The sequence below is a fragment of the Vibrio sp. McD22-P3 genome (genome assembly GCF_021568915.1).
GTDB lineage: Bacteria > Pseudomonadota > Gammaproteobacteria > Enterobacterales > Vibrionaceae > Vibrio > Vibrio mediterranei.
In genome coordinates this window covers 1-115343 of the sequence record NZ_JAKGTN010000013.1, presented here as the reverse complement: position 1 = coordinate 115343, position 115343 = coordinate 1, and the positions used below count along the sequence as shown (strand labels likewise).

The 115343-nt window shown below is 43.6% G+C and carries 97 protein-coding genes and 1 riboswitch (1 of these 98 running past the window's edge); of the genes, 36 read left to right on the top strand and 61 right to left on the bottom strand.

Going from position 1 to position 115343, the window contains the following annotated elements; translation table 11 throughout:
* Positions 1-1813, top strand: the 3' portion of a protein-coding gene (locus L2W36_RS16375) for an alkaline phosphatase D family protein (protein ID WP_236110637.1). Its footprint begins 110 nt before the window's first position; the window shows 1813 of its 1923 coding nt (coding positions 111-1923); its start codon lies beyond the left edge, outside the window; it ends in the stop codon at positions 1811-1813.
* Between the two features lie 71 nt (positions 1814-1884).
* Positions 1885-2331, top strand: coding sequence for a tellurite resistance TerB family protein (locus L2W36_RS16370; RefSeq protein WP_062460505.1), 447 nt, complete (start codon positions 1885-1887; stop codon positions 2329-2331).
* 73 nt (positions 2332-2404) lie between these two features.
* Here the strand turns inward: L2W36_RS16370 and L2W36_RS16365 are convergent, their stop codons facing one another.
* Entirely contained in the window at positions 2405-2935 is a 531-nt protein-coding gene (locus L2W36_RS16365) for a 3'-5' exonuclease (protein ID WP_107306887.1), read from the bottom strand.
* An 88-nt stretch (positions 2936-3023) separates the two neighbouring features.
* Positions 3024-4559 carry a sensor domain-containing diguanylate cyclase gene (locus L2W36_RS16360; protein ID WP_107306888.1) on the bottom strand — a complete coding sequence of 512 codons (1536 nt, stop codon included), beginning with the start codon at positions 4557-4559 and terminating at the stop codon, positions 3024-3026.
* 333 nt (positions 4560-4892) lie between these two features.
* Here L2W36_RS16360 and L2W36_RS16355 point away from each other — a divergent pair, with 333 nt between their 5' ends.
* The 4 genes from L2W36_RS16355 to L2W36_RS16340 all read left to right on the top strand — a co-directional run bounded on the left by L2W36_RS16355 (position 4893) and on the right by L2W36_RS16340 (position 10547).
* Complete coding sequence (locus tag L2W36_RS16355) at positions 4893-5507, top strand: DUF2760 domain-containing protein (protein ID WP_236110635.1); 615 nt, start codon at positions 4893-4895, stop codon at positions 5505-5507.
* On the top strand, positions 5507-7366 hold the full coding sequence (locus L2W36_RS16350; protein ID WP_236110634.1) for an Hsp70 family protein: 1860 nt from the start codon (positions 5507-5509) through the stop codon (positions 7364-7366). The genes L2W36_RS16355 and L2W36_RS16350 overlap by 1 nt, the downstream gene beginning before the upstream one ends.
* 85 nt (positions 7367-7451) lie before the next feature.
* Positions 7452-10250 carry an Hsp70 family protein gene (locus L2W36_RS16345; RefSeq protein ID WP_107306890.1) on the top strand — a complete coding sequence of 933 codons (2799 nt, stop codon included), beginning with the start codon at positions 7452-7454 and terminating at the stop codon, positions 10248-10250.
* A gap of 144 nt (positions 10251-10394) precedes the next feature.
* Positions 10395-10547: a hypothetical protein gene (locus L2W36_RS16340; protein ID WP_006071423.1), complete on the top strand. Its 153-nt coding sequence runs from the start codon at positions 10395-10397 to the stop codon at positions 10545-10547.
* A 26-nt stretch (positions 10548-10573) separates the two neighbouring features.
* Here L2W36_RS16340 and L2W36_RS16335 read toward each other — a convergent pair whose 3' ends face one another.
* From L2W36_RS16335 to L2W36_RS16320, 4 genes are all read right to left on the bottom strand, one after another.
* A complete protein-coding gene (locus L2W36_RS16335) occupies positions 10574-11839 on the bottom strand; it encodes a carbohydrate porin (protein ID WP_096443648.1) in 1266 nt (421 codons plus the stop codon).
* Between the two features lie 11 nt (positions 11840-11850).
* Positions 11851-12498 carry a DUF3299 domain-containing protein gene (locus L2W36_RS16330; protein ID WP_062460523.1) on the bottom strand — a complete coding sequence of 216 codons (648 nt, stop codon included), beginning with the start codon at positions 12496-12498 and terminating at the stop codon, positions 11851-11853.
* A 49-nt stretch (positions 12499-12547) separates the two neighbouring features.
* Positions 12548-13927: a metal-dependent hydrolase family protein gene (locus L2W36_RS16325; protein ID WP_006071420.1), complete on the bottom strand. Its 1380-nt coding sequence runs from the start codon at positions 13925-13927 to the stop codon at positions 12548-12550.
* A gap of 202 nt (positions 13928-14129) precedes the next feature.
* Positions 14130-15080 carry a helix-turn-helix domain-containing protein gene (locus L2W36_RS16320; protein ID WP_236110632.1) on the bottom strand — a complete coding sequence of 317 codons (951 nt, stop codon included), beginning with the start codon at positions 15078-15080 and terminating at the stop codon, positions 14130-14132.
* Positions 15081-15227: 147 nt separating this feature from the next.
* Here L2W36_RS16320 and L2W36_RS16315 point away from each other — a divergent pair, with 147 nt between their 5' ends.
* Positions 15228-15986, top strand: a complete 759-nt coding sequence (locus L2W36_RS16315) for a hypothetical protein (RefSeq protein ID WP_236110631.1) — start codon at positions 15228-15230, stop codon at positions 15984-15986.
* Between the two features lie 208 nt (positions 15987-16194).
* On the opposite strand, the gene L2W36_RS16310 is transcribed toward L2W36_RS16315, so the two are convergent.
* From L2W36_RS16310 to L2W36_RS16295, 4 genes are read right to left on the bottom strand one after another with little or no spacing between them, the layout of a single operon-like run.
* The gene (locus L2W36_RS16310) at positions 16195-17958 is read right to left on the bottom strand and encodes a phospholipase D family protein (RefSeq protein ID WP_236110630.1); all 1764 of its coding nucleotides are present in this window, start codon (positions 17956-17958) and stop codon (positions 16195-16197) included.
* Between the two features lie 19 nt (positions 17959-17977).
* A complete protein-coding gene (locus L2W36_RS16305) occupies positions 17978-19042 on the bottom strand; it encodes an AI-2E family transporter (protein ID WP_236110628.1) in 1065 nt (354 codons plus the stop codon).
* Between the two features lie 9 nt (positions 19043-19051).
* On the bottom strand, positions 19052-20071 hold the full coding sequence (locus L2W36_RS16300) for a DUF2955 domain-containing protein (protein ID WP_236110626.1): 1020 nt from the start codon (positions 20069-20071) through the stop codon (positions 19052-19054).
* On the bottom strand, positions 20061-21215 hold the full coding sequence (locus L2W36_RS16295) for an HlyD family secretion protein (protein ID WP_236110624.1): 1155 nt from the start codon (positions 21213-21215) through the stop codon (positions 20061-20063). Before L2W36_RS16295 ends, L2W36_RS16300 begins: the two co-directional genes overlap by 11 nt.
* A 235-nt stretch (positions 21216-21450) precedes the next feature.
* Between L2W36_RS16295 and L2W36_RS16290 the strand changes: the two genes are divergently transcribed.
* The 5 genes from L2W36_RS16290 (at position 21451) to L2W36_RS16270 (ending at position 25481) form a co-directional block, all read left to right on the top strand.
* Complete coding sequence (locus tag L2W36_RS16290) at positions 21451-22473, top strand: helix-turn-helix domain-containing protein (protein ID WP_031495396.1); 1023 nt, start codon at positions 21451-21453, stop codon at positions 22471-22473.
* A gap of 118 nt (positions 22474-22591) precedes the next feature.
* Positions 22592-23236, top strand: a complete 645-nt coding sequence (locus L2W36_RS16285) for a DUF3299 domain-containing protein (protein WP_198557800.1) — start codon at positions 22592-22594, stop codon at positions 23234-23236.
* A 773-nt stretch (positions 23237-24009) separates the two neighbouring features.
* Positions 24010-24459 (top strand): hypothetical protein, encoded by a 450-nt coding sequence (locus tag L2W36_RS16280; RefSeq protein ID WP_031496528.1) that lies wholly within the window; start codon positions 24010-24012, stop codon positions 24457-24459.
* Between the two features lie 2 nt (positions 24460-24461).
* On the top strand, positions 24462-24965 hold the full coding sequence (locus L2W36_RS16275; protein WP_031496530.1) for a hypothetical protein: 504 nt from the start codon (positions 24462-24464) through the stop codon (positions 24963-24965).
* A 36-nt stretch (positions 24966-25001) separates the two neighbouring features.
* The gene (locus tag L2W36_RS16270) at positions 25002-25481 is read left to right on the top strand and encodes a hypothetical protein (protein WP_006071408.1); all 480 of its coding nucleotides are present in this window, start codon (positions 25002-25004) and stop codon (positions 25479-25481) included.
* 41 nt (positions 25482-25522) lie between these two features.
* Here the strand turns inward: L2W36_RS16270 and L2W36_RS16265 are convergent, their stop codons facing one another.
* The 9 genes from L2W36_RS16265 to L2W36_RS16225 form a co-directional block, all read right to left on the bottom strand.
* Positions 25523-26554 carry a hypothetical protein gene (locus L2W36_RS16265; protein ID WP_236110622.1) on the bottom strand — a complete coding sequence of 344 codons (1032 nt, stop codon included), beginning with the start codon at positions 26552-26554 and terminating at the stop codon, positions 25523-25525.
* Positions 26555-26652: 98 nt separating this feature from the next.
* Positions 26653-27447, bottom strand: coding sequence for a PhzF family phenazine biosynthesis protein (locus tag L2W36_RS16260; RefSeq protein ID WP_236110621.1), 795 nt, complete (start codon positions 27445-27447; stop codon positions 26653-26655).
* Positions 27448-27465: 18 nt separating this feature from the next.
* Positions 27466-27843: a VOC family protein gene (locus tag L2W36_RS16255; protein ID WP_236110620.1), complete on the bottom strand. Its 378-nt coding sequence runs from the start codon at positions 27841-27843 to the stop codon at positions 27466-27468.
* Positions 27844-27852: 9 nt separating this feature from the next.
* Positions 27853-28527, bottom strand: coding sequence for a YoaK family protein (locus tag L2W36_RS16250; RefSeq protein ID WP_038222344.1), 675 nt, complete (start codon positions 28525-28527; stop codon positions 27853-27855).
* 40 nt (positions 28528-28567) lie between these two features.
* Positions 28568-29071: a GNAT family N-acetyltransferase gene (locus L2W36_RS16245; protein ID WP_236110619.1), complete on the bottom strand. Its 504-nt coding sequence runs from the start codon at positions 29069-29071 to the stop codon at positions 28568-28570.
* Entirely contained in the window at positions 29068-29661 is a 594-nt protein-coding gene (locus L2W36_RS16240; protein WP_236110618.1) for a DJ-1/PfpI family protein, read from the bottom strand. The genes L2W36_RS16245 and L2W36_RS16240 overlap by 4 nt, the downstream gene beginning before the upstream one ends.
* A gap of 171 nt (positions 29662-29832) precedes the next feature.
* A complete protein-coding gene (locus tag L2W36_RS16235; RefSeq protein ID WP_236110617.1) occupies positions 29833-30468 on the bottom strand; it encodes an alternative oxidase in 636 nt (211 codons plus the stop codon).
* 428 nt (positions 30469-30896) lie between these two features.
* Positions 30897-31490 carry a GNAT family N-acetyltransferase gene (locus L2W36_RS16230; protein WP_006072464.1) on the bottom strand — a complete coding sequence of 198 codons (594 nt, stop codon included), beginning with the start codon at positions 31488-31490 and terminating at the stop codon, positions 30897-30899.
* A gap of 290 nt (positions 31491-31780) precedes the next feature.
* A complete protein-coding gene (locus tag L2W36_RS16225) occupies positions 31781-33154 on the bottom strand; it encodes a Na+/H+ antiporter NhaC family protein (RefSeq protein ID WP_236110616.1) in 1374 nt (457 codons plus the stop codon).
* Between the two features lie 282 nt (positions 33155-33436).
* Between L2W36_RS16225 and sbcB the strand changes: the two genes are divergently transcribed.
* The 5 genes from sbcB to purT all read left to right on the top strand — a co-directional run bounded on the left by sbcB (position 33437) and on the right by purT (position 38407).
* Positions 33437-34858: an exodeoxyribonuclease I gene (sbcB, locus tag L2W36_RS16220; protein ID WP_236110615.1), complete on the top strand. Its 1422-nt coding sequence runs from the start codon at positions 33437-33439 to the stop codon at positions 34856-34858.
* Positions 34859-34956: 98 nt separating this feature from the next.
* Positions 34957-35322 carry a CidA/LrgA family protein gene (locus L2W36_RS16215; RefSeq protein ID WP_006072459.1) on the top strand — a complete coding sequence of 122 codons (366 nt, stop codon included), beginning with the start codon at positions 34957-34959 and terminating at the stop codon, positions 35320-35322.
* A 1-nt stretch (position 35323) separates the two neighbouring features.
* On the top strand, positions 35324-36010 hold the full coding sequence (locus tag L2W36_RS16210; RefSeq protein WP_006072457.1) for a CidB/LrgB family autolysis modulator: 687 nt from the start codon (positions 35324-35326) through the stop codon (positions 36008-36010).
* A 176-nt stretch (positions 36011-36186) separates the two neighbouring features.
* Entirely contained in the window at positions 36187-37074 is an 888-nt protein-coding gene (cdd, locus tag L2W36_RS16205) for a cytidine deaminase (protein WP_236110613.1), read from the top strand.
* Positions 37075-37231: 157 nt separating this feature from the next.
* Entirely contained in the window at positions 37232-38407 is a 1176-nt protein-coding gene (gene purT / locus L2W36_RS16200) for a formate-dependent phosphoribosylglycinamide formyltransferase (protein ID WP_236110612.1), read from the top strand.
* A 77-nt stretch (positions 38408-38484) separates the two neighbouring features.
* Here purT and L2W36_RS16195 read toward each other — a convergent pair whose 3' ends face one another.
* Positions 38485-38841, bottom strand: a complete 357-nt coding sequence (locus tag L2W36_RS16195; RefSeq protein WP_031494003.1) for a VOC family protein — start codon at positions 38839-38841, stop codon at positions 38485-38487.
* A 178-nt stretch (positions 38842-39019) separates the two neighbouring features.
* Here L2W36_RS16195 and L2W36_RS16190 point away from each other — a divergent pair, with 178 nt between their 5' ends.
* On the top strand, positions 39020-40390 hold the full coding sequence (locus L2W36_RS16190) for an MATE family efflux transporter (protein WP_107306899.1): 1371 nt from the start codon (positions 39020-39022) through the stop codon (positions 40388-40390).
* A 90-nt stretch (positions 40391-40480) separates the two neighbouring features.
* On the top strand, positions 40481-41545 hold the full coding sequence (locus L2W36_RS16185; RefSeq protein WP_236110611.1) for a DUF3080 family protein: 1065 nt from the start codon (positions 40481-40483) through the stop codon (positions 41543-41545).
* Between the two features lie 3 nt (positions 41546-41548).
* On the opposite strand, the gene L2W36_RS16180 is transcribed toward L2W36_RS16185, so the two are convergent.
* From L2W36_RS16180 to L2W36_RS16165, 4 genes are all read right to left on the bottom strand, one after another.
* Positions 41549-42409 carry a DNA ligase gene (locus L2W36_RS16180; protein ID WP_236110609.1) on the bottom strand — a complete coding sequence of 287 codons (861 nt, stop codon included), beginning with the start codon at positions 42407-42409 and terminating at the stop codon, positions 41549-41551.
* A 172-nt stretch (positions 42410-42581) separates the two neighbouring features.
* Positions 42582-42965: a DUF4156 domain-containing protein gene (locus L2W36_RS16175; RefSeq protein ID WP_236110607.1), complete on the bottom strand. Its 384-nt coding sequence runs from the start codon at positions 42963-42965 to the stop codon at positions 42582-42584.
* Positions 42966-43127: 162 nt separating this feature from the next.
* Positions 43128-43871 carry a chromosome partitioning protein ParA gene (locus tag L2W36_RS16170; RefSeq protein WP_236110605.1) on the bottom strand — a complete coding sequence of 248 codons (744 nt, stop codon included), beginning with the start codon at positions 43869-43871 and terminating at the stop codon, positions 43128-43130.
* 29 nt (positions 43872-43900) lie between these two features.
* On the bottom strand, positions 43901-44059 hold the full coding sequence (locus tag L2W36_RS16165; protein WP_006072438.1) for a hypothetical protein: 159 nt from the start codon (positions 44057-44059) through the stop codon (positions 43901-43903).
* A gap of 389 nt (positions 44060-44448) precedes the next feature.
* Positions 44449-44548, top strand: a riboswitch (glycine riboswitch).
* 145 nt (positions 44549-44693) lie between these two features.
* On the opposite strand from L2W36_RS16165, the gene L2W36_RS16160 reads away from it, so the two are divergent.
* Positions 44694-46061: an alanine/glycine:cation symporter family protein gene (locus L2W36_RS16160; protein ID WP_236110604.1), complete on the top strand. Its 1368-nt coding sequence runs from the start codon at positions 44694-44696 to the stop codon at positions 46059-46061.
* Between the two features lie 266 nt (positions 46062-46327).
* Here L2W36_RS16160 and L2W36_RS16155 read toward each other — a convergent pair whose 3' ends face one another.
* Complete coding sequence (locus L2W36_RS16155) at positions 46328-47860, bottom strand: bifunctional NUDIX hydrolase/phosphatase PAP2 family protein (protein WP_236110603.1); 1533 nt, start codon at positions 47858-47860, stop codon at positions 46328-46330.
* A gap of 12 nt (positions 47861-47872) precedes the next feature.
* Positions 47873-48367 carry a GNAT family N-acetyltransferase gene (locus L2W36_RS16150; RefSeq protein WP_236110602.1) on the bottom strand — a complete coding sequence of 165 codons (495 nt, stop codon included), beginning with the start codon at positions 48365-48367 and terminating at the stop codon, positions 47873-47875.
* Positions 48368-48543: 176 nt separating this feature from the next.
* Between L2W36_RS16150 and L2W36_RS16145 the strand changes: the two genes are divergently transcribed.
* Entirely contained in the window at positions 48544-48879 is a 336-nt protein-coding gene (locus L2W36_RS16145; protein WP_006072426.1) for a hypothetical protein, read from the top strand.
* A gap of 1 nt (position 48880) precedes the next feature.
* On the opposite strand, the gene L2W36_RS16140 is transcribed toward L2W36_RS16145, so the two are convergent.
* From L2W36_RS16140 to L2W36_RS16115, 6 genes are all read right to left on the bottom strand, one after another.
* A complete protein-coding gene (locus L2W36_RS16140) occupies positions 48881-50761 on the bottom strand; it encodes a propionyl-CoA synthetase (RefSeq protein WP_006072424.1) in 1881 nt (626 codons plus the stop codon).
* Between the two features lie 19 nt (positions 50762-50780).
* Positions 50781-51956: a 2-methylaconitate cis-trans isomerase PrpF gene (gene prpF, locus L2W36_RS16135; protein ID WP_006072423.1), complete on the bottom strand. Its 1176-nt coding sequence runs from the start codon at positions 51954-51956 to the stop codon at positions 50781-50783.
* A gap of 10 nt (positions 51957-51966) precedes the next feature.
* A complete protein-coding gene (acnD, locus tag L2W36_RS16130) occupies positions 51967-54561 on the bottom strand; it encodes a Fe/S-dependent 2-methylisocitrate dehydratase AcnD (RefSeq protein ID WP_236110601.1) in 2595 nt (864 codons plus the stop codon).
* 48 nt (positions 54562-54609) lie between these two features.
* A complete protein-coding gene (prpC, locus tag L2W36_RS16125; protein WP_006072421.1) occupies positions 54610-55740 on the bottom strand; it encodes a bifunctional 2-methylcitrate synthase/citrate synthase in 1131 nt (376 codons plus the stop codon).
* A gap of 104 nt (positions 55741-55844) precedes the next feature.
* Entirely contained in the window at positions 55845-56744 is a 900-nt protein-coding gene (prpB, locus tag L2W36_RS16120) for a methylisocitrate lyase (RefSeq protein WP_236110600.1), read from the bottom strand.
* A gap of 72 nt (positions 56745-56816) precedes the next feature.
* A complete protein-coding gene (locus L2W36_RS16115; RefSeq protein ID WP_006072419.1) occupies positions 56817-57503 on the bottom strand; it encodes a GntR family transcriptional regulator in 687 nt (228 codons plus the stop codon).
* A 292-nt stretch (positions 57504-57795) separates the two neighbouring features.
* Here L2W36_RS16115 and L2W36_RS16110 point away from each other — a divergent pair, with 292 nt between their 5' ends.
* From L2W36_RS16110 to L2W36_RS16100, 3 genes are all read left to right on the top strand, one after another.
* Positions 57796-58770 carry a tripartite tricarboxylate transporter substrate binding protein gene (locus tag L2W36_RS16110; protein ID WP_006072418.1) on the top strand — a complete coding sequence of 325 codons (975 nt, stop codon included), beginning with the start codon at positions 57796-57798 and terminating at the stop codon, positions 58768-58770.
* A 214-nt stretch (positions 58771-58984) separates the two neighbouring features.
* Entirely contained in the window at positions 58985-59482 is a 498-nt protein-coding gene (locus tag L2W36_RS16105) for a tripartite tricarboxylate transporter TctB family protein (protein ID WP_006072416.1), read from the top strand.
* A 9-nt stretch (positions 59483-59491) separates the two neighbouring features.
* Positions 59492-61018 carry a tripartite tricarboxylate transporter permease gene (locus L2W36_RS16100; protein WP_236110599.1) on the top strand — a complete coding sequence of 509 codons (1527 nt, stop codon included), beginning with the start codon at positions 59492-59494 and terminating at the stop codon, positions 61016-61018.
* Between the two features lie 54 nt (positions 61019-61072).
* Here L2W36_RS16100 and L2W36_RS27445 read toward each other — a convergent pair whose 3' ends face one another.
* The 3 genes from L2W36_RS27445 to L2W36_RS16085 form a co-directional block, all read right to left on the bottom strand.
* Positions 61073-61552: a type II secretion system protein gene (locus L2W36_RS27445; protein ID WP_270034426.1), complete on the bottom strand. Its 480-nt coding sequence runs from the start codon at positions 61550-61552 to the stop codon at positions 61073-61075.
* A gap of 133 nt (positions 61553-61685) precedes the next feature.
* Complete coding sequence (locus tag L2W36_RS16090; RefSeq protein ID WP_006072411.1) at positions 61686-62372, bottom strand: response regulator; 687 nt, start codon at positions 62370-62372, stop codon at positions 61686-61688.
* A complete protein-coding gene (locus tag L2W36_RS16085) occupies positions 62369-63988 on the bottom strand; it encodes an ATP-binding protein (protein WP_236110598.1) in 1620 nt (539 codons plus the stop codon). The genes L2W36_RS16090 and L2W36_RS16085 overlap by 4 nt, the downstream gene beginning before the upstream one ends.
* A gap of 398 nt (positions 63989-64386) precedes the next feature.
* On the opposite strand from L2W36_RS16085, the gene L2W36_RS16080 reads away from it, so the two are divergent.
* The 5 genes from L2W36_RS16080 (at position 64387) to L2W36_RS16060 (ending at position 69567) form a co-directional block, all read left to right on the top strand.
* Positions 64387-64626 carry a hypothetical protein gene (locus tag L2W36_RS16080; RefSeq protein WP_031493599.1) on the top strand — a complete coding sequence of 80 codons (240 nt, stop codon included), beginning with the start codon at positions 64387-64389 and terminating at the stop codon, positions 64624-64626.
* A gap of 206 nt (positions 64627-64832) precedes the next feature.
* Positions 64833-66266: a TolC family protein gene (locus L2W36_RS16075; RefSeq protein ID WP_236110597.1), complete on the top strand. Its 1434-nt coding sequence runs from the start codon at positions 64833-64835 to the stop codon at positions 66264-66266.
* Entirely contained in the window at positions 66263-67237 is a 975-nt protein-coding gene (locus L2W36_RS16070; protein WP_006072406.1) for an HlyD family secretion protein, read from the top strand. Before L2W36_RS16075 ends, L2W36_RS16070 begins: the two co-directional genes overlap by 4 nt.
* Before the next feature lie 9 nt (positions 67238-67246).
* Positions 67247-68431 (top strand): ABC transporter permease, encoded by a 1185-nt coding sequence (locus L2W36_RS16065; protein ID WP_236110596.1) that lies wholly within the window; start codon positions 67247-67249, stop codon positions 68429-68431.
* Complete coding sequence (locus tag L2W36_RS16060) at positions 68428-69567, top strand: ABC transporter permease (protein ID WP_236110595.1); 1140 nt, start codon at positions 68428-68430, stop codon at positions 69565-69567. The genes L2W36_RS16065 and L2W36_RS16060 overlap by 4 nt, the downstream gene beginning before the upstream one ends.
* 64 nt (positions 69568-69631) lie before the next feature.
* Here L2W36_RS16060 and L2W36_RS16055 read toward each other — a convergent pair whose 3' ends face one another.
* From L2W36_RS16055 to L2W36_RS16025, 7 genes are all read right to left on the bottom strand, one after another.
* Positions 69632-70933, bottom strand: a complete 1302-nt coding sequence (locus L2W36_RS16055; RefSeq protein ID WP_063606768.1) for a dicarboxylate/amino acid:cation symporter — start codon at positions 70931-70933, stop codon at positions 69632-69634.
* Between the two features lie 353 nt (positions 70934-71286).
* Positions 71287-71895, bottom strand: coding sequence for an FKBP-type peptidyl-prolyl cis-trans isomerase N-terminal domain-containing protein (locus L2W36_RS16050; RefSeq protein ID WP_006072399.1), 609 nt, complete (start codon positions 71893-71895; stop codon positions 71287-71289).
* 139 nt (positions 71896-72034) lie between these two features.
* Entirely contained in the window at positions 72035-73831 is a 1797-nt protein-coding gene (gene phaC / locus L2W36_RS16045) for a class I poly(R)-hydroxyalkanoic acid synthase (protein ID WP_236110594.1), read from the bottom strand.
* A gap of 79 nt (positions 73832-73910) precedes the next feature.
* Entirely contained in the window at positions 73911-74258 is a 348-nt protein-coding gene (locus L2W36_RS16040) for a phasin family protein (protein WP_006072396.1), read from the bottom strand.
* Between the two features lie 100 nt (positions 74259-74358).
* On the bottom strand, positions 74359-75570 hold the full coding sequence (locus L2W36_RS16035; protein WP_006072393.1) for an acetyl-CoA C-acetyltransferase: 1212 nt from the start codon (positions 75568-75570) through the stop codon (positions 74359-74361).
* A gap of 15 nt (positions 75571-75585) precedes the next feature.
* Positions 75586-76326 carry an SDR family oxidoreductase gene (locus L2W36_RS16030; RefSeq protein ID WP_236110593.1) on the bottom strand — a complete coding sequence of 247 codons (741 nt, stop codon included), beginning with the start codon at positions 76324-76326 and terminating at the stop codon, positions 75586-75588.
* 707 nt (positions 76327-77033) lie between these two features.
* Complete coding sequence (locus L2W36_RS16025) at positions 77034-80249, bottom strand: S41 family peptidase (RefSeq protein WP_236110592.1); 3216 nt, start codon at positions 80247-80249, stop codon at positions 77034-77036.
* A 406-nt stretch (positions 80250-80655) separates the two neighbouring features.
* Here L2W36_RS16025 and L2W36_RS16020 point away from each other — a divergent pair, with 406 nt between their 5' ends.
* Both L2W36_RS16020 and L2W36_RS16015 read left to right on the top strand, forming a co-directional pair.
* Positions 80656-83076 carry a hybrid sensor histidine kinase/response regulator gene (locus L2W36_RS16020; RefSeq protein WP_236110590.1) on the top strand — a complete coding sequence of 807 codons (2421 nt, stop codon included), beginning with the start codon at positions 80656-80658 and terminating at the stop codon, positions 83074-83076.
* 17 nt (positions 83077-83093) lie between these two features.
* Positions 83094-83456: a DUF805 domain-containing protein gene (locus tag L2W36_RS16015; protein WP_051868199.1), complete on the top strand. Its 363-nt coding sequence runs from the start codon at positions 83094-83096 to the stop codon at positions 83454-83456.
* A 52-nt stretch (positions 83457-83508) separates the two neighbouring features.
* On the opposite strand, the gene L2W36_RS16010 is transcribed toward L2W36_RS16015, so the two are convergent.
* A complete protein-coding gene (locus tag L2W36_RS16010; RefSeq protein WP_236110660.1) occupies positions 83509-85329 on the bottom strand; it encodes a PhoX family protein in 1821 nt (606 codons plus the stop codon).
* 409 nt (positions 85330-85738) lie between these two features.
* Here L2W36_RS16010 and L2W36_RS16005 point away from each other — a divergent pair, with 409 nt between their 5' ends.
* From L2W36_RS16005 to L2W36_RS15995, 3 genes are read left to right on the top strand one after another with little or no spacing between them, the layout of a single operon-like run.
* Positions 85739-87361, top strand: coding sequence for an ABC transporter transmembrane domain-containing protein (locus tag L2W36_RS16005; protein ID WP_236110588.1), 1623 nt, complete (start codon positions 85739-85741; stop codon positions 87359-87361).
* Positions 87354-89420, top strand: a complete 2067-nt coding sequence (locus L2W36_RS16000) for an ABC transporter transmembrane domain-containing protein (protein WP_236110586.1) — start codon at positions 87354-87356, stop codon at positions 89418-89420. Before L2W36_RS16005 ends, L2W36_RS16000 begins: the two co-directional genes overlap by 8 nt.
* Positions 89413-90708 (top strand): HlyD family type I secretion periplasmic adaptor subunit, encoded by a 1296-nt coding sequence (locus tag L2W36_RS15995; RefSeq protein ID WP_107306913.1) that lies wholly within the window; start codon positions 89413-89415, stop codon positions 90706-90708. Before L2W36_RS16000 ends, L2W36_RS15995 begins: the two co-directional genes overlap by 8 nt.
* A gap of 64 nt (positions 90709-90772) precedes the next feature.
* Here L2W36_RS15995 and L2W36_RS15990 read toward each other — a convergent pair whose 3' ends face one another.
* The gene (locus L2W36_RS15990) at positions 90773-102904 is read right to left on the bottom strand and encodes a VCBS domain-containing protein (RefSeq protein ID WP_236110584.1); all 12132 of its coding nucleotides are present in this window, start codon (positions 102902-102904) and stop codon (positions 90773-90775) included.
* 447 nt (positions 102905-103351) lie between these two features.
* Between L2W36_RS15990 and ggt the strand changes: the two genes are divergently transcribed.
* Positions 103352-105121 carry a gamma-glutamyltransferase gene (ggt, locus tag L2W36_RS15985; RefSeq protein WP_236110582.1) on the top strand — a complete coding sequence of 590 codons (1770 nt, stop codon included), beginning with the start codon at positions 103352-103354 and terminating at the stop codon, positions 105119-105121.
* A gap of 19 nt (positions 105122-105140) precedes the next feature.
* Here the strand turns inward: ggt and L2W36_RS15980 are convergent, their stop codons facing one another.
* Positions 105141-105746 carry a nucleotidyltransferase family protein gene (locus L2W36_RS15980; protein WP_236110580.1) on the bottom strand — a complete coding sequence of 202 codons (606 nt, stop codon included), beginning with the start codon at positions 105744-105746 and terminating at the stop codon, positions 105141-105143.
* Positions 105747-105823: 77 nt separating this feature from the next.
* Between L2W36_RS15980 and L2W36_RS15975 the strand changes: the two genes are divergently transcribed.
* Positions 105824-106012: a hypothetical protein gene (locus L2W36_RS15975; RefSeq protein WP_006072365.1), complete on the top strand. Its 189-nt coding sequence runs from the start codon at positions 105824-105826 to the stop codon at positions 106010-106012.
* Between the two features lie 61 nt (positions 106013-106073).
* Here L2W36_RS15975 and L2W36_RS15970 read toward each other — a convergent pair whose 3' ends face one another.
* The 16 genes from L2W36_RS15970 to L2W36_RS15895 all read right to left on the bottom strand — a co-directional run.
* Positions 106074-106475, bottom strand: coding sequence for a GNAT family N-acetyltransferase (locus L2W36_RS15970; RefSeq protein WP_165483448.1), 402 nt, complete (start codon positions 106473-106475; stop codon positions 106074-106076).
* A 77-nt stretch (positions 106476-106552) separates the two neighbouring features.
* Positions 106553-107020: a 2TM domain-containing protein gene (locus tag L2W36_RS15965; RefSeq protein ID WP_006072362.1), complete on the bottom strand. Its 468-nt coding sequence runs from the start codon at positions 107018-107020 to the stop codon at positions 106553-106555.
* Between the two features lie 196 nt (positions 107021-107216).
* Positions 107217-107618, bottom strand: coding sequence for a DUF1801 domain-containing protein (locus L2W36_RS15960; protein WP_124941116.1), 402 nt, complete (start codon positions 107616-107618; stop codon positions 107217-107219).
* Positions 107619-107628: 10 nt separating this feature from the next.
* Positions 107629-108381, bottom strand: a complete 753-nt coding sequence (locus L2W36_RS15955; RefSeq protein ID WP_124941115.1) for an SDR family oxidoreductase — start codon at positions 108379-108381, stop codon at positions 107629-107631.
* A gap of 193 nt (positions 108382-108574) precedes the next feature.
* Positions 108575-109285 (bottom strand): HAD family hydrolase, encoded by a 711-nt coding sequence (locus tag L2W36_RS15950; RefSeq protein ID WP_236110578.1) that lies wholly within the window; start codon positions 109283-109285, stop codon positions 108575-108577.
* Positions 109286-109444: 159 nt separating this feature from the next.
* The gene (locus L2W36_RS15945; protein WP_236110576.1) at positions 109445-109756 is read right to left on the bottom strand and encodes a GFA family protein; all 312 of its coding nucleotides are present in this window, start codon (positions 109754-109756) and stop codon (positions 109445-109447) included.
* Positions 109757-109892: 136 nt separating this feature from the next.
* Complete coding sequence (locus tag L2W36_RS15940; protein WP_236110575.1) at positions 109893-110522, bottom strand: DUF1349 domain-containing protein; 630 nt, start codon at positions 110520-110522, stop codon at positions 109893-109895.
* A gap of 50 nt (positions 110523-110572) precedes the next feature.
* Complete coding sequence (locus tag L2W36_RS15935) at positions 110573-111100, bottom strand: PH domain-containing protein (protein ID WP_236110573.1); 528 nt, start codon at positions 111098-111100, stop codon at positions 110573-110575.
* Between the two features lie 206 nt (positions 111101-111306).
* Positions 111307-111582, bottom strand: a complete 276-nt coding sequence (locus tag L2W36_RS15930) for a hypothetical protein (protein ID WP_198557770.1) — start codon at positions 111580-111582, stop codon at positions 111307-111309.
* 12 nt (positions 111583-111594) lie between these two features.
* On the bottom strand, positions 111595-112044 hold the full coding sequence (locus L2W36_RS15925; RefSeq protein ID WP_124941110.1) for a YHS domain-containing (seleno)protein: 450 nt from the start codon (positions 112042-112044) through the stop codon (positions 111595-111597).
* A gap of 387 nt (positions 112045-112431) precedes the next feature.
* Positions 112432-112821 carry an MAPEG family protein gene (locus tag L2W36_RS15920; RefSeq protein ID WP_124941109.1) on the bottom strand — a complete coding sequence of 130 codons (390 nt, stop codon included), beginning with the start codon at positions 112819-112821 and terminating at the stop codon, positions 112432-112434.
* A 46-nt stretch (positions 112822-112867) separates the two neighbouring features.
* Complete coding sequence (locus L2W36_RS15915) at positions 112868-113251, bottom strand: hypothetical protein (RefSeq protein ID WP_236110571.1); 384 nt, start codon at positions 113249-113251, stop codon at positions 112868-112870.
* A gap of 178 nt (positions 113252-113429) precedes the next feature.
* Positions 113430-114206: a phosphotransferase family protein gene (locus L2W36_RS15910; RefSeq protein ID WP_236110570.1), complete on the bottom strand. Its 777-nt coding sequence runs from the start codon at positions 114204-114206 to the stop codon at positions 113430-113432.
* A complete protein-coding gene (locus tag L2W36_RS15905; protein ID WP_031495862.1) occupies positions 114206-114658 on the bottom strand; it encodes a DUF3291 domain-containing protein in 453 nt (150 codons plus the stop codon). The genes L2W36_RS15910 and L2W36_RS15905 overlap by 1 nt, the downstream gene beginning before the upstream one ends.
* A 69-nt stretch (positions 114659-114727) precedes the next feature.
* Positions 114728-114973 carry a Rho-binding antiterminator gene (locus tag L2W36_RS15900; RefSeq protein ID WP_236110569.1) on the bottom strand — a complete coding sequence of 82 codons (246 nt, stop codon included), beginning with the start codon at positions 114971-114973 and terminating at the stop codon, positions 114728-114730.
* Positions 114974-115037: 64 nt separating this feature from the next.
* Positions 115038-115343 (bottom strand): GNAT family N-acetyltransferase (locus tag L2W36_RS15895; protein ID WP_329605678.1); only part of this gene is annotated, 306 nt, incomplete at its 5' end.

Here is a 115343-nt window from a genome sequence, read left to right as displayed (position 1 = left end):
GATCAATAACGATGATGTGATTTCCTACAGTGATTTTGATTCTGAGCAGGTCTACAAAATAAGCAACAAGCTATGGATCATTCAGTTCCACACTAATCTTTTAACGTCTCAGACTGGCCGCCTAGGTTATAACGTGGTTTGGCGAGAATCCAAGAGCAGCGTTCTTAATGACAACATGTTCTATTCATCGTCATCTTGGATAGACATCATATTGTCAGATAAGTCTGATCATATTCTTCACGGTTCATGTAGAAACCCACATCATCATAGTGAAGACAGCCTGCTTCAAGTTGATTCATTGCTCGATCAGTTAGCGACTCCTACAAAAGACAATGATCGACCAGACCTTCTGTTACTCACTGGCGACCAAATATACGCTGATCATGTTGCCGGCCCCATGTTGGTGGCTATCCATAAAGTCATCAAATTACTTGAGTTACCTAGTGAGTCATTTATTGGTGCGCCTGTTGGAGATGCAGATGAACTCTATCGTTGTACCAACGCTCTCTATTCTAGAGACAAAATACTCCCCCAATACCAAGATGAGACTCATCGTCTAAAGCGTCTGATTAATAAAGGTGACACACCTATTTTCAGCTCTAGAGAGTGCGAAAATCATCTGATTAGCTTCTCAGAATTTCTGGCGATGTACATACTTAATTGGTCTCCTGAACTCTGGGATGCCATTCAGTTTGACCAACTGCGTCCCAACGATAATTCTGAGAACCAACCTTTACTAGAAAAAGACCAACCTCTTTGGAGCAAGGAAAAAGCAGAGCTCGATAAATTTGTCGCTGGATTACCTGAGGTCAGGCGAGTCATGGCACATGTCCCAAGTTATATGATTTTTGACGATCACGACGTAACTGACGATTGGAACCTAACTGTTGGCTGGGAAAAAGCAGCTTACGAGAACGCGTTTTCTAAGCGAATAATAGGTAACGCTCTATTGTCCTATCTACTGTGCCAAGCTTGGGGTAATACGCCAGTTCAGATGAAGAATGACTGGCGAAACAGTTTGGTTGGGCTGTTCTCTTATGCCAACGCAAACAAAATCATCGCGCAAGACCAACACGATGACTTAATTACGCAATTGCTGCGATACGAGAAGTGGCACTTTAGTCTTGATTCATCACCTAAAGTAGTGGTTCTTGATACTCGCACACGACGCTGGCGTTCCGAATCCAATCTAAATAAGCCATCTGGTCTAATGGACTGGGAAGCGATGGTTGAATTTCAACAAGAGCTCATCGGTCTAGACTCTGTTGTTGTTGTCTCTCCCGCACCTATGTTTGGTGTGAAATTTATAGAAACACTACAAAGTATGGCGACAAAAATGGGTAATCCACTAATTATTGATGCTGAAAACTGGATGGCTCATCCTGGAAGCGCCAATACTTTACTGTCTATTTTTACCCATACTAAGACACCTAAGAACTTTGTCATTTTGTCGGGTGACGTACACTACTCCTTCGTCTACGACGTCAAACTTCGTTATAAGCAGACGGACTCGCACATTTACCAAATAACCTGTAGTGGAATAAAGAATGAGTTTCCGGAACCACTGCTTACGATTTGTGACACTCTCGATAAATGGCTTTACTCTCCACGTTCACCGCTCAACTTATTTACTAAGCGTAAGCGTTTGAAGATCTTCAAACGTAAGCCCGAACCAAGTCATCATAATCGCCTGGTCAATAAAAGTGGTATCGGAAAGGTACGATTGGATAATGAAGGCAAACCTATCGAGATATCGGTCCTTCATGGAGATGGCACAAAAACCACATTCCCTGAAACTAATTCCGAAAGCTAAACTCTAATTACTTGTGATCTGGCTCAACAATCACTATGTATTATAAATAAGCAATAAAATCAGGTAACGCCATGTTTAATTCCATTACTTCCATGTTTAAACAACTTATTGAAGGCGATGACTTATCTAACAATAAGTCAATTAGCCCTAACCTTGCTATGGCTGCACTGCTTTGCGAAGTGTCTAATGCCGATCATCAAGTGGAAGAGCAAGAAGAAAAAGCCAAGCTATCTTTAATTGAACGACTGTTAGGACTTGACGAATCAGAGTCGAAAACGCTATTGGTTCAAGCACAAGAACAGACAAAGAACTCAGCATCTTTGTACGACTTTACCTCTAGCTTAAGAGAGTTAAGTCAGGAGAAGCGCTTTGATTTAATCAAAGCCATGTGGGAAGTCGCCAACGCAGACGGAGTTATCGACCCACTAGAAGATGCAGTGATTCGCAAAGTAGCAGAGCTCCTCTATGTTGATCACAGTGAGTTTATTCGAGCTAAGATTCAAGTTACTGATCAGTAATCCCACACGCTATGAGCACAAAAAAGCCGAGCAGAAAAACTCTGCTCGGCTTTTATCATTCTTAGTCAGCAAGTTACAGCATGGTCAATGCCAATTTAGCGAGGTTGTATGCATCAACATAACCCGAGTGCTGTCTGCCTTCCCACTCTATTCCTTGGCTTTCTTGTGCCGCTTTGTGACCAATACGCTTATCTTTAAGTCGATGCTGCATGCGATATAAGGTCGCTAAATTAACAAACTCTTTGAATGGCATTTCGATGCCTTTCGATTGACATTCTTCGAGTAAGATAATGTCGTCTCGGCCCCATGAAGCATAAATTTTGTTAGGCCCACCAAAATTTTTAACCATCGACTGAATCACAGACGCTAGTGGACGCCCCTGCTTTTCTACTTTACGTGGTGTTATACCTGTAAGCTCTGTACAAAATAACGACACCTTGTCAGTTTCAGGCTTAACGTAATATTGTGCTCGCTTCACTACTTCTTGTTTAACTAAATCTATTTCTGCTAGCCCTACTTCAATTATCTCGCCAGTCGTGCCAACACCGTCGACATTCCAACAACACATTTCAAGATCAAAACAAACGACACGATTATAATTCATAGGGATTTTAAGATTAGTTAAACGAACCGTCGGATTGTAACGTATCAAACGTCAAACCTCGACAGTTCTCCATTCAATCGCTAAAAAATCAAGCAACCATTGCTCTGTTCCTGCCTTTATCTTTGCTTCTATACAATAAATCATCGGCACGGTTCATGAGTTTCTCCAAGGACTCTCCTCTAAATACGGACGCACCTATACTCAGTGTACAAACAAAGTTTGGATCGATGGTGTCCCATTTCATAAAGGAAATATCTTCACACACTTCGTTTAGATAAATGTTGAGTAACTCTTCGTCAACACAACGACTTATCACAGCAAACTCATCGCCGCCGAGCCTGAACAGCATATCATCGGGATACAGTTGCGCTTTTATATACGCAGCAACTTGCATCAAGATTTCATCACCAGAAACGTGACCATATTTATCGTTAATTTGCTTAAACTTATCAATATCAATAATGACTAAAGAAAATGGCTTATTGCATGAAATATGGTAATCCGCTAACCGATTGAATGCGCGTCGATTGTACACTTCCGTTAAAGGGTCTCGCTCTACTAAGTATTGCAAGTCACGTGTTCTGCGACTGACCAACTTGGTCAATCTTCGTTGTTCACGCAGCATTAACTGAACCACGTAAGCCAATAGAATCGAAATGATAAAACCGCCTGAAGCAACACATAGGAGAATAAAACTGTCATTCTGAGAAATTTCTGAATCGTGTTTAAACTGAATGTTCCACTGTCGATCATAAAGATCCACAATGATGCTCTTTATATCCCCAGACAACGTTTGCCACGCTGAATTCTCATACATAATGGGGTCATCTTCGGCATCAAACCCTAAATCTACAACTTGAATACCCACTTCTTTACCGATGGAGGTTCGAGAAACAATCTGCTCGAAATATGCGGTTGTCCGAACAACTCCAATAACCACTCCACGTAATGAGTTATCACCGACCTCGAATACTGGGTGATAAACTAGCATCCCTTGTTTAGGTAACGAACGATCAAACCCGTCCTGTAATAGGCGAATCTTATCTGACAAACTCGGCTCTCCGGTTTCCAGTGTGCTGCGAATCACTCGTCTAACACGCTCTCGGGAAGAGTAGTACCCCAATGCACGTAAGTTGGCTTCATTAACAGGATAGACATCACTTGCCACATAAATAGGTTCATCATTTTCAAGGATATAACCATCTTGGCGAGGTTCGTCTTTAGGTACCGTATATATTTGATAACTTGGAAAGTGTTGCTTGACTCGCTCTACGTGCGACTCAATCTGCTCAGGGTACACCTTCTTCATCCATTGCATAGCTATCAAACTTTTTGAATCTGCTAGCAATGGAGCGACAAAAGTGGAGAAATTATCCCACGTTGGTGGTTGAGTTGCGTGATAGAAACTAGCTCCTGCGCCAATAAAAGCAACGTCCAACATGACAAGTTCTTTTATATTCTCTGCTTGGTTTTGAGCTAAGAACTCAAAATTAGAATCGGAAAGTTGTTTTTGTCCTTTATATACAAGATGTGTAATGAAAATCGTTAATACCAATCCGAGAATTAGTACTAACACGGAGTACCGCTTGACACCACGGTCCTCTTTGCTTAAGCCTGTAACCATATATATTGTCCTAACTGGTTATAGTTTTATTAGTGTTACCAGTTTTTATATTTGTATTAAATATTATTAGCCATGTGATATAAGTACCGAAAATACAATACCTTACCTTTTACTGTTAAATCTTACACAGCTCTGACATGGACAAAAGTTACAGTGTTAAAAAAAACAGCGAAGATCACCTAAATTTGTAAAATCGTCATTATCTGCTGAATTCTTCGCCAAAAAACTCACTTTGTAATGACATTATTGCGAAACCATCGCGCTATGAGCCTTGATTATGCTAGACTTCGCCCCAAAATTAACAACTAATGACTGACACATAGAGAAACTCCTATGAACATCGATCTAAATGTTATCCCAACTACTTTCGACATGTTGCACGCTGGCCTAGCGGCTTCTAGCGTTTTGTTGCTTGCCATCGCGGTGTCACGCAAAAGCAAAGTCGTTGAAAAAGTGGTCGAAAAACCAGTAGAGAAGATCGTCGAGGTTGAAAAGCCAGTAGAAAAAATCGTTGAAGTTGAGAAAGTCGTGGAAAAAGTTGTAGAAGTAGAATCTAAACTTGCGACTGCTTCTACCGATTCTGCGATGCAACTTCTGTCTTTGATGCAGCAAGAAGCTCGCATGGTCGATTTCCTGCAAGAAGACCTAACTTCATTCTCCGATGAAGAAGTGGGTGCAGCAGCTCGTGTTGTCCATTCTGGCGGTAAAAAAGTGATCACCGAGTACTTTGCTTTGTCTCCAATTCGCAGTGAAGACGAAGAAACTCGCGTAACAATCGAAGAAGGCTTTGATTCGCAATCTGTTCGCCTAACTGGCAACGTAACAGGTAATGCACCATTCTCAGGCACACTAATTCATAAAGGTTGGAAAGCCGACAAAGTAACTCTGCCTAAGTTGTCTGAGAACTACAACGCATCTGTCATCGCACCAGCAGAGGTAGAGCTATAATGGAGCTATCAACGCACGAACAGAATCAGCCATCTGCTCATTACAGTGTCGGTATCGACTTAGGTACAACGCACTGTGTTATGTCGTTTCTTGATACGACAGATGAGTCCGCGCAAGTAGAAGTAGCTTCTATTCCACAGCTTACAGCGCCCGGTACTGTAGAATCTTTCAAACAACTAGGTTCATTTCTATATCAACCTCATGAGCACGAGATGGGACAAGGCTCCCGCACTCTGCCATGGACAAGTGAGCCAAAGGCTCTGGTTGGTGCCGTTGCTCGAAACCTTGGTTCAAAAACACCTATTCGTCTCGTAGCGAGTGCTAAATCTTGGCTGTGTCACGGCGGTGTGAACCGACGTGAGAGCTTTCTTCCACAAGGCAGTCCAGAAGTCACCAAAGTGTCTCCTCTTCGTGCGACTGAGCTGTATCTAGAACACTTGAAAGATGCATGGAATCACATGCACCCAGAGCATAAGCTCGAAGACCAAGACGTAACCATTACCGTTCCTGCTTCTTTTGATCCTGCTGCGCGCGATCTTACTGCAGAAGCTGCTCGTAACGTTGGATTAGCTCACCTAACCCTACTTGAAGAGCCTCAAGCGGCATTGTATAGCTGGATTGACAACAGCGACGATAAGTGGCGTGACGAAGTCAATGTTGGCGATGTTGTTTTAGTGGTCGATGTCGGTGGCGGTACCACAGACTTATCTTTGGTCGCAGTGACGGAACAAGATGGCAACCTGAACCTTGAACGTGTTGCCGTTGGTGAGCATATTCTGCTCGGTGGCGACAATATGGATCTTGCTTTAGCTTATCGCCTAAAGATGAAGCTAGCGCAAGATGGTAAAGAATTGCAACCATGGCAAGTTCAAGCAATGACTCATGCTTGCCGTGACGCTAAAGAAGCCTTACTAAATGACTCTGAGCTGCAAGCAGTGCCGATTGTTGTCCCTAGTCGTGGCTCTAAGTTACTAGGCGCAACGCTGAAAACTGAACTGACCCAGCAGGAAGTTCAACAAACTCTTGTAGACGGCTTCTTCCCACAAGTGGGCATTCAAGACCATCCGGTTCAACGTGCTCGCGGTGCATTAACGCAAATGGGCCTTCCTTACGCACAAGATGCGGCGATTACTCGCCATATTGCTGCATTCTTGAGCCGCCAAAGCAATGCAACAGATAACGCCTTTGCAGGTATTCCTGGCATGCAACCAGCACCTGAGTTCGTAAAGCCGACAGCCCTGCTCTTTAACGGCGGTGTACTTAAATCGAAACTACTCTCTGATCGTTTGTTCAACACCATTAACGCGTGGCTTGAGACTGCGGGCTCAGACAAGGCAAAAATGCTTTCTGGCCTAGACTTAGATCTTGCCGTTGCAAGTGGTGCAGCTTATTACGGTAGCGTTCGACGTGGTCAAGGTGTTCGAATTCGCGGCGGTATTGCCTCGAGTTATTACATCGGCATTGAAAGTGCGATGCCTGCGATTCCGGGAATGGCTCCTCCAATGGAAGCCCTTTGTGTTGCACCGTTCGGTATGGAAGAAGGCAGTAGTGTTCAAGTCCCAAGTCAAGAATTTGGACTTGTCATTGGTCAACCTGTTCATTTCCAATTCTTCGGTTCAACTACCCGCCGTGATGATGAGGCAGGAGTTCATCTTGACTTTTGGCAACCAGAAGAGCTTGAAGAACTGCCAGAAATTCAAGTTACCTTGCCAGTATCAGAAGGCCGCAGCGTTGGCGAAGTGGTTCCTGTGACACTATCATCGCGCGTTACTGAACTTGGCACTCTATATCTGGAAGCCATCGCTTCGGATAATGGCCAAAAATGGCACGTTGAATTTGACGTCCGCGAAGACGCATAACAATAATTAAATGACAAAACGGCACATTATGTGCCGTTTTTTATCGCTAATCCCAGTCTTTATTAAGACCTAACTGGAGCATGTCATGGCATCCTCACAATATCTGGTCGGTATCGATTTAGGTACAACCAATACGGTTGTCGCATTCTGTGAAATTCAAGACGACCTCTCTAACTCTCCGGTCGAATTGTTTGAAATCGACCAACTCGTTGGCCCGGGCGAAGTAGTGCGTAAACCACTACTACCCTCTTTCCGTTATCATCCAGCAGCTCAGCAAGTGTCCGAAGCGGACCTCACTCTCCCATGGGAAAATCAATCGGTCGATGGTGATCTGAAAAATATCATCATTGGTGAATGGGCGAGAGAGTTGGGTGCAAAAGTTGAAGGCCGACAGGTCTCAAGTGCTAAGAGTTGGCTATCGCACACTGCAGTTGATCGTGAAGACGACATTCTACCGTGGGCCGGCGCGCATGATGTCGAAAAAGTGTCGCCAGTCATCGCCAGCGCAAGCTATCTCAACCATATTCGTCAGGCATGGAACCACCGCCATCACTACAACAAACTTGAAGATCAAGATGTAGTCATTACGGTTCCAGCTTCCTTTGATGAAACCGCAAGGAAGCTCACCCTACAAGCCGCAAAATTGGCAGGACTACCAAAAGTCCACCTGTTAGAAGAGCCACAAGCCGTTTGTTATGACTGGTATGCGAGACACAAAGATACCGCAGCACAAGAGTTGGCCCAAGTACCGCTTATTCTGGTATGTGATGTTGGCGGTGGTACTACTGACTTAAGTTTGATTGAAGCTAAACACGACAATGACGAACTAACACTGAATCGAATCGGTGTCGGCGAACACCTTATGCTAGGTGGTGATAACCTTGATCTGGCTCTTGCACATATGGCTGAGCAGCGCTTTAACGAGGCTAAAAAGCTTAACGCGGCTAGTCTTACCAAGCTGATTCAACAAACTCGCAAGGCGAAAGAGGCGTTGCTGTCTGAAAATGCTCCAAATGAAATGAAAATCACCATGTTGGGCAGTGGTTCTCGTTTAATCGGTGGCACCAAAAGCATCGCTCTTACCAAACAAGAAGTGCATCAAATAGCTTTAGAAGGCTTCTTTCCGACCACGACGTTTGGTGAGCTACCTGACAAGAAACGAAGCGCTGTCGTTGAATTTGGACTGCCTTACGTCTCCGACCCTGCGGTAAGTAAGCATGTCTCCGAGTTCTTGCATTTGCACCAAGAGGTTGCGAAAGACGCCTTAGGCGATCAAAGTGACCCAGCGATTCCTGTTGGCCTGCTACTCAACGGTGGTGTTTTCAACAGCGACTTGGTCACACGTCGCGTGGTCGATATCGTTGAGAATTGGAAAGGTTCTGCTGTTTCTTTACTTTCTAACCCTCATCCAGATTGGTCTGTTGCACTTGGTGCTGTCGCTTTTGCAAAAGCACGTCGTGGTGCACAACTTAAAATTGGTGGCGGTAGTGCCCGTTCCTACTTCCTGCACTTACAAGAAAAGAACAAACTTGGCCAAGCCTTATGTTTGTTGTCCAAAGGGACAGATGAAGGGCAAGAAATTCGTTTAACTGGTCGTCGGTTTGCGCTGACTCTGGGTGAGCCTGTTCGATTTAACCTTCTTACTTCAACTCATGATTACTTTGGCGATCATCAAAAAGTACAGAACGGTTTAATGGTTCAAATTGATCCCGATCAGTTCGCACCGCTGCCTCCATACATCAATACGTTACAGGGTAATGATTCTCAGCTTGCTGCCAATCAAAAAGAACGAGTTGAAGTTCAGCTCGCTTGCCAATTAACCGAGGTTGGTACGCTTAAGATTGAATGTGTAAGCACTGAGGATGATGCTCAGCGATGGGCGCTTGAATTTGAAGTTCGAAATCAGCAGGCACAAGAAGAAACGGTCACCGCTCATCCTGGGCTGGAGCCAAGCAAAGATTTGATTTCTCGTTTGTATAGTGGCAACAAAAACAGCGCTGACAGCAAAGAAATCAAGCTGCTCTCCAAAACACTTGAGAAAAACCTTGGTAAGAAAGATGACTGGGATTTCTATACCTTACGTTCTCTAGTTGACAGTTTTTCACTGGGTCGCAAACGTCGTCGTCGTTCTGAACAACACGAAAAGAATTGGCTTCGATTAACAGGCTTTTGTATGCGCCCTGGTTTTGGTGATGCGACTGACTCATGGCGTATGGAGCAAATCTGGGGGTTGTACCAACAAGGTATTCAGTTCCAGAATGCACAAGGTTGGAGTGATTGGTGGACTTTTTGGCGTCGTGTTTCAGGTGGTCTAAATGAAGAACAACAGGAAGTAATATTAGGTGGAATCGCTAAATACTTACACCCTGGTGCGATGAAAAATACAAAAACATTCCAAGGAGCGAAGGACAAAGGCTATGAGGCCATGGTTCGTTTATCGGCAAGCTTAGAGAACTTGTACGTTGATGACAAAGTTCTGTTAGCTACTTGGTATCTCAGCAAAGCCCTCAACCAGTCTCAGTTCGAACAAGCACACTGGTGGGCATTAGGCAGACTTGCTTCTCGTACACCACTCTACGGCAGCCAACATAACGTGATATCGCGGGAACAGATTGAACAATGGCTACCAAAACTTCTTAATCAAGACTGGCTAAAAGAACCAATGATAGGCTTTGCCTGTGTCCTTATGTGCCGTAAAACCGGCGACCGCTCTCTAGATATTTCTGATGACTATCGGGCACAGGTGCTAGATAAGCTGAAAATGTCGAAAGCACCTTCTAGTTGGCATGAGTTGGTTTCCGAGGTCAAAACACTGTCGGAATCTGATTCTAAAAAGTTATTTGGTGATGCCCTACCGGTTGGCCTGCGACTTATCAATCAATAAAGCAGCGACACAGTTTGCTATGGTTTGGAACACTTTGGCACAAATAGGTAAGTAATATCGGCTATTCCAAGCTAATTTTCGTTAAGGCGTATACATTGCGCCTTAACGATGATTATCACTCCTCATAATAGCGGAAACCTAGTAATGAAAAATCGAGTCATTGAGTATCAGCCATTGGGCATCGGTGCTTGGGTAAGAATTGAAGTCACAGTTGAAGTCGCCGATGTTCTTGCTAAAGAATATACAGGTTACGGATGGCCAGTCAGAGTGTATAGCTACATCTACGATGGAAATTAAAAAAAGAGCTCATATGAGCTCTTTTTTTAGATAGCGACTCGTAACCTTAGGCCGATAATCCAAGTACTATCTTTATCAGAAAACGCAGGGTTCTTTATATACTGTAAGTCTGGTGTGACTTGAATATAGTCATTCATAGCCCAGTTATAATATAGCTCTGAGGTAATTTGATTGTCTAAACCACTCCCAAACGCTTCATTGACTTCACTCCAGTTTACGGCGAAACCCAAATTACTCGTTGCATTACCCAAACCAAAGTAGCCGATACCTGCGCTGATAGAAGTATCATACAAGGCTACATCTCCGCTTGAGAACCCTCCTCGAATAAATGGCATCAACTGCGCTGTCGCAAAATAGCTCGCTGAAAAGTTGATACCACGGCCGTTTTGATCGCTATAGGTTGTACTACCATCTGGCAAGGTAATTGTTGACAAGTTATGCCTTGTACCACCATCAATATTCCATGCTGTGACATGTACGTTATCGGTATAAATTTGCTCTTGAGAAGCGGTCCAACCAAACTCTAACGTTGTAAAAAGTTTACTGTCGTCAAAGAAAGAATTAAATGGGTCACTAGAGTCACCGTTAGCATCGGCTACCCCACCAATCAGATAAAAATTGTCAGTCAACATATGACCTACGGCTAATCCAAGTACACCATCATCAGGCAAGCCAATTGCGCCTCCTCCTGTGCTAAAGGCCAGGTTAGTAAATCCCGTCCAAGGGCTCGCAAGAGCATAAGTATCGACGTAATCGGTGGTATCTAGATACCCAAGCATGAGCGACGTTCTACCCTGGTTTAACTTTTGTTTCCAATACAAGTTAGTGAGACGACTGCCTTGGTCAGAATACGCAGGCCCTATCATACCGACATAGCCGACACCATCAGGTAGACTGGGAGTAACATTGCCGATAAACGAAAACTCTTTAGGTGAAAGGTCGGTGTACTTATGTCTGTGCTCTACTTTCCATACCAGTCCACCAACATTACCTGAATCTAGGCCAACTAAGTTCCAACTCCCGTAGAAACGAAACACACCAGCGGCGGCGTTATTTTCGCCTCCTGTCACAGTGTCCGAAGCACGAAGCCCCAATGATTGATAATCTAAGCCAAATGTAAGATTTTGATTTTGCTCTAACGATTCTCTCCAGTTCAATTTTGGGTTTGGCTTTGTCTTGAGAGTGTTATCGACTGAGTCCGGGCTCCCAAAATCGGCACCAATGGCTATTTTGGGGACGACCGACGCAAAGATCGCAGCTAAAGCAACACTTGATAGAAGGGTTTTAGTCATCATGCGTCTCACTATAACGTTTCTGATTGGTAATAATCTTCAATGTTAGTGGCTTCCATACTGTAGCCCATTGTCACTGAGGTATTACCATCAACAAGAAAAACATCCTCTGTCTGTTTATCACTGGTGAAAATACCCTCAACCCACACTGGATATTGAACATTTTTAATTTCAAATCCTTCTGGGTAGCGTATTCGCACTATTTGATTTGCTGGCGGCGGTGGCAAATGGATACATGCACCCGCAACTGGCACCAACAGAAAGTCAGTACTTTTCTCTCCTGTCATTTCTAGCGGCACGATAAAGCCAGCCATTCGAATATTTCGTTTATCAAAGCGATCCGTCGTGGTCTCCGATAGAGCTTGCATCTGAGCCATATAAGTCGCTCTTTTCTCGAGTAAATCACGAGCATCGACACCTTCACTACCCAACTCAACAATGAGTTGATTAGCAAGTTTTTGATTCGCTTTGTTGGGCACAGAGTCTAATAACAAAATCGTTTGTAAAGATTCTCTCTGAGCTTCGGTTATATCCGGTAAGACTACAATTTCTTCTTTCATTTGAGGTTTCAAATCCGTCCAATCTAAGACCGAGATTTGACTCGCAGACACGGAAAACGAAAATAGAACAACAATCAGGCTAGAACACCAATTCAACATGTACATTACTCTTGTTAAGAGGGCTCAGTTTCTGAGCCCCATTGAATGGCTATAGTGTGTTCTTGTAAACAACACCGTCTTTCATGATCACTTTAATTGTGTCTAAGTCTGCCTCTCGGGGCTCAGCATCAAACCATTTCTCGTTGGCACCGATTACTGATAAGTCCTCGAGTGGATTACCATCTACTAAGATAAGATCGGCGTATGCACCTTCTTCAACCACGCCTAACTTACCTTCAGGATAAGGGTCCATGACCCCAGATAGTTTGACAATTTCGCCATTCACTGACGTCAAGCCTTTGAGTGTGAAGAAGTTACCCAGCTCTTTACCAGCAAGGAATATGGTATGGTCGGTTTGCTTAATGCAAGCGGTTACATCACCAACACAGTCCGTGTGAAAACCCCATTTAGGTTGATACTTGTTGACATTTTCAATGTACTTGGAGAATGCCTTCGTCGCTGATTCTGCTTTTCGTTTCGAAGCCGGATTAGAGTTGATCGCTTCGATTTGAGTCAAATAGGGAGAAAAAGCCGTCATATTGGTTGTGATATACGCTCCCTTCTCTTTCATCTTTTTAGCAATATCACCGTCAAACATAAAACCGTGTTCAATGGTTTTTACGCCCGCATCAAGGTTGCGTAAAATTGCTTTTTTACTGTATGCGTGAGACATAACGTAAGAGCCATAAGCCTCGGCAATTTCTACCGCTGCCGAAATTTCTTCTGGCGACATCGCATTTAGCTGCCAAGGGTCAAAAGATGAAGCGACACCGCCGGAAGACATGATCTTAATTTGCGTGTTGCCTTGTTTGAAATTCTGACGTGCAGCGGCCTTTATGTCGGTAATACCATCGGCATTAAAGCTGACGCTGTTTCTCGCCATACTCGTCGTAGAACCGAAAAAATGTTGATTGGCTGTTGTGAGATTACTAAAGTCTGCGTGAGAACCTGTAGGACCAATGAAAGCACCAGAGGTATAAAGTCTAGGTCCCTCCAGCATCCCTGAGTCTATCGTTTTTCGTAAGCCGGTATTCAACCCGCCAGCATCACGCCAAGTGGTGAAGCCTGAACGAAATGCGGCTCGAGCGTTAACCGTAGAACGCGCGGCTAATTCTTCTATCGTGCGATTATTCTCGTGGTCACTCAAGTTACCGCCGTTTAATAGCAGATGGCCATGCCCTTCAATCAGACCCGGCATTAATGTCATACCACTCCCATCAATGACTTGCGCATCGGAGACTTCAACTACATCTTTCGATACCGCTTTGATTAAGTTGTCTTCCACTAATACGTAGTGGTTTTCATACAATTTGTTGTCTGTGCCATTAAAAACATTAACGTTCTTAAACAAAATTGTGTCTGCTTGTGCTGAGAGCGCACAGGCACAAGAAGCTGCGAGAAGAGACAGTTTGCCGCCGATCGATTTCATTATTTCACCTTTAGTCCGTGCCAAGTGGAATCCACTTCGCGTAACATTCCGAATCATTGATATGAATTTGCTGCTACGAGGCTAATTGTTTTTATGTAACACGCTGAGTTCACAAACAATTAACATCTAAACCTTAGGTGATAATTTATACATTTGCGAACCTAACGTATTGCCATTTGGCGACAAAACTTAAAGGTTGCTTTTACGTAGGGAGATTTGACCTATATTGCGAGGGAGTGATACCAACGTATCGCTTAAATGCTCGCGTGAAATGCGCGGAATCAGAGTAACCAAATTGTTGAGCAACTGTCGCAATAGTAGATGAAGACATAAGCTCAGTTTTAATGAGTTCAAACAAGATCTGTTCACTAAATTCCTTGTAATTGGTTTCCTCCTCTTTAAGTCGGCGTTGAATCGTTCTTGAGTGGATATTAATAACCTCAGAAGCTACATCTAGAGGTAACTTTCCAGCGGTAAAGTAGGGTTTAAGCGCGAGTTTTAAACTCTGAGTAAACCGTCCCAACTTTGGTAACGGTTCGCTGGGTACAGATTTTTGAACGTTAAACTTGGTCATCTGCATCATTACGCTGTCAGGTATTTTAATTGCAGTCACAGGGCGTTCGTTATAGAGCACCACATTCTGAAGTTGCGGTAGCAATTTAAAAGCCTCAACGGAAGATGACTGAACACCAATTTCTTTCGGATGATACTGTCCTGCTGTTAACTGATGGACTAACTGTGTCATAAACGTCACAGACAATATCTCTGCATATTGGAACCAAACTTCATCTGCACCCGTTTTCTCCCTAACAAACCACCACGCTCCACCAGCCCTTTTTATGTAGACTTTGGTATTGGACGATTCCATTTCTAGCAGTTGACCAAATCTGCTAAGCGCCTCATGAACCGTCGTATTAACGGGTAATTTACTCAGATAATAAGGGACATATTCAAGTGAGACCATTTCCCATACCCTAATCCCAAATTGATCGCTAGATAATCGCTTTCCGAGATGACATAACAGGTTTTTCAACGTTGATTCTGGTAAATAAGAATAGTTAGGTTGTTGAACAATTGTATTGGGAATACGTGCTTCTCTTAATAAGGGAAGTAAATCAACATCCATCCCTTTGAAGAGATCGATAAAAAACATGACGTGTTCTGTTCGAATTATGTGGACTTGCTCTTCTTTTCTAGGTCTGGCCATCATCTAGTACACAAGTTATTAGGTGGTATAGGACTAATATAGTCTATCCTAGATGGTAACCATCTGAATAAATTAGTATTTAAAGGAATATATATGAAGTCGGTTAGTTTAGCTGCCTTAGCTAGCATGACGGTGCTTTCCCCTTGCCTCGCTCAATCAAATCAGTCTGAGGAATGGGAATACTTGTTGGTATTCCCAATGATATGGACGCCGAGCATCACTGGTACCTCAGGAAGTTCAGATGGCATCGTGAATATCGACATTCCTTTTGACAATATCGTTAGTAACTTGAATTTCGGTCTCATGGGCGATTTCTATGCTCAGAAAGGCAAATGGCTGTTGGGCGTTCGCGCTAACTATCTGCATATCAAAAGCTCCAATTCATCAACTTACAAACCGAAACTGCCATTGCTCCCCGATATCACGACCACCATCGATCTTGATGCCACAATGTCTTTAAATGACCTCTTCGCTGGTTATGAAGTTACCCATGACTTAGTGATGCTTACAGGGGTTAGGCATACTTACAGTAAATTCAATATTGATATTGGTGTTAACGAATACGATATCCCATCGATCAATTCATCTGGACACCAGTTCGACTGGTTGGTGGGGTTAAAATATGCCCACTGGTTTAATCAGGACTGGGGATTGAGTCTTACTGTAGATACTAGTATTGCCGGTGACAATGATGTGAATAGAGGGCTCAATCTCGCTGGAATGTATCGATTAAGTAATCTAAACAACATTTGGTTCGGTTATCGCTACTTAAATATTCAAAATGACTCGGGCACTACACAGATAGATGTCACCCAGCAGGGCCCGATGATAGGTTGGGCGTTCAGTTTTTAGAATTGAGCAGTCTACAACCTATTTAACATTCTTAGCCTTGTTTGAAGATGAGCAGCCAAATCGATGTGCAGCCACAACTCTTCAATATCTTGAACTCTAAAATGTACGATCATTAACGACTCCTATAGTTTGATTGACAATCAAACATACCGCACGAAAATGATCGACATTTGCCAGATTACGCCATCAATAGCGAATAACTCCCTGCCTAGAATTGATACTTGAGCCCCGTAGATTCGAGAATGCTATATATTTCTCGCTGGCTTTCAGATGTTTTGCCTTTCATACCCCCAACTGCCCTAAGCTGCTTCCGCATCTCTAACCACTCCTCACTACCCCAAAGCAATGAGTCTTGCTTAAGTAGTTCAAATTGTTGGTTGAGATCACTGATTATTTGCTCTCCCGATAAGAAAAACCCCACTTCATTGTTGTAAAGCAACGAACGAAAATCGAGATTGGTCGTGCCTACAAACGCTGTTTCATCAATAATCAGAAATTTCGCATGAAGTTTGCCATAGTATTGTGTTCCACCGAGTAATACCGAGTCGGGTTTACCTAATTGGTAGAACTTGATTCTTGGATGGTTAACCGCCTTCTTCCAAGCCGATGATTGAAGGAACTTTTGGTTGAGCTCGTTATTATCAAGGTCATCGTCTAACCAAGTTTGCTTGAGGGTTTCATCTTGCATAATGAGTGAGGGTACCGTGTGCATGTCGATCACGGCTTGAGTGAAGAAGTTATCACTAGTAAGTACTGAGTTAGTAATAACCTCAATACTTCGCTCTGGATCTTGTTCCAACCAACTTAACGCGATGTTTAGATCTCTATCGATTACGCCTTCATCTTTTAGTAAATCCGACTGAAGAAACAGGTATGGCGATACTACTCTTATTTTTTTAAGCTCAGTATTGGTATAGGCAGTTTTTGCCAAAATGCCGCTGATTGAATTGGCATTAGCACTTTTATTATGGCTATAACGCGTCACAACATCGTCCGCATTTAGATTGTCCAATTCGTGCGCAAATTTGGTATCTGCAGTACGATAATCTATATCTAGATACTGAGCTATACCAATGTATGCTTGATTAAACTCTGGGTTTGCTTTCAACTTCTGATAAGACGTTAACAATAAAGACTTGTCTCGATTGTAACTTGACCATGTATCAAGCTTTTTGTTGCCAGGTTTAGTAAACAGGACCGTAAAATAATACTCACTTAGTCGAGATGGCGACTGCTCAGGTTTCGCTTCAAGTAAAGGACGGATTATGACTTCAATATCACGAAACGCTGAGTAGTCCTTATTTCCATTACTATCGATCCCGTAATAATGAAGCGACATATTCCGCCCACCCGTAATCACATAAGCATTTTGATTATAGAAACCGTCCACAATAAATAGCTTGTCGTGAGAGCGATGGTTCCATCTGGAATCACCATCTGTTAGTGCATTGAAGACAACCGCCTGTACACGTGCTTTCTGAGTTGTAATCTGTCCTTCTCTATCACGAATATAGCCCGCGTTTTTTTCACACTGCATAAGGCCTTTTAAGTTCCCATTGTTAAGACTGTACGAACCCAAGCTATCTACCATAATGCGGATATCAACACCGCGTTGCACGGCCTCACACAAAGCTCCTAATGTGGCTTTACCTGCTAAATCGTCAGAGAAAATATAGTACGTGAGATCAATGGTGTGTTTTGCGTTTTCAATCAAGTAGATCTTCGCGGCGAGACTCTTTATCGCGTCCGCCTGCTGTGAGCCAATCACTTTAACAAGAGCTGGTTGAACTGGTAGTCGATTCTCAGACGAGAGTTTAAGATAATCTTTCTCTAAATCTTCAGCGTCGCGCCAACGACGCTGCTCCATTAGCTGTGATGTCCACTCATCGTCAGAAGAACTCGGAGAGTGAGCATTAGAAGCACACCCGCCCAAAACTAACAATAAAGCGAAGATAGAAATCCCTTTCCACATTGAGCCAATTCTCCTTGTATTAATCTTTGGCTTTTTCTGGCTCTTCTAGCCAAGATACGAACAGTTGATAACTCAAACTTAATACAACGGCACCAACAAACAGGCCGACTATTCCTGACATAGCCATTCCACCTAACGCACCCAATAGTAAAACCAACATGGGAATATCTGATCCTCGACTTAGTAACATAGGCTTAAGAACCGCGTCGCTACCGCTAACGATGACACACCATACTAAAAACAGTACTGCTGCTGTGGTCGACTGGGTACCGAACACATAAGCAATCACCGGAATAAGCGCCAGTATTGGCGGTAACTGGATAATAGCCATTAACAAGACCGCTAGTGCCCAAAGCCCTATCGCAGGCACATCAACGAACGCCATACCGACTGCGGCCATGATCGATTGAATAACCGCAACACCCAACACGCCTTGTACGACGCTACGAACTGTTGATTTGGATAGATTGACTAGCTCCGCACCTTTGCCGTTAGTGAGTCGATTAGCCACTTTGTTGAACGCTTTTTGGCAGTTCTCAGCATTCGCCATAAACACGCCAGCAATGATGGTCGAAACGATAAATTGTAGTAGCCCACCCGCAAAGGACCCCACAGCACCAGCTAATGTTGTTGCTAGCGATTTTATCTGCTCACTATATTTAGCCATCGCTCCTTCTAAGTTAGTCGAAGCATGATACATAGCGGCATATATTTTTTCGCCAACTACAGGCAATTCTTTGACGGCTTGAGTCGGCCTTGGTACTTGAAGTGTTCCGTCCTGTAGCTGCGAATACACTTCTGTGCCTCCCGTATATAAACCACTAGATAACCAAACGAGTGGAATAAGTTGTAGCAGAACGCCAATCAACGAAAGCAACCCACTTGCTTTACCTTTGGAAATACGGCATTTAGCGTGTAACCATAACGCCACTGGATAGAGTGCGACGGCGATAATACCGCCCCAAACAACGAGCATCATGAAAGGTCTAAGAATGGAAAAACACCAATAGACCAAAATAGAAATGGTCGCGATTTTGATAAAAGTATCGATCGCATTTTTATTGAAGGAACTGTCAAAATTCATAACGTTTACCTAAATAGATTTCATCATCTGTCCATTGAACTGCAGGACCTTCCATTGCCTCGTTTCAATAAAGAAAGCAGCAATCATCATGTATAAAGCGACCAAACCAAGAAGTCCGAGCCTTATCCACATTTTTTCGTCAATCACACCAGAGCTCATTAACGTCGTGCCTATCAACACCAAAGCGGTATTGAATGCCGTCGCGTACACTGGTGCCTTTGTAGGCTCTGAGTACATTTTGCTACCGATAACAATTGCTAGAAGACTGATAAAGACAGTGTAAAAAACAATATTAGGGACTAGAGCTAATACACCAAACACTAGAATGGCAATCACACCACCAATACCGTTGCTAATTAGCAAAAACAGACTTAACTTGATGGACTTTTCGCCTGTTATCATTAACGATAACAAAGCAATAAATATCATCGAAAGTAGCGCTTCAGAGATCTGGAAAATGAAGAAGAAACAGACAACAGGGAAAGCGACAATCATCGCTTTCAACGCGGAATGCCAGCGGAATTCCGAAGTAAATGGAACCGTTTGATAGCCCTGATGCGTTTCTTCTCTCTCCGGCATATAGATGTGCATTATTGCGAATATTGCGACTGCAATAGCACCAGATAAACTTAAACCCAACGCCAAAAATATAGCAATTGGTGGACTATCAATTGCCATAAAAGGCAACATCAATGTCGACATTAACAATATGGTTGCGAACAAATTCCATTTCGGGTCGAGAAACAGGTAATACCCCAACATCATCAACATTCCTACCCCTATTAATAGAGGAACCGGATATTGAGCAAGACCTAAGCTTAAGCTAACACCAATTACAACGGTTACGATCATCGCAAGAAGAAGTTCATAGACGATGTCTTTGTGTAATACCTTCTTTTCAAACAGAAACTTAGCGGTGAAAATCGGTGTTACAAACGCCAATGGCCAATCTATCCAAGCAGCAAGAAACGTAGCAATACCGACACCAAGCGTAAATCTGAGTACGCGATTTTGTGTGTTATCGGACATAAGACATCCAACTAACGATTCGAATCCAAGCCTTGCCTAACATGTTGAAGATGGTGTTGTTATCGGTGTATACCACGACATCCGCTTGACCACCTATTCGCAGCAACCCTGTCGTATCAGCCGTATCGAATTCAATCGTAACCGGAAGCATTTGAGTTTGTCTTAACCAGCCGGTTTGATTATTGGCTTGAGCCAGCTTGCCAGCTTGGTTGGACTGCCCCCAATCCACGCCCCAATCAACACTTGATACTTTGCCTGTGATGACCTTTCCTGGAGCAAAGTCGAGTGCTATTTCAACCTCATTACCTGGTTGAATATTACCTAAACTGTTCTCTCTAAAGTAAGCCTCAATCCAAATGCTATCTGTTGACACAAACGTCATTATGGGTTGGCCAGCGCTCGCATAAAATCCTTCGGACAAACTGAAGTTTGAGACGCCACCGTTGGTTGGAGCTCTAACTACGGTACGTTCTAAGTCCAGTTGAGCCTTCTCTAATGCAAGTAAAGCTGCTTTAATCTGGCTATTTTCTTCACCTTCTGCGCCAAGCTGTTTATTGGCTTTGTCCAAATCTGCCTGTGCATTTTGAACATTGGCGCGTGCCCTCGCCAAATTCGCTCTTGCTTTATCAGCCTCAGAAGCGGAAATCACCCCTTTTTCTGCCATAGTAAGTACACGACGAGTTTGCAGTTCAACGTTATCTCGTTCGACGATACTGCTGGTCAAACGAGCCTGTGCAGAGGCGATCGTCGCCGTTTGAGCTCCAACATTTTGTCCAGCAATTTCCAAATCCTGTTCTGCTTTTTGAACAGCTATCTCATAGTCCACCGGATTAAGAGCAATCAATGTATCGCCCTCTGACACTAACTGATTAGGCTTTACCTGAATATCGATCACTTGCCCAGAAACCTGAGGTTTGATCGGCACGACATAGCCTTTGACGCGTGCATTGTCTGTAGAGGGAATGATTCGATCTGAGATAATACTGATAGCGAGACTAGCTACAATAAAGACAACAAGAGCATTGGTAACTTTCTTCACTTTGTTCTGTTTCGCTCGCTCTGCGTTTTGTTCAGCTTGTTCAATTTGAGAATCTTTGTTCTGTTTCTCTACTGACTGACTTTTTGATTCTGGTTTATCGCTCATTACTCATCCCTTGTTAACAACTTAATAACCAATCCTATCTAGGTATAGACTATTACCGGAACAAATTAAATTTAATTACTTTAAAAATTAGTATATTAGAGAACCAACACGTGTTTGCTTTGCTGATTATCACTGAGCGAAAATTGTAGTTGATGTGTTCTTTCAGATTTGCCATTTTGCGCCAAAGGTCTAACCTAAACATTATCAATATCTCAAAAATACCGTCTTAACGCCTATGACCACTAGCAAGGACCCAATTACGCCACTGATCAAATCTGGTTACGCCCGCGTATTGGTAGAACTCTTTCGCGAATACAACCACGACCCTCACCAAGCGATAAAAGAATCTGGATTACCACCAGACTTGTTCGATTTGGATCAAGAATTCTTACCTCAAGAGCCAGTGAAAAAATTAATCTATTTATTGGGAAATCAATTAGGAATTACTCAATTCGGCGATCTATTACGAACGGCGATTAGGCAAAAAGTTATACCACGCCTACTAGGTGAGTTATCTGAATGCAATACGGTAGAGGAAGCTTTAGTCCATACAAAACAAGTGTTTCAGTACGATGCCGTTGGCGTCAATGTTGGACTAGAGCAGAGTCATGGAAGGACTTGGTATTGGTGCAAACGCCAATTTGATGACAGCCCGTTATTCCTTTGGTCAGAGATTTGGGCAGTGCTTTACGCTATTGAATTGGTCCGAGCCATGACTAAGTCCACATGGACTCCTAAACAAATTAAAATCCAATCGAAGGAAGTTGATGTATTTAAAGCTATCATAGGGACGTCACCACAATATTTCGTTGAAAATGAACGTATAGAATGGTTAATCGATAAGGAGATTTTGCAGCACGCTCCAAATATCACCAGTAAAGATTGTGCACCACAAGAACCATTAGTGACTTGGCACGCTAACTTTACCGACCGCGTGTTTACGGCATTATTACCCTATGTTCGAGAACACAACCTTACCCTAGAGCAAGCAGCCAAACTGTTAAAGCTGACACCACGTACGCTGCAGCGAAGGCTCAATGAAGAGCGAACAAGTTTCCGCCATATCAAAGATAATCTAGTATTTACTGTCGCAGTAGAACTAATGGGCGAAGAACGATCACTGACTCACATTGCTAGTCAACTTGGCTTTTCCGATATTTCTCACTTTTCGCGTTCGTTTAAGCGCATCAGCGGCCTAACACCTAAAATGTATCAAAGAACGATATTAAGTTTGAACGAAACACAGCGCAGTCCATAACCAAACAACACGGTTCATTCTTACAACAAGATACCAAAAAGAACTGGTTAAGGATGTACACATGGCAAGGTTACTGATAGGTTCTGTCGGTTAATGGTCAATTATCGGTATTTAAAGCATGCGTTCGTTAGTTATTTTATTCAGTCTTTCTTTGCTATTTATGGTGAAAGCACATGCAAATGACTGGCAGTGGCAAGATCTCTCGCCGACCATTGATGCGCCAACTTACCAAAACAAGTTTGCGAGTTTTACACCCACACAGCGCTATGATTTGATGACGATCGTAGACTATCAAAATAAACACAAACCTGAACGTGCTGCACTAGAGACAAATTATCGTGAAGCATTGATACGCTTTGCAAAGAATGGCATCAATATCCTTGATTTAATTGAAGAACAAAAGCAAATAGATGCCGATCATTCAGATTGGAATATGAATATCAATCCCACGCTCATAGGCAAGAAGGGGCGACTTCCTGGGTTCATTGTACCTCTTGAATTTGATGAGTTGATTGTTACTGAGTTTATACTTGTTCCTACTGCCGGCGCCTGTATTCACACACCACCACCGCCAGGAAATCAAATGGTCGTAGTGAGTTACCCTAAAGGAATTGAGTTTCGAGGTTTATACTCACCGGTGTGGGTCGAAGGAACTTTGTTGGAGCAATCTACCGCTTCCAATATTGAGCTCTCCGACGGCAATACTGAAGTAATGAGCGCATATACAATGACCGCGGATAATGTCACAGTGTACGAGCAGTAGTATCTATTGTTGCGTTACAGGTTTTGATATTCAGAAACTTAAGATTCTTTATGCTAGCTCCGACCAAGACGATAAACCCTCTTTGCACGAGTTCCAAAGAACCAAACATCTGTTGTTAAAGTAGCAAAAGTCACCGTTTTACGCGTCCCTTCTCAAAAGTACTCAATAAATCGAGTGTATGGATTATTAAAAGTAGTCCAACGCCAATCGTAGGTTCATCATTTAATTTTCTTCTTCGATACATCGATACAAAAACAATCTGAAAGTTAGAGCAGTAATTACGCAACCTTCCTTCGATGGTTAGCGTTTCAACGCCAAAACAAAGTTGTTTCACTTTTCTAACCTGCTGGCGCGAAATGGTAATCGTATTACGCGCAACTGCATTACTATCCCCTTCTTTGTTAGATCTTGAGGTGATGTATGCGACTACTTAAATACTTTGTCTGCTTAACTGCGTTGGCTGCATCATTCACAGCCAGTGCCAATGTTCATAAGTGGAAAAACACTCAATTCGAAACCTATTCAGATAAAACGCAAGTGCAATTTACCCTGGTAAATCGTTCCAATGTCTCTGCAAATTACTATCTGAGGATCAACGAGAAAGTGTTCAACAATAAAATTGAGCTAGCGGCCAATCAGGAAATTGATTTAGACATTAGTGTTAAAACCCCTCCTAGTAAAACATCCGAAAAATTAGTGTGTACTAAGATGGTTACAGACTCCCCGAACACCTATGAAGTATGCACAAAGCTCACATTTAAGAGGTTTTAATCATGAGTTTTAGAATCACTTTGGGGTCGGCAGCTATGATGATTTCGATGAATGTACTGGCAAACCCTATCCCCTCAGTATCAAACCCATCAGGTACTGATAGAATTCGGACATCTAATGGGTCTACCTGTGAACAAGCAGTATCAACGGGTAAAACTGTTCAATTTGGAACTTATGGTTCCCAAGGCGCAGATGATACATACAGCAACCAGTACGACCCTTATCACAATTATTACAACGAAGATGACCGCGGTATCTATGCTGCAGTCACAATTCAGTTTGGCGGTGAAGACCGTGTTGATTGCACAAAACTGTACGCGTTCGAAATGCGTCAGCGTAAACGAGAAGAAGAACTTGCTCAAGCTGAACACGAACTTAAGCTTCTGCAAATCGAAACAGAGAAGCAGCGTCTAATTAAAATGAAACAAACTAATACAACATTCGCGGAGTAATTATGCGCACATCTACCGCTCTACTAGTCGCAGGTATGCTTGTTATCACTAATCATGCAGTGTATGCAAATAACAACTTTTCGCTAATGGATAACGATGCAGAAATAGAGTTTAAAGCATCCATTGAAGCACAGTGTGGTTTGGAAGTGCTCAAAGATAAAGGTGATTTGGCATTTGGAGATAGTTATCTAGCGGACGCAGCTCAAATTCAGATTATCGATAACCGTCAAAATGGCCGAGTGTTACTCAGACTAGACGACTTAGAGTATGACCAAGACGATTATCTAAGGAATCTAGAGTACAGCTTTTTCCATTTTAAAGTAACAGGTAGCGGTGAAAAGGAAGGCAGTGCTCTTGCTTGGATGGTAGGTAAAACCTTTACACGTCATGAACTTGGTAATGAGCGTAAGCTAGAAATCCGAGCCAGAGTTTCTCTTTCTGAGGAAGATACAGTTGCCAAAGATGACCTGACAATAAAAACCGAATGGGTCACGATTTGCGCTTAATGAGTCGGCTTAGCAAGCATCTATTGGAATTTATCTATGTTCAGATTGGTCACTAATTGTTGGGTTCTAGCTCTGTTACTACTATCAACGACATGTTTGGCAGAAAACAACGATGCTCAATTAAGATTCCGTGCAGACATCCCAGCACGCTGTGGAATTGAAGTCATTGATGCAGAGGGAGAACTGTCATTTGGCGAAGATTACGATTTACGTGAGATTCGACTGCGTTTGGTTCATAACATCCCTCACGGTAGTGTAATTCTGCGTTTAAAAAATGCTGACTTTGGAGGTTTAGAATCGAGCCTACCATCTGAGAAGTTTCGATTTCAAATTGATGTTCCTCAGCGTTATGAGGGCGATATCAACTATTGGCGTAATGGTATTCAAATCGAAAAGGATCAGTTAAACCCAGATCAAATCATCGAAATAAGAGCAAGAGTGGATATCGACGAGTCGATGGCACCAGCGGGTGAGCATATGATGAGACTCGATTGGGAGAGCTTATGCGTAAGATAAACGCTCCCAAAACTATTGTTAAATGAGTTTAACGAAGCAGATTACTCTTTTGCACGTCCAAGGCGGTATATCTTTTCAGCACGAGTCCCAAAGAACCAAAAGCTTGTTGCCAAAATAGCAAAAAATACCGCTTTATGTGTACCTTCCCAGAAGTACTCTATAAAGCGCGTGTACAGATTAATGAAGATGAAAATGAGCCCGAAGCCACGCGTAAGTTCATCATCAAACTTCATTCCGTGATACACAGCTACAACAGACGCAATAAGTAATAGTATCGACCAATGTAGCAAAGAGAACTGAGTGACATTACTCCACACACTAAAGTCCGCATAATTACCAAACACCGACATTAACCACATCGATATAAAGAACACAAATAGCCCCAAAGCACGAGTAGTGATGGCGAAATCTTCTTTAGATGGCCAACGTTTTACTGCCAACGTACTTGTTACTATCAGTACTAAACCATAAAGCACATAACGGAATGGGAAATTAAGTCCAAGAAAATAACCTTCGTCGCTTAGTTGATAGGTTTCAAAACCAAGCCAAGTACCAAATGACAGTAACGCACACAACCAAACAATATGCGACGGAATCCACAATCCCAAAACGCCATACACTAGCGAGGCAAGCAGGATTAACTTGGTTAAACTATTGGTTTGAATAACCTGCCCTAGAAAATAAATCGACACAGCAGTACTGACAATACCCAGTACAAATAAGGCCTCATTGCTAAAGGCTTTGTCCGGAGTCTTCGATTTTCGTCTTACGCCAATAAAGTAAAAGCCCGCTGATATTACGGCGAAAAATCCACTCTTCGCTATGTCAGGTGCAGAGAATATCTCATCCAGTAGTTTAATCAGCCATTCATCGAGCAACACGGAAAGTACCGATAAAACGATGCAAACAATTGCAATCCAAAATGAGTACTTAGCAATAAGTGACCAATCGACACTGGCGACTTGATAGCTGTTTTTCAGTTTGTCATGTTCTTCTTGGTTGATAGTGCCTTGTTCAAGCCATTGCTCTATCGCACTGTCAACAACACGACCTTCTCTTTTTGAAAGCTTCATTCGTTTGACTCTTCTACTACTGGGATAAATAACTGACTACGCGTCCCACTTCTAAGCCTATAAGTGGATTTCATTAGTCGTCAAATTGGTGCGTGACTCTAAACGTTCAGAGTGGACTTCGCAAATAATACGGCATTACCAGAAATACAGACACTGTCCTGAAGCACCTCACCATACAAGATCCCACTTCTTTTAGAAGCTTGTAAGGCCGTGAGTTTTGATTTGCCGAGTCGTTCAGCCCAATATGGCATCAAACCCGCATGAATCGAGCCTGTGACGGGGTCTTCATCACCGCCATTCGCTGGCCAAAAATAGCGAGAAACAAAATCATATTGATCGTCGGAACCTGGAGCTGTCGCGACTACATCATAAGGAGCAAGTGTTTTTAGTGGCTCATTTTGCGTTGTTAAAGAGACAACATGTTGTTTTGACTCGTAAATAGCGAAATATGCTTGCTTACTTCGTAGCACCTTAGATGGTTCTATAGATAGTCCTCGAACAAGCGCTTCTGGAACCTCGTCTATTTCACAAGGCATAAGAATGGGAAACGTCATCTCTATTCGCTCACAAGCTCCTTGTACCACGGTTAGGTCACCGACATCGTTGGTAGAAAAACGAATTTCGCCAGTGTGAGACAACTCATTGAACAGTACAAAAGCGGACGCCAATGTGGCATGGCCACAGAAATCAATTTCAGTGATTGGAGAACACCATCGAATATAGTAGTGGTTGTGATCAAGACGTTTAAGATAAGCGGTTTCAGATAAGTTGTTTTCTGCTGCAACGTTAAGCATCCATTCATCGTCAGGGTACTCCTCAACGAGGATAACAGCTGCACTGTTGCCCTTGAATGGCTGTGTGGTAAAAGCATCGACAATCCATTGCGTGGTCATGATTTTCCTTAGAGTTGACTATTGATAATTACAAAGTTCGATAAGATTACCGTCTGGATCGCGCAGGTAGATTGACAATATGCTCCCCGTAGCGCCTGTGCGATTGACAGGCTCTGTGAATACGTCAATACCTTTAGAAATGAGTATCTGTTTTGCTTGTCCAACCGGAGTGTCTATTACAAAACACAAGTCTTCACTTCCCGGCACTGCAAAGGTTGCTTTAGGTTCTATCTCTTGTCCCTTAATATGCAGATTGATCTTCTGAGAACCAAAATGAAGCGCATGCCGATTATCACCAAATGTTTCATATCTCATTCCTAGCGTTTCATAAAACTCCACAGATAATTGTAAATCAACAACTGTGAGTACGAGATGATCAATCGATTGAATGTTCATAAATTCCCTCTAACTTGCTCGATTGGTATAAGCGATTCTCTTGCGATAAATTCGGTACACTAACGCTAAAACTAGGCATGCTGCCGCAGGGACAACGAGCGCCATAAACGCTAAATTCCGATATAACAGAGCACCCACTATACCGCCAACGATAAACCCCGTTAATATGGTGACAAACAACTTGGCTTTTCGTTTATCAAATGTCTCGCCTCTTAACGTCGAACCAATCATGATTCCCAAATCAGTAACGATACCAGTGACATGAGTCGTTCTAACTACCGCTCCACTAAACGTGGTTGCCAAGGCGTTTTGCAACCCACATGCAGCTGAAGCAAAGTAGGTTCCACTTTGAGAACCATTGAGTAGTAAATAAGTGGCGATCAGCAAAAATAGACTTTCAATGCAAAGAAGCCACTCGTATTGACGACCGAGTTTTAGCGACACATTTGAAATAAATAAACCAGAAATCGCAGACCCTACTAAGAAGCTAACGATAATTGCGAACATATGACCAGCAAGAGACCAATCGTGAATCAGTTGAGTACCTAGTAGAGTTGCAGTACCAGATAAATGTGAGATCGCCTGATGTTGAAACCCCATAAGCCCCACAGCATTCACTGTCCCTGCTAGTAAAGAGAGAACAAACGCACCCGACTCAATCCAACGAGGTAACTTAGATATCACAGCAATCACCTATCTCAACAACATAATTCAGAAGGCAGCATCATAGCCCCATTTCATCTGTTGTCTTTGATTTAAAGCACATAATGTGTTGAGGACCAGCTTGACCACCCAGATATAGTTCTTTCGTATCAATAAACCCTACTGCTAAATAAAGTTGATACGCCGCCTTGTTTCTACAGTTAACAGTCAAATATAGGTCATTGTGTTCAGTGCCCAACCAAGAGTTAAACTCTTTGACTAAAAGCTTTAAACACATCTTAGCGAGACCTCTACCCTGAAACCGCGAATCGATAAAAAAAGCGCGAAGACCAGTAGCATTCTCCAACGTAGTTCCTAATGTAACTTGGTATGCCTCATCAAGTAGGAAAAAACCTGCAGGAGTCTCGCCCGAATAGATTACCCATTGACTCTCCTTGGGGTAACCTAAACTGCTCTGAATAATATCGGATACTACACCCACAAAAGGCAACTGTTCATCTGACACAGCTAGTGCTAACACATTTTCCGATATTGGATGGGTTAAACGTCTTACAGCAATGCTCATAAAGTAACCCCATGTTCACACCAATCAAACTCCATCTGTTTTGCTGTTTTAAGTGCGATGTCGCGTCCGCGCAATTTTTCAACCAGCCTCAAGCTCATATCAATCCCAGCAGAAATACCAGCTGATGTGACAATGTCACCACAATCTACCCAACGTGTATCATTGATAATGGTTAACTCCGGAAACAGGTGTTGTAGTTCATTTTGATCTTCCCAGTGAGTCGTGACAGTTTGGTTAGAAAGGACACCCGATTTCGCCAGCAAAAATGCGCCTGTACACACAGAAGCCACAAGCGTAGAGTTAGCTGCTGTCTCTCTCGCCCAATCTAATACGCGAGTGTTTTCCATCTCTTGGATATGAACCCCACCGGGGACAATCAGTACATCAATTGCCGGATGACTGTAGATGGAGTAGTCGGATTGGATTTTAAGACCACCTCTTGCTAAGACGGTACCTTGTGTTTGAGATAGAAGGCTAACTGACCATTTGTCTTCTTCGTTCAGAAACCGATTCGCCGTAGAAAAGACTTCAAAAGGCCCAGCAAAGTCTAATACCTCTACATCACGATACACATAGATTCCAACATTCATCACAGCCTCCATTCTGTTAAGATACTGTTACCTACAGTATTGAGTTACAAAGATTATTTCAACCTTTGTAACCCAAACCATAAGTATTGGATAACGTCAAAGGCATCTCACTCACAACAAATGAAATCGTTGTTCTAAATAAAAAAGACGCCGATGCGTCTTTTTTATTGGTTAGGCAAGATGCGAAGGCAAATCTTTACGTTCATAAGCATCAGCAAACCCGTGGTTTCTATCTCTGTGACCGGCTTCATCCTGCCTGATTCTTAAAACAACATCACGCAACTGTGCATCGTCCGCTAACTGGTAATAATCGATCGCAATTTTGGGAGCCGGTATGTTCTCTATGTACCCTTCGTCTATCTTCTCTAGGTATTCTGTATAGCTTTTACAGGCTTCTTCTTCAAAATAACCTACAACTCGATGTGCAACTTTGGAAGAGAGTAAATAGATAATCGAGTAAACAACAATAAACACGCCCTGACCCAGTAGAACTATGAGCCTCTCCAACCAACTGGGTTTGGCAATATCTAGAAAAATCATTAAGTGCATTCGCTCATTTTCAGCCTCGTCTAAAAGCTCTCGGATCCAACCTTCATCGTCTCTCATACGCCTAAGCGCTTTTAAGTGATTGAACATACCCGCTACCATTCCAGGTACGGCGGCGATAGTTTCCAGAATAACTGCCCTTTTATCGTATTTTTTGCCGTAAAAAAGGTTGAGTACATACTTCAGCAACTTAGTGACAGAAAGAGCGACTTTTTCTGAAACACGTTCAGCTTTCTTGTGCGTCAATTTGAATTCTACCATTACTGATCTCTCCATATGATTAATCTACAAACAACATACATACTTAACGCCATTCATTCAACTATTTTTGAATAACACCAATAATAGTTGAGTTTTTATAGGGTTATTAAGACAAGATCATAAGAAAAAAGCCATTGAAATAGATAATAGTTTCGTTAAATCAGGAGCTTAAATTCAATCATCACTTTTATTGAAAAAGTTGAATCGTAGGGGGAATACTGGCTATCTAAGAATAATTAAGCGAAAGACACTGTCTAGCAGACACAGGCAGTTACACAATTGCGTCACGGCTGAATTTGTTCCCCTGAACAAGATAAAGGGCATCAGATCATTGCGAGGAGGATTGAAAAACGTGGATGATTATACGTTTGAGGATAGGTGCAAAAAAGAGCCTCGGTTTAACCAAGGCTCTTTATTGAGAACTGTTTTTAGCTTTGAGCAGGTCGAAGCATGAACCAGTATGGGAAATTTTCACTCTTAGACAGTACTTCAAAGCCTCGACGTTCAAAAGTCTTCACAACTTTCTCACTAGATGCCACGACATAGGTTGGTTTGCCTGCCGCATCTGCTTGGTCAGTGACGGTTTTGATTAACGCACTAGCCAGACCTTTTCCGCCAGCTTTCGGTGATACCCCTAGACCCCACAACCAATAGCAATCTTGCAACGGTGGCACTGCTAGCATTTGTTCGCAGACTTCTTTTGCCAATTCAATTTTGCACGAGCCCATCATGCGCGTAACAATGGATAGAATCTCCATTTTTTGCATCACATCCGGCTGGTGCTTGCCTGGTGAGCGCATAATAACGCAACCATCGCGCTCAGGAGTGGTGTACACTTCACCACCGGCTAACCCCCACTCGCCAACCGCCCAACGCCAGTAACAATCATGTGCGAAGTCAGCCACCTCGTCTTGGCGTAATGCTGCTTGCATCGCTTCATTATCAGCGTAGGCATCTAGAAACATGTTACATAGATCTGGTACTGCAGAGTAATCGGCTTTGATAATTTGTAATTCAGACATGCTACTTCCTCATGGCGGATTTAAATCGAGATCGTAAGAAAAGAAACACACGCACATTTGCTTGCCTTCTTCCTTCAATAAAACAGCACTTTAAAGCAAAGTCAATATTCTACGATAGTTAATAACATATCGATTAATAAAGCAGCATAACCTGCAAATAGAGGCGTTTTATCTGACGGTATTTGGACAGGTTTGGAGATTGTGAGTTCCGCCAATAAAGCAAAGGCTCCATATAATGAAGCCTTACTTATTATCAAAATTGGCGGTTTAGCCTTTCAACTATAAGGTTGCTATACGTGTCTCTCTTCGCAAAATGTTTCTTGCTTCGCGCGTGGTTTTAACACGATCGCTACTACCGCTGATAATGCTAATGCGAAGCAGTAATAGGAGTTGGAAACCACTTCTAAAGGCGATAATTGGAACACGGAGCCAAGCAGTAACACTTGAGCACCATAAGGCAGTATTCCTTGAATTACACATGAATAGATATCAAGTAGGCTTGCTGAGCGTCGTGCGGTTACTTTGTTTTCTTGAGCTAATTCTCGAGCCACGCTACCAGAGACGATAATGGCTACGGTATTGTTTGCCGTACACAAATTTACCAGAGAGACTAAGCCTGCAATACCGAACTCACTCGCCTTTCTGTTTGCTTGCGTTGAATGCGTTGACCCAAACTTACGAATCACTTTAGTAATAACTTGCGTTAGAAATGCTAAACCGCCTTGACGACGCATTAGCTCACTCAGCCCACCAATTAACATAGACAATAAGAAGATTTCTTGCATGTTGCCAAAGCCAGCATAGATATCTTGAGCAAAGCTTGTCAGTTGGTAGCCCTCAACAGAGGTCAAACTTACCGTACCCGCTAGCAGAATACCTACGGTTAAAACAACAAATACGTTTAATCCAGAGACGGCCAATACCAAAATCGCAATGTAAGGCATGACTTTAAACCACTCAATGTCTCCAGTTTCCGGTAACTGAGTCGCAGAACTATTCAATGCGAAAATCACTAAAGCAATAAACGCTGCAGGAATAGCAATACGTATATTTTCTTTAAATTTATCTTTCATTTCACACCCTTGCGAACGTGTCGCAGCTATGGTTGTGTCGGAAATAATAGATAAGTTATCACCAAACATAGCGCCACTTAGTACGACACCCGCAGTCAGTGGAACGCTCATGCCCGCAGATTCTGCAATACCGAGTGCAACAGGGGCAACGGCAGCTATAGTACCCATTGATGTCCCCATTGCAGTCGCAATGAAAGCTGAAATAAGGAATATACCAGGAAGAATCATGCTTGTTGGAATGGCTGATAACCCGAGATTCACTGTCGCATCAACACCTCCAGAGGCTTTCGCTACGGCAGCAAACGCACCCGCTAACAAATAAATCATGCACATGGCAATGATATCCTGATGCCCCACACCTTTAATAAACTGCTCAATAGCGTTGTTGAGTGTTTCTTTACTTAAAACGATCGCCAAAAACACCGCTGGTAATGCAGCAATTGGCGCAGGAAGTTGATAAAACGCGAAATCTACACCTTGTAAGGATAAATAGGTCCCTACACCTATAAATAATGTCAGGAATAGCACAAGAGGAAGCAGTGCTATAGGTGAAGGAACAATAGATTGGTTGTTTTTATTCGTTTTGGTCATATCAAAAGTGGCAGCAATAACAGGAAGGCGTGCAGCATAATGCCGCCATTAAGACATGTCAACGTCTAGACGTCCAAATGTCCATGCACTATTCCACTGTATGATAAAACAGCTAAACGAAAGCGAGGTAAATACTGAAAGAAATAAAACACCCGCATCACGTGGATAATACCGCTGAGAATGCTCAATGTTCGTTGCCATACACTCTCTCGGGTGGTCTAATAAGAGTTATTCAAGCATCATTTCATCATGCTTAGTCTATGATTTAAGGAACCATTTCTAATGTCCCAACACCAACCCACTTATTTCTTTTTCGATTATGAAACATGGGGAGTGAGCCCTGCTAAGGACAGACCTTGTCAGTTTGCGGGTGTACGGACGGATGAGAACTTTAATATCATTGGTGAGCCATTGGTTATTTACTGCCAGCCACCATCGGACTACTTACCTTCTCCCGAAGCAGCATTAATCACAGGTATCACACCACAACTTTGTCAGGAGAAAGGGCTCTCAGAACCAGAGTTCATTGCTAAGATTCATCACGAACTAGCCACACCAAACACAACAAGCCTTGGTTACAACAGCATTCGCTTTGACGATGAGGTAACTCGTTATACCTGTTATCGTAACTTCATCGATCCTTACGCATGGAGTTGGCAGAACGGTAACTCACGTTGGGATTTATTGGATGTTATGCGCGCATGCCACGCACTCCGCCCTGAAGGAATTGAATGGCCGGAGAATGACGAAGGGTTTACCAGTTTTAAACTTGAACATCTCTCTGTTGCTAATGGTATCGAACACGAAAATGCTCACGATGCCATGGCAGACGTTATTGCAACGATAGAACTAGCCAAAAAAGTAAAGGCCGCGCAACCAAAACTGTTTGACTACTTTTATTCGATGCGTCAAAAGCGAAAACTAAACGAACTCGTCGATATCGTGAACATGACACCCTTGATGCATGTATCTGGAATGTTAGGTAAAGAGTGCCAATATACCAGTTGGGTAGTACCTATCGCGTGGCACCCAACCAATCAAAATGCGGTTATCGTTGCTGATCTGGCCAAAGACCCACAACCACTATTAGATTTAGATGTTGATGCATTACATCAGCGCCTATACACCCGACATGATGAACTCGCACCGGACGAGAAACCTGTCCCGCTTAAACTTATTCATCTCAACAAGTGCCCTATTCTCGCGCCAGCCAAAACGCTCACAGCGGAAAATGCAGAGTCCATTGGCATTGACAGAGAGCAGTGTTTGAAGAACCTAGCCCTAATCAAACAACATCCAGAGATCCGTGAAAAACTGATCGGACTTTATAGTATTGAGCGCGAGTTTGAGAATGATGGCGACGTAGATACTCAGCTCTACAGCGGCTTTTTCTCGCCAGCAGACAAGAGCGCGATGGATATTATTCGCGAAACGGACCCAAACAATCTATCTGCATTAGACATTAGTTTTAGTGATCCTCGTATTGAACCGCTGCTATTCAGTTACCGTGCACGCAATTTCCCATGGAGCCTTGATGAAACGGAACAAGCTCGCTGGGCAAACCATTGTCGTGAGTTTTTCGAAAGTCGTATTGAAAGCTATATGCTAAATATGGAAAACTTAGTTCACGAACATGAGTCTGACGAGAAGAAACTCGCCATACTAAAATCCGTCTACCGCTACGTGGAGCGTCTCGTTTCTTAACTTCTCCAGCCATGTAGTGACCGTGCAGCTAAACCTCAGGATTCATTCTTTTGGCTGCACTTAAGGAGAGTCGTTACTTTTTATACTAAGAGGAAGCCATGCTCAAAACCGCGCTTCACTATATACTATCGTTCGCTATTATTTTCGTTGCCCTATTTATCGGAAATACCATCCAACATTTACTCGATGTGTCCGTGCCTGGCAGTATATTTGGCATGTTACTGTTATTTGCGGCGATGGCGGGCGGAGTTATCCCGGTTAAACTCGTTCAACCGGGTGCTCACGTGTTCATTCGTTATATGATTTTGTTGTTCGTTCCCATTAGTGTCGGGTTAATGAACCATTTCGATATGTTGATTGCTAACGCTCTGCCGATCTTAGCCGGTGCTATTGGCGGTACACTTATTGTTCTGACCGCACTCTCCGTCTTCCTTGATCGATTCTTAAAGAAGGGAGATAGCTAATATGTGGCTGCTAGTTACTATCGTCGTTTTCTTTGTTGCCCGTTTTATTTCTCAGAAAGTAAAGAATCCACTGTTTAATCCGCTACTCCTCAGTATTGCGATTATGATTCCTTTACTCACGTACCTTAAAGTGCCGTTTGACACGTATTACGCGGACAACGAGTGGATCAGCTATCTGCTACAACCCGCAGTGGTTGCACTTGCCTATCCGCTCTATGAGCAACTCCCGCAAATACGTGCTAATTGGAGAATAATCGCGTTAGCATGTGGTGTTGGCAGTGTTGCTTCCATGTTCACGGCTTCAATGCTCGCTGTATGGTTAGGCGCCGACATGCAACTCATCGCTAGTTTGTTGGGTAAATCGGTCACCACGCCTATCGCAATGGAAGTTTCAAGCCATTTAGGTGGGGAGCCGGCCATTGCAGCCATTCTAGTGTTACTCGTCGGATTATTTGGTGCGATATTAGCGTACCCAATTTACAACTTACTCGGTGTCACGCATCCCATTGCAAAAGGATTAACCATGGGCACGGTATCTCACGCTCTTGGCACAGCCACTTGCGCAGAGAAAGATCCTAGAGACGCGGCATTCAGCTCACTTGCTCTCGTTGTTTGTGGCGTTATCACCTCCATTCTTGCCCCGTCTATGTTCGCATTCTCCCTCTGGTTTGGGACTGTTATTGCTTAACACTTCAGGACTGTATAGCCAGTAAAACTCGTCGTTTACTGGCTACAAATTGTGTGACATCACTCTTATTGCTGAAACATTGCATTCATTGCATTTTTATTTGTGATCACCATCACCCTTATTTCTGGCTAACTTGCATAGAATGTCAGTAAACCGCAAAAAATAAAGGACACAGCATGACAGATCGTTTTGAGTCAGCGCTTGCAGATATGCCAGAGCAGATCGTTAACTATCTAAAACCTATCATTAATAAGCCAGAATTCGATGCAACGCTATCGCAAGAGCAGTTTGAACAACTGCTTGTTCTTTCTGGCCTAGAAGATGATGAGCTTCGCGTCGCCTTGCTGCCTTTAGCCGCAGCCTATTCATATGCACCTATCTCTGAGTTTTTTGTTGGCGCAATTGCACGTGGGACATCAGGCAAACTGTACTTCGGCGCAAACATGGAGATCATTGGGGCACAACTTGGTCAAACAGTTCACGCAGAGCAATCCGCTATCAGCCACGCTTGGATGAAGGGTGAAACTGGACTTAAAGATATCACGATTAACTTTAGTCCTTGTGGTCACTGCCGCCAATTTATGAACGAGCTGACCACTGCGGACAAGCTAGTTATTCAATTGCCACAGCGCGATGCAATGACGCTACAAGAATATTTACCAGAGTCCTTTGGACCTAAAGATCTTGGTATTACCGAAGGGTTAATGAGCCCATTAGCTCACGCTTTATCTACTGACGAAACCAATGCGCTCGTCGTATCTGCAGTAGAAGCGTTAAATCGCAGTCATTCACCTTATACTCAAAATCTAAGTGGTGTTGCTATCGCAATGAAAGATGGCTCTGTCTACCAAGGGGCATATGCTGAGAACGCAGCATTTAATCCTAGCCTTCCACCATTACAGGTAGCGTTTGTTCAGTTGCTTCTAGCTGGTCAAAACTTTGAAGACATTCAACTAGTAGCGCTGGCTGAAGTGTCCAAAGGTAAAATCAGTCACCTTGCAGACACTCAAGCAACACTTGAGGCCATTGACCCAGATATCCAATTAGAATACGTCTCAATTTAGCGCTGCAACTCCCTGATATCGTTTAGCCTCGCTCATGCGGGGCTTTTTTAGGCCAAAATTTATACTGATAATAAAATCTCGCGCAAACGTTTGCTTTCCTGAAATAATCCAGTATGATCCCCCGAAATTCTTCCTCATGAATGCTCAAGGACACTCTATGTTTGGTACTGCTACTCGTGAAAATGCTACACGTGTTTTACTTTTAGGCTCTGGTGAATTAGGTAAAGAAGTTGCCATTGAATGCCAACGACTAGGCTTAGAAGTCATCGCTTGTGACCGATATGCTGACGCCCCTGCAATGCAAGTTGCTCACAGAAGTTATGTTCTCGATATGTTGGACGGCGAAGCACTAGAAGCCATTATCAATAAAGAACAACCCGCTTACGTAGTACCGGAAATCGAAGCCATTGCAACGGACAAGCTAGTCGAGTTAGAAAGTAAAGGCTTAAACGTTGTTCCTACTGCGAATGCAACCAAGCTAACCATGAATCGTGAAGGTATCCGTAGACTGGCGGCTGAAGAACTCGGCCTGAACACCTCTCCTTACCAATTTGCAGACAGCTACGAAGACTTTAAAGTGGCTGTAGAAAATGTCGGTGTACCATGTGTAGTGAAACCAGTCATGAGTTCTTCTGGTAAAGGACAAAGTGTCATCAAGTCAGAATCCGACATTGAGAAAGCCTGGACCTATGCTCAAGAAGGTGGCCGAACTGGCGCAGGTCGAGTCATTGTTGAAGGCTTTATCGATTTCGATTATGAAATTACGTTATTGACCGTACGCGCTGTTGATGGCGTTCACTTTTGTGCTCCTGTGGGTCACCGTCAAGAGGATGGTGATTACCGCGAATCTTGGCAGCCTCAGGCGATGTCAGCTAATGCAATAAAAGCGGCAGAATATACGGCGGAGCAAGTGGTTAACGCGCTGGGTGGCTATGGTCTTTTTGGTGTAGAACTGTTTGTTAAGGGCGATAAAGTTATTTTCAATGAAGTATCACCTCGCCCACATGATACAGGTCTAGTCACACTGATTTCTCAAGACATGTCGGAGTTTGCATTACACGTGCGTGCTTTTACCGGCCTACCAATTAACGGCATCACCCAATACGGTCCTGCAGCTTCCGCTGTTGTTCTCGGCCAAGGCACCTCTAACGATATCCGTTACCAAGGCCTTGATGAAGCTTTAAGTCTTCCACAAACTCAAATCCGCCTCTTTGGAAAACCAGATATTGATGGCCGTCGTCGTTTAGGCGTTGTACTTACTAAGCGTAGATCTCTAGAGACAGCAATCGATGAGGCTGTCGAGTGCGCTAAAAAAGTAAAAGTTATCTACTAACACGAGCGCTTTTACGTAATGGAATAACCAATGGGCTCCAACAGAATGCTAGAGCCCATTGGCGTATTTAGTGCTTATTATCTAGATTCAGACCAAACAGCAAACTCGTTGCCACTTGGCTCGCTGAAATGAAAGCGGCAACCACCCGGAAAGTCGAAAATATCCCGTACTATACAGCCACCATTTTGTTTCACCCGCTCCAGTGTTTCGGAAATCGCCGCGCTGTAGAAAACCAGCAACGCCCCACCCTGTTGAGCTTTTGAACTTAACTCTGCGCGATAAAATCCGCCGTTAAGTCCTTGGTTTGAAAAGGCTGTATAATCAGGTCCATAATCCTCAAACGTCCAACCAAATGCCGCTTCAAAAAACGCTTTTGTCGCGGAAATATCGGCCGCTGCAAACTCAACATAATCCAATTTATCGTGTGTACTCATCAATTCATCCTTGCCGCTCTGATAATTCAATCATAAAACACGTTCACTATAATAATTGTGAGTAAACGTTTGTTTCCAAAACAAACAATTATCTGACCACAGAGACAATAAATTATGGTGCGAAATGACAAACTTCTTTATCATTCATCATGGTTATTTATAAAACATGGAATCTTACGTGCAACGCTATCAGACTGAAGCTAAAAATCTCATCAAACTTGCCTCCCCCGTTCTCATTGCCTCAATTGCTCAAACCGGTATGGGGTTTGTCGACACTATTATGGCAGGTGGTGTGAGTGCCGTTGATATGGCGGCGGTTTCCATTGCCGCCAGTGTTTGGCTTCCTTCTATTCTTTTCGGTATAGGTCTGTTGATGGCCTTGGTACCCGTTGTTGCACAACTCAATGGCGCTGGAAAGCAAAAGCAGATCCCTTATGAAATCCATCAAGGTTTCATCATGGCTCTGCTTATTAGTGTTCCAATCGTGTTAGTCCTATTACAAATAGAAGCCATACTCGATTTAATGAGTGTCGAAACCATCATGGCCGACAAAACCGTAGGCTACATTTACGCGGTTATTTTCGCTGTCCCTGCTTTCCTGTTGTTCCAAGCACTACGTAGTTACACAGACGGAATGTCGCTGACAAAGCCCGCTATGGTTATTGGTTTTATTGGCTTACTGATCAATATCCCACTTAACTGGATCTTCGTTTACGGGAAATTTGGTGCTCCAGCTTTAGGCGGCGTTGGATGTGGCGTTGCGACCACAATCGTCTATTGGATCATGTTCTTTATGATGTTGTTTTATGCCGTCACTACTGAGCGTCTCAAGCACATTGAACTTTTCAAAACTTGGCATAAACCAGAACGTAAAGCACAGGTTCGTTTATTTAAGCTTGGCTTTCCTATCGCTGCTGCAATCTTTTTTGAAGTATCTCTTTTTGCAGTGGTCTCATTGCTTGTCGCGCCACTTGGCTCACTTGTCGTGGCGTCGCATCAAGTGGCAATGAACTTTTCATCTTTGGTCTTTATGATCCCAATGAGTATCGGTGCAGCAGTCAGTATCCGCGTTGGACATAAACTGGGTGAAACTGATACAGCTGGAGCAGTCATTGCTTGTCGTGTCGGCCTCGGAGTGGGCCTTGGCGCCGCTATTTTCACCGCAATCTGTACGTTGATCTTTAAGCAACAAATCGTTCACCTTTATACCGACAATGTAGAAGTAGTAGCGCTTGCAATGCACCTGTTGATTTTTGCAGCCATCTATCAATGTACAGACGCAATCCAAGTTGTTGCAGCGGGCGCATTGCGTGGCTATAAAGACATGAAAGCCATTTTTAATCGTACATTTATCGCCTATTGGCTAATTGGATTACCGTTAGGCTACGTTCTCGGAATGACCGATTTAATTATCGAGCCAATGGGAATTGTTGGTTTCTGGATTGGCTTTATTGCTGGTCTATCAAGTGCCGCTATCATGCTCACTATCCGACTGCTATGGATGCACCGTCAAAACGATGAGTTACAACTCGAATACGCGAGCCGCTAGCTTTAGAACGTCGATAAGTTCATTAAGGGTGATCAAAGATGGACTAGGCTTACGTAATACCTAGATACGTAGTTTAACGCGCAGAAAACTTTGAAAGCACTAACCATACCTCCATCATCTAAAGTAATCTTGGCGTTTGTTTTTATTATAAGCGCCTTGACGGGATGTCTTGAACAGAAGGGAGCGGAGAGCCGTTTCGAAGACTATTTGTCGAGAATTGCCTCGGTTCAAGACAGCGACGCATTACCTAGCCCTGACAACGCTTTAATCACCCTTCCTAGCCAACGCGAAACTACTATCGATATTCCACGCACTACCTTAGGTATCGTCGACAGCTATCAGCTCAGAAAATGCCATCTCTTTGAACTAATAGCTGAACGTAATTCTGTTTTAGGTAAAGTCCAGGACCAGTTTCGTGATTTTGACTATCAGATAGCATTAATCGACGGGATCGAACGATGCTTGTTATCCGACAAAATAGAGCAAAGTGTGAAAGCTCAGCTTGAAGACATTCTGGCCACTAAATACCGTTATCTTCCCAGTTACTTTTCAAATCTTATTTTTACCAGTCATGCTATGCGCGCTCAGCTATCTGGTAATCAGTGGTTAGATGAAGGGATAAGTAGTCAAGCGGCTCAATTGCATTCTGCGTTAAAGACATTCAATAGTATTGCCGCTTACATTATCACACAAACCGAAGGAAGCCATACCTTAACCTTACCTCCGCCTATTACACCGTACCAAGAAACATTAGAGAAAACGAAACTCATCGGAAATCTCGCCTACTCTCTGCAAGCGAGTACAAAGTGGCTGACGGTAGTCACTCAACAATTACAGAAGTACGATTATAAAATTCTATGTGGGGCTAATAGAGATACTACCCGCTTTAACTATTTAGTTAATGTCTTCAACAATCTGTTCATCACCGATATTCAGCCTTACCTCTCGTTTCTCAGCAGTGAATATCAAGCCATTTCTCGCGAAGTGGTGTTTATAAAGCACGTTTTGGATAAGGTCCAGCAAGATAAGGCGTCGATTTATCGACTCGACCGCATTTATGATGAGTTCAAAACGGCAAATCAGCAGCATGTATTCTATTGGAAATTGTTGTTTAAGCGCTGTGGTAAAACCCTGACGGAGATAAGACAACCGTAATGGCTACTCTGGGTCGCGAATTCGGAAAAATCGAGCAAAGCGTGGCAATCCATTGACTGTCCAACCGTTGTGCTTAAAAGTAATCATGGTTCCGATCTTTGGAGGATTAGTACGTTCTATATCGCTAAATCCGCTACCGACATAAAATCGTGCGCCGTCACTGAGTTCGATAAGTAATGCGCCCATTTTGCCTTGATACTTGCCTTTCCCCTCTTTGTAGCCAACCACAAGGCCTTCCATATCCTGTACGGTTTTAACTTTAACAAGGGAATGGTTTCTTCCCGGATGGTAGACCTCATGTTTCAACTTAAGCATCAGCCCTTCAGCATTGTCCACGGTTATCTGTTCTAAATAGTCATCGAGTTCTTTGTGGCTTGAAACCGTACGCTGCTCTACACATTGAATATGTCTCATAGCAACAGTTTGACAGTAACGTTTAAGAAATTCATAACGTTGTTCAAATGTTCCTAAATGCCCAGGCGCGTCAAACAATTTAAAACGGATTTTTTGCCAAGCTTCATTATCAGGGATTAGGTCAAGTACTGTATTTTGGACTTTTGAGAACTGCTGTCTTCCCGCCCATAACTCTCCTTCGACCATGATGGAGGGGAGCGAATGTATAAACCAATCTGGAGCGTTAATCACTCGTCCGGAACGCGTCACTAACTGCTCTCCCGTCCAAATAGCACGAATACCGTCCAGCTTCTCGCTAACATAGTACTCGCTTAGATTCAGGTTTTGATCGTAGTTCGTGGCGTTAACGACGCTAGGTTTAGTGTCCAGGTAGGCGACTCCTTTCGCAAAACCATCCGTTGATAATATCGATATTGAGATAATATAGGGCCAATAATTTGCTCTGTTCATTCTACTGTTCTTTAGGCGTTAAAATTAACGTTATTCTAGAGAACAACAGTATTTTAGTTCGATTATTTCCATGCAAAGTCGAGCTAATTTGAAGGATCTAGCAGCAAGGGATATATCAATTACAATTGGGTTTGAAGTGACTCGATAGAATAGTTTCTTATCGAGAAAAATATCATTGTTCCGCGCAGAAATAAGCCTCGCCAATTAACGTACTACTGTAGGTTCCTTTACTGCTAGACATACGAAACGAATTTTCGCCGGCATAAGCGTACAAACCCTCGTTACTGTTATCTACACTCTTTTGTAGTACAACGACATTTGCTCCTAGTTTATGCGCTTCGTTTTTCAGTTGGTTCCTTGCACCAACTAGAATGTTTCTGTCACTTGTAAAGTCGGCGGTAAACCAATTGCCTTGCGTTCCATCGACTTCACCTAAGTACAAGCAATTCGCTGGTGCGGAATCGACAATTCTGACCGATTTAGCCTCTTGGTTAACGGGTTTCGCAGAGCAACCAACCATTAAAGTAATGACTAGTAATAATGTGGAGTTTTTCATTGATTCACCAATCTAAAGATACGATTCTTATGAAGCCCACATATTACAATTAGATTGATGAATCAAAGAATCAGAGTGTGAATGAAATTCACTTCATAATTCACGGAGGAGATTAATCGGCAAAGTATTTTTAGATATTTCTACTTTGCCAATCCTTGAGTGTTATTGAATTCCGAGTTCGCTTTTCAACGTCGCAATATGGTTGAGATCCATATTATGCACTTTCAACATCTGCTCGATCTGGCTAATACGTGCTGTGGCAGAATCATAACGGTCACATGAATCTGACTTTGCATCCCAAGATGTGCCTTCCAGGAATAGATCACAATCCTTCTTCCAGCGTTTCAAGTTTGGAGTCAGCTGCGATTTTTCTTGTTCCAACTTAGCCACTTCAGCTTTCAGTTCTGCTTCTCGCTTAAATAGCTCTTGAGACTGTTCGAACATCGAACTTTGGATATCCGTTTTACGTTCCAGTTGAACATTCTGTTTTTTCTGCTGCGCTAGTTTCTTACCTTGAGCACTCAACTGGTTTTCGAGTTGCTGGTTATCGGCTTCAAGTTTGGAAATCTGCTCATTCAAAGCATCTACTTGTTGCTGATGTTGTTCCACTTTCTCTTCCACCACTTTGCGCAACTTTAATTGTGACTCTGACTCGGCTAAAGCAAGTTTTTCATCCAAGTTAGATTGTTGAGTTTGAGTTTTGACTAGTGCTTGCTGGTATTGGGTATCGAGCTCTTTATATCGCTGCTGCCAGTCATTTTGCGTGACTGCCGAGCCAATAAGACCACCAGCTGCTAAACCCAGCACCACGGCGATGCCAATATACAACCTCGCACGGGTATCTTTCTGTTCGATGACGACGACATCATCATTTTCGACCGGCTGATTTTCAGGTTGTTTATCCACTCTAACCTCTTTAAAAGTTGTTCATAGGTTTATCGAATTAACTCAGATATGACCAAGGTTGCTGTATAAATAACAAACGCAGACAGCACCGTAATCACCACACCTTTCTGTACCTTCTCATTGGTTCTATATCGAAACAGTAAAAAGGCCAGAGCCACTAGAAACGCAATTGCAATCAATCGAGTCATAAACATCTCCTTTGCACTAACGGCTACATTTTAAGCAAAAGTAGTGAATTTCCAGAGAGTTAACTGTACTACTCATCACTTTAGCGTACAACTTCAATTCTAAAGTCAGAAACATGTTCAAATATACCAAATGGAACGATCTACGCCCTATTTTGGCTCAAATAAATTGTAAAATTATTCATGACATCGTTTTTTATTTACGATAGGATTGCCGTCACAGATTATCTAGTCACTAGATATTTGTTCCGTTGAAGACTGCAGGAGAGTGGTTTATTAACCTTGCATTAACATTTGGTTAGTATGACCCGCCGAAGAAGTAAATCTTTCAGGTGCTTTATTCTGAGAAATCAGAGCTTATCTTAGATAAGGATAAAGTGAGGACTGTAGTTGGAGGAACCTCTGGAGAGAACCGTTAAATCGGTCGCCGAAGGAGCAAGCTCATTTCATGTAATGAGTGAAACTCTCAGGCAAAAGGACAGAGGAGAGAATAGCACCATTGAACAACTCATATTTCTACTGTAACGAACAACCGTTTACGGTCAATACTGAGTGGTAATGAACTCAGATCATTTTCGGTCTGTGGATTACTGCCCTTCTCTCTTCTCCTTAAGTTTTGTTTTATTAAGGGGAAATCATGAACGACCTTCAATCTTTACTACAAGCTATCGACTCTTTTGTATGGGGACCACCATTACTCATTTTGCTTGTTGGTACTGGCGTATACTTCACGTTTAGACTTGGCTTACTTCAATTTAGACATCTTCCAACCGCGCTCAAGCTCGTATTCAGCAAAGACAAATCCAGTAATGGTGATGTTTCTAGCTTCGCTGCATTGTGTACCGCTTTATCAGCGACAATAGGGACTGGTAACATCGTAGGCGTTGCAACTGCAATTAAGCTAGGCGGCCCAGGTGCTTTATTCTGGATGTGGTTAGCGGCGCTGTTTGGTATGGCTACTAAGTATGCCGAATGCTTGCTCGCCGTTAAATATCGCAAAGTAGACGATAAAGGACAGATGCTTGGCGGACCTATGTACTATCTGCGCGATGGTGTCGGTTCTAAGTTCCTAGCCACGATGTTTGCTGTCTTTGCTCTTGGTGTAGCTTGTTTTGGTATTGGTACCTTTCCGCAAGTCAACGCTATTCTGGATGCAAGCCACATTTCTTTCGGTATCTCTCGCGAGATCTCCGCTTCGGTTCTTACTCTTCTTGTTGCCTTTGTAACCTTAGGCGGTATCAAGTCTATTGCTAATGTGGCAGGTAAAGTCGTACCGACCATGGCGGTGTTTTATGTACTAGCCTGCTCGAGCGTTATAGTCATGAACGCCGAACAACTAGGTGCCGCAATTCAACTTGTCGTAGTGTCTGCATTTACTAGCACAGCGGCAACAGGGGGCTTCGTTGGGGCCAGCATAATGCTGGCAATTCAATCCGGTATTGCTCGTGGTGTATTCTCTAACGAGAGTGGTCTAGGCAGTGCGCCAATGGCGGCGGCGGCGGCTAAAACTGATAGCTGTGTTCGCCAAGGCCTTATCTCTATGACGGGTACGTTCATCGACACAATCATTATCTGTACCATGACAGGCCTTGCATTGATTTTAACTGGTGCGTGGCAAAGTGATTTTTCTGGCGCAGCTATGACCACTCATGCTTTTGCTGTCGGTCTAAATTCGGATACTCTCGGTCCTCTACTGGTATCGATCGGACTGATATTCTTCGCGTTTACCACTATTCTTGGCTGGAATTACTATGGTGAACGTTGCGTTGTATTCCTCATGGGTACCAAGGCGGTATTACCTTATAAGATCATCTTCGTTGGTTTGGTCGCGTCTGGCGCTTTCTTGCACCTAGATATGATTTGGATTATTGCCGACATCGTGAATGGCTTAATGGCGGTGCCTAACCTAATTGGATTGGTGTTGCTCAGAAATGTCGTTATTGAAGAGACTAAACTCTACTTTGCTTCGACCTCTAAAGACAAGCGTGAGGCTGTTATTGCATAGAGTCATCAACTCTTAAATTAGAAAAGGTCTGATGTTTAATCAGACCTTTCTTTTTACATAAACATTATGTCAGCAACGCTATCTAGTGCCGCATCGGTTGCGCCGTTTAATTGAGTGGCCAATGTCGCCATAAACGCCGAACAAGCCGCTATAATTGCAATGATCATAGGAATGTCCTACCGAATGAATGAAGCCATAGATTAACGTCATCCATAAACTATGAGTTACCTTTCTACGCCAAATGCTAATCCGTTTACTAAAACGTCTTAATGGCAGTTTCTCTTACGAAACACGATCATCACAATAGCCGGAATCATAATAGTCACCGGTATCACCAATGTTTGTAACAGCAAAGATCCAATACCACTGTGCGCAAACATGGTTTCCAAACGAAAATAGCCAATTAACAACAGTAGAATAAGTACCAAAGAACAGAGGAGCTCTTTCAGACACATCTTCGAACGAGGCGGACAATAGCCATTTGCGACAGCGAACAATAGCATTCCGATACACAGCGCTAACCAGCTTAAAAATGATGGGTATTGCCAGATATAAGCACAGGTGGCCGCAATCGCCGTTAGTATGAGCCACACTTTAACCCGCGTAAACGTGTAGTCTTCAATGACCGCAAGGCTAAAATGATGCCTAATAAAATGCCAGCCAACAAGCGCACCAATAATTGCACCGGCTAACATATCCGACAAGAATGCACCCCCACTTATAAATTGGTAGAACGCGATGATGATAGTGACCAAAAAAGCCGCGATGGCGAACTTACTCAAATGACGTGGCTGTATTTGACTCACCACGATACTGGAAATACAAATCCAATTCGCCATGATTAAGTCGGGAAAGCTGAACCCGCTTCGCTCGTTATAGTTAAGCGTGGGTAAATAAGCATGGGGAACAGGAAAGCTAAACCCCTGCTTTGCGACCAAAATAAATAACGAGGTCGCCGTCACAGCAAACATAAGTTGTGCGGTAAAGTAGCGCCCCCATAGCCAAATGAACAGTGGCAGGAATGAAATAAGTAGTAACGGCTGCAACACGATGTAAAGTACATTACCACCTAAAACAACTAACTCTTGTATTTGCTTCGGCGCTGCAACAAGCGCTTCTTGTGTACTAGATAACCAAGACAATTCGAGTTGATGAACTTTTGGTGCAGAACTGATTAGGTTGTCGATATAACTGATAGGCTGATTCGGGATCGCAGCAAACATAGATTCTACCATCGGCCACTGACTAGGATATCGATACTCGGTCGATGATACCGATTTTGGGCTCAGTAGGTTGGCACTACGTACCTCCACACCAAAATGTGGTGCAAAATAAATAGGAAGTTCTACCCCTCGACCATAATTCGTCTCACTGTAAGCAATAATGTCAGACTCGACCTTACACTCATAGAACACTGCACGTTTAGTTCGGCCTAACTCTTGACCAACGACAACCACCAATCCTGCCTCTTCCCATGTTTCACGTTGGGCAGTGAGTCGTGGATCTTCGTTATTATCAATCGTTCCTCCCGGCAAAGATAGCTTTCCCGTTACGATTTCATCGACCAGCAGAATGCGATCGTCAGCACGAACCAAACACAATGCTCCTCTTATTGTAGGAGCTAATGGTGGATCATTATGCACAAAAGGTTCTCGGAGATTATCCGACAGCTCATTGAACGAGGTGTTTGGCACCTTAGACGTTACGTTCGGCGACATGTCCGAAGCAGCAAAGCTCTGATGTATTGTTAGTAGCGCAAGCAATAGCGTAAAAGCAATATGGCTCAAAAGTTGAGTCACAGACATACCTAATTAGATTTTTTTTCTAAGACAATGTATATGAGGGATAAATCCCTCTTTGTTATATAAGTTCAGAGCGGCGTGATTAAAGTCCCAGACCTCAACCATAATCTGACTAGCCCCTAACTCAATTAAACGACGTTCACTTTCTTTCAGTAATTTTTGAGCAAACCCATGATGCCGATAGTCAGGTTTTATGAACAACTCATCGATATTTCCTATTAAACAAGGCTTACTAATCGATGAAAGTAGTTCACAAAACTGCGCCGTCACAAAACCGACGATCTGAGGGGCGCGCTTGTCGCCATCAATGGTTAGAACAAGTACCAAGCAGTCAGGTGAATCTAGGTAACGTGCAATGCTCTTTTCTTCCTGCACCTCTGATGCGGGTTTGAAGTCTTCGGGGACAGCTTGGTGATGATACTCATGCAACTCATACATAAGATCATTTAGCGTTTCCAAATCTTGGGTATTAGCAGAGCGAATTCTATAGGCTAAATCAGTCATAGACGCGTGGTAAATGTTGCAAAAAGAGAAAGTCGTTTACAAATGTGCGCCTAGTGTGAGGGTTTTGTCAGGCATGTGCAAATAAAAAAACATAATGAAAGATGATGTAGGAGTCTCGTGGGTGAATATCACACTCTCAGGTGACTATACTTATCCAAAACGATAAGGAGCATGATATGTCACGTACACTGATTTGCACTTTGTTCGGCCTACTATTATGGGCGCCCTATTCTTTGGCGTCTTTGCCGATGAAATGTACGTTAACGGCTACTACCGACCATTTTTGGTTCTATCAAGAACAGTTAGTATTTCAAAGTGAGCAGTTCGTAATTTTTCAGAATTTTAAAGGAAGAGTTGTCACACAGGTCGACCTAAAGACCGGAAAGTTCAGCCGTACTACCTATATCGGCGAACCTTTTACTCCTAAGTATCAAATGTTGTTTGGTAACTGCGAGGAACCGAACCATGTTCTTAAAATGTGGCAGATGAGTTCGGTTCCTTATGACAATTAAATCAGTCTGTATGCAACGCTCGTTCAATTTCTGAAAGGCTGCTTGGGTCATCAATCGTCGAAGGGACAGTGTAGGTTTCACCGTCGGCTATTTGGCGTATAACTCGACGTAGAATCTTACCAGAGCGAGTTTTGGGTAATCGTTCGACTACTAGTGCGTGTTTGAAACATGCAACAGCACCGATTTCCTGACGAACTTTACCGACCAATTCATGTTCCAGTTCCCCACTATCAACTTTGACACCATCTTTTAATACCACTAAGCCCAATGGCAACTGACCTTTGAGGTCATCATGCACACCAACAACTGCGCACTCTGCAATCGCTGGATGTCCACCAACAATTTCTTCCATCTCACCAGTAGATAAGCGGTGTCCTGCTACGTTTATGACATCATCCACTCGTCCCATAATGAATAAGTAGCCATCCTCATCCAGATAACCGCCATCTCCAGAGACATAATAACCTTCAAACTGACTTAAATAGCCCGATTCAAATCGGTCATGATTGCGCCACACGGTAGTAAGGCAACTTGGTGGCAATGGACGTTTAAGTGAGACAAAACCTTGTTGATTAGCGCCAACTGGCTCACCGATTTCATTGAGAATTTCAACGGTAAAACCTGGACTTGGTTTCGTTGATGAGCCCGCTTTGACACCCATTACCTCGATACCTAACGGGTTAGAAGAGATAGCCCAACCCGTTTCCGTTTGCCACCAATGGTCGATCACTGGCTTTTTGGTATGTGTTTCTACCCACTCTAACGTCGGTGGGTCGAGACGCTCCCCCGCCATAAAAATGCTCTTTAACCCGCTGATATCATACTTAGACAACTCCAAGCCATCAGGGTCTTCCTTCTTGATTGCTCGAAACGCTGTAGGTGCAGAGAACAGCACTTGAACATTATATTCTTCACACACACGCCAAAATGCACCTGGGTCGGGCGTTCTTACTGGTTTGCCTTCAAAAAGAATTGAAGTGCAACCGTGAATAAGCGGTGCATAAACAATGTAAGAATGCCCTACTACCCAACCTACATCCGACGCGGCCCAATACACGCCATCAGTTGGCATGTTGTAGACTGCAGACATTGAGTACTTCATAGCGACGGCGTGCCCACCATTATCGCGCACCACACCTTTTGGTTTCCCAGTCGTTCCTGACGTATACAAAATATATAGAGGGTCAGTGGCAAGCACAGGTACACATTCATGGGGCAACGCGGATTCATATTCTGTTTGCCAGTCCAAATCACGTTCTTGATTCAGCTCTGCCTCACATTGCGGACGTTGCAGTACAAATACATTGTTCGGCTTCCAACGACTATCCATGATCGCCTTGTCAACCAATGGCTTGTAAGGTAAAACCTTATTGATTTCTATACCGCAAGACGCGGTCATAATGACTTTAGGTTCAGCATCCTCAATTCTGACAGCCAGTTCGTTTGGTGCAAAGCCGCCGAATACTACTGAATGAATCGCCCCCAAACGTGCACAAGCCAACATTGCCATTGCCGCTTCCGGGATCATTGGCATATAGATAACAACACGATCGCCTTTAACCACTCCTTGTTTAGCAAGCATTCCCGCGATTTTTGCAACCTTATCTCGAAGCTCAAAATAGCTATACTTTTGCTTTGTTCCTGTGACAGGTGAGTCGTAAATGAGAGCGGTTTTCTCCCCTCGCCCAGTTTCGCAGTGATAATCAAGTGCTAACCAAGCAGTATTCATAACACCGTCAGGAAACCAACGCTCGATGCCATTTTCATCTTTCTCAAGTATGGTTTTTGGCGCTTCAAACCAGTCAATGGCTCTTGCTTGATGTTCCCAAAAAGACTCTGGTTGCTTCTCAGCCCACTGATATTCTTGTTGATATGCAGACATAATGCGTCCTCCAATATGTCTATTTCATAGTATCCGATGGCACACGAACCCAACCTTCCATAAGGATTCGAGCACTTCGACTCATTATTGCTTTATCTACTGTCCAGCCATTCGATGACTGTGAAGCAACCGCCCCCACCTTCAATGTTCCAGAAGGGTGCCCAAACGTCACAGATTCTCGGTTGCCTCCGCCAGCAGCCAAATTTACGACGGTGCCGTCTACGCTTGCAGCGCAGGCGATGGCAACGGCCGCAGTGCCCATCATCGCATGGTGTAATTTCCCCATCGACAAGGCACGAGCTAATAGATCAACGCTGTTGGCCTCAATGGGCTTACCACTCGATGAAACGTAGTCTTTTGCAGACGACACAAAAGCCACTTTCGGTGTGTGCTGCCTAGTCGCGGCTTGATCAACCGAATCAATCAAGCCCATTTTTACCGCACCATGCGCTCGGATTATTTCAAACTTTTCAAGCCAAGCCTCATCACTGTTAATGTCATCTTGAAGTTCAGCACCTGATAAACCTAGTTCCTTGGCATCGATAAAAATTGTTGGGATACCCGCACTGATCATGGTCGCATTAAAGACACCTACATTTGGCACTTCTAGATCATCAATCAAGTTGCCCGTCGGGAACATCGAGCCATTGCTGTCACTAGGGTCAACAAACTCAACCGCGATCTCGGCAGCCGGAAATGTCACTCCGTCGAGCTCAAAATCACCCAACTCTTGCACTTCGCCGTCGACAATAGGGACGTTAGCGATAATGGTTTTTTGAATGTTTGCCTGCCAAATTCGAATTTTCGCGATACCGTTTTCGGGTATCCGCTCGTTATCAACCAACCCACTATGAATAGCGAAAGGTCCCACCGCAGCCGATAAGTTGCCGCAATTACCACTCCAATCGACAAAGGCCTTGTCGATTGAAACTTGCCCAAATAAATAGTCAATATCGTGATCATCACGGGTGCTTTTTGACACTATCACCGTTTTACTGGTGCTCGACGTCGCGCCTCCCATGCCATCAATCTGTTTTGCATAAGGATCTGGACTTCCTATTACGCGCATCAGTAACTTGTCTCGTGCTGCTCCTGGTTGCTGAGCTTCAAGAGGGAGATCCAACAAGCTGAAAAAGACCCCCTTACTAGTACCGCCACGCAGATAAGTCGCAGGAATTTTAATTTGTTTAATCATTCCTTTCCCCTTACTGTGCTAAGAAGTCTTGAGCAAATCGCTGTAACACGCCACCAGCAGAGTAGACTTTAACTTCATCTTCAGTATCCAAGCGGCAAGTCACTGGCACATCGAGTTTTTCCCCGTTGGTTCGGGTAATCACTAAAGCAAGATCACAACCCGCTTTGATATCGCCTACGACGTCGTACAGTTCCGTACCATCAAGCGCTAACGTATTGCGGTTGGTACCTTTTTTGAACTCAAGAGGTAGTACTCCCATCCCCACTAAATTGGTGCGGTGAATTCGTTCAAAACCCTCTGCCGCAATAGCTTCAACCCCGGCTAGGCGCACACCTTTTGCAGCCCAATCTCGCGAAGAACCTTGCCCATAATCAGCACCCGCTACAATGATTAACGGCTGTTTACGCGCCATATAGGTCTCAATGGCTTCCCACATTCTTGTGACTTTACCTTCCGGCTCAATACGAGCGAGAGATCCTTGAACGACCTGTTCATCCTCTTTAACCATCTCGTTGAACAATTTTGGATTCGCAAATGTCGCTCTTTGCGCGGTCAAGTGGTCACCACGATGGGTTGCATACGAGTTGTAGTCTTCTTCTGGCACGCCCATGCTTGTCAGATATTCGCCGGCAGCACTAGTGGCTAGAATCGCGTTCGATGGCGACAAGTGATCAGTGGTAATGTTGTCGCCCAATACTGCTAAAGGTCGCATTCCTCGCAACGTGCGTTTACCTGTCAACGCCCCTTCCCAGTATGGCGGTCTACGAATATAAGTGCTGCGTTCACGCCAGTCATAGAGTGGGCTTTTCGCTCTCTCGGCCTCATCCAGCTTGAACATTTGAATATACACTTGGTTAAATTGCTCAGGTTTCACATGTTGGCTAACTACAGCGTCGATCTCTTCGTCACTTGGCCAAATATCGTTGAGATAGATGGGGTTACCGGAAGCATCAAGACCAAGAGCATCGCGCTCAATATCAAAGCGAATGGTACCTGCTATCGCATATGCAACAACCAATGGCGGTGAGGCGAGAAACGCTTGTTTAGCGTAAGGGTGAATTCGCCCATCAAAGTTCCGGTTACCCGACAATACAGCAGTGGTGTAGAGATCGTTTTCAATGATCTCTTGCTGAATTTGTGGATCCAGCGCACCACTCATACCATTACACGTGGTACAAGCGTAGGCGACGATGCCAAACCCCAACTTTTCGAGTTCTGGTAACAATCCCGCTTCTTCTAGATACAGTTTGGCGACCTTGGAACCCGGTGCGAATGATGATTTCACCCACGGTTTGCGGAGTAGTCCTAACTCATTGGCTTTTTTGGCGATCAACCCTGCCGCCACAACATTTCTTGGATTACTGGTATTTGTACAGGAGGTAATAGCCGCAATGATAACAGCACCATCTGGCATCTTATCTTGCGTCTGCTCCCAAGGTACAGCAATACCCTGCTGGTTTAACTCAGCAGTTGGTAATCGGCGATGTGGGTTGGAGGGACCTGCTAAGGTTCTTTCAACTTTAGATAGGTCAAATTCAAGTACTCGTTCATATTGTGCACTTTCTAAAGCATTTGCCCAAAGCCCTGTTTGCTTAGCATAGTTTTCTACCAATTTAACTTGTTCATCATCGCGACCAGTAAGCTTCAGATAGTTAATAGTCTGCTCGTCAATGTAGAACATGCCAGCTGACGCGCCGTATTCTGGCGTCATATTTGAAATGGTGGCACGATCACCGATAGTCAGATGCTTAGTACCTTCACCAAAGAATTCCAAATAACTCGATACTACACGTTGAGCACGCAAGAACTCAGTTAACGCCAACACAATATCAGTGGCGGTAATACCGGGTTGACGCTGTCCAACAAGACGAACCCCGACAATATCTGGTAAGCGCATCATGGATGGTCGACCTAACATCACCGTTTCCGCCTCTAAACCACCAACGCCAATGGCAATAACACCAAGTGCATCAACGTGAGGCGTATGGCTATCTGTGCCGACGCAGGTATCGGGAAATGCCACGCCTTGCTTAGTTTGAACGACTGGCGACAACTTCTCTAAGTTGATTTGGTGCATAATTCCGTTACCGGCTGGTACTACACTAACGTTCTCAAAGGCGGTTTTACACCACTCGATAAAGTGGAATCGGTCTTCATTTCGACGCTCTTCTACGGCTCGATTCTTTTCAAACGCATCAGCCTCAAAGCCGGCATGCTCAACCGCCAATGAATGGTCAACAATCAGCTGAGTTTCAACAACAGGGTTGACGCTGGCCGGATCGCCGCCTTGATTAGCTATCGCGTCTCTCAATCCAGCTAAGTCCACCAAAGCAGTCTGCCCAAGAATGTCATGACAGACAACGCGGGCTGGATACCAAGGGAAGTCTTTATCTCGACGGCGATAAATAAGCTGAGACAAACACTCCTCTAGCTCTGACGGTTCGCAACGACGTACTAAATTCTCTGCCAAAACTCGAGACGTGTATGGCAAGTGCTGGTAGGCTCCTGGCTCTATGTCATCAACCGCAGCTTTGGCATCGTAATAGTCCAACTGCGAATTGGGGAGAGCTTTGCGATATTGGTAATTTATAGTTTGATTAGACATGCTCACATCCTTTCTAAACGCTCTTTTTTCTCTGCTTAGTTTTCACAGTTAGTCACGTTCGTTGATTTCCACCCACTCTCTTGCTTCTGGGCCTTCATAGTCCGCGCTTGGTCTAATAATTCGGTTATTTGCGCGCTGCTCATAAACGTGAGCAGCCCAACCTGTAAGTCGACTCATGACGAAAATAGGCGTGAACAGTTTGGTAGGAATATCCATAAAGTGGTAAGCCGATGCATGGAAAAAGTCAGCGTTACAGAACAAACCTTTTTCGCGTTTCATTACCGCTTCTACCCTTACCGAAACATCGTAAAGATAGGTATCGCCAACTTGTGTAGATAGCTCTTCTGACCAACGCTTAATGAGTGCATTACGCGGATCGCTCTCGCGATAAATAGCATGTCCAAAACCCATGATTTTATCTTTGTTGGCTAGCATCTGCATGATATTGGTTTCTGCTTCGTCCGCGCTGCGCCAATCTTGAATCATATCCATGGCGGCTTCGTTTGCTCCGCCGTGCAATGGACCACGTAAAGTGCCTATAGCTGCCGTGATGCAGGAATGAATATCGGACAAGGTTGACGCGCAAACACGAGCTGCAAAGGTCGAGGCATTAAATTCATGCTCGGCATAAAGAATTAACGAACAATGCATCACTTTTTTGTGAAGCTCAGATGGCGACTTATCAGTCAGCATTTTCAGGAAATAGCCCCCAATACAATCCTCTGACTGGTCCTTGGTATCAATACGCACGCCATCATGACTGTAGCGATACCAGTAACAGATAATCGCAGGAAATAGCGCAAGCATTCTCTCTGTCGCCGCTTCTTGTTGTGAGAAGTCTAGTTCTTGCTCTAAATTACCTAGCATCGAGCAACCCGTTCTCATCACATCCATCGGGTGAGCATCGGCGGGAATCAACTCCAGTGCCTTTTTCAAAGATTCAGGTAGGCCACGTAAGCCCACAAGAATGGTCTTATATTCATCGAGCTCTGTTTGATTAGGTAAATGGCCACGCAATAGTAAGTGCGCGACTTCTTCAAATTGTGCATTGTTGGCAAGATCGGTGATGTCGTAACCTCGGTAAGTGAGACCAGTCCCGGACTTACCTACTGTACATAACGCTGTCGTACCTGCACTTTGGCCTCGTAGACCTGCTCCACCTATGGCTGAATTAGGCATTTTGAACTCCTTTTCCCGCTTTTGTCCCTTTTGGGATCTCTTAACGCGGCATCATGTTATTGGATAAAGTTAGTAAATGGTTTTCTTGAGCTTCCGTTGTATTCCTAGGATTTGCTTTCGGTAAATAGTTGATCCAGTTTATCTTCGTAGCTGTGATAATTGAGATGTGCATAGAGCTCTGCACGAGTTTGCATTTGCTCGGTAAGCGCTTCTTGATTGCCAACACTTAGCAAATGCTGGTAGACATTCTCTGCTGCCTTGTTCATCGCTCTAAATGCAGATAGCGGGTAAAGGACCATATCGACGCCGACTTTTGCCAACTCGTCACAACCAAATAACGGGGTTTGCCCAAACTCGGTAATATTGGCAAGAATCGGAACATCTTTACCTGTAGCCTGATTCAAAGCCGTTTTGAATTGCTGATAGTGTTCAAGCGAGGTCATCGCCTCGGGGAATATCATGTCAGCACCCGCGTGAACACACGCAATCGCGCGTTCAATAGCCTTATCCATCCCTTCAACCGCCAGTGCATCGGTACGAGCCATAATGACAAAGCTAGCGTCAGTTTTGGCGTCTACCGCAGCTTTGACTCTATCTACCATTTCTTGCTGACTAACAATGGCTTTATTAGGGCGATGGCCACAACGCTTTTGAGCCACCTGATCTTCAATATGCACCGCTGCAGCCCCTGCTTTTTCCATCGCCTTAATCGTACGAGCAATGTTAAAAGCGCCGCCGAAGCCAGTATCAATGTCCACCAGCAAAGGCAAGTCACACGCATTTGTAATGCGCTCTACATCAACCAAGACGTCATTTAAGGTAGTAATACCTAGGTCAGGAACTCCATACGATGCGTTAGCAATGCCACCACCCGACAAGTAAATAGCTTGATGACCAACGTTTTTTGCCATCATGGCGCAGTAAGGATTTACCGTACCAACGACTTGAAGTGGGTTACCGTTAGTGACGGCGTCACGGAATAGTTGTCCCGGGGATACTGACATGATTGTCTCCTTGTTACTTTCCCTTATGTAACGCAGTGCCGGACATCTTTACTGCGTCATCTATAAATTGAATTAGCTGTCTAGGTTCTTTTCGATTAACGCCTTGCTTCGTGAAATGTGTCTTCTCATCAGCAGTTCTGCCAATTCAGGATCACGATTTTTAATCGCGTCTAAAATAAAAAGATGTTCCTTTAACGCTGCCTCAGGACGAGATTGTGTCCGAGGTGATTGATATCGATACATCCTCAACAAGTGGTAAAGCTCATTGCATAGCAAGTTTACTAATTGACTGTTTTGACTGGCTTTGATGATGCGGTAATGGAAGTCAAAATCACCATGCTGGTGGAAATAGGAAGCACCATCCACTTCGTCTATATGCTCTGAGTGTCGGTTTAACAGCGTTTCCAACTCACCAACTTCTTTATCACTGATGTTTTGTGCAGCCAGTCTCGCCGCCATTCCTTCTAGAGCTTCACGAACGGAGTACAACTCCACCAACTTATCTTGAGATAAGGTAATCACGCGCGCCCCTACATGAGGAATTCGTTCAATCAGTCCTAACCCTTCTAGGCGCATAATAGCCTCACGAAGAGGTCCACGGCTCACTTCAAAGCGTTTTGCTAGCTCTGGTTCAGAGATCTTGCTACCTGATTCAATTCTCCCTTCAACAATCTCTTCGATGAGCTGTTCTGTTAAATTTTCAGACTTGGTCGCTTCTTTTAACGGCGCGTCGTCATTCATTACTGGTTCTGCACTCATATCAACGCTCACCTTAGAATTTACTACATTGTTGACAGTTCTCATTACATGAACATTATTTAAGCAGCTTAATGCCATCAGATCAACAGGATTGTCGACAATGTAGACTAACGTCTAACTTAAAAACCAACGTGTGAACTTTATGAACAAAATTCACCCTATGTTCTTTATCCTCAATATCTGCACTTTATTGATGCATTTGTAACAAGTACGTAACCTTTAGCTAACCCATAGAGGTCAAGTCAGCATCCCTCTGCTGGCAGACAATAAAGTCAACATAAGGAACGTGAACATGTTTAAGGCACTAAAACCGACCCTAGCGGCATCGATTGTGGCAACTACTCTTTCTTTTGGTAGTTATGCTGCAGATCTAGAGAAGATTCATTTCTTAATTCCTGGGGGTGCTGGCGGCGGTTGGGATATGACAGCACGCGGAACAGGTGATGTCTTGGTAAAAGCAGATATTGTCGACAATGTTTCTTTTCAAAACCTGTCAGGTGGTGGCGGTGGTAAAGCAATTGCACACCTAATCGAAACCGCGCAGCGCCAAGAAGACACCTTAATGGTTAACTCTACTCCTATCGTTGTGCGTTCATTGACTGGTGTTTTCCCACAATCATTTAGAGACCTTACACCTGTTGCAGCAACTATTGCTGACTATGGCGCTATTGTTGCTCCAGCAGATTCTCCATACAACACATGGGAAGACGTAGTTGCTGACTTCAAAGAGAACCCTCGTAAAGTCAAAATTGCAGGAGGCTCAGCTCGAGGAAGCATGGACCACCTAGTCGTTGCGGCAGCATTTAAAGGCGAAGGCTTTGATGCGAAAAAGGTACGCTACATTGCCTACGATGCAGGTGGTAAAGCGATGGCCGCTCTTCTATCGGGCGAAACCCAGCTTCTGTCAACAGGTCTTGGTGAAGTGCTAGAAATGTCGAAGTCAGGTCAAGTCAAAGTACTTGCTGTTACTGCACCGAAGCGTCTCGAAGCAGCGCCGAATATTCCAACACTAACCGAGTATGGAAACGAAACTGTCTTTGCTAACTGGCGTGGTTTCTTCGCAGCTCCAGGGGCGAGTGAAGAGAAAGTCAAAGAGTGGACAGAAGCGTTGTCGAAAATGTACTCCACTGATGAATGGGCAGTAGTTCGTGACCGCAATGGTTGGATTGACAACTACAAACCTGATCAAGAGTTTTACCAATTCCTTGAAGACCAAGAAAAGCAGATGGGCGCGCTCATGACTGAACTTGGTTTCTTGAAACAGTAAGCAACACTAAGGAGGGATTTGCTGTTCCCTCCTCTTGCCAATATTTTGCCGTATATGAGACGCAGCTACGAATCCTTCAGTTTGTAATTGCTCTAGCAGTACTCCTTTGTTTATTGGGTAAAAAGACTGTGTCCTGAGTTCTCTTACCCACTTGGTCGACGCTCATCGATCCCTTGTATACGGCCTTTTCTCTTTTCTTTACCTGGAGTGAGTTATGTCAGATTTCACCTCTAAGCTGTTCACGAAAGAAAATCTACTTTCTCGTGATCGTGTAGGTGCGATGATATTTATGATCCTTTGCTTATGCTATGGATACCAGACATCGCTAATCCCAATGTTTCCTGGGGATGAGTACGAACCGTTCACCGCGAGAACGTTACCAAGCATATTAACCGTTGTTGGTATTGTGCTGTCGGTAATTCTTCTTGTCACCGGACAACCTAATGAAAAAAGCGGCGCCGTCACTGATTTCAATTGGAAACTACTGATTGGATTTTTGGTGTTAATGGCCGCATATGGGTTGGGACTAACCTATCTAGGATTTGTCCTCGCTACTGGTTTCTTCTTAATGATTGGGTTCTATTTACTTGGTGAACGTCGTAAGAGCATTTTACTTGGTGCTTCTTTTCCTTTTGTCATCGCTTTTTATCTCATGCTTACGCAAGGACTAGATATTTATCTAGAGCCTGGACTCATCTTCACTCTTTGGTAGGACACCATTATGTTAGACGGAATTTTACAAGGATTATCAACGGCAGTTATGCCGATGAACATCATGATGGTGATTGTCGGTTGTTTTGTCGGTACTTTTATCGGGATGCTTCCGGGTCTGGGCCCTATTTCAGCAATCGCCTTGATGATCCCTATTACTTACGGAGTGGATCCCTCTTCTGGCCTAATCCTGATGGCCGGTGTTTACTACGGCGCGGTATTCGGAGGTTCAACCTCATCCATTCTTATTAATGCTCCGGGCTGTTCATCAACTGTTGTTACCGCATTTGATGGTTACCCAATGGCACAGAAAGGCCAAGCAGGTAAAGCGTTAGCTCTCGCAGCCTACTCTTCTTTTACCGGCGGTACACTTTCTGCCATCATGTTGCTGTTCGCAGCCCCCGCCCTTGCCAAAGTTTCATTGAGTTTCCAGTCTTCGGACTACTTTGCGCTGATGCTACTTGGTTTATCTGCGGTTGCGGCATTCGCTGGCAAAGGTCAGGTTATTAAAGCGTGGATGATGGTTGTGCTGGGACTCATGCTATCAACAGTCGGTATCGATAAAGGTGTGGGTGTCGAGCGTTTTACCTTTGGCTTAACTGACTTAATGGACGGATTTAGTTTCCTATTACTTGCGATGGCAACCTTTGCTTTAGGTGAAACCTTGATGGGTATACTTAAGCCAGAAAAAGATACACGCCAAGACGAACAGCGCAAGATGAGCGATATAGGAAGCATGAAGATCACTAAAGAAGAAGTAAAAGAAGTGGCACCTGTCTCTATTCGTTCTTCTATCTTGGGCTTCTTTACCGGTGTCCTTCCAGGCGCAGGCGCAACCATTGCCGCTTTCCTTTCTTATGGTATGGAACGTAACCTTGCGCCTAAAGACAAAAAAGAAGAATTTGGCAAAGGAAGCATTCGTGGCTTGGTTGCACCAGAGTCAGCTAACAATGCAGCATCAAGTGGTTCGTTTGTTCCGCTATTGACGCTCGGTATCCCTGGCTCCGGTACAACTGCAATTATGTTAGGTGCACTGATCGCCTATGGTATTCAACCGGGTCCTCGACTATTCGTTGAACACCCAGACGTGTTTTGGTCAGTCATCATCTCTATGTACTTCGGTAACATCGTTCTAGTTATCTTAAACCTACCGTTGATTCCTTATATTTCTAAGCTACTAGCGGTACCAAGGACGGTATTGTTGCCGATGATCCTATTCTTCTCTATTACTGGGGTGTATTTGGTCTCGTTCAATACCATGGACGTGTTTATCATGCTGCTCGTAGCAATGGCAGCAATCGCACTAAGGCTAGCCAATTTCCCATTAGCTCCGTTACTACTTGGTTTTATTCTTGGCGGATTAATGGAGGAGAACTTAAGACGAGCACTGATGATCAGTGATGGTGAGCTAAGCTTCTTGTGGGAGCGCCCTATCACATTGACGTTTACTGTATTGGCTGTACTAGTACTTGTCGGACCCGCGTTGCTTTCGTTGGTTAAAAAATGGTTTTATCAACCCAAGAAAGTTGAATCTTAAGTTCAATATGAATTGATACTTACAGAGCCACTCTATTGAGTGGCTCTTATTTAATTAACAATTCTGGTCGATAATCGTGTAACGGTACTCGCCTTTTTCAGAGTCTGGTTGAGTAACAAGAAGAAAGCAGCCGCCCTCTTTCACAGCTTCAACATTGCGTATTTCTTTACCACCATAGATGACCAACTCACCACCGTCACTAGCACCATTCTGTTTGACATGAAAATTCATGTCTGTATCAAGAAATTGAGCGACGTTGTTTTTAGTATCCAGTTTCAAATGGCCATTGATTAAGTTTACTCTTTTACCATCAATTTTGACGGCTTTATCTCCATTGCGTTCAACGCCATTGATTACGGCCTTGCTATAAACCAATGAGTCCATACCTTTAACCGCAGCTTGAGCGCCTTTCAACACGCTTACTCGGGCATCACTGGTAAGATTTAAGAACCTTGGTGCGGCACTGACCGCTAAAATGCCAAGAATAACGATAACTACAACAAGTTCGATAAGCGTAAAGCCGTTACGTTTCATGAGGATTTTTCCTTTCTATTGGGCTGAGTTTATTGAATCAAGATCACGATTCGGCCGAATAGTACGAAAAAAGCCCTTTTGTAAAACAACAAAAGGGCTTTAGAAATCCTTTGAAAATCAGATTAAGAGATGATTAACGTATAACTTTACGATAACAGCGCTCTGGGCGTCCGACGGTGCCGTAATTCACGTCAGCTTCCAGCTCGCCATTACTAATAAGAAACTCCAAGTATCGCCTTGCTGTTGTTCTGCTCGCGCCAATCATTTCCCCCGCTTCATCGGCGGTAAATGGCTTATCTTCTTTAAACAATGCACGAATTTTCTCAAGAGTCACGCCATCAATCCCCTTGGGTAGTCGAAGCTCAACATTTTTCTCTGCGCTACTAGTTTGCATCATTTCGTCTACTAACGATTGATCCAAACCTTCCACATGATGCAGTTGCTCAGTACGTTTCTGGTACTTTTTCAATGCCGCCTCCAGCCGAGGAAACATAACAGGCTTTAATAAATAATCAATCACACCGCCACGCATCGCCTGTTGCAGAGTTTCAACATCACGTGCAGCAGTAATCAAAATAACATCACACTCTTGATTCAAACTCCGTAGCCAAGCCAATATTTCTATGCCTGTACCATCAGGCAAATAAACATCGAGCATCACTAGTTCGGGTTCTAATATTTCAAGCTGTATTTCAGCTTCGGCTTTTGATGTCGCCATTCCAACTACTTCAAAACCACCAATTTGCTCTAGGTATCGACGATGCAGTTCTGCGATTTTTAAATCGTCTTCTATTATCATGACTCGTGTTAAGTCACTCATGCTAATCCATCCTTAGGAATATATACCGTCACACGTGCGCCGATATCCTTGTTTTCTACTATTTCCAACTGTCCTTGGTATCTTTCAGTCAATTGTTTGACTAAAAACAATCCCACACCACGATTAGTGACTGATTTACTCGACACTCCGCGTTGCGTTAGCGATTTCACATCGAGATGCTTGGGTAAGCCACACCCCTTATCAATGACTTCTAAAATGATTTCATTACCAAAGTCACTCACCGACACTTCAACGTCTGACCGTTCTAACCGCTCATGAGGAGAGTGCGCAATAGCCGATAATGTTGCTTCAAACGCGTTATCAATTAAATTACCCAAAATGGTCACTAAGTCATCAGCATTTATCTCTTTTGGCAATGGTTCAAGTCGCGACTCATCTTCTACTTTTAATCCTAATCCCAGCTCACGTGCGCGCTCTGTTTTTCCAAGAAGCATACCGGCGATCAACGGGTCTTTAACGGTTTCTCGAAGGAACTCAATTAAGCTCTGATAGTGCTCAGTTTCTTGCCCAATGAGATGCTGCACCGCATCCAATTCCCTCATTTGTACCAATCCACTTATAGTGTTCAACTTGTTTCGATGTTCATGAGTCTGCGAACGTAACAGCTCGGCATAAGCTTTGGTTTGCGATAGCTGTTCAGTCAATTCCGAGATTTCATCGCGCAAACGAAAACTCGACACCGCACCAACGACTTTGCCATCAACAACAATGGGACTGCGATTGGCAACGATACGTTGTTGATTGAGATACAGCTCAATATCATTATCTGACTCTTGGCTTTCGATCAAACTTTGCAGGTCGGAGTTCGGTAATACCTGGTACAACGGTTTGTTCATAACACCCGATTTAGTTAACCCTAAGATCTCACACGCACTGGTATTAATCGAGCGTAATACCCCGTCGGAGTCAATGCTGATAACACCTTCCTTAATGGTGCTCATAGTGACGTCCAACTCGCCATAAAGACGACCGATCTCTTCTGGTTCAAAACCCAATAGTGCTTTTTGAAAACGACGTGAGATAAAGTAAGAAACAATCGCGTTCACAATGAGCACCAGTATTGCCATTCCAAGGAGGAACGCTAAATAGGGCTCAATACGGTCTTGGAGTCTATCCAATAAGTAGCCGACGGAAACAACACCTATGATATTGCCATCTTTATCAAATACCGCCGCTTTGCCTCGAACTGACTTTCCAAGAGATCCTTCTGCAAACGATACGTAGGTTTGACCATGAATCAGAGCTTGATCATTATCACCCCCTTTCATTGGCAACCCAATTCGTTCATCAATAGGATGGACTAAACGAATGCCTTGCTCGTCACCAATAACAATGAAGGCTGCCCCAATCATCTCAGTAAGTCCACGAAATCGGTTTTGCATTCGGGCAGACGTGTTCTGTTCAATCATATTGATAACAGCACTAGACTGCGCCAAGAATGTTGCGACGCCTTTGGCTTTTAGCCCCATTTCCTGCTCTTGGGACTGCTTGATGTAGCTAAATCCAGCTAATGATAAGACAAGCAACTGCAACAACCCCGAAACCGTCATAATTATGAGCATTCGGTGTCGAAAACTTATCTGGTTCCATTTCATGATAACTCTCCCTAATACCCATACTGTAACAGCGTTGTAACATACGAGCACTCAATTGGGTATCGAACTGTGAAGCACATAATTAATTTACGTAGAATCAGTCAAATAGACGACAAAAGTGCTCTTTGATTCCTACAATTAGAGTGTAAATATTCATGTCAGTTACATGCATATGCAACCGAATATCTGATTATGATCACATCACTTTTAGCTTATTTTTAGAACAATTCAGCCGTTATTCCGTATAGTAAAATTGTTATCTAAAAAGTACCTGAGTCTACTTGCTATTTGTCGACTCAAACGTAACTTTCAAGGTCACTTATAACTAGAAAATAATAAACGAAAACGCAGTAACCCTTGTGCAGAGCGCAAAATACAACGTAAGAAGGAACGTCGTTATGGAACGGGACTGTTTTGGAATTTGCCTTAATCGGGCGCTTCTGTCGAAAAATCGACGCGCTACATTTACCCACGTCAGAGCATATCAAGCGACAAACTCACAAGCATCGGAACTAGAACACGAGGTTTTGGTATCGTTCGCTTCACCACAAATGTCGGGCAGTGAAGTCTTAAAAGAACTGCTTCAAGCAAAAGACCTAATGTGGAGAGCTGGCTACGTTTGTCCATCAAATGATTAAAGTCGTTTGATTTCAAAAAAGCAACGGCACGTAATGTGAAGTTGCTTTTTTAGTATCAGTGACCAAAATATATCGTTTAGCTTCTAAATAACAGACACTTAACCACATAGAGATCAAAAAAACATCTATAGTTAGGTTATTGCACACCATTTTATTAGAGCATATACTCTAATCAATTTATTAACATCATCTGTTTTGGAGCAAACATGAAGATAAGGTCCCTACCGCTGGTTGTGGGCGCATTGCTAGGAACGCTTTCTTTCGGTGGCTACCCTGCCGAAGTCTCCTTTGATGAAGCCTGGCAATTGCTTCAACAAAACAATAATTCTCTAGCCGCACAACGAGCCAACGTAGAACGATACGGGCACTTACAAGACGCAAGCGGTAGTTTAAACCTACCTAAGGTCACGGTTGGCGCTAACTACACTCGATTGGATCAAGATGTAACAATTAGTGGCTCGCAATTTGCGGATAGCCTTAGTGGAGTCCCTAACCTACCCGCCGGAGCATTAGGACCGGTCTTAGGACAAGTTGCAAGTGCTCTAGGGGGCATTACTTCCACCATTGAAAACCAAGACATTTTCACCTCTTCAATCCGAGCAGTTTGGCCGATTTTTACGGGTGGTAGAATCACCGCAGCGCAAACCGCCGCCGAGGGTAAAAAAGAAGAGGCTCAAAGCCAGCTTGCAATGGAAGTTCAAGCTCGATACGAAGATCTAAGTAAGTACTATTTTAGTGTGGTGCTCGCGCGCAATGTCGTCGAAACCAGAATGGCGGCAGAAAAAGGGCTAACCAAGCACCGAGACTTCGCAATTAAACTTGAAGAACAAGGACAAATTGCTCGAGTTGAGCGCCTTCAAGCTGAAGCTTCATTAGCCAAAGCGGTGGTGGAGCGCAAAAAAGCACAACACGGCCTAGATATCGCAGAAGCTGCGCTTACCCAAGTTTTGGGGCAATCTGAAACCGTTGAACCTCGTGACCAACTCTTTATCAACGAAAACCTGCCACCTCTGGATGCTTTCGTTGATCAAACCCTCAACACCTACCCTGGCCTTTCCATTCTTGATGCGAAAGAGAAACAAGCAAGTAGCTTGATGAAGGCTGAGAAAGGTAAATATTTCCCAGAAGTATACGCCTATGGTGACTATAGTCTGTATCACGGCGATTCATTGGCCGGACAGATGAAGCCAGATTGGCTAGTTGGTATTGGCGTAAGTGTCCCACTTCTTGAGAACACAGGTCGCAGTGAGCAAATGAAAGCGGCTAACAGTGCGGTATCTCAAGTACAATTTTTAAAGAAACAAGCGAAACAAGACTTAAGTGTCTTAGTTGAAAAAACTTACTTAGAAGCGCAGCAAGCACTCGATGAAGTGCAAGGGTTGAATACCAGTATTCAACTTGCAGAAGAGAACCTCAGGCTACGCCAAAAAGCCTTTTCTCAAGGATTAGGCCGCTCTCTAGACGTGGTCGATGCTGAGCTCTATCTTGCCAGCGTCAAGACCCAGCAAGACGCCGCAAGCTTCCAGTACTTACTGTCATTAAATAAATTACTCGCGCTTTCTAGCGAGATGAACAACTTTTCTACGTATAAATATAACGCTATTACCCCAGCTCAACTAAGAACGAAGGATGCATCATGAACAAGGTAAAACCTACTTTACTGACATTAGGTACGATTGCGATTATTGGTTGGGTTGGATACAAATTTTATGATGCCTATCAAACACCTCCATTTCGACTACAAGGGCAAATCGAGTCTCAGCAATATAGCATTTCATCAAAAGTACCAGGTCGAATTGATGAAGTATTAGTGCGAAAAGGTGACGAAGTAGCTGAAGGCCAACTCATTTTCACCATCCATAGCCCAGAAATCGAAGCCAAACTTGAGCAAGCCGTAGCCGGACAGAAAGCTGCGGGAGCGCTTGCCAAAGAAGCGGAGACAGGCGCACGTAAGCAACAGATTCAAGCAGCAGAAGACCAATGGCGCAAAGCAAAAGCCGCTGCAGCATTACTTGAGAAAACGTATCTACGAGTTAACAACCTATATAAAGATGGTGTGGTAGCTGAGCAGAAACGTGATGAAGCCATGACTCAATGGCAAGCGGCCAAATACACTGAAAGCGCAGCATTTCAGATGTACCAGATGACCAAAGAAGGGGCGCGTTCTGAAACAAAATTAGCGGCGGCAGAAAAAGCTCGAATGGCGGAAGGCGCGGTAGCCGAAGTGGAAGCTTATGCAGCTGACACTAAAATCCATTCTTGGTTTGATGGTGAAGTTTCGCAAGTATTGCTGCACAGTGGCGAACTTGCGCCTCAAGGCTTCCCTGTAGTTACGGTTATTGATACCAAAGACACTTGGGCCGTACTGAATGTACGTGAAGATCTTTTAAGCCAGTTCGAGAAAGATAAAGAATTTGATGCTTATTTACCTGCACTTGATGAAACTGTCACCTTTAAAGTGTTCCACGTTGCTGTAATGGGTGACTTTGCTACATGGCGTTCAACTGACGCGACTCAAGGTTTCGATCTTCGCACTTTTGAAGTTGAAGCTCGTCCAGTAGATAAGGATGTACCGCTTCGTATGGGTATGAGTTTAGTGGTAGAAATGTAGGAAGCCATTATGCCTCACTCTTTTCCAACATTAGCTACACGAAGACTCGCGAAAAGTCAGTTTCATAGCCAATGGCAGATACTACGCCATGACAAATGGCTATTATCCTGCCTCACTTGGGTGCCAATATTATTGTGCCTTTCTATCTATTGGATCTTTTCCCAAGGAATCGCCAGCAACTTACCCATCGGCGTGGTTGATCTGAGTAAGAGCCAGTTATCACAAAAGCTAATTCGAAACTACGATGCCACATCGATGTTGAGTGTCAATCATCAGTACGATGACATTGGTCAAGCTCGTGACGCCCTCATAGAGGGCGATATTTACGCAATTCTAACCATACCGTATGGTTTTGATAAAGCGATAGTGAAATCATTACGTCCAGAAGTGACCTTATTCTATAACAGTCAGTATATACTCGTTGGACGCTTGATTAATTCTGCGGCTCTACAAGCACAAGGCACTTTTAATGCTCAAGTTGAAGTTGTCAAAGCTCTAGCAAAAGGCGACACAACAGGCGCTGCAGCCATGGGTAAAGCAGTCAACGTGAGAACTCAGATAACACCGTTGTTCAACAAAGGCACTAACTATGCTCAGTTCCTAGTGAGTGCTATCGTTCCAGCAATTTGGCAAATCGCTGTTGTGTCGTTCACTGTACTAGTGTTGAGTGCAAACTATAGAATCTCCGGACTCGCTCCTTGGTTAGGGCAAGAAAAACCCATATCAAGATTGGCACAGACCTTGTTCCCTTATTTCCTCTGGTTCTTGTTGCAAGGCACTTTCTTTTTAGTGTGGTTTTACGACTTAATTGGATGGCCAATGGAAGGGAGTTGGCTGGTGCTCTTCTTTGCACAGATCGTTACTACGGTCACCTGTATGATAATGGCAGCACTGTTTTTCTTCTTAACTTGCGATGCTGCACGTGCGATGAGTTTTGCCGGAGCATTTACCGCACCTAGTTTTGCATTTATGGGAATTACTTTTCCAGCGACTGACATGAATCCCCTCGCATTATTTTGGCGCGAGCTATTACCAATCAGTCATTATATTGAAGTTCAGGTAAGCCAAGCAAGTTACGGCGTCACTCCACTTCAGTCACTTTCGCACTTAACACCCATGTTAGGTTACGTCATCCCATTGGTAGTAACGTCTGTATTAATTAAAAAACATATGAGTAAGGAGTTAGTAGCATGACGCTGTTAGAACATGTAAAACTCGAACTCAAAGCCATTCTCACCAATCCGGTAGTTGTACTAACGGTATTTGGTGGCGTGATTTTCTATTCGTTTTTATACCCTCTTCCCTACGCTCAGCAAACACCAAGAGAACAACCAATCTCTGTAGTCAACTTAGATCTCAGTCAAACCAGTTTTCAATTGGAACGGATGGTCGACGCAACACCAAATGTGAAAGTAGTACAGCGAGACCATACTATTGCAGCAGCGAAAGAGGCTTTTTTAAATGGGGAAGTGTCCGGTATTTTGGTGATTCCTGAGCATTTCTACAAAGACCTTATGTTAGGGAAAAGTCCAGTACTTGCCTACGCCGGCGATGCCGCTTTGTTTTTGGTTTATGGAACCGTGGTTGAGGGTCTAGCGCAAGCTGGCGGGACTTTAGCAGCAAAAGCCAAAGTAACCAAATTGCTCATCGATGGCGTACCTCTGGAACTGGCGAGCAAGCAGTATGCTGCGACTCAGCTTAACACCAAGCCTACCTTTAACCCTCGAATGGGATATGTAGACTATGTTGTGCCGGCCGTCTTTGTATTAATCCTTCAGCAAACTCTCGCAATGGCGTCCGGTTTGGTTGGTGGCACGCAACGTCAAGGTAAAGGTTATTGGCGCTCTCAATCAGTATTATCTGTTGTGGCTGTTCGCAGCATTGTGCTTACGCTTATTTACTACCTACTTGGTATGTATTACTTCGGTGCTAGCTTCGAGATGTATGGTATCAGTAAGCTAGCTCACCCCATCGAATTGCTAACTCTAATGTTGCCGTTTTTGCTTACTTCTTGTTTTATTGGCATATTTTTGGGCGCCATTACACCACGAAGAGAACTAGTGACTGTTGTTGTTCTGCTAAGCTCAATGCCTCTGATCTTTTCCGCAGGCTTTATATGGCCAACAGAAATGCTACCAGAGCCCATCAAGTGGTTTGCTGCAATCTTCCCGACGCAAGCAGCAATTAATGGCTTTTTGAAGCTAAATCAAATGGGTGCCGAGTGGTCTCAAATACGTGGGGCATGGACGCAACTTTGGATTCAAGCTTTCGCTTGGGGAAGTCTTGCTGTATACAGCTTCAAGAAATATAGAATCAGCAATGCTGAATAACTGAAAGACAAAACAAAAGGGGCTAATGACATATCATTAGCCCCTTTTATTTTCTTTCGTTGAATTAGCTTCGAACTAGTTCAACCTTTTCTTCGCTTTCACCGGCAGCAGGATCGTTGAACTTATCAATGTTCAATGCGCCTTCCGATTTGGCAACAATACAAGTAACTGCGCTGTCACCTGTGATGTTAACTGCGGTACGAATCATATCTAATAGGCGGTCAACACCCATGATTAATGCAATACCTTCTAAAGGTAGACCCACTTGGTTTAGTACCATGGCTAACATGATAAGGCCAACACCAGGAACGCCCGCAGTACCAATTGACGCAAGGGTCGCTGTCAGAATTACCGTCAGGTAATCACCCATGGTCAAATCAATATTAAACGCCTGAGCAATAAACGCAGTTGCCACGCCCTGCATGATCGCAGTGCCATCCATGTTGATAGTAGCACCGAGTGGAATTGTGAAAGACGATACCTTGTTATCTACACCAAGACGATTTTGAGCCGTTTCCATGGTAACAGGAATAGTTGCGTTAGATGATGCGGTAGAAAATGCAAACATGACAGCATCTTCCATCTTCTTCAAGAAGGTAACAGGACTTAAACCTGTAAATGACTTAAGCATGACACTGTACGTCACCAAGCCATGCAACAGTAATGTGGCCGTTAGAACGAAGAAGTACTCTGCAAGGTTAAAGATGGCGCTTAAACCTAAACCAGTAAACAGCTTAGCCATTAAGAAGAATACACCATAAGGGGCGATGTTCATTAACAAGGCTACCAACTTCATGATCACTTCGTTAAGGTCACGGAACACAGCCGCGATTCGCTCTCCAGGTTCGCCCGCAGCACTAATCGCAATACCGAACAATACAGCAAACACGATAACCTGTAGTGTTTTACCTTCTGCCATTGCGCTAATAGGGTTAGTTGGGAACATGTCAATGATGACCTGCCCTAAAGATGGGGCTTCAGCAGCGGCAAATGAACTAGCGGCAGTAAGGTCTGCACCTGCACCCGGTTGGAACACAGTGCCCATGGTAAGAGCTAAGGTGATCGCAACTGCTGTCGTCGCTACATAAAAAAGAACAGTCTTACCACCTAAACGGCCTAGAGTGGTTACGTCCTTCAAAGAACTCGTACCACAAACTAGCGATACAAAAACCAAAGGTACAACAAGCATCTTCAAGCTGGCGATGAAAATTTGGCCACCAACTTCGAACAAACCATTAACGATGTATGCGTCTACAAATCCGTTCTCAGCAAACAAGCTTCGAATCGCGAAGCCCGTCAAAATACCTGCAACCATACCGATAATCACTCGTGTAGTCAGTGACATTGGTTTTTTGGTATTAGTCATAATTACTCCTTATTTTTATATTGCTTAGAGATGGGGACATCTAAAAGCCGGAGCAGATTAGCAGCTAGACGCTGACGATTAGAATTACAAATTTGTTTTCTGATTCTGCACTGTGACTGGGATCACTCATGTTGTTACACACAGCACGCCGACAAAAACCTTAATGCTACATTTTACCAACAAAACAGCATGCAATATAACACCAATGGCCACAACTAATATTATGTTCTTTTAAAGTTCACATAAGAAATATTAATACCTGACTAGCATCTCAATATACCATCTTAATGAAATAAAAATACCCAGCACATAATTCTGGGTATTTTGAAATGAAAGGTAAATAATCTAAGCCATCAAATAGACACAAGACTCAGTTCGAAAACAACAGCAGTTTCTTCTGGAATCCTAGGGTGTTCATCTTCTTTATAAGCTAAGTGAGCTGGGACATATAAACGCCACGTAGAGCCTAGCTTCATCTGTTTTAGCACGACTAACCAAGAGACAGGAGCCTGATTTAAAGAAATCGTTAGCGGCTCAGGCAGATGTACAGAGCTATCAACTTGACGTCCGTTTAGAAGCCAAGTCTTATGTCTGACCTTACACTGCGTTCCTGACGAGACACTAGCGAGCTCATTCCCCTCTTTTAGTATTTCATACTGAATACCAGAGCTATGGGTTGTTACTTCGCGGCGCTGACCATTCTTTTTGAAAAAAGCTTGTTCAAATTCTGTTTGTTGCTGCTTTAGCTGTTTCTCTGTTTCTTTGCGCTGGTCTTCCATCTGTTGCTTCAACTGCTCATTTTCAGACGGGTCAAATGGCCATTCTTTTTGCATGAATGTGTCCATGATGGCTTCTTGGACAATTTTGATATTCATTTTTGGAAATGATTTTTTGGCAAGCTCCAACGCGATCTCTCGACCGTAGATATAGCTTACTTTTTGTTCTAACGTCTCTATTTCCATCCCAACCTCTCAACAACTAACTCTTGGTCTAATGTTAAGACTTCTTATACAGAAAAAAAGTATGTTACGGATAAAAAGGCTTGATACTGGAAAAAGAAAAGGACCAAGAGGTCCTTTTGCATTGATGATTATGTGAACTTTAGGTCAGTTCATTATCTGGCAGGGAATCGACCACTGGCAAAGTTTGCAATACGTATTGACCAGGAGCACTACCTACTACAGGATATTCTTCATTTCCTGTTGAAAACGGTTCAACTTGCTCTTCCGCGCTAAACTGTTTGAGCCACTCGTTCCAGTGCAGCCACCACGACCCCTTATGGTGTTCTGCATTCCCTATCCACTCTTCTGCGGATTCTTCTAGAGTAGAATTAGTCCAGAAACCATATTTCTCTTTTGCGGGATGATTGACGATACCTGCAATATGCCCTGATTCGCCCAATACGAAAGTTTTGTTCCCACCCATTTTCAACGCACCGCGATAAGTTCCTTGCCAAAGTGCAATATGATCCTCTTTGGTGGAAATAAAGTAACTTGGGATTCGTATCTTATCTAAGTCTATCCACACGCCGCCGATTTTCACACCTTTATCCTGAATCAGCTTGTTTTCAAGGTATAGCTGTCTTAATAGAAAATTATGTGTAGCTGCAGTTACATTAGTGCTATCACTATTCCAGTACAACAAGTCGAAATCTACGGGACTGTTACCCTTAAGGTAATTATCGACATAGTAGTTCCAGTAAAGACTATTTTCTCGAAGCAAGCTAAATGTCACACTGAGTGAGCGACCATCCATATAACCTATGGCGTTATTTTGTAGTTCAATAGCTCTGATGATGGTGTCGTTTATATAAGCTCCTACTTCGCCTGGCTGGCTATAATCAAGCAACGTGGTGAAAAACGACGCTGAGACAATCCGTTTCTTCATACGTTTGGCGGCATAATACGCCACAGTGGAAGCGAGGACAGTGCCACCAATACAATATCCGGCAGCATTGATCTGATCTTTACCGGTGATCGACTCAATGGCAGAAACTGCTTTGACAACACCATTAGTCACGTAGTCGCCAAATTCCACCTTAGCTTGAGAAGCGCCAGGATTTCGCCACGACATCATAAATACACTGTGGCCCTGCTCCAGCAACCATTTAACCATCGAGTTTTTCTCACGAAGATCGAGAATGTAGTATTTGTTGATGAAAGGCGGAACGATAAGCAATGGTGTAGAGTTCACCACTTCTGTTACTGGACGATATTGAATCAGCTCAAATAGCTCATTCTGATAGACAACATCTCCAGCCGTATTAGCGACATGTTCACCTATTTGGAATGCTTCAGTATTCGTCATGCGAATTTTCAGCACATCAGCACTTGCTTCGATGTCCTCTTGGAACTGCTGAAGTCCAGCAAGCAAGTTTTCTCCATTTTGCTCAACAGTTAGTTTAAGTAGCTCAGGATTGGTGGCGATGAAATTCGTTGGTGAGAGTGCATTCAACGTTTGTCGGGAGAAAAACGTCAATCGCTCTTTGATTTTCTCATCGACACCTTCCACCGAGTTGATGGTCTCTAAATAAGTCTTACTGAAAAGAACATAGGACTGCTTGATGAAGTTATAAAACGCTTCTTCTTTCCATGCATCATCTTCAAATCGACGGTCGCCTTTTTCTACAGAAACGACCTCTTCTTTACTTGATTGCAGTGCTACTCGCTGCCAAATCTCTAGTTGTTGAGTCCACCATTTAGTTTGCATGTCCAACATAGCAGCGGGTTGCTGTGAGGCCTTATCCATAAAAGCTGCAGTATCTTCTGCGTTGAGTTCCTGCATTGCTTTAGTTAGAGGGCTATTAACGGCTGCCTTGCCTTGCTCGAAGTCTTTCCACCATTGCTGGTTGCTCTCCTGCAGTTTCACAAGGTAGTCCGAAAAGAAGTTTTGAAACATAGTTAAAACCCTTTTCTTGGAAAACAAAAAAGGCTGCGGGAACGAGTGCCCCCGCAACCCTAATAAAAAAACTGAATCATTAAGCTGGCGTGTTAGCTTTTACTGTTTCAGTTGTTAGAGCTTCAATATCTTCTTTGAATTCTTTCGCAACTTGTTGGAGCTTATTACTGTCATCCATCATTTGTTGAGATAGGCGAGACAGTGTATTAAGTTGTTGGCTATTAAAAACAGCAAATGATGACACGTCTTTAATTTCGGAGGCCGCTTTCATTTGGCTTAAACCAAGCTCACTGTACGAACGCATGGCATTAAGTTGCAGTTCAGTTAGAGTCTCTACATTTTTCGTCATCAATTTGTTGAATTTTGCATATGGTTCAAACGTTTTTTCTGACTGTTCATTGAAAACTTTAAAGATATCCGTGTACATGATTATTTCTCCTAGGAAATATATTCCAATTTTATATAACTATCCCATTAATATTTGGGAATCCGACAACACTGTAATGAGCTATTAACAATTACGTTTTTTAAGACTTGCAGTTTTTCAAAAGTACTGCTGTTCCCATACCACCACCCACACATAAAGATGCAACGCCGATATTCTTTTGTTCGCGTAACATTTCATGAATAAGAGTGACAATAATTCTATTACCAGACGCTCCTAATGGATGTCCTAGGGCAATAGCACCACCATTTGGATTAGCTTTTTGTAAAATAGACTCCGCAGACACACCATGCTGCGATGCTAAGTTGCGTATAACCCCTAACGCTTGGGCCGCAAACGCTTCGTTAAGCTCAAACACATCCACGTTTTCTATGGTTAAGTCAGCTTTACTAAGCACTTTAGTCACCGCTTGAACTGGGCCAAGTCCCATTACTTGCGGGTCAATACCAGTTTGAGCGCAGTTAACGACTTCACATAATGGTGTCAACCCTAAGCGTTCAACCGCCGACTCGGAAGCCACAACCAAAGCGCTAGCACCATCATTAATGCCCGACGCATTACCCGCCGTCACTGTACCTTCTCTATCAAATGCAGGCCTTAACTTAGATAAGCCTTGCATGGTCGCGTCTAGTTTGGGGTATTCATCGGTCGAAAATTCGACGCTTTGACGTCGAATTTTCACCTCAACGGGTTGAATTTCATCTATAAACTTCCCTGCTTCAATGGCTGCGGCCGCTTTTTGTTGACTTTGTAGGGCATACGCATCTTGATCGTCACGAGAAATATCGACTTCCTTAGCGATGTTTTCAGCGGTCACGCCCATGTGGTAAGCATTAAAGACATCGGTGAGTCCATCTGAAACGAGAAGATCCTTTGCAGTGATATCCCCCATTTTATGGCCTGAACGTGCCGATGCTGGCATAGCAAACGGGATCTGCGACATAATCTCAACACCAGCAGCGACAACAACTTCTGCCTCGCCTGATTTGATATGTGATGCGGCGTCCATGAGCGTTTTCATTCCGCTACCACATACCATGTTTAGCGTATAAGCTGGAACTTCCGCTGGAATACCTGCATAGATAGAAGCTTGTCGTCCTACCCCCATGCCTTGATTTGCACTCACAACATTACCGACAATCACTTCATCTATGTCGTTAACAGTTATACCGCAAGCATCGACCGCACCAGCAATCACTTCCGATGCAAGTTTTCCAGCAGTAACGTTCTGTAAGCTGCCACCAAAACTACCGATTGCTGAACGCTTTGCTGCAACAATAAAAACTTTTTCCATTATCTGTTCCCTTGATTACGCCATGTATAGGCCGCCATTGATGGCAACCGTTTCACCTGTGATGTAAGCGGCCTCTTCACTTGCCAAAAATGCTACCGTGGCGGCAACTTCTTCTGGTTTTGCTAGGCGTTTCAGTGGAATGGTGCTTTTAATGGAATCGAGAACGTCTTCACGCATCGCCTCAACCATAGGCGTGCTTGTATAACCAGGTGCAACAACATTTGCTGTAACTCCAGATCTAGCACCTTCTGAAGCAAGCGCTTTGGTAAAGCCAATCATTCCAGCTTTTGCTGCAGCGTAATTCGCTTGGCCAAACTGCCCTTTTTGACCATTTACCGATGAGATATTGATGACACGGCCATTACCTTTTTCACACATAGCCGCGAAAAGAGGTTGCGTCACGTTATAAACACTATTCAGATTAGTGTTGATGACATCAAACCACGCTTCAGCCTTCATTTTCTTAAACTGGCCATCCCTCGTAATACCAGCATTGTTTACGACCAGATCAAATGTCCCTTCTTCTTGCTGAAGTTGATTTAGCTTTTCGTTACACTCCTCAGTATTTGTAACATCAAGTTCAAACAGCCTTACTTGGTCTTCTGTGAAACCCTTGCTGTCGAACCATTCCTTAGCGCATGAATAGTTACCTGTGTTATAGGTAGCAATCAGACGATATCCTTTATCGACAATTGCAGATGATATTGCGGAACCAATTCCGCCTTTTGAACCGGTGATTATTGCGAGCTTCTTCATTAATGACTCCATTCCTAGCAACTAGCATTTAGCTATTGATGTAAACAAACTAAATTCTGACGTCCTAACTTGCGCATTTATTATGATGACTGACTTTATTATTGATATTACTGAGCTTTTGTTACGCTTTGACTTATGGATATTAAATTAATGAAATCTTAATATTTAACCACCCTTTAATCGTTGCACTGAGTATTACTTAGATACTGATCACAATCATGAAATCACTAAATTACATTTTATTCCTCTTTTTTCCTGAAGCAAAACCCAGAACCAAATCCTCACCAAGCCTTTAAATAACAACAACTTTAATTTTATAGTAGTATTAATAAAGACTAGCCATGCACCAAAATAATGATTACTATCTATCAATAACATTTAATTACAATTGATAATTTCCATCACATTATTCTTAGATTGAATAATATAGATCACTGAAAGATATGAGATATTTATTTAGAGCTAAAGCTTAAATATCATCAAATGTAAATGGTCTGATGTAGATATATATAGCCAAAGCACCATACTGATGCAATACACATTATTTTGGTGCTTTTCATTAAGACGTGATCTTTTTCACAAACTCTCACAGCGCTTTAACATTAATACCTTGCACAATAACATGTTTACCTTCTTCCATAGAAAAGGCCCCTGAACTTAAAGTCCAAGGGCCTTCAAAGCTAAACACTTATATGTAGCTGCCTATCTTAGTTCAGCTTTGCCAGTAACTCCTTAACAGCAACGCTTAGTTGGCGGTCTCTGTCAGAAGCGACGTCGTCAGGTGAGTTATAAACCAAGATATTAGGCTTCACCTCATTGTTCTCGAACCACTTACCCTGATCATTTTTGAAACCAAGTTGCGGTACACCATATTCCAATAATGGTTCTTGCTGGTTTTCCCAAAGCACGTAGGTTCCCGTTCCTGGTACACGTTCACCCACTAGTTTTCCAATTCCCTCTTTCTGATAAAAGTAAGGTACAACTGAACCATCTGAGTAACTCGATGCATTCGCTAACATTATGCTAGGTTTTGCCCAACGGCGAAGTGGAAATGAGCCTGCTGAATAGCCATCTCTCGATACCGCGGAGCTGTGTCTCACACCAGATAATAGATTCATTATTTGATCATGTAGGTTCCCTCCGACATTGTATCGGACATCAATAACAACTGCTTCTTTATCTCGATATCGACCGAACAATTTGTTGACTAGCTGACGGTATGAATCGTTACCCATCTCAGGAATATGGATATAGCCCAGACGCCCATTTGATAACTTATTGGTAAGTACTTCACGCTCCGTTACCCAACGTTTATACGAGAGTTTCGCTTCGTCAGACAACGAGACAGGCTTAACGGCTACGGATATCGTTTTCTTATTCCCAGGAGTAAGAACAGACAGTCGAGTTACTTTACCTTCTAGGTTATTAAGCAATGGATAAATATCCTTGCCAGGTTGAACATCTACCCCGTTCACCGAGTAAATAATGCTACCTGATTTAATCGGGTTATTCGGTAGATCTGCTGGCCCTCCTAGTAGAACGCTACGAACTCTTGCACCTTTCCCTTGATATTTATCATCGTAAATAATGCCAAGTGATGCTGGCGACTCCCAACTACCAGGATGCATCCTATACGTAGAACCAGTGTGTGAGGCGTTCAACTCACCAGCCAACTCACTTAACAACTGAGCAAAGTCATTATAATTATGTATGCTTGGTAAATGTTTTGCATACGCCTCTCTATACCAATCCCAGTCAACTCCATGTAAGTTCTTGTCGTAGAATTTTGTCTTGGTCAAGCGCCATACATGGTCAAATATATACTGTGTTTCTTTCGCAAAGTCATATTCTGCATCCAAGCTAAAATGAACGTCCTCACTATCGCCATTAGCTAAATCGATTTTCTCTAGTTGTCCATGGCCAATGAGCATCAACATCGTTCTGTCAGGCGTTACCGTCATGGCTTGGATGTCATCCGCGGAGCGTGTGAACATCACTTCATGATCCCCTGTTAAAAGATTCAGGTGCACAAATTCGATATCATCGCCGCGTTGATTGGCAACAACCATTTCAGTGTTGTCGGGAGAAAGGTAACTCGCCAAAACTGACATAGAATAAGGCGTTAAGCGGTGGATTCTATCTTGAAGGTCGTTGACATCAATCAGAGTTTTATTGTTTGGAGCAGAAGCGTGTTCTTCTTGCTCAGCTAACCACGCTTGGTCTTGAGATAGACCCAAGTTTGCTTCTGTTTTTTTATTTAGAGTGACCGCATATACGTCACCATTTACGGTACTGCCATCCAGTTCTGTCAGTCCGTCTTTGTCTGAAGTCCAGTAAACAACCTGACCATCATCAGAGAACTTTGGTGCAAATTGAACAAATCCGCTGTAGCTCAATGTGATGGGTTTGTTCTCGCCTTTGCTATCAAGTAGAACAATATTATTAGCACTTAACGTACTACCATCACGAGATACAATATACTGATCATCTGGCGACCACTGATAGCGCCAATCTGAGTCCTCGTAGGAATACATAGATTGACTATTAAGAAGTGTCGTTATGGCGCCATCTTCAATAGTCATTACTTTTAACGTATTTCTTGATTCTCTGTATGCGATGCGTGTGTCATCATGAGACAACACAGGTTGGGTCTCATCTACCGGCGTATCCGTGAGTTGCTGTTCTGTTATCTGACTTGCCGTAAGAAAGCTCTTATCGTGATCGCCTATATGACTCGCAAATAAATCCCAATTCCCTGCTCGCTCAGAGCCATAAAGTAATGTCATTCCATCACTCGCGAACGAAATGTCTCTTTCTGCTTGTGGGGTATTCGTCAACCGACGTGCCTCTCCGGTCAACGTAGAGATGACAAATACCTCCCCTCGAGCTACGACGGCGACTTCCGGAGCTGTTGGTGATACCGCTAGTTCAGTAATCTCATAGGCCAAATTCACGTTTCTAGTACTGCTATCACTGCGCGCTTTACGTATTTTGATGTCAACTTCATGCGCTGCCTTATCGCCTTTCCTCTTAAGCCAAATACCACCGTCAAACCCGTAAGCTAAATCACCTTGGGTGCTAATCGACAAAAACCTAACGGGTAACTTTTGATGATGAGTTACAGCAACAGCATCACCTTCAGGCTCAGTCAAAGATTGCTTCCAGATGTTAAAACTGCCTGAACGTTCAGATAAGAAATACATGGACTGGTCATCCTCAGACCAAACTGCATTGCGATCTTCACCTCTAAACGTTGTTAATTGTGTGTGTTTGTGACTTTTAGCATCATATTTCCAGATATCTCTTGCTGCATCTGATTGAGCTCCTTTGCGCCACTGTTGTTCGGTATAAGAAGGCAAATCAGTATACAAAGCCTGACTACCATCATGAGAGACCGAATAACTGCTCACTGAATTTTCTAACAAAACCTGCTCTCGACCACCCTTTGCAGGAACTGTGTAAAGTCTGTATGAACGGCCAAAGAATCCGTTATTTAATTCACTATCACCATTACCAATCCTAAAAGATTGAAATAAGACTTGGCTACCATCAGCACTAAAGGAATATGGGATATCCTCGCTACCGTGGAAAGTTAATCGTTGAGATTTATGAGTGTTCATGTTCAAAACAAACACATCTCCCCGACCATACTGGTTAGATTGGTATGCTAACGACTGTCCGTCAGGAGACCATACAGGATTTGAGCTATAAACCGTCTCACTTGTAAGCGGAACCGCATCGCCACCCTTTGCGTTAGCTACCCAGACTTGGCCACTGTAAGTAAATGCAATCTGATCACCGTTCGGAGAAATAGCAATGTCTCGATACCATGATGAGCCCTCTGATGTTTGTGCAATAAGCAAAGAGGTGTGGCTAGCAGAGAAAAGGATAAAGCCCACTCGGGCTAAATGTGAAAATTTCATGGATTCCCTTAAGTGTTGCGTTTTTACCCATCATGCCACAGATTTGGGCGGGAAATTTTCATCACGAAATCATTGTAAATACAGACAAGTATTCGCCATTTTATCAAGCAATCACTCACCAACAAAATATACAGGATAATCCTCTATATATTTTATTTCATACAAAATTAAAACACTGCCAGATAATATATCCAATCATCTTTGCACTAATGAAATCTTATTCCTCAACCTTATACCGTTGCTTCATACATACACAAAAATACAAGTTGCTACAAAGCATTGACTCTGTTCTACCAAAATTAAGCGTGTGAGAACTAACTCTATCCTTTTTTGTTTCATTTTTGTTACGCTGGTTTTGAGTTACACTACGCTTTGCAAAAACGTCGTACCATAAGGACATGGATTGATGAGCAACACCAAAACCTCTCCCACTCAGGCTATTCGAAAGACCCTCATATTGGGCGCGTTTGCCATTCTTAGTTTCTTAGCCTTATTTTTCTATACACAACATTCTGTTGATAGCACCAAAAACCAATTGATTTCGCTTCAAAAGAGCATTCTTACCGCATCAAACAACATGCTAATGATGCGTCGTCACGAAAAAGATTTTGTTGATAGAGTCGACCAAATCTATCTACAGAAAATGGAAACGGATTATCAGAACATTCTAGAGGAATTAGGTTCGATAAATGCAACCATTATAAATTCTGGACTTAACACAGATTACGATGGACAGCTGGCCCTATCACATGTCGATGACTATGTTCAACGCTTCTACTTATTGGCTGATGTCGTGTTACTTATTCATGGTTCAGAGGGTGAACCCGGCCTTATTGATAATTTAAAGCAGAAGGCGCTCGCATTTGAATATGCCTTGATTCAAGCCAATTCGACACCACTTGATTATATTGCTCTAACAACCAAAGATTTGATGTACCAGTTCTTCGCCGAGTTTGACCCTACTGTTCTACCAAGAATTGAACGAACCCTCGTTCAAATGCAATCAGAGATAAGCGCTCAGAACGCCTCATACGAACTCCTATATAAATTTCAGCAGTTCCGACTTGCTTTTTATGCGCTGCAAAGCGCATACGAGAATTTTGGTTACTCCTATCAAGAAGGACAACTTGGTGAACTTAGAACCACCATTCATAAGCTGGAAGGCAAACTGAATACCCTGTTTAATGTTTTACCAAAACAGATAAACAGCGAAATCGGTAAGCATCAAAATCATCAATCTCTTGCTACAATTTCGCTTATCACTGCCATTGTTCTCATCCTACTTTATGTTGTTAGACAAACCTCTACCCTAGAGAAAAAACTGATTGATGCTCGAGAACAAGAGAAACAAGCGAATCGAGCTAAGAGCGCATTTCTGGCAAATATGTCTCATGAGATTCGTACGCCACTTAACGGTATTTTAGGTATGACTGAGATCCTCGGAGATTCCAAGCTTAGTGCCATCCAAAAAGATTACCTGGCGACCATCAATGCATCATCCCAGACCTTACTCATGCTGATTAACGATATACTCGATCTTTCAAAAATCGAATCCGGGCATTTAGAGATTTGTCCTCACACGACAGCAATAAAAGAGACTATCTTTGATACTGCGGCACTAATCGCACCCAAAGCACAGCAGAAACAACTCGATATTCTCATCGATATCGATCCAGATCTCCCTGACTATGTAAAAGCCGACGAACAAAAAATTCGCCAAACATTAATGAATTTAGCTTCCAATGCGATTAAGTTTACTGAAACAGGCAGCATCGCTTTCTCTCTAAAGTTGAGAGCTCAGACAAAAGACAGTGTCACCATTGGCTTTTCCATCCGAGACACAGGGATAGGCATTGATGAAAAGAAGCAGAAACACGTTTTTGAAGAGTTTAAACAGGAAGAGGTCGATACCTCGAAAGACTATGGCGGCACTGGTTTAGGCTTGGCTATTTGCGCAAAGATGGTGGAAATGATGGGTGGCAACATTCAGCTTGATTCAATCAAGGGTGAGGGCTGTCACTTCTATTTTGACCTCAAATTTAGCCGCGACAGCCATTGTGTCAGTGATGAGCCGTCACTATGTGTTCAATACTTCACAGACTCTCCAAATACACTGTTGCTTTCGGAACTAGAGCGTTACGGGGTGAAATTCGCGCACTCCGCTGTATCAGACATCAACACGTTGGAACTCACCACTGATACGATCATTATTCTTGATAGCAACGCCAACTTCTCCTCAGTTCAAGCACAATTCGAAGAGCATAATATTGTCCTATTGCGCGACAACAAAGAAGCTGCTGATGCCAATAACTTAAAGGTTTCTGCGTTTTTAACATCGCCACTATTTGGTAACAGATTGATCAACAGCCTGCGCAACCTTAAGAAGTCAGAAACTCATTCAGAATTGACTGGCGATAATGATACTAATTCAAAACCAAAGAGAACCTTTAGAATTCTGGTTGTTGAAGATAATAAAATAAACCAACAAATCGTTGGTTTAAATTTGAAGAAGCTATCCATCAGCTTTGTTATCGCTAACAACGGCCAAGAAGCGGTTGAGATTTATCAACGTGACTATTCGAGTATTGGACTTATACTTATGGATTGTATGATGCCTGTGCTTGATGGTTTTGACGCAACTAAAGCGATTCGCGAGTTCGAAGCTAAGAAAGCTCTTAAGCAAACTCATATTATTGCGCTAACGGCCTCAGTGCTCGATGACGATATTCAAAAATGCTATCAAAGCGGCATGGATGACTATTTACCAAAACCTTTTAAGCGCGAAGTGTTGATGGAGAAACTAGACTCTAAGTTCCAAGCATCCTGATAAACCAAGGAGTGTTTATGCTGAATAACTACATCGATGTCTTAAAGAACAACTATGCGAACTTCAATGGACGAGCGACACGGAGGCAGTACTGGAGTTACGTGTTAGTCAGCTTTGTCATTGCCTTACTGTTCAACATCATCGATAGAATTGTTGGTGCCGGTAGTGAGCAATTCGGGTTATTTGGTACATTTTATTCTTTAGCCGTACTAGTACCCACCTTGGCCGTGGGGTGCCGACGACTACATGATACAGGTCGAAGTGGTTGGTGGTTATTCCTCTACTTGATTCCCTTGTTAGGTGCTCTCATTTTAGTCATCTTTTTCATTTTCAAGAGTGATCATGACAATGAATACGGAGCGGCTCCCTCTTCTCTCTAGTGAATAGTAAAAGAGACTCGCATAGAGTCTCTTTTAGTTTTTGAGGTCCTTATTAGGCCCCGATGATGCCGCCATCTGTGCACGTAATCATCATTACAGATGAACGTGGTATCGACTTACCACCTTCAGGGAAATGTGATGGAGCAAGATCTTCGCCTGGGTGCTGCACACCAACAAACATTGTCTTATAGTCTGGAGAGAAGGTTAACCCAGTAATCTCACAGGCTATTGGCCCGGTCAGGAAGCGGCGGATTTCACCCGTTTGTGGGTCACTACAAAGCATTTGGTTGTTGCCCATACCTGCAAAGTCCCCCTTGTTTGAGTATTTACCATCGGTTTGAATCCATAACCTACCAGCGCGGTCAAAACCAATTCCATCGGGGCTATTGAACATGTTGTCCTTATTGATGTTGTCACTGCCCGCCATCAAACCAGCTTCGTGTACTTCGGGATTGCCCGCAAGTACATAAATATCCCAGTTAAACGTTCCTGCAGAGTGATCACCTTTTGTCGGCCTCCAACGAACAATGTGACCATATGGATTCTTTTCTCTTGGGTTTACCGCGTTCAGTGGCTGCGATTCTTTAACACCACGATGTTTATTGTTGGTCAACGTACAGAATACCGACTGATTGTCCGGATGTACGGCTACCCATTCTGGACGATCCATTGTTGTCGCACCAACTTGGGTGGCTGCCTCTCGAGCAAAAATCATCACTGAAGCCGCATCAGGGAAGCCGTTTTCAGGTGTTAGACCATTGTTACCCCATGTAAGCTCCAACCACTCACCAGTTCCGCTCAATTCACCTTCTGTTCCAGTGAATTTAGCAACGTATAATGTTCCTTCTTCAAGGAGATCACGATTAGAATCTGCACCTGCTACGTATTTTTTCTTAGATATGAACTTATATAAGTGCTCACCACGTTCATCATCACCTAAATACACCACAACATGGCCATCATCATTGATCGTCAACGCCGCATTTTCGTGTTTGAAGCGGCCAAGAGCACTACGCTTTTTTGGGGTTGCATTAGGATTCATCGGATCAACTTCAACAACCCAACCATGACGATGCGGTTCGTTAGGGTCTTTAGCCATATCAAAACGCGTATCATACTTATACCAGTCATACCCTCTGTCTTTATTACCCAGACCATAACGCTTATAGCGGTCGCCTAATTCACTACCAGAAGTATTAGCGAAATAGCCATTAAAGTTCTCTTCGCAAGTTAGGTAAGTCCCCCACGGCGTTTGCCCATTAGCGCAGTTATTAAACGTACCGAGTATCTTCTTACCCGACTTATCAGCATTGGTTTTAAGCAGTTCATGACCGGCAGCAATACCCGTCATTTCCATTTCTGTGTACGCCGTGATTCGACGGTTTAGGCGGCCATCTACATTCACTTGCCACTTGCCATTGTTCTTTTCTAACTCAACAACCGACACCCCGTGTGCTGCCTGTGCTTTTCTAGCATCATCTGCTGAAATATTATTACCTTGATGTTCATAAAGGTACTCGTTGTTGGTGTACTCATTATTCACAACAAGAACAGCTCTGTCGTTGGAAATTAAGAAAAACGTCATACCGTCATTGTTGTCACCAAATTGAAGTTCCTGCGCCTGCGCATTGTTCGACTGGCTAAACGCCGGTGCACCTTTTTTGATAGCGTCACCCCAAGAGACCAATACATCTGCCTGATAACCTTCTGGTACTTCAACTGTATCGGTTGTTGAAATAGGAATAGCATCAAAGCCAATTAACTGCGATTTGCTTGGCATAGTGTTAGCAACAGCCTGACTAATAGGACTCGCAGCAAAAAAGCCAGCCGTTCCAGCAGCCCCCGTTGCTTTTAGAAAACGACGACGCGACATAGCAGCTTCAACAAAACGATTGAATTCTGGTTCTTGGTCGAGCGCTCTTTGATCTGGAGTTCGATTAAAATGCTTCACTTTGACTTCCTTTCTACTAAAGAAAAGGCCATTAAATTGGCCGTTATTACTATTGTGGCCGCTATGATGCAATCAAATTGTGACATCTCAGTTACAAATAACTAACACTTATATTATTAGAAGTTTCTTTATGGACGATTTGGTGTCTGTATAAGTTAACCTCCCTACACAAACACTGCTATGAAATAGATATTGCTTTTAAGTACAGTATTACTCCAATAACAATCGAACACTAAACCTTAATAAATTGTGGATTTTTCTTTCCTTACTATTTGAAATGTCGCTGCTTTTGTCCGAGTCTTAATTGATATGGATAAGAAATGAGCTAGGTATGGACACAACATTCTCTTCAGGTATTCAGGGCATTAAAAAAGTGCTGCTGCCATCAGTGCTTATCAATATTCTTTCTCTTGCCGTGCCTTTAACGGTGCTACAGATTTATGACCGCATAATTCCAAACCAAAGTTACGGCACTGCGACGTTGCTACTAGCAGGCGCAACGATAGCGGTATTACTTGATGCTTTACTCAGATACGTTCGTTCTAGGGTACTAGCCGCAGAATCTTCCATGCTCGAACAACAACGTTACGCAGAAACAGTTCGGGCGTTAGCAACGTCACCTATTAAGGAAATTAAGCAATTAAAAGTGGGAGGCGTTCAGAACGGATTAGAAGCTATCGCAAAAATCAAAGATCTCTATTCAGGGGGACTTCTATCTGGATTGATAGATATTCCTTTTGCGCTGTTGTTCCTATTTTTAGTTTACTATGTTGGCGGAAGCTTAGTAGCGGTACCTATTGTTGTATGGGCTATTACATTCAGCTTCGTCTGGCTGTCAGGTAAAAGAGCAAAACAACGAAGCTTAGAGCATGCCATTACCGAGGACGCAAGAGCGGGGTTTGTACTCAATCTCAACCGTAACATTCTTGGTATCAAACGTCAGGCAAATGAATATAAGACGTATGCAGCTTATAAGGGTATTAATCAGGAACATCGACTTACTCATTCAGAAGACGAACGAAAGAACGCCTTCGCTCAAGAATGCATCTATCTAGCCTCCTTGGGAACCTCCGTTATTTTAGTCATAGCCGGTGCCTCCCATGTTCTTTCTGGAGAACTAACAACTGGTGGGCTTGCTGCTTGTTCCATCTTGGCTGGCCGAGCGGTAGCGCCACTTAGCGCACTGACTAGTTTGAATATTCGTTATGCTAATATGCAAACCGCCATACAAAGCGTAAATGCGTTATTAAAACTCTCACCTCAAGACCAGAGCATAAGCGCTGCTTTACCATCTTTTTCATCACTACATATGAACAATCTAGCAATAAAGCGCTTCTCAAAAACCTATGTAGTTAATGCCAGTATTTCTTCAGGCTCAATCTGTCAAATCACCTGTCCCGATAAGGAAGCAGCTAGCCACTTTCTCACTACAATAGGAGGGGCTAATCAGGAGCATGCCGGTCAGTTCTTGTTAGATACCGACACAACTTCTGCTTTGTCGCGCCAATATTCGAGCTCTTACATAGGATCTCGTTCTTCAATTCTTCAAGGCTCTATTTTAGACAACTTATGTGGGTATAAGCCCGAGCTTTCTGAACGCGCCTTAGCATACAGTAAGTCACTTGGCTTGTATGACGTGCTAACTCAGCTACCGGATGGTTTCGAAACCAAACTGGGGGATCTTCCGACTATACCGTTAAGCCACAGCAGTATCCGCTTAATCAACATTTGTTTTCAGCTCGCTCGCCCTACCTCCATTATTTGTATTGATTTACCTGAATTGGACTTAGACATAGATACTTGGCCTAAGTTAGCAGAAATCATCCAAACAGAAGCGAACAACGGCCGAACCATATTTCTAGTCAGTTTTAATCACACTTTTACCTCTATATGTGACAACACGATCTTATTGCAGCTTGATGCGAACGCTGAGCAAGGAGAGAACAATGAATAATATTGAAACAGCCTCATTGTTGTCACTCAGAGCACTCGAAGTGAACAGCAACGTCGATGTGTTCGCTCATCAATGGGTAGAAGAAAATGGCCTCGATAACTTAGAAGACTATTTGAGTATGCTCGACCGACTCAATGTGCCTTATCGAATCGTCAATGCACAGCAACAGCTTCATACGAAATCTTATAAAGTGGCAGTTTTGGTCACCGACCAACAACTGATAATCGCTCAACCCAAGGACCAAGTCTTATTCGAAGTAACCAATGACACCCCTTTTTCATCACAAGATTTAAAACAATTCAGCATCGCGATCTTACTAGAGGGCTCACCTCCTGATAAACCCGACCCCAACTGGATGGGCACAAGGTTGGACGCTTACAAAGTGGTGGTCCCAAAAGTTGCGTTAGCGAGTTTGTTTTCTAACTTATTCGCACTGGCGATTCCTTTCATCACAATGTCTATCTACGATCATGTCATTGGTGGTGATGCAGCCCACGAGCTACAGGGAATTGCAATAGGAGCAGGCATTCTGTTTTTCATGCTTTGGTTGCTTAGAGTGGTACGAAGCCAGACGTTAACCACTGTCGCCAATCGAATAAGTCGCGAAATTTCCGATGCGCTCATTAAAAAACTACTGACCGGAAGTTATAACGTTTGTAAGGCAACCCCTCAACAAAGCCAAATCAATCAATTGAGTTTTGCGGATAGAGTCGCAGGGGTTCTCGCTGGCCCTCTAGGAAACGCGCTATTTGATATCCCATTTGTCCTGCTATTCATCATAGCGATTGCTATATTGGGAGGTTGGTTAGTCATCGTTCCTATTGTCGCCCTCGGTCTGTATTACGTGGTCGCTCGCAGTAGTATCAAAAATTCAGCTTTAAAAGCCAATCAATCCACCATTGCAGGAACCAACCGCCAAATGCTCATAGCCGAGCTATCTACCCACCTCGGTTTTATGCGTAGTGGCCAACTACTAGAAGGTTGGTTGTCTCGATTTGATAAAGCAAACCACTTAGCCGCTCAGAATGGCTTCAAACAGACAGTACACCAAGCGAAATACACATCGATTTACTACGCCATAGGCGTGACCTCGACGCTCGCTGTCGTTGGTTTGGGCATCGATTTGATTTTTAACCAAGTGATGTCGGCTGGTGGACTGATCGCAACCATGATGTTGATTTCCCGAGTAACAGGGCCTGCCCAAACCCTCGCTAACAGCGCTTTTAGGCTTCAGCAGCTTAAGCAAACACAAATGACGATCAATCGAACGCTCACTCTAAATTCGGAAGAAGCATATCGATATCAACATCATACTTTGCCAAGTTCACCGCCACGGATTGAACTCGACCAAATTACTCTCCGCTATGCTAAACAGGCTAAACCGGCTCTTAGTGGGGTAAGTGCAGTCATAGAGCCAGGAGAAATCATAGCCATTACAGGGCCCTCTAACAGTGGTAAAACAAGCCTTATCGACACTATCGCAAGTTTCCAACCAGTGCAAAACGGTGTCGTTAATATCAACGGTATTAACTTAAGCCAATACGCGCCATTGCTCTATCGCCATTGGATGTTCTACAAAGCTGCTCATCCTCAAGTGCTCCTGACTAACATCCGTGAATGGTTCTCGGATAAACAGGAGATACAAGATGCAGAAATTATCCATGCTATTGAGCAAGCAGGTGGTAAAGATTGGCTAAACTCATTACCAGCTGGACTTGATACCAAACTCACCGAATTCTGGCCTGCCAGTATGTACGATTTATTGTCACGGTATGAAGCTAGAATGTTGATTGCTGCAAAAGCCCTCGCCATTCATTACCCTCTCTATTTGCTCGATAACCCTCTTCATGACTTGTCACCTAAGTCCGTTGAACTGTTTAAGACCTTCCTTAATAAAAAAAGAGGTCACTCTACAATTCTATTCAGTTCACAAGATCCCGAGTTAATTAAGCTAGCAGACAAAGTTATCGTCTTAAACCAAGGCGCTGTCGCCTACTTTGGTGCCCTGAACGAAGAGAACAATAGTGACAGCACAATGGAGGTCGCTGCCAATGAATAAATCTCAGTATGCTGAAGCAATCGAATCACAACAGACCAAGAAGCTATTGTCTGTAATCACTTATTCAATCGCCTTGTGTGTGATTGCATTTGGTACTTGGTCAGCTGTAACTCAAGTTGATGAAATTGCCAAGGCAAAAGGCACGGTCGTCCCAGAAGGTGAGCGTCAGATCATTCAAAGTGATATTGGTGGCAAATTGAAAACCATTTCTGTCGCAGAAGGCGATATGGTCGAAGAGGGTCAAGTGTTGGTTGAGTTTGATGCGACCTTCCAAACAACAGCCTTGGAGGAATTGAAAGCTCAACAAGCTTCTCTCAATTTAACGATAGAAAGATTATCTTCACTTATTGACGAGCGCGAGCCTGATTTTGATTTATACCAAAGCCAATATCCAGAACTCGTTGCACAGCAGAGAGCTCAGCGCAGCGCGCAAGTTGCTCTATACTATCAAAAGCGGATAGTGCTAGAAAAAGAAGCGGAGCAAATCGCAGAACAATTACGCAGTACAGAAAAAGCCATTCCAGCTTACGAAAGACAGTTAAGCGCGTCAAAACAAGAGCTCAGCATACTTCAAAAAGGACAAAAAAGCGGTAATATTTCAAGACTTCGTGTTCTTGAAATGCAGCAAAAAGTAGCCTCTATTGAACAGCAAATTGAAGAAGCGAGGGGTAAAAAAGCTCTGCTAATCAAACAGGCAGATTCTAATGATGAAAAGATCTCCCAGTTGCTCGCGGAAGCCAAAGTCGAGGTAGCCGATCAGCGCTCCAAAGCTGCCTCTGAACTCTCTGCACTAGAAGCTCGTGTTCGCTCTGGAGAAGCGAAGCTGACTAATACTGTTTTGACATCACCTCTACAAGGTTTAGTTCAAAGTATACCGAGTACAAAAGTTGGTGCTGTAATTCAGCCAGGGGGAACCGTGGTCGAAATCGTGCCAATTGGAGGCACGGCAGACTTTAAAGCTCAGCTATCTCCGAGAGATATAGGTTTTGTTAACGAGGGACAAAGTGCGAGAGTCAAAATTGATGCCTACGACTATAGTCGATTCGGAGCTCTTAAAGGTATCGTAGAGTCCATCTCCCCTACAACCAGCAAGGATGAGAAAGGCAATATCTTCTACGAAGTCACCATTGCAGTCGAGAAGCCCTACTTTAGGGACGACCCAGATAGATTTGCGTTGTTACCGGGAATGACCGGTGAAGTGGATATCACCACTGGCGAAAAAACGGTGTTCCAATATCTGTGGAAACCGATATTCACAAATATCAGCCGTGCCTTTGGTGAGCGATAATCTTCTCAATCATTAATATTCGCTAGTTTGACTAACGCCCTTGATGAACAAGGGCGTTTTGTTGTTAGCGAGTCGGATCATCTGGTAACGTTGGATCTTGCATATCTTGATGGTCACTATCGATATCTTGGAAGTGCTCAATATCACTTTGAGTACCATGATGCGCCACATCACTTTGATGTTCGGTCGTAATATCATGCTGCTCCGCGTCATCAAGTACAATATCAAGATCATCAGGCAACGCGCTTTGCTCTATAGGTTGAAGCCCCTCTTGCTGAGTAATACCTAATTTATCCAGATAGTTTGAAGCATCATGTTGCTGGTGGTCGTCATTACCCGACGTCGCATCGCTAATTCCTAGCGCAGACATTATCGTTAGAGACTCTCCATCCGCTACCGCGTTATCGTCCATCGGCTCATCATTCAAAACTGGAGGTGGTGGAGGCGGCGGTGGGTTGATATGGCTATGTGTGTGTCCTTGAAGGTCTTCAGTCGTAACAGCACTTACCCCTGTTGCTGAGTTGTGGGTTGTCACTTCCGTTGCAAAGTAGTGATGGCTGCCACTTATAGGCTGAGATGAAACCAGCGTAACATGTCCGTTTGTAGGCACGGTGTAACTGCCATCTGGGTTTGCGTGAATCGTATGTCCAGCACTTTGCAAAGTGACATGAGTTTGCAAATGCGTTATCCGGATATCCGTGACAGTTTCATCATGAGAAGACAGGTGAGCTTGGATGCTTACATCACATTCATAATGCCCCTGGCTTTGAACAGGAAAGTTCGCAGGAAGGTGCCCTTTTAGTACAGTGCCATCACCCAGAATGATGTTTTCAATACTTTCTATCTCCATCTCTTCATGCCCATCACTGAGCTTTTCACCATGGTCACGCAAGCGTGGTGCGTTTTGGCGATTATAGGCACCAAGGATTAGCGTGTCTGAACCATGCCCCCCCTCAATCTCCTTGTCTGTCAGGCTACCGCCGATATAAAGAATGTCATTACCACTCTTCAGTTCGGCTTCTTCTGTTAAGCGCCCTTGCACAATAATAATGTCTGAGCTGCCATGCCCATTTATCTCATGGTGCCCGCTCGCCGTTGTGGCGGACTGCCCTATACGGTGAGCGTAATCTCGGACTGTGGTGGCAGTTATGGTTGGGGTTACATGACGAGCATGCCGAGCATCAACAGACACACTGATTGTCGGTGGCGTGTAAGGCACAGGGTCAGTATGACCATTAATGGTCATGGTAACTTGTTGGCTGGTTTTCCCACCATGCCCATCATCCACCAGCACAGTAAAGGTGTCGTGCAGCACATCACCATCATTTAACGCGTTAACGCGTGAGTTAGCATTGTCGAGATGATATGTCCAAGTATTACTATGACTATCTAGTTGTACCGAACCATAACTCGCACCATGACTTGGATCTAGGCTCAAACTGAGCGTATCCCCATCGCTATCTTGAGTCGTCAGTTGTCCGGTTGAGATTAAGTTGCCATCTTCGGTCACCACGTGTCTGCTGGTACTTTGACCTGGTAGCACTTTTTCTGAAACCGTAGGGACGTCATTGGTTCCGGTGATCGTTATCACTATGCCATGCGTAGTGCCATCTTTTGCTTGGACTGTAATGGTTTCTGTATCCGTCTCGCCTTGCTTAAGCTGTTGTACAACGGGGTGCTGGTTGTAAAGGTTGTAGGTCCAGTGTCCACTACGATCAATATGCGCATGCCCATATCCTTTACTGCCGACAATACCCACACCGCCTTGCACCGCAATAAAACCTTGCGTGCCATCAGGGTCAGCCACATTTAAGACCCCAGCTGTTTGGGTGTGAAGATCCTCTTGAGTTCGACCCGTTGAATCACCTGTGAATACTGCTGGGTCAGGAACTGCGACAATATTAATTAGGTACATTCCAGGCTTAGAGTCAGTATGCCCATCGTTTGCCGTAAATCTAATGCCCCCTAAGCCACTCGTATTAACACTATGGTAGTTCGGTGTTGGGGTATAGATTAATGAAGCCAAATCCGCAGCGGCGACGTCATCACCAACAGAAATTGCCTGCCCGTTGAGTGTCAGTGAACCATGAGCGATGCTGGTAATGGTAATGTGATGCAGTGAATCCCCATCAACATCTGCGTATTTGAAGTCGGCTTTGGTAAAGCTGTGAGGTGTATCTTCCAGTAAACTGGTAAAGCTTGAACCAACCGTCGGCGCATCATTGATCGCGTTCACATCGATGACCATGGATGCACCCACTGAGTCTTGATGGCCATCATTCGCACTGAACTCAAAATGCGCATAATTAGCGCCGCTCTGATTTTGTATTGGTGTGAAGGTTAAATGACCCGCGTCTAGGTCTGCTTTAGAAACTTGTTGATTGGCAGTGACAGCCACACCATTCAAGGTTAACAGACCGTGGGAAGGTAACTGAGTAATCGTGATGTGGTTTAGTGCATCATGATCAGCATCTTGGTAGCCAAACTCTGCTGCGGTGAAAATATGACTTTGGTCTTCATCGCTTGTGACCGTTTGTGGTGTCACCGTTGGTGCATGTTGAGCTGGCGGCTTAACCTCTATGGATAGCGTATTTTGCGAGGAATCATTAACTGGGGTACCGCCATCGTCTCCGACTCGATATACCATGTTGGGTACTTTCCCAGCGAAGCCCGTTTCAGGAGTAAAGATGTAGTGACCATTAGCTTCAATAGCCAGTGTGCCAATTCCCGCTATGGCATGAGGGTGACCTGGAGTGACAGCCACGTAATTCCCCAACACAGGGTCTTGTATCTGAATATCTTGAAGAACAAGGTGGGCATTAGTGTCTGAATCTGTCGCCGCAGCCGCTGCGCCTTGTGAGGTGCCTACACCAGAAATTAGATTACCTTCAATGGGTCCCGTGTTTTGGACGCCAGAGTCCGTGAAACTATGTATCGTTGGTCTATCCGTCGAACCACTAATGGTCACTGAAATCGAATGTTTAGTGCCGTCTATCGAGGTAATCTCGATACTATCGGTTAAGGTCTGGCCGTTATCTAAATCTTGAATGTTTGAATCGCTGTTGTCGGCAGTATAGACCCATGTCCCATCTGGTTTAATCAAGAAGTGACCATAGGTACCATCTTGCGAAATTTGGTTCTGACCTTTAAGATCTAGTGCCGCTTCGCCTTGTCCGTCAACATCAGAGATCACGAGGCTTCCACGACAAAATAGTGCATCTGGAATAGTGGTTGAACCGGCAAATCGAGTGTTGTGTTGCAGGTTGGTATCTTCAACAAGGCTTGCTGAATCGCCAGTAAATGTTGCCGCATCATTAACGGCAGCTAAGTTCATTGTGGCGGACGTCGATACTGAAGCACCATGTTCATCTTTGACGTCATAAGTAAACTGTACCTGTCCGTGATAATTTTTCTCTGGTGTGAAACTGAAGGTTCCATCTAAGTTATCGACTATCTGCCCATGATCAACACTCAAGTTGTGCACACTCAACTGACTGTGGTCATCAACATCACTGGCATTCGCGAGTAAATCCGCCGCGTTCAATGTGACTGGCGTGTCTTCTGTACCTTGAGATAAGCTCACCGCGGAAGTCACGACAGGAGTGTCGTTAGTACCGTGTACGGTCACTGTAATGGTTTGCTGAGCGGTTCCATCAATCGACTCAACCGTAAAGGTTTTCTGGTAGCTTTGTCCTTCGCCTAAATGTTGTAGCTTGGCATTGTCTATTGTGTACTGCCATCCGCCACGAACATTGATAGAGAAATGTCCCCCTTCTGGCGTATCAAAACTCTGAGTCACGAACCCCGCTTGACCATGATCGGGGTCTATAACATGTAAATTGCCACCGCTCCACACTTGATTTGGCGTACTTCCCGGTGACAAGTTATCTTCATAAGCATGATTATCTAATGACGAATATTGCCCAACGACAATACGAGCTTGATCATCTTCCCCAATGACTTTAACGATGATGTTGAGTTTCTGACCATCACTGGTTCTGACCTGATAAGGGATCTCCATCGATTCCCCTTTATGAAGGCTATCGATCAAATCATCGGCATGTCGATTACGAGCTGATTCCAGTCGGAACTGATAAGAACCATCAGGCCAAACAGTTAGATCTCCTGGAGCATAACCTTGTCCCATATATCGACCGCTAAAGGCAAATTGAGTGTGATCACCCGTGTCGGGATCCGTAAGTTGTAAGTTGCCATGGTAAATCGACGTTTTACTTAATAAGGCTTCAGACTCTGACATTTGGATAACATTGGATGTCAACACTGCTTTGTCATCGGTACCTTCAATCGTTAAAGTTGCCGACTGCGGTGTCTGCCCTCCATGCCCATCATTAACAAGATAGCTTACTACGACTTGCTGGGCTTGACCTACGGCAAGATGCTGAAAAGTTGAGTGTGTTGCATCAACAATCACAGAATGTCCATCTGCACCTAAAACCAAACCGTCAGGCAGACTAGTCGTTGCGGTAGTACCATCGACTGAATATTTGATTTGGGATACAGACAATGCATCCCCTTCTTTGTCTGTTGCGCCAGTTAAAAGATCAACGGAGTGATTATTGGTTGAGTCCTCTTTGATACTATCAGTAATAGGTTGAACGTCAGGGCGGTCGTTGACTGCAGCTAATGTCGTGTTTGCGCCTGTATGCGCAATTCCGCCATGCCTATCAGCAACATCATAAGTAAAATGAACCGAACCGTTGTAATTAGGGTCTGGATTGAAGGTGAAACTGCCATCTGAATTAGCGGTAATACTACCGTGGTCTGCCGTTAGATTTTGAGCGTGCAGCCAACCTCTGTCGTTTGAATCGACATCTGTAGCGTTGGCGATAAGTTGTGCCTGCGTAATATGTATTGACGAGTCTTCTTTACCAGACGGTAAAGTCACCTCACCACTCACCACTGGCACATCGTTATTACCACGAACAACAACCGATACACTTTGCGAAACCTTACTGCCATCTGTAGACACAGCCTCGATAGTAAAGTGCTCCCAGTATTCGTCTCCATCACCTAGTTTTGTCGCTTTACTCTGGTCTACATCATAGTGCCATTGACCATCGGCACTTAAATGGAACGAACCATACTGACCACTAACGCCAGCTGTCGGTGTTGCTGTCCAGCTTACAGAGTCATGAAGGTCCGTATCATGAGCCGTCACACTTCCTGCAACAGAGGCGCCTGTTTGAGCATTCTCTACTACATGACCAAGCTCGGATTTAGAATCAATGACGACCCCATCCTCGGTTCCATTGACTTGAACTGTAATAGGGAATTCAGTGCCGTCAGTGGCGATTAGCTTGATCGATTCCGTAAGTGATTCACCGTGTTTTAACTCTTGAACGTGAACATTAGAGTTGTCTCCGATATAACTCCATGAATGTTCACCTGCATGTGGCCCACTCACTAAGGTATGAAATTGAAACTTACCATACGGAGTGGTCACATCTAAGTCACTGCCCAGATCCCAGGTATATTGTTGTCCGGCAAATTCAACCGTCACTTGTGTATTCGGACTGTCTACATCTGTGATTTGTAACGCTTGCCAGTCGACGGCATCCATGATGTTTACATTGGTCGACATATGCGTAGCGACATCTTCCGTGGCAGTGCCATGATCAACGCCTGAAATCGTAGTTTTGTCGTCAACTGCAGCAAGAGTAGTATTTGCTCCGGTGTGTGTTGTTCCTCCGTGAGCATCTAACACATCATAGGTAAAGTGGATCTGTCCGTTGTAGTCTTTGGCGGGAGTAAATGTATAAGTACCGTCTTGGTTATCTCTTATAGAGCCATGATCAACTTGAAGGTTGTCCACATGCAGCTTACCTGCATCACTGCTATCAACGTCCATACTATTGGCCAACAACTGCGCTTGAGTGATCGTTTGTACCTGATCCTCTTTTCCAGAATTGAGTTGCACCTCACCAGAAGCAAACGGCGAGTCATTATCACCGTGGATAGTAATGACAACATCATGAGTCGTGCCATCCGCACTTCGGATAGTAATAGTATCGGTTAGGTTTTCGCCTGTATTAAGTGCATCAATTTTTCTACCTATCGCACTATCGCCTACACCAACGTGATAATACCAATCACCGTCAGGCTGGAGTATTAAGCGGCCATACTGACCAAAATACTGATAGGTCGGAGCATTGTTATCAAAGTGTGCCTCGCCAGAATCATGATCAACAATGTCTAGTTTTCCTGAGGTATGTATCGAATCATTCCATAAGTGGGAAATAATACCCCTCTGATAATCAGGAGAGCGATCGGCATAGGTTGACTCGTAGACATCTCCACTATCAGCACCAGTAATCTGCGCTGCATCATTGGTGCCTGTTACAGTGATATTGAGATCTTTAGTCGCGCTTGCTCCATGCTCATCCGTGACGGTAACTGGAATGGTGAGAATCTGAGTCTGGCCTTTCGCTAAGTGGTCGTAGCTCGCATTGGTTGGATCAAACGTGTAGCTACCGTCAGCATTGAAAGTTAGCCCATCCACAGACTTGGCAATGGAGTAGACTAATGTCGCACCGTGGTCGATATCACTTCCCTGCATCTGACCATTGAGCAGCGAACCATCTTCATTCACCGTTTGGGTTTGCGCCACAAGAATCGGTGTATCGTTGGTACCTACGATATCGACAGTAATCACATGGGTGTCACCGCCAAGTGTTTGCACCTGATATTGAACGTGCTTCGTTTCACCTTGCGCTAAATGTTGTAGGTTGCCATTCGGGACGCTGTAAACCCAACCTCCCGCTTTGTCTATTGAAAGGCTGCCGCCATATGGATCACTAATCGCGTGAGCATTCAAGGTATGATGGAAGCCACGTTGACCGATGTCCGGATCTATTACATTAAGAACACCACCAGTAAATACTGTGTGTCTTGCGTCACCTTGCACGTGAAGATCTTCTGTCACTGATCCAGTACTTTGGCCAGTAATGATTGCCGCATCATCAGTGCCCTTAACGAGTATTTCCACTTTTTGAGTCGCACGGGAACCATCACTGGAGATAGCGACAATGTTAAATGCCTCTGCCTTCCCATCACCACTTCTCAATGAGTCAACTTTTGAAGCATCCAAGTCATAATGCCAATGCCCAGCTGGATCGACGTAAAAGGTACCATAGCTGCCTGCTTGAGATGACGCAGAGCCTGTTAATTCAAAAGAGACATGATCGCCCTTATCGAGATCGTGCGCCTGAAGCATACCAACAACAGTCGTTTTGATATCTTCAACTGCCGTTCCTATAGCCGCTGTTAGCGCATCTGGAGTGTCAATAATGACATGATCGTCTTGACCTTGAATGGTCGCTGTTACTGGAATTCGAGTACCATCTTTTGTGATGAGCACCATAGTGTCCTGAAGCTGCTGCCCGGTCTTCAGTCCTTGTATTTCTGAGCTAGTATTATCGGCAGTGTAGCTCCATTTGTTGTGACCGTCGGTGCTATGTGTCGTTGAGAAATAACCATGGTTTGCAGCCAGGCTCATGCCAAAATCTGCTGGCACTGCATGCTTGATACCATTAACTTCGATAAAAGCGACTTCTGCCTCTGAAGCACTATCCACATCGGTTACATCTAAATTCGTCCAACCAGACCAGAGTTGCCCAGCGGTACCAGATCGCAGGTGATCCTCTGTCACCGAACCTGAATCTTGTCCAGCAGCCAGTACACTTGCGTCATTGGCGGATGCAAGATCGAACGACGCACCTGTCGGTGTAGAACCACCATGGGCATCATGAATGTCGTAACTGAAATGGATTTTACCGTGATAGTTCAGTTCTGGCGTGTAAGTATAGGTTCCATCATGGTTATCGCGGATAGAGCCATGGTCAGCAAGCAAGTTGGTGACCCTCATCAATCCGGCATCGTTACTGTCAACATCAACAGCATTCGCCAGCAAATCAGCCTTGGTGAAGGTTTGGCTGACGTCCTCTTTGCCAGACTGCAAGGTAACTTCTGATGAAACGTAAGGAGCATCATTATCCCCATGTATGGTTATAACAATATCGTGAGTAGTTCCATCTTTGGAATGAACGGTGACCGTATCGGTGAGAGTTTCCCCTTGACCCAACTGGTCGATTGTTGAGCCTACTGTGGTTTTGGTGGAGCCTAAGTGCCAATCGTGAGTACCCGCAGCAACGGCATAGTCCCAATGTCCATCTGGTCGAAGCAGTAGGTGCCCATATTGACCGCTATATGAATACACCTTGCCATTGGGGTCAAACTCACTTTCACCAGAATCAGGATCCACAATCGTCAGTTGACCGCTTGTTGTCAGAGAGTCTTGACCAATAACCCCAATGCCGGGCTGTGCATAGTCAGGAGACTTATCCTGCCCTGCTTGATTCTCATGTACATCACCAGTATCCACGCCTCCAATAACCGCGGCATCTCCTTTACCTTGGAGGTTTATGGTCAAGTTTTGCGTCGAGCTTGCACCATATTCATCGGTCACCGTCACCGGAATATCTATGATCTTGTGCTCACCGTCTTTGAGCTGTTGATAGCTAGTATGAGAAGGGTCAAACGAGTAGCTGCCATCAGCGTTAAATGTCAGCCCATCAACAGAGTGAGCTATCGAATATGTGAGCGTCGCACCGTGGTCAATATCTCGGCCTTGCATCTGTCCATTAAGACTGCTTCCATCTTCTGTCACTGACTGTGTTTGTGCGCTGAGTGTTGGCGCATCATTAGTGCCATGTATATTTACTTCAATCGTAAACGTTGTCCCATCTTTAGCTCGAACCACGCACTGATCAGTAAGCACTTCACCTTGACTTAATGACTGAACTTGGGGCTGATGGTCTCGGATCGTATAGGTATAGTGGCCATCGCGCATCAACAGAATATGGCCGCCAAGCTTGGTATCATAGCCTATGCCGTTATAGGTTTGCGGGCCGTAGTTAATATCAAATTCCGCTTCCCCTTGATCGGGGTCGACGATGTCGAGTTTACCTTCAAAGTGAAGCTCATCATGGGTATCGATATACCCCCTATCTTCTGTAACTCCCGCTAAATGATGGTCGGTTGATGCGTAGCTTATTTGTGCATTATCTGACACCGGCTTGAGTACCGAGTTCGCTGAGGTGATAACGCTTCCACCATGTCCATCATGGACTTCGTAGCTAAAACGCACTGGTCCGTTATAGTTGAGTTCTGGGGTAAATTTGAACGAACCATTGTGATTATCTGTAATGGTGCCAGCGGAAGAACCGTCTGCCTTGAGTGCAATAAGGTTGGACACTGATAGATGTCCCGCATCATTTGCGTCTACATCCGATGCATTGGCAAGCAAGGCGGCGCTACTGATGATATAAGGCTTGTCTTCATTACCAGGCGGCAATGTCACTGTCGAGGAAACTTCAGGATCATCATTGGTACCATGTACCGTCACAATAATGACTTTTTGCGCAGAACCATCTTTTGATTCAACAGTAAATTGCTCTTGGAAGCTCTCCCCCTTGCCCAACTGCTGAATCGCAGGCAAGCTGTTGTCAATGTGGTACTGCCACATGCCCGTTTCTGTCACCGTGAAGTGACCTCCGTGGGCCGACACTAATGTTTGAGGCTTCAATTGATCGTCGTCATGGTCAGGGTCAATAGCCTTAACGATACCCGTTGCAAATAGCTCTGAAGGGTATGCCGGAGACGTCATCGAGTCTTCGTGTAAGTGATTGTCTGTCGTACCGTAATTAACAACAATCTGAGCGCTATCTTCTTCACCATGAATGGTCACGGTGACAGGTTTTGTTTGCCCATCGGCGGTCTTCACATTGAAGGTTTCGGTGATACTCTCACCAGGCTTCAGTGCTGCCACCGTTTTTTGAGCATTGGCAGTACCGAAGTAGTTACCTTGAAGAAAGTACTCGTAGTGCCCATCTGCACGTAGCGCAAGAGAACCCAATCGAGAGCTAGATTGATAGATCATATCGACGAACTGAGGATTCTCGGTAGTATCAATATCCGTTAGTTGAAGAGCTCCTTTGATAGAAGTGCCGTGATAGGTGTGCTCGGCAACAGCTTCACCGATATTTATTGAGCTCGAAACCAGCTGCGCTTTATCGTCGGTACCAACAATTTTTACAGTGACACTTTGAGGCGTTGAAGCTCCGTGACTATCCGTGACTTTGTAACTCAGCTCAAACGTCGCAACCTCACCTTGCGCAAGATGCTGGAATGTAGAACTTGATGGGTCAACCTGCAAATGACCATTAACTATGCCAAAACCGTCAGGAAGCCTCTCTATATGACCATTCACTTTAACTTGAAAAAGGCTACCCACACTTAGCGCGTCACCATCCACATCTTGAGCTTGGGATAATAAGTTGATGTCAAGGTGTTGAGACTGGTCTTCATGGAACTGAGCGGTTATTGGAGTTACTGTCGGCTTATCGTTAGTTCCTTCGATAACAAAGGACAGCTCTTTTTGATCTTGCCCACCCGCAGTATCAGTTACAATGACAGTGGTTTTCACAGTCTTTGTGTCGCCAACTGCTAAATGTTGGTACGAGGCATGACTAGGATCGAAGGTATAACTGCCATCTGAGTTGAATGTCAGGCCATCAATTGGGTTTAAAGTGGTGTACGTCAGTAAGTCTTGGTCAACATCAGTGGCTACCATTTGACCATGGAAAACCGCCCCATCTTCTTTAACCGGCTGCGACTGGCTCGTCATTACCGGCAAGTCGTTAACACCATCAATTTCTATCTTTATTTCATGAGTCGTTCCATCGACCGATGCTACAGTAAACGTTTCATGTAGCTCATCACCTCTACCTAATTGTTGAACTGCGGCTTGTAGGTTATTAGCTTCGTAACTCCAATGACCATTCGCATCAATACTCAAACTACCAAATTGACCAACAAGTACTTGTGAAGCAAAGTGTGCTTCACCTAAGTCAGTATCGACAACCGTTAGGTCGCCCTGTGTCTTTATGCTGCCATTTTTGACATGCAAATCTTCTACGACTACACCAGAGTCGACCCCAGAAATGACAGCATTATCATCGCTCCCACCGATAACTATTTGGATATTTTGACTTGTGTGGTCAGCGGTATGGATTGATATTGTTTCAGTAATTTGCTGTTTAGAAGAAAGCTGCTGTATTGCATTGAGGCTGTTATCAACTTGATATTGCCAGTGCCCTTGTTCATCAATAGTTAATGTCCCAAATTGCCCTTTTATGACTTCCGCTAAAGTATGCGATTCACCATGATCAATATCTTGTACTTGAACTTGTCCAGCAACGGTAAGTAAACCAGAGGAGTCAACATTGATGTCTTCTTGAATGTGACCAGAAACTTGACCTATAACACTAGGGATGTCGTTAGTACCCGAGACTTGAATAACGAAGTTTGCATGAGATGTCAGTCCTGCGGAATCAGTCACTGTTACTGGTACTGTCAGTTCTTTAACTTCGCCCTCTTTCAAGCTCTGATAGGCGGTATCCGTCGGATCAAAAGTGTAAGTACCATCTGGATTCAGTGTTAAGCCATCCACATGAGTATTTGTAGCAAAACTTATGGTTTCATTGGTGTTTTTGTCTGTCGCAATCAATTGACCATGCACCAGTTGCTCATCTTCTTTGACCTGTAATTGTTGGTTAGAAATTTCAGGCCTGATAAATTGCGGTGCATTCTGATGTGAAAAAGGTTGGTGTAGATAGTCTTGAAAGCCAGTTAAAGTATTGCGTGGCGAAGAAGTTGGCTCTGAGGACTGGTTAACGTTATTGGTAGCCAATAAATGAGAGTTTGTGTAGGCGTGAACTTTATAATGGTGCAATTCCAATCTCGCACTTGACGCAATATGAGCGTCTCTAGCTTCGTTTGTATCAGCGTTTACAAGCTCTGACTCTTGTAAACTTGCACCTATGTGATGAGTATCGGTATCAGAAGACTCACCATGGTGCAGTGCTTCTGTGGTTGGATGACTAGTTGGGCGTAACGAGTTTTCATTACCTTGAGCGCTTGCATGTCTAGTGGCTAGAGAAGGTAATATCAGAGCTAAAGCAGGAGGTAGACCGACTTGGTATCGCAAGGTACTAAAAAGGCGACGTTTTTTTTCGTTTTTTTGCTGCTTCTTACGGCTAACGGTCTTTTGGGGTAGAGTTTCCTTTATACTCTGGCCGCTTTGGGTCTTCGCTTTATCACTCTTTTTATCCGTCATTCGTCCATTCCTAACTTCTAACTCTTTCATAAAGTTAAGGATATGGATGAAGAATTTGCTAATTATTCTTATCGGTTTTGCTTATTTTTCTATATAGAATCAAAACAAAAGTTTCATTACAAGTTGGTCTAAGTCAGCAAAACAAATCAGGCTAATGTAGACGACAATAAGTACCGCTATCATCAAGTAGTAACAAGCCCGTTTTGTTGCATCACTTAGCTGTCGACTCATTATAAAGAGCATTTCTTACCTCTCTTTGTTACATAGACGCATACATAAAAACAATAATCATTGAAAATGACAGCAGTGTTATTTGGCTTCAATTCAGCAAAGTAAGTTTCGGAAGCAAGTGCACATAAATAGACTAGAATTAGGAATTATCTTTTTCAGGAACGTAAAAAAGACTGTGGTAACAGGTAATTAACCCCACTATTATAAGGAAGTCAGATGTCAGTTAAAGCGCCCACCTCTCGACTAATTGCGATTACAATTAGTGCCTTACTCGCTTCATCCAGTGTACACGCTTCGCAACAAGCGGCGGATGCCTTTGCACCAGAAATGGCAACCGGGACGAGCGACAAACAACTCGTCAAAGCAAAAGACTGGATGGTAACCGCAGCCAACCCTGAAGCGACACAAGCTGGCGCTGAGGTTCTAGCTCGCGGTGGCAACGCTGTTGATGCCATGGTTGCCGTGCAGCTGATGCTAGGTTTAGTCGAGCCACAATCAAGTGGCATTGGCGGCGGCTCATTTCTTGTCTACTGGGATTCGAAAAAGCAGCGGTTAACCACCTATGATGGTAGAGAAACAGCACCATCAGCTGCCAATGGTGACTTATTTCTTGATAAGAACGGAAAACCACTTAAGTTCTATGACGCAGTGGTAGGTGGTCGCTCGGTGGGCACGCCAGGTACAGTCAAACTGCTTTGGGACGTTCATCAAAAATACGGTGCTCTTGATTGGGATGAAGTGGTGTTGCCTATCGCTCAAAAAGCCGAGCAAGGTTTTACTATCAGCGAAAGACTGTCGATGCTCATTGAGAATGATGTCGATTTTCTTACTAGACACCCAACAACAGCCGCTTATTTCCTCAATAAGGACGGCACCCCAAAAACACAAGGAACCTTGCTAAAAAACCCTGACTACGCACAAACCTTAAGAACTATTGCAGAAAAAGGCAGTGACGGTTTTTACAAAGGCTCCGTAGCTACAGCGATAGTCAACGCCGTTCAAAAGGAAGCAGCAAGCAATCCAGGCAAACTTTCACTGGCCGACCTTGCTAACTATCAAGTAAAGAATCGACAAGCCGTCTGCGCCCCATATAAGCAATACGATGTTTGCGGCATGGGCCCTCCAAGTAGTGGCGCGCTAACACTGGGACAGATTCTGATGTTAACCGAACCATTCAAATTAAATGAGCTGGGAAGTAATAACCCAACCAGTTGGCAAATTTTAGCAGATGCTTCAAGGCTAGCATTTGCTGACCGCGGTCTATACATGGCCGATAGCGATTTCTTCGATGTACCAGTGAAAGGACTGCTGGATCAAAAGTATATCGCTGAAAGAAGCGCGCTCATCACACCAAACGAAGCGCTGCAAAAAGTATCCGCTGGCTCTCCACCCGCAGTAAAAACCGTTCAACTGGCACAAGATCAAGCCATAGAACTTCCGTCTACAACGCACTTCAATATTGTGGACTCGCAAGGCAATGTTATATCCATGACCTCTTCCATTGAAAACGTATTCGGGTCGCGTGTCATGGCAGCTGGATTCTTATTAAATAATGAGCTTACCGACTTTTCATTTGTGGCCAACAAAGATGGTAAACCTGTGGCTAACCGAGTGGAAGCGAATAAACGCCCACGTTCTTCAATGGCACCGACTATCGTCATGCATGACGATAAGCCTTACCTTGCTATCGGCTCTCCCGGCGGCAGCAGAATTATTGGCTATGTGGCGCAAAGCATCATTGCACACGTGGATTGGGGAATGGACATTCAACAAGCCATTGACCAACCGCGCATGATTAACCGTTTCGGTGCCATGGATGTTGAAATAAACACGCCTCTGGCGGACTATGCACAGCAATTCGAAGCAATGGGCTATAGCGTTAATAAGAGAGATCTCAACTCTGGTCTGCACGCAATACGAATTACTGAAACAGGTTTAGAAGGTGCCGCTGACCCAAGACGCGAAGGAGTAGCGCTCGGTAAATAGACATCTTGCTATGAATGGCCTAAGTGCTTAAATGCAATTTAGGCCATTTTTCTAACCACTGCTTCTCATTCACGCGATTCAGAAATATCTGATAGTCCCGCTTGATGTTATAAGTCACGTCCCCCTCGAACAACGATTCCAGTTCAAAAGCGTGAACAATTTCGATTTGGTCATTGTCGAGCAGCCTAACGGCTATGGCGGTTTCTTTCTCAGGCCAATAAGACATCGCATCTTGCAAGCTTTTATATGGTTTGTCGCCATTACGAGTATGCATTACCGCTTGGTTCTTGACTTGCCAATGATAGCGAGGGTGTTGCTTAGATAGCTCTTTTTCGATAGTTCGCTGTATCTCTAGCCCCTCCACCTGATCATCAAAGTAAATCACATCAATATCGTTTAATGGCGTTGAAAATTGATACTGATGCAGTGAATCCCAAACTAAGTTTCGAACAAAACCCGCGGTTACATAAAGCCGATAGGAAGACCTTGAAAGTGCCTGAACGGTTTGGAGCAACTGAATTCGGTTCTCATCTTGTACCAATAGCTTGGTCAATTTTTCAAGATATTCATTTGGATTGTTTCGCATACGAGTTATATCACCACGAGCATTATTAAAAGATGCCATTCATTGATTTAAATCAAATTATTAATTTGATATTAGTTTTATGTTGTAAAGGTGTTAAACACAAGGAGACAAGCATTATGGAATTAAAAAAGGACCCGCGCTGCTATACCGACATTTGTATCGATGGCAGATGGTTTCATCACGATCACTGTACCGATACAGCCTATATGCTTTGGGGAGGCAGTTCACCACAACTAAAACTAGAAAGAACACCAAACACCGAAGATGAACTGATTGGTCTTCTAAAACAGGCAAGATACAAATAACCCATGATGCTGGTTAGCCTCTATTACGTCTACCAGCATCGAAAATAAAGCACTCTAACTACTAAGTAAGTTCCACTCCTACCACTTGATGATTCTCATCACATTCAGAGTCGATAGTTTTCCATCCAAGATGTAGATACATCAACGGCACATCAGTATAAGCAAACAGAGTTTTCTGTTCGGCATTAGACATCAGGTGAATTGCACAGTCGATGAGGTGGCGAGCAACCCCCTGACCTCGCCAAGTTTCATCAACATACAATGCATTAAGCCAAATTACATTAGGTGGATTTTTATCGCTGCCACTGTCTTCCGGAGACGAAAATAAAGTAAACGCGAGCCCACCTATCAGCTTTCCATCCTTCAACGCCGCAATAGGGTTTGGAATGCCCTCCTTACGTTCCACATCAAATCTAAAGTCACTCCAACTAAGCTGAAATAGTCGCTCTAGTTCTTTCAACATTGCGGGTTCAATAACTTCAAGCGTTTGAAATGTAGCTGGAAAGCTATTTAAGGGTTGTGTTGTCACTTGTTTCATTTCTACAGTTTTTTTCCGAGACGCTTTTCAATTTGTCGCTTTTCCCACTTAGGACCAAAGAAGCTAAACAGTTCAAACGCATTGATTCCGTGGTTGAGAATACCGATCCCCCATCCCATCGCTGGCCACCATGCCCAAATATAGCTAGGGTCCGTGACAATGTTAATAGTAAACAGTAACGTCATAACTAACACATACGTCATTAAGTGAGAGTAAAAACCTTTGATAGATCTTACCTGATCGATAACGTTCTGTTCTTCCTGAGTGATCTCTACTTTACTGGTCATTTTAGGCTCCTGCTGTAGTTCAGTGATGGTTGTTTCAAATACAGCAGCTAGTGATTTTAGGGACTCCAAACCCGGCTTTTGCCCTCGCTCAATTCTCTGAATCGTCCTTATACTTAATCCGCTTAATTCAGCTAATTGTTCTTGAGACCAACCACGTTGTAATCTGAGTTTTCTAATAATCATCATTTATCCTTTCTGCTGTTGCAAAACAACTGTACTTACTTGGAGCTAAAATCGTTACGACAGCAATCTGTCACCGCTATGACACTCTTTAGTTATCAGATACTTAAAAATTACATTCTGACTTCTGATATAGCCAAGTTAGACAACAATGCGTGACACACAATACAAGTTACTTATTTTTCGCTTTGCTACTACTTTACTGCCCTAATAATGGCAAGTGTTTAACGTTATGGTAAGTAAACGCCAAAGTGACACATTGGTTAATCATTGAAGGGAGTGGTTTTGAAGTAGATAGAATGATAGCGCGATTACCTTGGAACTGAAGCGATTCTCCGTAAAGCTCTTTAAAGGTGTCAACAAGCTTCGATTGGCAGTTGAAGTACAAATAGTATTGAGTAGGAGTGTTAAGTTTCCAATCTATGCGTATTGGGCTCCCTCCCTCAACTGAATAACTCGGCTCTCCCCATTTCAACGATTCCTTTACTTCACCAAGCTCAAGCTCTTTAGCTACTTGATAGATCAACGTCCTGAGTTCGAGCATCCGTGAACGCACTTCATTCGGATATTGGTTGAATTTTTCTTCGACAGATTTGTCCATGAAAACCCCGTTATAAGCCACCAGCTAAATCGAGAAAGTTACCCGTTGAATAGGAGGATTTATCCGATGCAAGCCAATATATCGCTTCTGCCACTTCTTCCGGCTGACCACCTCTACCAAGCGGTAGAACCGATTTGAGCCTGTCAACTCTCCCTGGCTCCCCACCATCACTGTGCATATCCGTATATATCAGCCCCGGACGAACGCAGTTCACTCGAATACCTTCTGAAGCCACTTCCAACGATAACCCTTTAGTAAGGGTATCAATTGCACCTTTAGACGCGGCATAATCAATATACTCATTTGGTGAGCCTGAACGCGCTGCTCCAGACGACACATTTACAATGCAACCGCCGCTACCACCATTGCGCGTCGACATTCGTTTGACCGCTTCTCTTGCACATAGAAAATAACCAGTGACATTCGTTGTTAGTATGGCGTTGATTCTGTCTGCGGACATATCCTCTAAGCGAGTCTGCGGTTTTAAAATACCCGCGTTATTTACCAACACCGATAGTGTTCCTAATTCACGATCGACGGTCGAGAATAAGCGCAGAACTTCATTTTCATCAGATACATCGGCCTGAACAGTGATGCATCGCCCTCCTTGCGCTTGTATACTTTCAGCCAAAACCGAAGCAGAACCTACGTCAGACCTATAGTTAATACATACCGCATAACCTTTCTTTGCAAAAAGTGTGGCGGTAGCTGCTCCTATACCTCGGCCCGCACCAGTAATCAATACTGCTTTATTCTTATCCATACGACTAAATCCCGACTTCATGCATCTTGGAGTCCATTACCTTAACACATTAAAGAAATAGTACTTGGGCATACCACCAAACACAGCAACACAAATGAGTCGTAGCAGTGTTAACCAGCCTGCGATACGAAGTACAATCACCGATAGTTATTGCCGATTACCCGAAGTGCGTCGAAGTTTCTTTCTGATACCGTTACGCATATTTCCCAATTATTTGAAGTAGATCTTCAACTTTATGGGCAACATAATCAGGCTTGGCTAGCCATCCATCTGGCTCTGAACGACTGTAAGCTGCGGCAACTGAGATGACCTTAGAACCTGTCCCTAGTTCTTTCTGCAAGTTACGAGCGAACTGCGTATCTGCTTCATGATCGCCGATATACATCAGCAATTGTTCATTTTTGCTTCCCAAAATGGACTCTACACATTTGATGCCGCCATAAGGATTTGGTTTTTGGCTTCCATCAGGAACATCGTCATAACCGACAACCGACTTAAATGGCGAATTTATCCCGTGATTTTTCAGCACACGACGAATGTTGTTTTGAGAGTTCTGAGAGCAGATGCCGTGGGGAATATTTGAGAATTGCTCGATAACACCTTGAATGCCATTAAACAGAGAAACTTCCGTTTGGTTTTTCTCCTGATGCTCAGCCCACATTCCTCCAGCGACAAGCATTTCTTCGTGTGTTAATCCATAGTAGTCAACATATAGCTCTTGCCAATTCTTAGCACCATGGTTCGCTTCATGGTACAAGTCTTCACTAAGTAAGTATTTCGGTAAATTCTCGTTTGATAGGTGTGGTGCGACTATCGATAAAATCGTTTTGGTAATATCAATATTCTTTGGCACAGAGTTAACCAACGTGCCATCATAATCCCAGAGTATTGCGTCTAACTTCATTATATTCAAATCACCTAATTTTTTAATTTTATCAGAAGGTTAGTTGGTTTCAGCGCTCTACTTTAATGGTTTATATATTGATGACTGTGAGGTATCGCAGAAAAGGACAGATTGATACGCAGTATTACCCATACCTTCCTCGTAAACGCTTCAAATACACTAATGTTCTTCTGTCATAAAGCCAAGATATTCCGGGGCGCCTACTCCCTTACGAAACCATTCCGTTTTTTCGGAACAAAAAATCTGAGCATTGGGAGACAAAGAGAGTGCAGTATCCAAACTGCCCACAGGAACAACCAAATCCTTGCCGTTCTGCGATTCATGAGGTAGACCCGAGCCGCAGCGTGAACAAAATACCTTAGTGAATGCACCGCTCGGATGGTCAAATCGAACAGTCAGCTCTTCACCTATAGTCCAAACTATGTTGTTTTTATGGGTAATCGCATTTGAAGCATGCGAAGAACCCGTCACCCTGCGGCATTGCTCTCAATGGCAAAAGTAAAAGTTCTCAAAGCTATCTTGAACTTCAAATCTCACTGAGCCACACAAACAGCCACCAGCTACTGTCTTTGTCATAACATCTCCTTATGTTAGCTTTTCCACTCCATTAAACAGCGTGAGCTAACCACTTGCATGGTTCTATATTCAATTCAGTGAATCTAGCGGTAAATGAAGATTGCAAAGGGCTACAAGCATAAACACCAAATGTCACTGGAGTTTGGGCAGGTAAAGGTGGATTTGATTTCCCCATGTCAGCCGTCGTCTCACCCAATTGATGAAGATGGAAAATCCGCATTTGCTTAAAGGTTTGTCCATCAAATGACGACTCAATGAGAAAGTCAGGACCACGACGACTTAGGCGATACCAAACCTCGTTTGGCAATGGAATATCGGACGTTGCCCAATCAGAATAACCTAGGTTTGTCACAACACTGCCCAGCCTTGAATACTCTTCATTCTCATACTCAATCGAAGCTTTAAACCAGTTTTCGCTGTCTAGATAAATGATTAAACCGCATTGATCGAACTGAGCTTGGTAGTCAAATTGTACTTTCGTAGTGAAAGTGAAATTCTCAGTTGTCTCAAGTTGTAGTGCTGGAGCGTTATCATTTCTGAAGCCATAGTAAGACCGCTGCCAAAAGTCCGTCTCGGGATCTGTGGTTATTGATACAGACCCTTTAGTTACCTCACTGTTCCTCGGTTTGTATAACCATTTCGCTGTCGTAAAATCTATCATTGTTAAGTTCTACTGCTTTCTTGTTGTAGGCCCTATCATACCAATAAGTATCAGTGTTTCTGAGCGCTACGTATAATACTGAAAACATAATTGGGGTCTTTAATTAAATCTAACTTGGGTACACCTTTGGGTGTACCTGATAGAGTCATTCCGCGTTGCGTCGCACTTTGCGAGCCCAGTAAGATGGTTCCTAATCCATCAGAACGCTCCGACAAACTGACCTCAGGAAGCGCTTGGATGTTCAATGAGGTGATATTCCTCTGCACAAAGCCATCAACTATGATGATTCTCTCATTGGTAATTCCATAAAATGTCTTCTTCCTTTGAGAGGAGTCCCAGAAAAAACGACCTAGTACAAAGTTCAAACCAATAACGACAAACACCCCACCAAACAGTAAAAAGAAAATCGACGCTCCCGAGTTAAACGCAGTAAATTCCCAAAAAATCGCAAAACCACACCAAAGTAAACTAAACGGAACCAGAAACAGGTCGGTACGTCGGAATACGATTCCCTGCTTTGGCTGCCCTGACCAAATCAACTTCTCTCTTGGCTCAAGTGCTCGTTGAATAATGTGCATACTTCTTCCTTGGGTGTTAGTAAAACCGCCAGTTCTCTTTTCCTAGAATTGTTCTTTGCAGTGCTTTCCGTTGTAGCCTTATCGTCCATCAGTTAGAGCGTCACTTTCAAGTAACAATTATTTATATAGCAGCGTTTAATTAGGTTAAGATTTATTTCCACCTTCTTAGAATCTGACAGGCACAAGATGCAAGTATCAGAATGATTTCAAATAGAAGAGTAGCAATCCTTTGGTAGGGCTGGGAGAGTTAGTGCTTGAGATTGCAATCCAATCGAAGATATCAGCATGTACAGTTTCTTTAAGAAACCTTGGTGCTCACTTTTGTAAATAGCCTCGGCTTCCTCTGCCGATACTACTGTGATAATTAACGATTGTTCGACAAAACCTTGTTTGATTAACTGAGTAGACTCTTCTTTGAACGTTGCTGACTCTATACAAAGGTAAGTGTAACTATCACCTTTGTTATAAAACTCAAAATCCATTTTTCCCTCAATTTAGTTCTTAAGTAATTCAGGCCAATTTAAATCAGCTTTTTGTACATTCCCGCTAATATCCTTTTGCCAGTTTTTTTGAACTGACTTGCTATAGTTCAAATACAACTTATTCTCGAAAATATACCAAGCATTAGGATCGATGCTAGCCGTGTAGCCTTGACTTACAGCCCACGCGCAGTATCCGCCGTATTGAGGCGCATAAGCTGTTGGGTTAGAAACAAACTGCTGCCGGTTTTCCTGTGTCGAAAAGTACCATTTAGCGCCATTCCACTCATAAGTAATATCACTATCACCTTTTAGTGGTTTACCTACCGTAAAGTAAGCAACTGGGTCATAACCTTTTATCGCTTTGCCAAAAAAATCACTATAGGTGGGTTCCAGTGCATAAACATAAGTCCACGAACTTAACCACATCAGTATTATCGAAAACAATCTTGCTGAGTATTTCATAACGCACCCTCCTCTATCACCATAGATAAAGAACTGAGAAAGCAGCGAAAGATTTCATTCACGTGATAATTTAAAAGTACTAATCCGTCAAACTCAGCCTAGCGAAGTAAAGTAACAAATACCTGCAACCATTAAGAGGTTCCTACAAACAAAAAGACGTGGCTTGGTTAAATCTTTTGGTACCCCTTTTTCAATAAGATGCAATTGAATGAACTCAAACTTCGACATGTCGGCCTCTACTTGTTGCTTAGAACATTATGATGCCTATTTGGTGAGGATTACGCTAACCGCTCGTATACTTCGACACACTTCAAATTCATCGGACTAAACCACATCCCATTATGAGTTGCACTAAATGAAGAAATGGGCCTAATAAATAACCTGCCATCAACTAGGCATACTCTGCAACATAATCGCAAAAGAGCAACCTATTGCAACAGCCCAAGATAAAGAACGTAACGTGGCTTTGTTGAGCAAGTAAAGAATGTTGTAAATAACACGAAATACGATGTGCACTACCGCTAAAAACTGTACGGTCTCATTAATGGTTCCCGTTGCAATGGCCAGCAGTATTGCAATGGCAAATACAATCAAAGATTCGAAAGCATTTTGGTGTGCCGCTAAAGCACGCTCGCCAAACCCTTTGAGTTTTGCTTGCTGTTTTCTGGGATTTTTATTGTCGTAACCTCCAGCTCTATGCATTGCGACTGCAAGAGGCATTTTTGCTAGATAAGGCAGTAGTGCCGCAATAACTAAACAAAGTACTAATGTCGTCAAGTTCTAATCCTTGTAAAGGTTGTCCTACAGCCCTTTGTGGGACCTATCATGTACATTTATTCAACATAAAGTCCCAATCTTCTTCTGATATCCAAGACTGGAACACCCTCTTTCTATGATAACCAGTCTGGGTTAGAGAAGTAACTCTAATATAGGGTTTGCCCAATAGCGACTTTTGATACCTTAATGCCGCTGGTATATCGTAAAGGTAGACATCTTCATTATCAGCAGTCAGGTGACTTTCATTGTTTCTGATCGTGATTAAAACCTGAAATACCGCACCAAAAAAGGCACTTGCATATGCCACAGCACTTTGTTCATTTGAAAATACAAAGTGAACAACTAATACGGCCGTAACCCCTCCGACTAACGAAGACAGACCCATCTTCCACGCTCGTTGTAACCCAACAAATTCGATTGTACGTTTCATAGAACTTTCCTCCTAGTTGCCATGTTCTATGAATCGCCCATTGATAAGCAGATTGCTGTCTAGTATTGCGACTAGATTCACGCCAGCATATTTAGGTAAAGTGTTGGTAATCTACTTTAGTGACTGTAGAGTTCACATTAAAGGTACTAGAACAAAGTCCACTTAATCGGCTTATCCATTACAACAATGTCACCACCTTTTGGCACCAATCAGGAACGTTACCATTAAACCAGTTGATGTATTTCTGAGCCTCATGGTTTCGACGACAAATCAAAAGATTAGTCACCTCAATCACTATCCAAGCTTTCGCTATTACTAAATGCTTTTCCAGCATTTCTGCGGAAATAGAAGAATTGTAGATTAAGTATTTATCTGTGACTGCACGATAGTCTGAGCGCGTACCCAACCCTTTAACTAGTGGCGCAAGATCGATAGCAGGGCTACCGAAACCAAATCGCTCCCAATCGAAGAGAACGAGCTCACCATTATCCCTTCTCCCCCAATTGCCATCATTAGTGTCGCCAGATACTAATCCACGATGCTCAAATAGTTCTGAAGACAAAGTCTGGATATTTAAGAGTGCATCTTGTGTTTCACTAGGTAGCGACAAAGCTCGAAAAGCAAATTCTGTATCCTGTAACGACCAAGCATGCTGTTTTACCTCAAATGTAGGAATATATGAGGATTGATGAATGTGTGACAACTGCTCAAAAGTACCACTAGATTGCTGTAATTCCTCTAAAGTTACTTTATTTGGTACTAGCTCAATGAATAAATCGTCGCCATCTACGTTAATTAGTTGTGGCGTCTGCACATTTTTAAGTTCCGGTGCTGCATATTGATAGAAGCCAACTTCAACGGGGGACGCATTCCGTTTATTGATATAGGGCCTTCCCCCGCCTTCACAAAGGATAACTTGGGCGTTTCCCATCTTCGATAAATCTTGCGACTTCATTACTTAGTCTTAATATCGAGCGGCGTATAATTAGTCTTGAACGTGAACGCGTAGGGACTATCACCATTCGCTCTTAGATACGCTAATCGTTCCAAAGCTTCTTCTGTTGATGGAATGTGGTGGTCTTCAATCCACCATAACACGTAGGTATCCTCAGCAAGCCGGTGAAACCATTCACCTTTGCGGCGCATAAAATCTCTATGGTGTGTTCTAAACATAAAGTTTTTAAGCGAATCTACCGACTCCCAAACAGACATATTTACTATCATGTTGGGGTCATCGAAGAGTTGTATACTGGTCGCATCACCGCTGTCATCTTTTAGACGCCAAATAAAGCCTTCACTTTCTTCTGCAATGCCATTGACCAAGTCTAAGTTATCAACGAACTCCTTAATCTCAGGAGCATCGAGCGGATATTTTGCTAATGCGATATTTAGTTGTGCCAGTTTCATAAATTCCTTTCCTTGGAATGCATACGGTTGATAGCTAACACCATTCTTTTTCCCATTGATGTTCAAACATCATTTAAAGACGACTTCAGAAAAATGTGGGTTATCTACCAATACCTCTAACTTATTGATTTCATCTAATATAACAAGAACATCTGTTTCCTTAGCAATTAGCTTCAGACATTCATTGTTGCTCTCGTCTCGCGCTGTATCCAATGCAATACCTTCTAGTGGCTGACCCACTTTCATCGTTAATTTAACCTGATAACGATACATACACGCTATTTCAATATAATCGTAGTCACTACAACTTATCATTCGTTAACCTCAGAACTGCTAACCCACCAAATTACCCTAGTTATATATTGCTAGAAGGCGCTTTTTATAGCTGCTTCTCCATTCGAAGCAGGTCCCAAACCACCCCATCATAGGATCTTGTCCCTGTTTCACGAGACATGACGTTAAAGCCTAACGCTTCATAACAACGCCTCGCTGTTCGATTGTGCGCAAAAACTGCGAGTGACAACTGCGTCGCAAAGTATCGCGTTCGAGATAATTCGATTAACTGCGTTAGCATGATTTTAGAGATCCCCCCTCTGGCAGGATTGTTGTCACTGTTAAAATTTAACCAGTATGGGCGGTATTGAGTAAACTTTGTCTCGTATACCAGCAGAAAGAAAAGAAGCCA

Excerpts from the sequence above, each read along its gene's own strand:
- L2W36_RS16305 (WP_236110628.1), bottom strand. The coding sequence starts at position 19,042 with ATGAATTTTGACAGTTCCTTCAATAAAAATGCGATCGATACTTTTATC.
- L2W36_RS15930 (WP_198557770.1), bottom strand. The coding sequence starts at position 111,582 with ATGGATTTTGAGTTTTATAACAAAGGTGATAGTTACACTTACCTTTGT.
- L2W36_RS16215 (WP_006072459.1), top strand. The coding sequence starts at position 34,957 with ATGCTCAAAACCGCGCTTCACTATATACTATCGTTCGCTATTATTTTC.
- L2W36_RS15935 (WP_236110573.1), bottom strand. The coding sequence starts at position 111,100 with ATGCACATTATTCAACGAGCACTTGAGCCAAGAGAGAAGTTGATTTGG.
- sbcB (WP_236110615.1), top strand. The coding sequence starts at position 33,437 with ATGTCCCAACACCAACCCACTTATTTCTTTTTCGATTATGAAACATGG.
- L2W36_RS16025 (WP_236110592.1), bottom strand. The coding sequence starts at position 80,249 with ATGAAATTTTCACATTTAGCCCGAGTGGGCTTTATCCTTTTCTCTGCT.
- L2W36_RS15995 (WP_107306913.1), top strand. The coding sequence starts at position 89,413 with ATGAATAAATCTCAGTATGCTGAAGCAATCGAATCACAACAGACCAAG.
- L2W36_RS16005 (WP_236110588.1), top strand. The coding sequence starts at position 85,739 with ATGGACACAACATTCTCTTCAGGTATTCAGGGCATTAAAAAAGTGCTG.
- L2W36_RS16245 (WP_236110619.1), bottom strand. The coding sequence starts at position 29,071 with ATGAGCATTGCTGTAAGACGTTTAACCCATCCAATATCGGAAAATGTG.
- acnD (WP_236110601.1), bottom strand. The coding sequence starts at position 54,561 with ATGTCTAATCAAACTATAAATTACCAATATCGCAAAGCTCTCCCCAAT.
- L2W36_RS15980 (WP_236110580.1), bottom strand. The coding sequence starts at position 105,746 with ATGGCATCTTTTAATAATGCTCGTGGTGATATAACTCGTATGCGAAAC.
- L2W36_RS16035 (WP_006072393.1), bottom strand. The coding sequence starts at position 75,570 with ATGGAAAAAGTTTTTATTGTTGCAGCAAAGCGTTCAGCAATCGGTAGT.
- phaC (WP_236110594.1), bottom strand. The coding sequence starts at position 73,831 with ATGTTTCAAAACTTCTTTTCGGACTACCTTGTGAAACTGCAGGAGAGC.
- L2W36_RS16140 (WP_006072424.1), bottom strand. The coding sequence starts at position 50,761 with ATGTCTGCATATCAACAAGAATATCAGTGGGCTGAGAAGCAACCAGAG.
- L2W36_RS15970 (WP_165483448.1), bottom strand. The coding sequence starts at position 106,475 with ATGTTGAAAGAACTAGAGCGACTATTTCAGCTTAGTTGGAGTGACTTT.
- L2W36_RS16060 (WP_236110595.1), top strand. The coding sequence starts at position 68,428 with ATGACGCTGTTAGAACATGTAAAACTCGAACTCAAAGCCATTCTCACC.
- L2W36_RS15990 (WP_236110584.1), bottom strand. The coding sequence starts at position 102,904 with ATGACGGATAAAAAGAGTGATAAAGCGAAGACCCAAAGCGGCCAGAGT.
- L2W36_RS16085 (WP_236110598.1), bottom strand. The coding sequence starts at position 63,988 with ATGAAATGGAACCAGATAAGTTTTCGACACCGAATGCTCATAATTATG.
- L2W36_RS16020 (WP_236110590.1), top strand. The coding sequence starts at position 80,656 with ATGAGCAACACCAAAACCTCTCCCACTCAGGCTATTCGAAAGACCCTC.
- L2W36_RS15925 (WP_124941110.1), bottom strand. The coding sequence starts at position 112,044 with ATGAAATACTCAGCAAGATTGTTTTCGATAATACTGATGTGGTTAAGT.
- L2W36_RS16070 (WP_006072406.1), top strand. The coding sequence starts at position 66,263 with ATGAACAAGGTAAAACCTACTTTACTGACATTAGGTACGATTGCGATT.
- L2W36_RS16230 (WP_006072464.1), bottom strand. The coding sequence starts at position 31,490 with ATGTCTGAATTACAAATTATCAAAGCCGATTACTCTGCAGTACCAGAT.
- L2W36_RS16030 (WP_236110593.1), bottom strand. The coding sequence starts at position 76,326 with ATGAAGAAGCTCGCAATAATCACCGGTTCAAAAGGCGGAATTGGTTCC.
- L2W36_RS16310 (WP_236110630.1), bottom strand. The coding sequence starts at position 17,958 with ATGTGGAAAGGGATTTCTATCTTCGCTTTATTGTTAGTTTTGGGCGGG.
- L2W36_RS16360 (WP_107306888.1), bottom strand. The coding sequence starts at position 4,559 with ATGGTTACAGGCTTAAGCAAAGAGGACCGTGGTGTCAAGCGGTACTCC.
- L2W36_RS16335 (WP_096443648.1), bottom strand. The coding sequence starts at position 11,839 with ATGACTAAAACCCTTCTATCAAGTGTTGCTTTAGCTGCGATCTTTGCG.
- L2W36_RS16165 (WP_006072438.1), bottom strand. The coding sequence starts at position 44,059 with ATGACTCGATTGATTGCAATTGCGTTTCTAGTGGCTCTGGCCTTTTTA.
- L2W36_RS16145 (WP_006072426.1), top strand. The coding sequence starts at position 48,544 with ATGTCACGTACACTGATTTGCACTTTGTTCGGCCTACTATTATGGGCG.
- L2W36_RS16345 (WP_107306890.1), top strand. The coding sequence starts at position 7,452 with ATGGCATCCTCACAATATCTGGTCGGTATCGATTTAGGTACAACCAAT.
- prpF (WP_006072423.1), bottom strand. The coding sequence starts at position 51,956 with ATGATTAAACAAATTAAAATTCCTGCGACTTATCTGCGTGGCGGTACT.
- L2W36_RS16080 (WP_031493599.1), top strand. The coding sequence starts at position 64,387 with ATGGAACGGGACTGTTTTGGAATTTGCCTTAATCGGGCGCTTCTGTCG.
- L2W36_RS16105 (WP_006072416.1), top strand. The coding sequence starts at position 58,985 with ATGTCAGATTTCACCTCTAAGCTGTTCACGAAAGAAAATCTACTTTCT.
- L2W36_RS27445 (WP_270034426.1), bottom strand. The coding sequence starts at position 61,552 with ATGAAACGTAACGGCTTTACGCTTATCGAACTTGTTGTAGTTATCGTT.
- L2W36_RS16000 (WP_236110586.1), top strand. The coding sequence starts at position 87,354 with ATGAATAATATTGAAACAGCCTCATTGTTGTCACTCAGAGCACTCGAA.
- L2W36_RS16015 (WP_051868199.1), top strand. The coding sequence starts at position 83,094 with ATGCTGAATAACTACATCGATGTCTTAAAGAACAACTATGCGAACTTC.
- L2W36_RS16350 (WP_236110634.1), top strand. The coding sequence starts at position 5,507 with ATGGAGCTATCAACGCACGAACAGAATCAGCCATCTGCTCATTACAGT.
- ggt (WP_236110582.1), top strand. The coding sequence starts at position 103,352 with ATGTCAGTTAAAGCGCCCACCTCTCGACTAATTGCGATTACAATTAGT.
- L2W36_RS15940 (WP_236110575.1), bottom strand. The coding sequence starts at position 110,522 with ATGATAGATTTTACGACAGCGAAATGGTTATACAAACCGAGGAACAGT.
- L2W36_RS16065 (WP_236110596.1), top strand. The coding sequence starts at position 67,247 with ATGCCTCACTCTTTTCCAACATTAGCTACACGAAGACTCGCGAAAAGT.
- L2W36_RS16040 (WP_006072396.1), bottom strand. The coding sequence starts at position 74,258 with ATGTACACGGATATCTTTAAAGTTTTCAATGAACAGTCAGAAAAAACG.
- L2W36_RS16055 (WP_063606768.1), bottom strand. The coding sequence starts at position 70,933 with ATGACTAATACCAAAAAACCAATGTCACTGACTACACGAGTGATTATC.
- L2W36_RS16075 (WP_236110597.1), top strand. The coding sequence starts at position 64,833 with ATGAAGATAAGGTCCCTACCGCTGGTTGTGGGCGCATTGCTAGGAACG.
- L2W36_RS16255 (WP_236110620.1), bottom strand. The coding sequence starts at position 27,843 with ATGAACATTCAATCGATTGATCATCTCGTACTCACAGTTGTTGATTTA.
- L2W36_RS16260 (WP_236110621.1), bottom strand. The coding sequence starts at position 27,447 with ATGACCACGCAATGGATTGTCGATGCTTTTACCACACAGCCATTCAAG.
- L2W36_RS15900 (WP_236110569.1), bottom strand. The coding sequence starts at position 114,973 with ATGATAAGTTGTAGTGACTACGATTATATTGAAATAGCGTGTATGTAT.
- L2W36_RS16090 (WP_006072411.1), bottom strand. The coding sequence starts at position 62,372 with ATGAGTGACTTAACACGAGTCATGATAATAGAAGACGATTTAAAAATC.
- L2W36_RS15965 (WP_006072362.1), bottom strand. The coding sequence starts at position 107,020 with ATGATTATTAGAAAACTCAGATTACAACGTGGTTGGTCTCAAGAACAA.
- L2W36_RS16280 (WP_031496528.1), top strand. The coding sequence starts at position 24,010 with ATGAGTTTTAGAATCACTTTGGGGTCGGCAGCTATGATGATTTCGATG.
- L2W36_RS16300 (WP_236110626.1), bottom strand. The coding sequence starts at position 20,071 with ATGTCCGATAACACACAAAATCGCGTACTCAGATTTACGCTTGGTGTC.
- L2W36_RS16290 (WP_031495396.1), top strand. The coding sequence starts at position 21,451 with ATGACCACTAGCAAGGACCCAATTACGCCACTGATCAAATCTGGTTAC.
- L2W36_RS16150 (WP_236110602.1), bottom strand. The coding sequence starts at position 48,367 with ATGACTGATTTAGCCTATAGAATTCGCTCTGCTAATACCCAAGATTTG.
- L2W36_RS16330 (WP_062460523.1), bottom strand. The coding sequence starts at position 12,498 with ATGTTGAATTGGTGTTCTAGCCTGATTGTTGTTCTATTTTCGTTTTCC.
- L2W36_RS16270 (WP_006071408.1), top strand. The coding sequence starts at position 25,002 with ATGTTCAGATTGGTCACTAATTGTTGGGTTCTAGCTCTGTTACTACTA.
- L2W36_RS16180 (WP_236110609.1), bottom strand. The coding sequence starts at position 42,409 with ATGAACAGAGCAAATTATTGGCCCTATATTATCTCAATATCGATATTA.
- L2W36_RS16110 (WP_006072418.1), top strand. The coding sequence starts at position 57,796 with ATGTTTAAGGCACTAAAACCGACCCTAGCGGCATCGATTGTGGCAACT.
- L2W36_RS15960 (WP_124941116.1), bottom strand. The coding sequence starts at position 107,618 with ATGGACAAATCTGTCGAAGAAAAATTCAACCAATATCCGAATGAAGTG.
- L2W36_RS16365 (WP_107306887.1), bottom strand. The coding sequence starts at position 2,935 with ATGAATTATAATCGTGTCGTTTGTTTTGATCTTGAAATGTGTTGTTGG.
- cdd (WP_236110613.1), top strand. The coding sequence starts at position 36,187 with ATGACAGATCGTTTTGAGTCAGCGCTTGCAGATATGCCAGAGCAGATC.
- L2W36_RS15950 (WP_236110578.1), bottom strand. The coding sequence starts at position 109,285 with ATGAAGTTAGACGCAATACTCTGGGATTATGATGGCACGTTGGTTAAC.
- L2W36_RS16210 (WP_006072457.1), top strand. The coding sequence starts at position 35,324 with ATGTGGCTGCTAGTTACTATCGTCGTTTTCTTTGTTGCCCGTTTTATT.
- L2W36_RS16320 (WP_236110632.1), bottom strand. The coding sequence starts at position 15,080 with ATGTTTTTTATCGATCTCTTCAAAGGGATGGATGTTGATTTACTTCCC.
- purT (WP_236110612.1), top strand. The coding sequence starts at position 37,232 with ATGTTTGGTACTGCTACTCGTGAAAATGCTACACGTGTTTTACTTTTA.
- L2W36_RS16175 (WP_236110607.1), bottom strand. The coding sequence starts at position 42,965 with ATGAAAAACTCCACATTATTACTAGTCATTACTTTAATGGTTGGTTGC.
- L2W36_RS15905 (WP_031495862.1), bottom strand. The coding sequence starts at position 114,658 with ATGAAACTGGCACAACTAAATATCGCATTAGCAAAATATCCGCTCGAT.
- L2W36_RS15910 (WP_236110570.1), bottom strand. The coding sequence starts at position 114,206 with ATGAAGTCGCAAGATTTATCGAAGATGGGAAACGCCCAAGTTATCCTT.
- L2W36_RS16325 (WP_006071420.1), bottom strand. The coding sequence starts at position 13,927 with ATGAAATCGATCGGCGGCAAACTGTCTCTTCTCGCAGCTTCTTGTGCC.
- L2W36_RS16295 (WP_236110624.1), bottom strand. The coding sequence starts at position 21,215 with ATGAGCGATAAACCAGAATCAAAAAGTCAGTCAGTAGAGAAACAGAAC.
- L2W36_RS16195 (WP_031494003.1), bottom strand. The coding sequence starts at position 38,841 with ATGAGTACACACGATAAATTGGATTATGTTGAGTTTGCAGCGGCCGAT.
- L2W36_RS16285 (WP_198557800.1), top strand. The coding sequence starts at position 22,592 with ATGCGTTCGTTAGTTATTTTATTCAGTCTTTCTTTGCTATTTATGGTG.
- L2W36_RS16010 (WP_236110660.1), bottom strand. The coding sequence starts at position 85,329 with ATGTCGCGTCGTCGTTTTCTAAAAGCAACGGGGGCTGCTGGAACGGCT.
- L2W36_RS16275 (WP_031496530.1), top strand. The coding sequence starts at position 24,462 with ATGCGCACATCTACCGCTCTACTAGTCGCAGGTATGCTTGTTATCACT.
- prpB (WP_236110600.1), bottom strand. The coding sequence starts at position 56,744 with ATGTCAGTATCCCCGGGACAACTATTCCGTGACGCCGTCACTAACGGT.
- L2W36_RS15975 (WP_006072365.1), top strand. The coding sequence starts at position 105,824 with ATGGAATTAAAAAAGGACCCGCGCTGCTATACCGACATTTGTATCGAT.
- L2W36_RS16235 (WP_236110617.1), bottom strand. The coding sequence starts at position 30,468 with ATGGTAGAATTCAAATTGACGCACAAGAAAGCTGAACGTGTTTCAGAA.
- L2W36_RS16160 (WP_236110604.1), top strand. The coding sequence starts at position 44,694 with ATGAACGACCTTCAATCTTTACTACAAGCTATCGACTCTTTTGTATGG.
- L2W36_RS16050 (WP_006072399.1), bottom strand. The coding sequence starts at position 71,895 with ATGGAAATAGAGACGTTAGAACAAAAAGTAAGCTATATCTACGGTCGA.
- L2W36_RS16370 (WP_062460505.1), top strand. The coding sequence starts at position 1,885 with ATGTTTAATTCCATTACTTCCATGTTTAAACAACTTATTGAAGGCGAT.
- L2W36_RS16100 (WP_236110599.1), top strand. The coding sequence starts at position 59,492 with ATGTTAGACGGAATTTTACAAGGATTATCAACGGCAGTTATGCCGATG.
- prpC (WP_006072421.1), bottom strand. The coding sequence starts at position 55,740 with ATGCCTAATTCAGCCATAGGTGGAGCAGGTCTACGAGGCCAAAGTGCA.
- L2W36_RS16355 (WP_236110635.1), top strand. The coding sequence starts at position 4,893 with ATGAACATCGATCTAAATGTTATCCCAACTACTTTCGACATGTTGCAC.
- L2W36_RS16340 (WP_006071423.1), top strand. The coding sequence starts at position 10,395 with ATGAAAAATCGAGTCATTGAGTATCAGCCATTGGGCATCGGTGCTTGG.
- L2W36_RS16240 (WP_236110618.1), bottom strand. The coding sequence starts at position 29,661 with ATGAATGTTGGAATCTATGTGTATCGTGATGTAGAGGTATTAGACTTT.
- L2W36_RS16265 (WP_236110622.1), bottom strand. The coding sequence starts at position 26,554 with ATGAAGCTTTCAAAAAGAGAAGGTCGTGTTGTTGACAGTGCGATAGAG.
- L2W36_RS16225 (WP_236110616.1), bottom strand. The coding sequence starts at position 33,154 with ATGACCAAAACGAATAAAAACAACCAATCTATTGTTCCTTCACCTATA.
- L2W36_RS15915 (WP_236110571.1), bottom strand. The coding sequence starts at position 113,251 with ATGAAACGTACAATCGAATTTGTTGGGTTACAACGAGCGTGGAAGATG.
- L2W36_RS15955 (WP_124941115.1), bottom strand. The coding sequence starts at position 108,381 with ATGGATAAGAATAAAGCAGTATTGATTACTGGTGCGGGCCGAGGTATA.
- L2W36_RS16115 (WP_006072419.1), bottom strand. The coding sequence starts at position 57,503 with ATGAGTGCAGAACCAGTAATGAATGACGACGCGCCGTTAAAAGAAGCG.
- L2W36_RS16315 (WP_236110631.1), top strand. The coding sequence starts at position 15,228 with ATGAAGTCGGTTAGTTTAGCTGCCTTAGCTAGCATGACGGTGCTTTCC.